The sequence below is a fragment of the Pseudomonadota bacterium genome (assembly GCA_038533575.1).
Lineage (GTDB): Bacteria > Pseudomonadota > Alphaproteobacteria > Rhodobacterales > Rhodobacteraceae > Shimia_B.
The window spans coordinates 1,608,724-1,721,309 of record JBCAYL010000001.1 but is presented as its reverse complement, the minus strand read 5'-3'; the positions used below and the strand labels follow the sequence as shown (position 1 = coordinate 1,721,309).

Sequence of the window (112,586 nt, the reverse complement as noted above, 5' to 3'; positions counted from 1 at the left end):
AGGGTGACTTCATCAGGGTGGGCGACGGGTGGGGCCCCACCCCACCCGCGGCATCAGTAGAGCGGGAAGCGGGCGCAGAGCTCGGCGACTTCGGCGCGGACCTTCGCTTCCACGGCGCTGTTGCCCTCTTCGCCATGGTCCGCGAGGCCATCGACGACCTCGTTGATCCAGTCGCCGATCTGGCGGAATTCGCCTTCGCCGAAGCCCCGGGTCGTCCCCGCGGGGGAGCCCAGGCGGATGCCCGAGGTGACCATGGGCTTTTCCGGGTCGAAGGGCACGCCGTTCTTGTTGCAGGTGATGTGTGCGCGGCCGAGCGAGCGCTCGGTGGCGTTGCCTTTCACGCCCTTGGGGCGCAGATCCACCAGCATCACGTGCGTGTCGGTCCCGTTCGTCACGGTGGCGAGGCCGCCCTTGGCGAGCTGATCGGCGAGCGCCTGGGCGTTCTTGATGACCTGCTCCTGGTAGGTCTTGAACTCGGGGCGCAGCGCCTCGCCGAAGGCCACGGCCTTGGCCGCGATCACGTGCATGAGCGGACCGCCCTGGATGCCGGGGAAGATGGCGGAGTTGAACTTCTTGGCCATGGCCTCGTCGTTCGTCAGGATCATGCCGCCGCGCGGGCCGCGGAGGGTCTTGTGGGTCGTGGTCGTGGCCACATCCACATGGGGGAACGGATTGGGATAGACGCCCGCGGCGATCAGGCCCGCGAAATGCGCCACGTCGGCGAGGAGGTAGGCGCCCACGCTATCGGCGATCTCCCGGAACTTGGCGAAATCGAGGTGCCGCGGAATGGCGGAGCCGCCGGCGATGATCATCTGCGGCTTGTGCTCGAGGGCGAGGCGCGCGAGCTCGTCGTAATCGATGAGGTTTGTCTCCCGGCTTACGCCGTACTGGACCGCGTTGAACCATTTGCCGGACTGGTTGGGCTTCGCACCATGGGTGAGGTGGCCACCTGCATCGAGCGACATGCCGAGGATCGTGTCACCGGGCTGAAGCAGCGCCTGGAACACGCCCTGGTTGGCCTGGGAGCCGGAGTTCGGCTGCACATTCGCGAAGTCCACGCCGAAGAGCTTGCAGGCCCGTTCGATGGCGAGGTTTTCGGCCACGTCCACGTATTGGCACCCGCCATAGTAGCGGCGGCCCGGGTAGCCCTCGGCATACTTGTTCGTCATGACCGAGCCTTGCGCCTCGAGCACGGCCTTCGAGACGATGTTCTCGGAGGCGATCAGCTCGATCTCGTCGCGCTGGCGGCCCAGCTCCTGTTCGATGGCGCCGAAAAGCTCGGCGTCGGTGTCCGCGAGGGATTTGGAAAAGAAGGCGGCTTCACGGTGCGGGGCGTTCATAGTGCTCTCTCCAGATGAGGTCGCGTCTCTCTAGCGCGCGGGGTCAGGAGGGAATACCTCAATCGCGGCCATTTGCAACGTTCCGGCGCCCCGTGAGGAGCCGATTGGTGACTTGCCTTTCGGATCGTCACCGGCGCAGTCTTTGGGAAACACGCCCACTGGACCGCGGGAGGCAGCAGGTGGCCCAAAAGCAGAAGATCGCCTTTGTGGCCAGCGACGTGGCGCTCGCGCAAGAGGCGCGCGATGTGCTGACCGAGCGGCACGGGCATGTGGAGCCCTCCGAGGCGGAGGTGATCGTGGCGCTGGGGGGCGATGGCTTCATGCTTCAGACGCTACACGCCACGGAGGGCTCGCCCGTGCCCGTCTACGGGATGAACCGCGGCACGGTGGGCTTCCTGATGAACGAATACCGGGAGGAGGATCTCCTCTTCCGGCTGGCGGCCGCGGAGGAAGCCGTGATCAACCCGCTGCGCATGCGCGCGACCTGCGTGGACGGCTCGGTGACAGAGCGGCTGGCGATCAACGAGGTCTCGCTTCTCCGGCAGGGCCCGCAAGCGGCCAAGCTGCGGATCTATGTCGATGACAAGCTCCGCATGGCCGAGCTCGCCTGCGACGGCGCGCTCGTGGCCACGCCCGCGGGCTCCACGGCCTACAATTACAGCGCCCATGGGCCCATCGTGCCCATCGGCTCGGAGGTCCTGACGCTCACGCCCGTGGCGGCCTACCGGCCCCGGCGCTGGCGCGGGGCGCTCCTGCCCAAGCGCGCGAAGGTGCGTTTCGAGGTCATCGGCGGGGAGAAGCGGCCCGTCATGGCCGATGCCGACGGGCGCAACGTCCGCGACGTGGTGCAGGTCGAGATCGAAAGCTGGGGCGCGGTGGAGCACCGCATCCTCTTCGATCCGGGACACGGGCTGGAAGAACGGCTCATCCGCGAGCAGTTCGAGTAGCCGCGGCTCAGGCGGCACGCCCGGCGTTGCGCCCCGAGAAGATGCAGCCGCCGAGGAAGGTGCCTTCGAGCGCGTTGTAGCCGTGATACCCGCCGCCTCCGAAGCCCGCGACCTCGCCCGCGGCGAAGAGCCCCTCGATGGGGCTGCCATCGGTGGCAAGCATCTGACCGTCAAGGTTGGTCTCGAGGCCACCGAGGGTCTTGCGCGTGAGGATATGGAGGCGCACGGCAATGAGCGGCGCGTTGGCGGGATCGAGGAACTTGTGCGGCTTGGCTGTGCGGATGAGGCGGTCGCCCCGATAGTTGCGGGCGGCGTGGATCGCCATGATCTGCGCGTCCTTGGAAAAGGGATTGTCGATCTGAGCATCGCGGGCCTCGATCTGCGCGCGCAGTCGGGCCTCGTCGATGCGCTGTCCCCCGGCCACCTGGTTCATGCCTTGCACAAGCTGCGGCAGGTTCTGTGCCACCACGAAATCCTCGCCCCGCTCCTTGAAGGCCTCCACGGGCCCGGTGGCGCGCTTGCCGGACAGGATGCGCTCCTTGATGACCTCGAGCCAGCTGCCGGAGGTGAAGTCCGGGTTCTGCTCGGAGCCTGAAAGCGCGAATTCCTTCTTGATGATCTGCTGGGTGAGGATGAACCAGCTGTAGCTTTCGCCGGTGGCGAGGATGCTCTTCAGGGTGCCGAGGCTGTCGAAGCCCGGCAGGGCGGGGGGTGCGAGGCGGTTGCCATGGGCGTCGAACCACATGGACGAAGGGCCGGGCAGGATGCGGATGCCGTGGGAGGGCCAGATCGGATCCCAGTTCTTCACGCCTTCGGTGTAGTGCCACATGCGGTCGTTGTTGATCACGCGTCCGCCGGCGGCCTCGGAAATCGAGAGCATGCGCCCGTCGACATGGGCCGGGACGCCGGCGACCATGTCGTCGGGGACGGGGCCGAGACGCCCGGTGGGCCAGTTCTTCTTGACCATCTCGAAGTTGCCGCCGATCCCGCCGGAGGTGACGATGACCGCCTCCGCCTCCGCGCGGAATTCGCCCGCCGCGTCGCGCGTGGTCTTGGCGCCGCGGGGCGCGTCATCCTCGGCGAGGACGGTGCCCGAGATGCCGGTGGCCCGGCCGTCCTGCATCTCGATCCGGTCGACCTGGTGACGGAAGGCGTAGGTGAGACGGCCCGCCTTCTCGTGCTCGGCGCAACGGGCGATGAAAGGTGCGAGGACGCCGGGCCCGGTGCCCCAGGTGATGTGAAACCGTGGCACCGAATTGCCGTGGCCGGTGGCGAACCCGCCGCCGCGCTCGGCCCAACCCACGACAGGGAACCAGCGGTGGCCCATGGCGTGGAGCCAGCTCCGCATCTCGCCCGCGGCAAAATCGAGGTAGTGCTCGGCCCAGCGCCGCGGCCAGTGATCCTCCGCGCGGTCGAAGCCCGCCGCCCCCTGCCAGTCTGCGCTGGCGAGCGCGCGGCTGTCGCGGATGCCCATGCGGCGCTGCTCGGGGGTGTTCACCATGAAAAGGCCGCCGAGGGACCAGAAGGCCTGCCCGCCGAGGTTCTGCGGGCCCTCTTGATCGACGATAATGACGCGCTTGCCGCGGTCCCCGAGTTCCGCGGCGGCGGCGAGGCCCGCGAGACCCGCGCCGACGATGATGACGTCTGCTTTCATGCTCCACCTGTCGCGCGGCTCCGCGCTCCAGGCAAGCGTTACGGCGGGTCGGGCGCTGTTTGCCTCGCGGCAAAGGCGCCCCGCCCGCCGTCCCTAATGGCGCTCCGCCGCGTCTCACGCGCCTCGCGGCGGCAAGGCGCGGTCCACGGCTTCTTTGTGCTTTGTACCTCCGCCGGAGGCATCCAAAGCAACCAGCGCGCGCAGGTTTACGCGGCGAAGCCCAGTTTCGTCACGTGGATCTCGAAGGTCGGGTGCATCTCGGCCCCCACCACATCCGGGCGGTAGTGCCGGAAGATCGAGCGCCAGTAGGGCTGCACGACGACCCCTTCCTCCTGCATGATGGTCTGGATGCGGGCCATGACCTCGCGGCGCTGATCGGCGTCGGCGATGGCCGTGGCCTCCGCCAGAAGCGCGTCGAACTCCGCGTTCTCGAAGGCGCTCTCGTTCCACGCCTCGCCGGAGCGGTAGGCCAGCGCGAGGACCTGGACCCCGAGTGGCCGCTGGGCCCAGTCAGTGGCCGAGAAGGGGTATTGCGCCCAGTCGTTCCAGAAGGTCGCGCCGGGGAGCACCGTGCGCCGCACGTTGATGCCGGCATCGCGGAGCATGGCGGCGGCGGCGTCACAGGTCGCCCGGCGCCAATCGTCGTCGATGGAGATGAGCTCGTGCTCGAAATCGGCCATGCCGGCCTCTTCCATGAGCGCGAGCGCCGCGGCCGGGTCCGTTTCGATCGGCGGAAGCTCCGCGTATTCAGGGTGGATCGGCGAGACATGGTGGTTCTCGGCCACGGTGCCGTTGTCGGCGAAGCCCAGCGTCAGGCAGGTGGCGTTGTCGATGGCGAGCGCCATGGCCCGGCGCACGCGCGCATCGGCATAGGGCACCATGCCGCCCACCTCGGCCTTCTGGTTGCAGCGGATGCAGACGGTGTTGGCCGTCGTGGCTTCCGAGCGCGTCCAGTCGATGGAGTCAAAGAGCGGGATGAAGTCGCCCAGGCTCTCGTAGATCATGTCCACTTCCTCGGCCTCCACGGCGGCGAAGATCGCGGCCTGGTCATCGCCGAAATCGACGTAGACGATGCGCTCCAGCGCGGCGCCTTCGCCCCACCAGTCGTGGGCGTCGTTGCGGATGAGCTCGGCGGAGATGCCCACCGTGTATTCGCCCGGCAGGTAGGGGCCGGTGCCGATGGGATTGGCGAGCGGGTCGTTGCCGTCGAAGGACGGATGCACGATGGCGGCGGGATAATCCGAGAAGCCGGCGATGAGTGTGATGTCGGCCGTGGCCGGGCGCAGGACGACCGTCATGTCATCGGCCACCTCGATGGCGCCTTCGCGGGCCACGTCGGTCTCGGGGTCGATGAGGGAAGCCATGCGCGCGGCCATGGAATTGCCCTCTACGGCACGTTCGCACCAGCGCGCGATATTGAAGGCCACGTCCTGCGCGGTGAAGGCCTCGCCGTTGTTCCAGGTCACGCCGGGGCGGACCATGAGGCGGTACTCGGTGGCGTCGTCATTGACCTCCCAGCCTTCGAGGAGCATCGGCACGAAGGAGCCATCTGACTGGTATTCCACGAGATATTCCAGCCAGCCGCGCGTGTAGTTCGACATCTGCGGCCAGTCATAGGTCCGCGGGTCCTTGAGGGCGCGCACGGTGCTCTCGATCCTGAGGGTGCCGCCGTCGCGGGCATGGCCCGCGGAATTTGCGGGCGTCGCGCCGATGAGCGCGTAGGCGGCCGCGCTCGAGAGCCCGAGCGCCGTGGCACGCGTCAGGAATTCGCGGCGCGAGAGCGTGCCGGCTTCGACCTCGGCAGCGTAGGCCCGCGCGGCGGGGTGAAAATAGGGTGTTTTCATGAAAGGCGTCTCGACAGTTGCGCAGACGTTGGGTCAGAGGGCGCGCGCCTCTGCAGCACGGCGCTCGCCCTTGGGGTGTAACAACAGGTTAACGCCCGCCCGCGATGACGCAAGGGCAGGTTTGTCACGGCGCGTGCGCGGCCTCAGGCCGCCGCGTAGCCCAGGCCTTGGAGCGCCGTGCGGATCTCGTCGAGGATCGCCGGATCGTCGATCGTGGCGGGCATTTTGTAGGCCTCGTTGTCGGCGATCTTGACCATCGTGCCGCGCAGGATCTTGCCCGAGCGGGTCTTTGGCAGGCGCGGCACGACCGCGGCGAGCTTGAAGGTCGCCACGGGCCCGATCTCGTCGCGCACCTTGGCGATGACCTCGGCCACGATCTCGGGCTCGGGCCTCTCAGTGCCCGAGTTGAGGCACAGGAAGCCGAGCGGAAGCTGGCCCTTGAGCGCGTCGGTGACGCCGATGACGGCGCATTCGGCCACGTCGGGATGCCCGGCCAGCACCTCCTCCATCGCCCCGGTGGAGAGCCGGTGACCCGCCACGTTGATGACGTCATCGGTGCGCGCCATGATGTAGAGGTAGCCGTCCTCGTCGATCATGCCCGCGTCGCCCGTCTCATAGTAGCCCGGGAAGGCGTCGAGGTAGCTTTTGGTGAAGCGCTCCTCGGCGTTCCAGAGGGTGGGCAGAGTGCCCGGGGGCAGGGGAAGCTTCACGGCGATGGCGCCGAGCTCGTCCGGGGCGAGCGGGTGACCCTCGTCGGAGAGGATCTGCACGTCGTAGCCCGGCATGGGCACCGAGGGGGAGCCGAGCTTCACCGGCAGCTTCTCGATCCCCATGGGATTGGCGGCGATGGCATAGCCCGTCTCCGTCTGCCACCAGTGGTCGATGACGGGCACGCCGAGCTTTTCCTGCGCCCAGATGATCGTGTCTGGGTCGGCCCGCTCCCCGGCGAGGTAGAGGCATTCGAGGGACGACAGATCATAGTCCCCGATCAACGTGCCCTTGGGATCGTCCCGTTTGATGGCGCGGAAGGCGGTGGGCGCGGTGAAGAGCGCCTTCACCTTGTGATCCTCGATGACGCGCCAGAAGGTGCCGGCGTCGGGTGTGCCCACTGGCTTGCCCTCGAAGACGATGGTCGTATTGCCGTGGATGAGCGGCGCGTAGCAGATGTAGCTGTGGCCCACGACCCAGCCCACGTCCGAGGCGGCCCAGAAGACCTCCGTGCCCTCCGCGGTGGGCGGATTGATGTCGTAGACGTTCTTCATCGTCCAGTTCAGCGCCACGAGATGCCCGGCCGTGGGCCGGACGACGCCCTTGGGCTGGCCCGTGGTGCCGGAGGTGTAGAGGATATAGGCGGGATGGGTGCCGGGCACCGGCACGCAGGCCGCTGGGGCCACGCCCTCCTGCGCGGCGTGCCAATCCACGTCCGTGGGGCCCAGATCGCAGGGCCCTTCCTTGCGCTGCAGGATCATCTGAAAGTCGGGCTTGTGCCCCGCCATGTCGATCGCCTCGTCGAGCAGGGGCTTATAGGTGACGATGCGCCCGGGCTCGCAGCCGCAAGAGGCGGCGATGATCGCCTTTGGCGTGGCGTCGTCGATGCGGACGGCGAGCTCATTGGAGGCAAATCCGCCGAAGACGACGGAATGGATCGCCCCGATGCGGGCGCAGGCGAGCATCGCGACGAGCGCTTCGGGCACCATGGGCATGTAGATGATGACGCGGTCGCCAACGTTGATGCCGCGCGCCGTGAGGGCGCCGGCCAGGGCTGCGACGCGGTCCCGGAGCTCGGCATAGGTGATGCGGGCGGAGGTGCCGGTGATGGGGCTGTCGTGGATGATGGCGATGTGCCCGCCACGGCCCGCCGCCACGTGGCGGTCCACGGCGTTCCAGCAGGTGTTGACCCGCGCATCGGGAAACCATTCGTAGAGCGGGGCGCGGGAGGCGTCGAGCGCTCTCGTCGGGGCCCGATCCCAGTCGATGGCCTCTGCGGCCTCCATCCAGAAGCGCTCCGGATCGGCCTGCCAGCCTGCGTAGATGTCGGTGTATCCCATGGCTCTCTTCTCCCGTCCCGGCGGGTGTAGGCGAAGGGTGCGCCATGCGGCAAGAATGATTGCGCTCGCAGGGTGATGCGGGTGTGAATTCCTGCGCCGGGTGGCGTCCCGGGATCAGCCGCGCGCCGCGCCTTCGCCGCCCCGGGGCTGGCCCACCAGCGCGTGCACCGTGAGGCCCACGGCTACGCCGATGGCGATGAAGATGGCCGAGTTCTGCGCCACGACGAGCCAGCCATAGGCTGTGAGGATGCCGTCGACCGAGCGGACATAATCGCCACCGCCGATCTGCGAGTGAAAGCTGTCGTCCCGCGAGATGCGCAGCCCGTTCAAGCGACCGAGGAGGATCGAGATCGCGGCGAAGGTCGCGGCGCAGGCCCCGCCCGTGAGCGCCGCACGGCCGCGGCCCACGGGCCGGGCCATGACGCGCCAGAGCAGCGGCGCGCCGATGAGCCAGCAGAGCGCGAAGGCGATGGGCAGGCCGATCCCCGCCACCCATGGCAGGAGCGTGAAGTACTGGATCAGGCGCCCGGGCTCCTCGATCAAGATGCCCGCGGCAGAGACGAGGCACCATCCGGCCCAGCCGAGAAGGGCCGAGAGGTTCACCGCGCACCGCCACTGCGCCCGGCTGTAGGCCCTCTCAGCCATATTGCGCGACAGGCGTGCCGGCGAGGGCTGTCATGTTGAGCAGGCCCCGCGCGGTGATCGCCGGGGTCACGATATGGCAGCGATTGCCCATGCCCATGAGGATCGGCCCCACCTCGAGCCCGTTGGCCTTGTATTTCAGGATGTTGCGGACCCCAGAGGCCGCGTCCGAGATGCCGAAAATGAGCACGTTGGCCTGCCCCTCGAGGCGCGATCCCGGGAAGATGCGCTCCCTGTTCTCCGGGCTCAGCGCGGTGGCGGCATGCATCTCACCCTCGTAGACGAAATCGCGCGGCGCGGCGTCGAGGAGCGCCATGGCCTCGCGCATGGCGCGGCCGGTGCCGCAATCGGTATCGCCGAACTGGGAGCGCGACAGCAGCGCGATCTTGGGCTCCACGCCAAATCGGCGCACGTGGCGCGCGGCGGCGATCGTCGTCTCGAGGAGCTGGGCGGGCGTGGGCTGGTCATGGACATGGGTGTCGGCCAGAAAGAGCGGCCCGTCCTCGAGGATCATCATGGAGAGCGCCCCCACCGGGTGCAGCGCACCCGATCCGCCGCTCAGGACCTCGCTCACGTAGCGCAGATGCCACTGGTATTGTCCGAACGTCCCGCAAATCAGGCTGTCTGCTTCCTCCCGCGCCACCATGACCGCCGCGATGGCGGTGGTGTTGGTGCGCATGACCGCGCGGGCGATGTCCGGCGTCACGCCGCGCCGTGCCATGAGGCTGTGATAAGTGCCCCAGTAGTCGCGGTAACGCGGGTCGTCGTTGGGGTTCACCACCTCGAAATCGCCGGGCCTGATCTTGAGGCCCGCGCGCTCGCAGCGCGCGGCGATGACATCGGGCCGGCCGATGAGGATCGGCGTCTCGGTGAGATCCTCGAGCGTCGCCTGTGCGCAGCGGAGCACGCGCTCGTCCTCTCCCTCGGCGAAGACGATCCGGCGCGAGGCGGTGGAGGCGGCCTCGAAGACCGGGCGCATGATGAGCGCGGAGCGGAAGACGGAGCCGTCGAGCTTGGCCTTGTACGCGGGCACGTCGAGCGGCCGTTTGGCCACGCCCGTCTCGATGGCCGCGCCCGCGACGGCGGAGGCCACCACGCCCATGAGGCGGGGGTCGAAGGGCTTCGGGATCAGGTAATCCGCGCCAAAGCTCATCTGCTCGCCCTTATAGGCCGCCGCGGCTTCCGCGCTCGTCGTCGCCCGTGCGAGCGCCGCGATCCCCTCGATGCAGGCGATCTCCATGGCGTCGTTGATCTCGGTGGCGCCCACGTCGAGCGCGCCCCGGAAAATGAACGGAAAACACAGGACGTTGTTGACCTGGTTCGGGAAATCGCTCCGCCCCGTGGCGATGATGGCCTTGGGCGCCACCGCGCGCACCTCGTCGGGCAGGATCTCCGGCGTGGGATTGGCGAGGGCAAAGACAATGGGCCGCTCGGCCATCCTGGCGACCATCTCGGGCTTCAGGACGCCCGGCCCCGAGAGCCCGAGGAAGAGGTCGGCTCCGTCGATGACCTCGCCCAGCGTCGCGGGCGTGCTGCCCTGCGCGTAGGCGTCCTTCTGCGGGGTGGAGTTGCCGCGCCCCTCGTAGACCAGCCCGTCGATGTCGCAGAGCCAGACATTCTCGCGGCGCACGCCGAGCTTGAGTAGCATGTCGAGGCAGGCGATGCCCGCCGCGCCGCCCCCGGTGGAGACGATCTTGATGTCTTCGAAGCTCTTGCCCGCCACGCGGAGCGCGTTCGTCGCCGCGGCACCCACGACGATGGCCGTGCCGTGCTGGTCATCGTGGAAGACCGGGATGTTCATCCGCTCGCGGCAGAGCTTTTCGACGATGAAGCAGTCGGGCGCCTTGATGTCCTCGAGGTTGATCGCGCCGAAGGTGGGCTCGAGCGCGCAGACGATGTCGGCGAGTTTTTCAGGGTCTGTCTCGTCGATTTCGATGTCAAAGCAGTCGATATTCGCAAATTTCTTGAAGAGGACGGCCTTGCCTTCCATCACCGGCTTCGACGCCAGCGCCCCGATATTGCCGAGGCCGAGCACGGCGGACCCGTTGGAGACGACGGCCACGAGATTGCCGCGGGCGGTGTAGTCGCGCGCGGCGTCGGGGTCTGCCACGATGGCGCTCGAGGCCTCCGCCACGCCCGGCGAATAGGCCCGGGCCAGATCGCGGCCATTGGCGAGCGGCTTCGTGGCGCGGATCTCGAGCTTTCCGGGCTTCGGCAAGCGATGGTAGGCGAGGGCGGGGCTTTCGGCGGTGCTTGTGCTGTTGTCGTCTGCCATGCGGCCCTCCCAAGCGGTTTTTCTTTTGCTATGCGGCGGGTCGCGCGTTGTCCACGGCGGAGCTGCACCCGTCCCGGGCTTGACCCGGGACCTCCGCCCGTGGAGGTACCCACGGAGGGAGATGTCCCGGGCAAGGTCCGGCACGCGAGAGAGGGCGGCGCATGCAGAACATCAGAGCAGAGGTCGTGCTGCCGGCCCGTGACGTGCGGGAGGATATCCCGTTCTTCACCAAGCGCCTGGGATTTCGCCTGGACGAGATCTACCCGGCCGATGACCCGCGCGTCGTGGTGCTGTCGGGCTTTGGCCTGCGGCTCAGGTTCGACGCGGGCCTCGAGGGCCCCCCGGGGCACCTGCGCATCCTCTGCGATGATCCCGTGCTCATCGCGGGCGGCGAGACCGAGCTCACCGCGCCCTCCGGCACGCGCGTGGAGATCGCGCCCCTCGCGGCACCGGTCGTGATGCCCCCGACGGAACACGATTTCGTCGTCCGCCGCCTCGCCGATCAGGCACCCTGGGTGATCGGGCGCGCGGGCATGCAGTACCGCGATCTCATCCCCTCGCGGCTCGGCGGTTCCATCATCGCCTCCCATATCCGGATCCCGGATGGCGGGCCCGTGCCCGACACGGTGCATTACCACTCCATCGGGTTTCAGCTCATCTTCTGCTACCGGGGCTGGGTCGATCTCGTCTACGAAGACCAGGGCGAACCCTTCCGCCTCCATGCCGGGAATTGCGTGATCCAGCCGCCGGAGATCCGGCACCGCGTGCTCTATGCCTCCGACAATATCGAGGTGATCGAGATCGGCGTGCCTGCGGAACACGTGACCACGATCGACCACGAGATGGAGCTGCCCACCGCCGCGCTGCGCCCTGAGCGGGACTGGGACGGGCAGCGCTTTGTCCATCACCGGGCCGAGGGGGCCGCGTGGCAGCCCTTCCGGCTGCCGGGCTTTGAGAGCCGGGACACCACGATCGCCGACCACACCGGCGGGGTGGCCCATGTCCACGTCGTCCGTCGCGGCGAGGGCACCCCCGCCTGGGCGTCCCACGACGCTGACATCCATTTCAGCTTCGTGATGGCGGGCGAGGTGACGCTCGAGGGAGAAGGGCAGGCGCCGCAGGTGCTCGCCGCCGGGGATGCCTTCGTCATCCCGCCGGGGCTGTCCACGCGCCTCAGTGCGCCGAGCGCGGATGTCGAGATCCTCGAAGTGGCGCTGCCCGGCGCCTTCCGGACCGAGATCACGCCCTGAACGGGGCTGGGGCGGCGTCCTTCGGATGCGGCGGCGATGCCCGACCGCGCCGGGCTAACGTCGCAGGAGAAGCGCGGCTGCGGCCAAGAATCTTGTCCCGGCTCGGTTGCCATTTTCCGCCGCACTGGCCAGAACGGAGAGATGTCTGACGATCTCCTAGCCGCTGCGCGTGCCGTCCGGGAAAATGCCCACGCCCCCTATTCCGATTTCAAGGTGGGGGCGGCGATCCGGACCGCCTCGGGCGCGATCTACGCGGGCTGCAACGTGGAGAACGTCGCCTATCCTGAGGGCACCTGCGCGGAAGCGGGCGCCATCGCGGCCATGGCCGCGGCGGGGGAATACGAGATCACCGAGGTCGCCGTCATCGCCGACAGCCCGGAGCCTGTGCCGTGCTGCGGCGGGTGCCGCCAGAAGCTTGCGGAATTCGGCGCGGCAGGCGTGCGCGTGACGCTGGCGACCACCGGCGGGGCGACGCTCGTCACCAGCATCGGCGCGCTGCTACCCGGCGCCTTCGGTGCCGCGCACATGGACAAAAGCTGAGCCCGTGGATGCGCGGCTCCTGATCGACGGTCTGCGGCAGGGCCACCGCCCCGCCGCCGAAGACCTCGCCGCCTTCGCGCGCGGTCTGGGAGACGGCACCGTGAGCGATGCGCAGGGCGGGGCCTTTGCCATGGCGGTCTGCCTGCAGGGGCTCGGGGAGGCGGGCCGCGTCGCGCTGACGACGGGCATGCGGGATTCGGGCGATGTGATGCGCTGGGATCTGCCGGGGCCCGTGCTCGACAAGCATTCCACCGGCGGGGTGGGCGATGCCGTCTCGCTTCTCCTCGCGCCCATGCTCGCGGCGCTCGGGGTCTTCGTGCCGATGATCTCCGGGCGGGGGCTCGGGCATACCGGCGGCACCCTCGACAAGCTCGAGGCGATCCCGGGCGTGAGCGTCGACGTGAGCACCGAAGAGCTGCGCGGCCTCGTGCGCGCGGCAGGGGCCGCCATCGTCGGGCCCACGGAGCGGATCGCTCCGGCGGACCGGCGGCTCTACCGGATCCGCGATGTCTCCGGCACGGTCCCGTCGCTCGATCTGATCACGGCCTCGATCCTCTCGAAAAAGCTCGCCGCCGGGCTCGAGGCGCTCGTGCTCGACGTGAAGGTGGGCTCCGGGGCCTTCATGAAGACATCGGGCGAGGCGCGCGCGCTGGCCCAGAGCCTCGTGACGACGGCCAACGGGGCGGGATGCCCCACGGCGGCGCTCATCACCGACATGTCCCAGCCGCTTCTGCCGGCCTTGGGAAACGCGCTCGAGGTGGCGGCCGTGATCGACGTGCTCCGCGGCGAGGCGCGGGGGCCCGTGGTGGAGGTGGCGCTCGCCCTCGGGGCGGAGCTTCTCGTCCTTTCGGGCGTCTGCGAGACGGAAGCGGAGGCCAACCTCAAGCTCACCCGCGCGCTCGAGAAGGGGCAGGCGGCGGAGCGCTTCGCGCGGATGATCAGCGCGCAGGGCGGGCCGGAGAGCATCGTCGAGCGCCCCGGCGGGCACCTCGCCCAAGCCCCTGTCCAGCGCCCGGTGGAGGCCCCGGAGGACGGGTTCGTCACCGGCTGGGACGGCACGGCTCTCGGCCACGCGGTGGTGGCGCTCGGCGGCGGGCGACGGGTGGAGACCGACCGCATCGACCCGGCCGTGGGGCTCTCGCACGTGGCGCCCCTGGGCACCTCCGTGGAGGCCGGTGCCCCGCTGGCCTTCGTCCATGCGGCCAGCGAGGACGCCGCCGAGGCTGCCATCGCAGCCGTGCGCGCGGCAGTGGAGGTCGCTGGTGAACGGAGGGTCTCCCCGGACCTCATCCACGATCGGATCGGGCCATGAGCCGCGCGTTTCTCGTCGTCCTCGACTCCGTAGGCATCGGTGGTGCGCCTGACGCCGCCGATTTCGGAGACGAGGGAGCCAATACCGTGGGCCACATCGCGGAGACGGGCCTCGATGTCCCCCACCTGAGTGCGCTGGGCCTCGGCGCGGCGCTCGGGGCCGCCTCGGGCGTGGCGGCCCTCGGCCCCTGGAAAGCGGGGCATTGGGGCGCGGCCACCGAGGTGTCGCCCGGTAAGGACACGCCGTCAGGCCATTGGGAGCTCGCTGGCCTCCCCGTGCCGTGGGACTGGCACTTCTTCCCCCACGGAGTGCCGGCTTTCCCGGACGAGATCACCCGCGCCGCCGCGGAGGCCGCGGGCACCGACGGCATCCTCGGCAATTGCCACGCCTCCGGTACGGAGGTCATCGCGCGCCTCGGGGAAGAGCACCTGCGGACGGGATGGCCCATCTGCTACACCTCCGCCGACAGCGTCTTTCAGATCGCGGCCCACGAGGAAGCGTTCGGCCTCGATCGGCTGCTCGACCTCTGCAAGGCGCTCGCGCCACGGCTCCATGCCATGAAGGTAGGCCGGGTCATCGCGCGGCCCTTCGTGGGCGCGCCGGGCGCTTTCGAGCGTACCGGCAACCGCAAGGATTACGCGATCCTGCCGCCCGCCGACACGCTCTGCGACTGGGCTGAGAAGGCCGGGCGCCCCGTCCACGCCGTGGGCAAGATCGGCGACATCTTCTCCATGCGCGGGATCAGCGACGTCGTGAAGGGCTCGGACCGCGCCCTCTTCGAGCACCTCGTGCGCCTCGGAGAAGAGGCCGAGGACGGCAGTCTGACCTTCGCCAATTTCGTGGAATTCGACAGCCTCTACGGCCACCGGCGCGATATCCCGGGATACCGGGCGCATCTCGAATGGTTCGACGGCGCGCTGCCGCGCCTTCTCGAAACCCTGCGCGCGAGCGACATGCTCGTTATCACCGCCGATCACGGGAACGATCCGAGCTGGCCGGGAACGGAACACACGCGGGAGCAGGTGCCGGTCCTGATCCATCGGCCTGGCGATCCCGGCGGGGCGCTGCCCCCCATGGCCTTCGCCGATGTGGGTGCCACCGTGGCCGCTCATCTGGGGCTCGCCTCCGAAGGGCCGGGGAGGGCCGTGCTGTGAGCTATAAGGACATGCCCAAGATCGAGCTTCATCTCCATCTCGAAGGGGCCGCGCCGCCGGACTTCATCCGCGGCCTCGCCGCCGAGCAGGGCAAGGACCTGAGCGCGATCTTCAAGCCCGATGGCGGCTATGCCTACCGCGATTTCGACCACTTCCTGAGCGTCTACGAGGCGGCCTGTTCCGTCCTGACGGGTCCCGACGCCTTCAAGCGGCTCACGCAGGCGGTGCTCGAGGAGCTTGCGGCGCAAGGCGTCGTCTATGCCGAGACCTTCGTGAGCCCCGATTTCTGCGGCGGCGGCGACGTGGGCGCATGGCGCGAATATCTCGCCGCCATGGAGGAGGCGCATGTGGAAGGGGTGACGCTCAAGGGCATCGTCACGGCAATCCGCCATTTCGGACCCGAGCGCTCCAAGGCGCCCGCACTCTGCGCGGCGGAGACCTTCGGCAGCTTCGTGCGCGGCTTTGGCATCGCCGGGGCGGAGCTCATGGGCAAGCCGTCGGAGTTCACCTGGGCCTTCGATTGCGCCCGCGAAGCGGGGCTGCACCTCACCGGCCATGCCGGGGAATGGGGCGATGCGGCCAGCATTCGCGACGCCTGGCAGACATGGGGGCTCGCGCGGATCGGGCATGGCGTGCGCGCCGCCGAGGACCCCGCGCTGATGGACGATCTGGCGGAGGCGGGCGTGACGCTTGAATGCTGCCCGGGCTCGAACGTGTTTCTCGGGGTCTATCCGAGCCTCGACAAGCACCCGATCGAGACCCTCCGCGCGCGCGGCGTGAAGGTCACCGTTTCCACCGATGATCCGCCCTTTTTCGACACCACCATGACCCGCGAATTCGACGGGCTCGCCCGCACCTTCGGCTGGGGCGAAGAAGACTTCGCGGAGATGAACGCCAACGCGCTCGCCGCGGCCTTCTGCGATGAAGAGACCCGCGCCGAGATCGCCAAAAGACTGGACCAGCCATGACCAAGCTCACCATCGTCACGCACCCGCTCGTGCAGCACAAACTGACGCTCATGCGGGAACGGGACACGCCCACAGCGGTCTTCCGCCAGCTCCTGCGGGAGATCAGCCAGCTCCTCGCCTACGAGGTCACGCGCGCGCTGCCGCTCACCAAGAAAACGATCGACACCCCCATCGAAGAGATGGAGGCGCCGACGCTGGCGGGCAAGAAGCTGGCGCTGATCTCCATCCTGCGGGCGGGCAACGGGCTCCTCGACGGGGTGCTGGAGCTCATCCCCTCGGCGCGGGTGGGCTTCATCGGGCTCTACCGCGACGAGGCGACGCTGGAGCCGGTGGAGTACTATTTCAAGGTCCCGGAGGCGCTGGGCGAGCGGGTGGTGATTGCCGTCGATCCCATGCTGGCCACCGGCAACAGCTCCATCGCGGCCATCAATAAGCTCAAGGAGGCCGGTGCGCGCGATATCCGCTTCCTGTGCCTTCTTGCGGCGCCGGAGGGGGTCGCGGCCATGCAGGCGGCCCATCCGGACGTGGAGATCGTCACAGCGGCAGTGGACGCGCGCCTCAACGAGAAAGGATATATTGTGCCCGGCCTAGGGGATGCGGGTGATCGCATGTTCGGCACCAAATAAAGGGTCTGCGCGCTTTACTCAGTAGGGCAATTGGTGCATCTTACCCCAACATTTTGTGTTGGGGGATACATATGCGACTTTCATCCATGGCCGCTGCTGCCCTGATCGCGGGGCTGGGCTTCGCCTCCAGCGCCTCCGCCAAATCGCTCGCCGAAGGGTCGATCCCGGTGAACTTCCCCCCGGCCAGCTACGAAGGGCGGAGCTTCGTGGACAATGACGGATGCGTCTACCTGCGCGCCGGGGTGGACGGGAACGTGACCTGGGTACCCCGGGTCTCGCGCAACAGGCGGGTCATCTGCGGGCAGACGCCGACCTTCGGCGCGCCGTCTCGCGTGGCCGCGGCCCCGGCTCCGAGCGCCGCACCGGCCCCGAGCGCCACCCCAGCTCCGGCAGCCACGCCCGCGCAGGCCCCGCGACAGGCTCGTGCCGCCGCCGCGCCGCAACCCACAGCCGCACCGCGCACCGTGCGTCGCGTGGCAGCCGCGCCCGTGCTTGCCGCGCCTGCGCCCGCCGCGCCCCAACCGACGCAGGCCGCGCCGACGACCCAGACAGCCCAGACACAGCGCCTCGGCCCTACCGGTGGGCCGGGCAATTGCCCGAATGCCGACGCCGTCTCCAATGCATGGCACAACGCCACGGGCGTGCGCTGCGGACCGCAGGCCCAGAGCCCATCCTCGGGCATCCGCGTTATCTCCGCCGGTGCGGGCACCGCCGCCGTGGCCACGCGCGCCGCGCGCACGGTCTCCGTCCCCGCGATTCCGAAGGGCTATGAGGCGGCCTTCGACGATGGCCGGCTCAACCCGCAGCGTGGGCTTCCGGGCCGCGTGGACGTGGTCGCCGGTGTCACCGGCACGGCGCAGGGCTACGACCTGGCCTGGACCCGCTCGAAGCCGCACCGCCTCTATGACCGCCGCACGCGCCGGGTCGTGGGGCACGAGTTCCCCGGGCTGACCTATCCGAACACTGATGTCAGCAGCATCACCCGCCGCGATATCGCCGCCACCTACCGGGCGACGCCTGCGAACCGGGTGGGGGAGACCACGGCACAGGCGGCGGCAGGCCCAGCTGCCACGACACAGGCGACCGGGCAGAGCCCGGTGATCGCCACCCGCTCCGCGCCCGCCGTCACGGCGGCCCCTGCGCGCACGTTGGCCAACCGGCACATCCAGGTCGCGACTTTCGCGGACATGGAAGCGGCCAGGAGCGCGGCGCAAAAGCTGGCCAATGCAGGGATCCCCACGCGTATCGGCAAGTACACGCGGCAGGGGCAGAAGCGGCAGGTCATCGTGCTCGGGCCCTTTGCCAACGCCGCCGATCTCGATCGCGCGCTGGGCATCACGCGGGCGCAGGGCTTCACGCGGGCCTTCGCGCGCAAGTAGGCCCCTGCGTGGGCCCCTGCGCCTCAGCCGGCGCAGATTTCCTGAAGAGCGAGCCAGTCGCCGTCCTCGATGGGCTGCTCTGGCGGCGCGAGGGCGAACGGGTCCGCCTCAATGAGGCCGAGGGTCGTCTCGCCAGTGATGTCCACCGCATAGGCGAACGGGGTCGCCGCGACCCCACGCTCGGCAAAGGCGCGCAAGAGCGGCTCCTCGGGCACGGCGCGCGGCGGCGCGAGCAGCACGGCCTCGGCATAGCTTTCATAGGTCCGCGCGGAGAGGGCGCCCGTGGTCAGAAGCTGCATCGCGCCGAATGCCCCCGTATGCTCGAGAAGCTTGCCCAAGGGATCATGGACCTCCGCCCGCGCGATCTGCGCCACGACATAGCCCGCCAGCACCGCCGGATCGTCGTGATCTTCGATCACCGCGCGCCCGATGAGGATCTGCCCGCCGGGCAGCGCCGCCGTGGAGCGCAGACCATCGCGCAGGACATGGAGCGTGGCCTCCGGCGCCACGCGCGCCTCGAGCCGCCGGAGCGCGGCCGTCCCGAAAGGATCGGCGCAGGGTTGGCCCGCGATGCGCGCCGTCTCGGCCAGGAGCTGTCGCCCGATTTCCTCGCGCTTGACCTCGGGCAGCACGCGCAGCGTGTGCTCCTTCACCGCGCCGGGGAGCCAGAACACTCCGAGCCAGGCGAGGGTGGCCGTCGTGACGCCGAGGATCGCCCAGCGCAGGCGCCCGGGCTTCGGCCGCGCGCGCTGGATGGCGCGCTGCACCTGCCCGATGGCGTCGATCATGTGCGGATCTTCGATTTCGAGGGTCTCGGTCTCTTCCCCTGCGGCCGGCGCGAACAGGGCGGGGAGGTCTTTCGGGTTCACGCGGTCCACCGCCGCCAGCGACCAATGGGTAAGCGGGCGACCGGCGGTGTCGGAAATCACGAGCGTCGCATCGCCGAAGGACACCACGACCTCGCGCAGCTGTGCCTCCGCGTCAGCGCGCCAAAGGCCGGACGTCTCGAGCCGGACATATTCCTTGAGGGCTGTCATGTGAGTGGCTGCTCTGCCTTGTTTCCAAGGAAGATAGCCGATGCGCGCGCGTCCGGCAAACGCCGTCCCACGGGCCTAGGCGAGGTCCGCTGCCACTTTCCTCAGCTCGAATTTCTGGATCTTGCCGGTGGAGGTCTTGGGCAGCTCCATGAACTCCACGCGCTTCGGCGTCTTGAAGCCCGCGAGCCGTTCGCGGGCGAAGGCGATGAGCTCCTCGGCGCTCGCTTCTTTGCCGTCCTTGAGTTCGACAAAGGCGCAGGGCACCTCGCCCCACTTCTCGTCGGGCTTCGCGACGACGGCACATAGGGAGACGTTGGGGTGATGCATGAGCACGCCCTCGACCTCCACGGAAGAGACATTCTCGCCGCCGGAGATGATGATGTCCTTGGCGCGGTCGGCGATCTGGACGTAGCCGTTGGGGTGCCTGAGGGCGATGTCGCCAGAATGGAAATGCCCCCCGGCAAAGGCCTCTTCCGTGGCCTCGGGGTTCTTTAGGTAGCCTTTCATGACCGCGTTGCCCCGGATCACGATCTCGCCTGTGGCCGCGCCGTCGCGCGGGATTGGGGTGCCATCCGAGCTCACCACGTCGAGCCCCTCCATCATTGGGAAGGCCACGCCCTGCCGTGCCTTCATCGCGGCCTTCTCGGCTTGCGGGAGCGCGTCCCAGGCGGTGTCCCAGAGGCACTCGGTGACGTGGCCGTAGGTCTCGGTGAGCCCGTAGACCTGGGTCACGTTGAAGCCCAGATCGCCGATGGCGGCGAGGGTGGCGGCGGCGGGCGGCGCACCGGCTGTGAAGACTTCCACGGTGTGATCAAAGGGGCGGCGCGCGCTTTCGGGCGCGTTGACGATCATGTTGAGCACGATGGGGGCCCCGCCGAAATGCGTCACCCCGTGATCAGCGATGGCATCGTAGATCGCGCCCGGCGTGATATCACGGCAGCAAACGACAGCCCCGCCGAGGACGGGCATCATCCACGAATGGTTCCAGCCGTTGCAATGGAAGAGCGGGACGATGGCGAGGTAACGGGGGAGGAGCGTCATCCGCCAGGAGATGACCGTGCCCATCGTCATCAGGTAGGCACCGCGGTGATGGTAGACGACGCCCTTTGGACGCCCCGTCGTGCCCGAGGTGTAGTTGAGCGCGAGGCTCTCCCATTCATCCTCCGGCATCACCCAGGCGAAGTCGGCGTCTCCCTCCGCGATGAGGTCTTCGTAAGTCGGGTAGCGGCCCGTGGCGGGATGGCCCGCCGCCGCGTCCGGCACCTCGATGATTTGAGGGGCCGTGCCCTCCACGGCCGCGCAGGCGGCCTCGGCGAGGTCCATGAACTGGGTGTCGACCAGCGCGACCTTGGCCGCACCGTGATCGAAGATGTAGGCCACGGTGGCCACGTCGAGGCGGATGTTGATCGTGTTGAGCACCGCGCCCGTGGCGGGGACGGCGAAATGCGCCTCCACTTGCGCGGGCACGTTGGGCAGGATCGTGGCCACCACGTCGCCCGGGTTCACGCCGCGGGCCGCGAGGGCCGAGGCGACGCGGCTCACGCGGTCATGGTACTCCGCGTAGGTCAGCGAAAGATCTCCGTAAATCAGCGCGGTACGCTCCGGAAAGACCTCGCGCGCACGGCGCAGATGGGAGAGCGGCGTCAGCGGCACGAAATTCGCCGCGCGCTTGTCCAAGCCTACTTCGTCCTGCATCCAGCCCATGTCGCTTCCTCCCGTTTGGGCTGTCGTTATGGGGCGTGCGCGGCTGATTGCAAAGGGGCAAGGGAGGGGCATGGCCAGTCTCGACGAGCTTCCGCGCCTGAGCGCGCCCGATGGGCTGAAGGCGGCGGGGCTCGCTGTGGCGGGTATGGCGCTCATCGGGGTGGGTGACAATGCCATGCCCGAGGTCGCCGCGCATATGGGGCTCGCGCAGTTTCAGGTGGTGCGCTCGGGCATGGCGCTGGCGCTCATGCCCCTCGTCCTGATCTGGACGCGGCAGCGCCTCTGGCCGGTCAATCCATGGGGCGTGTTGGGTCGGTCGGCTCTTCTGACGGTCGCCATGGGCTTTTACTTCGCGAGCGTGGGCTTTCTCTCGGTGGCGCAGTCGCTGGCGGGGGTCTTCACCGCCCCGCTCTGGGTGATGCTCGTGACCCGTGCGCAGGGGCGGTCCGTGGATGGCCCTACCGCGGCCTGGATCATCCTCGGCTTCTTTGGCTGCCTCGCGGTGGTTCAGCCTGACCCGAGAGAGCTTGGCTGGCTGGCATTGGGGCCGCTTCTCGCGGGATTTTTCTACGGCATGACGGGCAAGGTCACGCGGTCCTGGACGGGGCAGGAAAGCGCATGGACGCTGGTTTCTGTTTATCTCGCGATGATCGGCTTGGCGGGGCTTCTGGCGCTGCCGTTTCTCGATCCCGAGAGCACGGATTACCTGAGCCGGGGGTGGGTGTCGGTGCCGCCTCATGTGCTCGCGCTCTGCTTTGCGCAGGCGCTCGTGGCGCTCGTCTCGGTGACGCTGCTCGCGCGGGCCTACCAGCTTGCCGCGCCAGCCTTCGTGGGGGCCTTTGAATATAGCGTGCTCCTCGTGGCCGCCGCCGTGGGCTTCGCCATCTGGGGGCACGAGATCGGGCCGCTCGGCCTCTCGGGGATCGCGCTTCTCCTTGTCTCGGGGGCGGCGCTCGCCTGGCGGGGAGACCGGGCGTGATCTACTCGCCCGAACGCGGATACCTCTTCATCCACATCCCCAAGACGGGCGGCACCTCGCTTGCCATGGCACTGGAAGCAAGGGCAAAACCGGGCGACATCATGGCCGGGGACACGCCGAAGGCCCGACGCAGGCGCCAGCGCCTGAAGGGATTGCCGGCCCGCGGGCGGCTTTGGAAGCACTCCATGCTCAGCGATCTCGACGGCTGGCTCGGGACGGATGACCTCGACGCGTTGGTCGTCTTCACGCTGGTGCGGAACCCGTGGGATCGCATGGTGAGCTACTACCACTGGCTGCGGGCCCAGAGCTTCGAGCATGAAGCGGTGACGCTGGCGAAGTCGCTCGACTTCGGCGCTTTTCTCGCCCATCCGCACACTGCTGCCTCGCTCGCCGCGGCGGATTATGCGGGATATGTCACCGACGCGGAGGGGCGCGAAAGATGCAGCTTTTTCATACGGTTGGAGCATTTCGTGGAGGACGTCGCACCGCTCGAGGCGCATCTGGGCTTCCGCGTGCACCTTCCCCACGAGAACCGCTCGGATCGCCCCGCGGACTACCGCACGGCCTATTCAGACGCCGAATCGGAGCGCGTCGCAAAGCTCTGCGCCACCGATATCGCGCGCTTCGGCTACCGCTTCGACGGCTAGATTGAAACGCGGCTGGAAACAATCGCGCGGCCGCCACGCATTTGACGCTAACTTTTCATAAAATGCCCCATTCTTGCCGCGCGCTGCCCCAAAGCTGGCCCCGGCGCGCCCCCATCCTGCCGGGGTGGTGCCTCGACTGCCCGAGGCGCCCGCTGCCAAGCACATGTTCATGGGGATGGACACATGTTCGATTTGAAAGAGGCCCTCGAGCCTTCCGGTCCGCCTGCGGATAGCCTTCCGATCAATCGCCGCTCGGGCCTCTTGCACAGCACCCGCGTGGCCACGCCCGGCGGCTGGCGCGTGGCCGAGAGCATCGCCCTGGGCGACGAGGTGCTGACATTCGACAACGGATTCCAGCGGGTCACCGGGATCGAGCGCGTGCTCAACTGGCCTGACAATGCGAGCTGCCCCGACCATGCCGCGCCCTTCGAGGTGCCGGCCCACGCGCTGGGCAACAGCGAACGGCTCCTGATGCTGCCGAACCAGCTTGTGCTTGTGGAGAGCGATCTCGCTGAGCAGATGACTGGCGATCCCTTCGCGCTTTTGACCGTGGAGATGCTCGCGGGCTGGAAAGGCATTTCTCGCGTCACGCCCCGGGCGCCGCATCTCGTGATCGTGCTGCATTTCGAGCAGGACGAGGTGATCTATGCCGGGGACGGGGCGCTGCTGCACTGCCAATCCGACGCCGGCATCCTCGATTATATCCATGGCGAGGTGGCTTATCTGCCGCTCGAGCGTGCCGAAGCTCGGGCCGTGGTCGAGGACCTGCACGCCCGGGAAGTGCTGGCGGCCTGAGCCTCCTGTGATCGCCCCGCATGGGGCGTTCATCAATTCAGCGTGCCCGCTTAACGCCTCGTCACCTCACACTCCGCTTCCGAGGAGGAACCGCTCCCGCTGTCATCCGTTGGGTGCCCACGGCCCGCGCCGCGGATCTTCGCGCCGGGCACAGCACGAGACAAAAGGAGTGATCTCCATGACCGAACGCATCCTCTTCGTCCTGACGTCCTGCGACGGCTTCGAGGCCGGCGGCGAGACGCGAGAGACGGGCTTTTATATGGATGAGATGGCGGCGCCCTACTGGGCGCTGCGCGACGCGGGCTACGCGGTGGACTTCGCCTCGATCGCGGGCGGCAAGGCCCCGGTGGACCCGATCTCCATCGCCGAAGACGCGGCAGAGCGCCCCGCCGCTGTCACGCGCTTCATGGCCGATGATGCCGCCATGGCCGCGCTTGAAACCACGATGTCGGTCTCCGAGGCGAAGGCCGCGGATTACGCGGCCGTCTTCCTGCCGGGTGGCCACGGCACGATGTTCGATTTCCGCCAGAACTCGGACCTTACGGCGCTGACATCCGCGGCCTGGCAGGGTGGCGCGGTGCTGGGCGCGGTCTGCCACGGGCCCGCCGGGCTCATCGAGGCGGTGGATGCCGAGGGCAAGCCGGTCGTCGCCGGGCGGCGCGTGAACGGCTTCACCGATGCCGAGGAAGAGGCGGTGGGTCTCACCGAGGCGGTGCCCTACCTGCTCGAGACCGAGCTGCGCGCCAAGGGCGCCATCTTCGAGCATGGCGGTGTCTTCGAGGAATACGCCGTGCGCGACGGCCGCCTCGTGACCGGGCAGAACCCGCAATCGGCGGAAGCCGTGGCGCGGCTCATGGTCGAGGCGCTGGGGACGGGGCGCGCAGAAGCCGCCTGAGCCCCCGCGAGAGCCAGACATGATAAAGGCCCCGCCGGATCACTCCGGCGGGGCCTCTTCTTTTGCGTTTTGCGCTTACTCGGCCGCGATGGCGGGCTGATAGCGGCCGTAGAACGTGTCGTTCTTGGCGGCGAGGTCCTTCAGAAGCGCGGGCGTCTCGAAGCGGGGCCCGAACTTGGCCGTAAGCTCCGCCGTCCGCTCCGAGGCGTAGGCCGCGCCGATCATGTCGAGCCAGGAAAGCGGCCCGCCGGACCAGGGCGCGAAGCCCCAGGCCAGGATCGCGCCCACATCACCCTCGCGGATATCCATGAGCACGTCTTCCTCGAGCGCGCGCACGGCCTCGAGCGACTGGATCATGAGCAAGCGGTGCTGGACTTCCAGAAGGTCGGGCTGCTCCTCGGCGACCGGATACTTGGCCGCGAGCCCGGACCAGAGGCCCGTGCGCTTGCCGCGCTCGTCGTACTCGTAGAAGCCCGCGTTGGACTTCTTGCCCAGTCGGCCCTCGTCGGCCATCCAGAACAGGATCTCGTCCACGGCGTCGTCATATTCCGCGCCCATGGCGCCCTTCGTGGCCTTGGCGATCTTGACGCCGAGGTCGATGGAGGTCTCGTCCACGAGCTGGAGCGGGCCGAGCGGCATCCCCACGAGGCGCGCGGCGTTCTCGATGAGCGCGGGCGCGACACCCTCCATGACCATCCGCATCCCTTCATTGATGTAGGGGATGATGCAGCGGTTGCAGTAGAAGAAGCGGGCATCGTTGACGACGATGGGCGTCTTCTTGATCTGGCGCACGTAATCGAGCGCCTTGGCCACCGCGCGGTCGCCGGTCTCTTTGCCCTTGATGATCTCCACGAGCATCATCTTTTCCACGGGGGAGAAGAAGTGGATGCCGATGAAGTTCTCCGGCGTGTCGGAGGCCTTCGCGAGCTCGGTGATGGGCAGGGTGGAGGTGTTGGTGGCGAAGATGCAGTCGGGGCCGACCACCTTCAGCACGTTTTTCGTCACCTCCGCCTTCACGCCCGGGTCCTCAAAAACGGCCTCGATGATGAGGTCCGCGCCCTTGAGCGCCTCGTAATCGGTCGTGGCGGTGATGAGGCCCATGGCGGCGGCCTTCTTCTCCTCGGTGATCTTCTTCCGGCTCACGCCCTTGGAGAAGTAGTCGTCGACATAGGCTTTACCCTTGTCCGCGCTTTCCTGCTGCTGATCGATCAACACGACTTCCATGCCCGCCTGGGCGGAGACGAGCGCGATGCCTGCCCCCATCATGCCCGCGCCCATGACGCCGATCTTCTTGACCTTCTGGTCGGGCACTCCGGGGCGCACAGCGCCTTTTTCCAGCGCTTCCTTGTTGATGAAGAGGGAGCGGATCATGGCGCCCGAAGACGGGTTCATGAGCACATTGGTGAACCAGCGCGCCTCGATCTTGAGCGCAGTGTCGAAGGGCACCATGGCGCCTTCGTAAACCGCCGACAGGAGCGCCTTGGCGGCGGGATAGACCCCGTTCGTGCTGGCGTTGACCATGGCCGAGGCACCCACGAAGGTCATGAAGCCTGCCGGATGGTAGGGCGCGCCGCCCGGATACTTGTAGCCCTTCTCGTCCCAGGGCTTCACGATCTTGGGCTCGGAAAGGACCCACTCGCGGGCCGCTTGGACGGGATCGTCGACCACCTCGTCGATCAGGCCCACGCCCTTGGCTTGCGCGGGCGCGTGCAGCTTGCCCTGGAACAGGATGGGCGAGCCCGCCATGGGGCCGAGCTTCCAGCTCACGCGCGTGGTGCCGCCCGCGCCGGGGAAGATGCCCACCATGATCTCCGGCAGGCCGATCTTGGCCTTGGGGTTGTCGGCGCAGAAGATGCGGTGCGTGGCCATGGGCAGCTCGAGCCCGATGCCGAGCGCCGTGCCCGGGAGCGCGGCCGCGATGGGCTTGCCGCCCTTGTTGGTCTTCGGCTCCATGCCCGCACGCTCGATCTTCCGGAGTAGGCGGTGGATATCCATGATGCCGTTGAAAAGTCCCTCGGCGGGGTTGTCTCCGGCCATCTCCTTCATCTTGGCGATGATGTTGAGATCCATGCCGCCGGCGAAGGTGCCTTCCTTGCCGGACGTGATGACCGCGCCCTTGATGGCATCGTCGCCGAGGACGGTGTCGATCAGCGCTTCCAGGTCGCGGAAGCCCTGCTCGTTCATGACGTTCATGCTCTTGCCCTGGGTGTCCCAGGTGATGATGGCGACGCCGTCGTCGCCCACGTTCATGCTGAAATCAGACATTCTCTGTTCTCCCTGGGATCAGACGCGCTCGAGCACGGTGGCCGCGCCCATGCCGGAGGCGACGCAGAGCGTGGCCATGCCGATCTCTTTGTCCTGCCGCTCGAGCTCGTCGAGGAGCGTGCCGATGATGATCGCGCCCGTGGCGCCGAGCGGGTGGCCCATGGCGATGGCGCCGCCGTTGACGTTGATCTTGTCGTGGTCGGCCTCAAAAGCCTGCATGAAGCGCAGCACCACCGACGAGAAGGCTTCGTTCACCTCGATGAGGTCGAAGTCGGAGACCTTGAGCCCGGTCTCGGCCATGAGCTTCTCGGTGACGGGCACCGGGCCGGTGAGGTTGATCGTGGGATCCGAGCCGATCTTGGCGGTGTAGCGGATGCGCGCGCGGGGCGTGAGGCCCCACTTCTCTCCGAACTCCTTCGAGCCGATGAGCACGGCCGCGGAACCATCCACGATGCCCGAGGAGTTCCCGGCGTGGTGGATGTGGTTCACCCGCTCGAGATGGGGGTACTTGATGAGCGCGACCTTGTCGAAGCCGGGCATGACCTCGCCCTGCTCCTTGAAGGCGGCTTTCAGCGCGCCGAGGGACTGCATGTCGGTGCCGCGGCGGATATATTCGTCTTCCGCGAGGATGGGCAGGCCGTTCTGGTCGCGCACGGTGATGATCGATTTCTCGAAGCGGTTCTCGTCCCAGGCCTGGGCGGCGCGCTTCTGGCTTTCCACGGCGAAGGCATCCGCGTCATCGCGGGAAAACCCGTACTCGGTGGCGATGATGTCGGCCCCGATGCCCTGGGGCACAAAATACTGCTCCATGGCGAGGCTGGGGTCTGCTGCGATGGCGGCGCCGTCGGCGCCCATGGGCACGCGGCCCATCATCTCCACGCCGCCAGCGATATAGGCCTCGCCCGCCCCGGCGCGGACCTGGTTCGCGGCGAGGTTCACCGCCTCCATTCCGCTGGCGCAGAACCGGTTGATCGAGAGACCGGGGATCGATTCATCGAGGTCGGAGCCCAGCACCGCCGTGCGCGCGAGGCAGCCGCCCTGCTCCATGACCTGCGTGACGTTGCCCCAGATCACGTCCTCGACGCAGTGGCCCTCGAGCCCGTTGCGCGCCTTGATGGCGTTGAGCATCTGGATCGACAGCCGCGCGGACGTGACTTCGTGCAGCGCGCCGTCCTTGCGGCCCTTGCCGCGCGGGGAGCGCACGGCGTCGTAGATATAGGCGTCGGTGGTCATGAACCTCTCCTTTGAGCACCGCGGGGGAGGGCCCGCCGCAGGCAGCGTGAATTGCAGCCAACCTAAGGGCTTTCGCAGGGTGACGCGAACGTCACGTGGCGTTACGAAGCGCGGCTTTCAGCCGATTTCAGCCCCGCATGGGTTCAGGCGCGGTCGCTCGGATGCCCGGGCATGAGATCGTAGGGGTGCTTCCAGCCAGGAAGCGCCGCGATGCGCGCGAGCCAGCGGTCGATATTGGGCCAGTGCGCGCGGTCAAAGCCAAAGGGCTCCGGGTAGAAGAGATATCCGCAGGCGGAGATGTCGGCATTGGTGAGCCCGTCGCCTACGATCCAGTCGCGCCCTGCAAGATGGGTGTCGAGGGTGGTGTAGGCGGCCTGGAGGCGGCCCTGAGTGAAGGCGATGACCTCCGCGGGCCGTTTCTCTTCCGGCAGGAAATTTATGAGAAACCGAAGCATGCCCGCCTGGGAGGAGAGCTTGTGATTGTCCCAGAGCACCCAGCGGAGCACTTCGTATTTCTCCTCTGCCGCGCCGCCATGCTTGCCGGTCTTGTCCGTCACCCATTGCTGGATCGCGCCCGATTGCGTGAGGCGGAAATCGCCATCCTCCAGCACGGGCGCCTCGGCCATGGCGTTGAAGGCGCGGTAGCCGTCGGCGCGGGTGGCGCCCCCGAAGAAATCCACCTTCACGGGTTTCCAGTCGAGCCCCGCGAGCTCGAGCGCGAGCGCCGCCTTGTAGGAATTTCCGCTCTCGCCGAAGCAGTGGAGTCTGAGGGTCATGGATATGCTCCCGATGTCACCGGCGGGATCGGGGGTTTCAAATCCCGTCGCCATTCTTGCTTGAACCACTGGCGCAAACATCGGCGCCCCCCCGTGGAGAATTTGAGGCCCAAGGAAGCGGGTAACGGTTCCTTAACCACGTTCTACGAGCATGTGTGCAGGGTACAGGCTGGAGAGTCGATGGCCCTGCCAGTGGAAGCTCCGTTGCCCGACGTGATGCATGAGAGTGCCCCAGCGTCTGGCGGCGGGGTGGACCTCCTTGCGCGGTCCCTCCCTTCCATTGGCCATAAAAACTCCCCCCGGAGGGTCCGTTGGTCGCCGCGCACACGAAAGGCGGCAGCAGCGCGCCCCACGGGCAGTACGTGAAAGCGCGGCGCTTCCCCGGCGGAGTGCCGCGCCTTTCGTCCCGAGAGAGCCGAGCCCAGGCCGGTTGAGGCCACTGGCAGCCACCAGCGCCCCGCGCGCAGCGCGCCACCGAAGGTTCAAGCCAGCGTGAGCTGGCGAAGAAGGGAGGTGGGTGGGCCCATCCTCGGGAAAAGCGCGGCGTCCGTGGAGGAGCGCCGCGCCTTTCGTCCCGTGAGTGAACGTGTCGTCGCTTAGAAGTTCGCGGCCTTCAGCGCCATCACCGTCTCGCCGCCGGTCTGGATGCGGGCGAGGTGGGTGCCGGTCATCTTCAGCGGGCGCGCCATGTAGTAGCGGCCCGTGGCGAGCTTCGTCTCGTAGAATTCGGTGTCGGAGGCACCGCCCTCGAGCGCCGCGTGGGCGGCCTTCGCCATCCGCGCCCACATAAGGCCGAGGGCCACGTGACCGAAGAGATGCATGAAGTCGTAGCTGCCCGAGAGTGCATTGTTGGGGTTCTTCATGCCTTCCTGCATGAAGTACATCCCCGCCGCCTGCAGGTCTTTCGAGGCCGCCTTGAGCGGGTCGAGGAAGTCGCGCTTCAGCGCCTCATTGCCCTCGTTCTCCTTGATGAAGTCCTTGACCATGTCGAAGAAGGCCATGACCGTCTTGCCGCCGTTCATGCCGAGCTTGCGGCCCACGAGGTCCAGCGACTGCACGCCGTTCGTGCCCTCGTAGATCATCGTGATCCGAGCGTCGCGGACGAACTGCTCGAGGCCCCATTCCTGGGTGAAGCCCGAGCCGCCCAGCGTTTGCTGCGCGTTCACGGCCGTCTCGAAGCCCTTGTCGGTGAGGAAGCCTTTGATGACCGGCGTCAGCAGGCTCATCATGTCCTCGGCCTCTTTGTCCTCGAGCCTGTGGGCGCGGTCGAGCATGGTCGAGCCCCAGTATGTCAGCGCGCGGGCGCCTTCCACGAAACTCTTCTGGTCCATCAGGTTCCGGCGCACATCGGGGTGCACGATGATCGGGTCCGCGGCCTTCTCGGGCGCCTCGGCGCCGGTGACGGCGCGGCCCTGGATGCGGTCCTGGGCGAAGCCCAGCGCGTTCTGGTAGGCGATCTCGCCCTGCGCGAAGCCCTGGAGGCCCACGCCGAGGCGCGCTTCGTTCATCATGATGAACATGGCGCGCATGCCCTTGTGCGCTTCGCCGATGAGGTAGCCCGTGGCCCCGTCATAGTTCATCACGCAGGTGGCGTTGCCGTGGATGCCCATCTTCTCTTCGAGGCCGCCGCAGGAGAGCGAGTTCCGCTCACCCAGCGAGCCGTCCTCGTTGACGAGGAATTTCGGCACGATGAAGAGCGAGATGCCCTTCACGCCCTCGGGGCCGCCGGGGATCTTCGCGAGCACGAGGTGGATGATGTTCTCGGCCATCTCGTGCTCACCGGCGGAGATCCAGATCTTCTGGCCGGAGATCTTGTAGGTGCCGTCGTCCTGGGGCTCGGCCTTCGTGCGCATGAGGCCGAGATCGGTGCCGCAATGGGGCTCGGTCAGGTTCATCGTCCCCGACCATTCGCCGGTGGACATCTTGGGCAGGTAGGTTTGCTTCTGCTCCTCGGTGCCGTTGGCGAGGATCGCGGCCATGTTCCCGTGGGAGAGCCCCGGATACATGTTGAACGCCATGTTCGCCGACACCATGGGCTCCATGGCAGCAGTGTGCATGATGTAGGGCAGGCCCTGGCCGCCGTATTGCTCAGGGATGTCCATGGCCATCCAGCCGCCCTCGGCCATCTGGTCATAGGCCTCCTTGAAGCCCGAGGGCACGCGGACCACGCCGTTTTCCAGCCGGCAGCCTTCCTTGTCGCCCGTGGCGTTGAGCGGATGAAGTACCTCCACGGCGAGCTTGCCTGCCTCGGTGAGGACGGCGTCGGTGAAGTCTCGGTCCAGATCGGCGTAGCCCGGCACGTCCTGCTCGGCGATCTTCAGGAGATCATGCAGGATGAACTGCTGGTCTTTCGTCGGGGCGGTGAAGGTCGGCATTGGGGTCTCCCTGAGTGCGTATTTTACTGCGCGGCTTCGGTCTGGGTCATGTCCGCGAGGACTTTGTCGGCCCAGTTCAGCTGCTCACGCAGGTCGTCGATGGCGGAGGTCAGCTCGTCGCGCTGGGCGACCATGCCCTCCAGGTGTTTTTGGGCCACCTCGCGGGTGGCGCGGATTTGCGTCGCCTGGCTGTCGCCGAGGTCATAGAGCGCCAGCAGCTGGCGGATCTCTTCGAGCGAAAACCCGAAGCGCTTGCCGCGCAGGATGAGCTTCAGCCGTGCGCGGTCGCGCTTGGTGAAGAGGCGCTTGGTGCCCTGGCGGATGGGCGACAGAAGTTCCTTGGCTTCGTAGAAACGGAGCGTGCGCGGTGTTACGTCGTAGGTGTCGCACATCTCCCGGATGGTCATGGTTGTCTCGGTCATGGTTCGGGTCTCTCAGCTCTCTCGCATCGCGGCATAGCTGAAGATTCGAAGGTCATGTTACAAGCAAAGGTGACGTGCGCGTAAACATGACGCCGCGTCAGAAATTCCGGGCGATAGCTTCGTACTTTTGCCGCCCCGTCTCGCGCAATTTTCTTCAATCCAAAGCGGTTTGGTCAGTCTTCCGAGGGTCGGGTTTTCCGCACCCTCTCAGGTGCCTGCTGACGCTGGGTCATCGAGTCAGCTCTTTGCGAGGTCGGCCTCGATGCTCGTCTTCAAGCCCTCGAGCTCGCCGATGACCTCGTCGAGTTCGACGCGCTTGGCCTGCAGCTCGCGCAGCTGGCGCTCGGCATATTCCACGAAGGTCGCGAGCTGTTTCTGGCTGCCCTCGTTTTCGTAGATCAGGAGCCACTGCCGCAGGTCCTCGAGCGAAAAGCCCCAGCGCCGCCCCCGGAGGATGAGGGTCATCCGCGCGATCTCGGTGGGCCCGTAGAAGCGCGACCGCCCCTCCCGCTCGGGCGAGAGGAGTTCGATGTATTCGTAGTAGCGAAGCGTGCGCGGCGTGACGTCGAACTTCGCGCACATCTCCTTGAACGACAGGCGTGTCTCGGCCATCGGTCTCCTCCCGCCCCGACGCTATCCCAAGGCCGCGCGATTTCCAACGCCCTCGAGGCTTGCAAAGGTGCGACCCAATGCGAATAGAAGATGCCGCAGCCAAGAGGGAACTCCCATGCCAGCCGACCCCGCGCAGATCGCCCGTCTCTTCATCGAAGCGATCCCCCATGCCAAGGCGCTGGGCATGGAAATCACGGAGATCTCCGGCGGCGTGGCGGAGATCACCATGCCCTATGACGCGCGCCTCGTGGGGGACCCGGCCACCGGCGTCATCGCGGGCGGGGCGGTCTCGGCGCTGATGGATACCTGCGGGGGCGCGGCGGTGATGTGCCACCCCGACCAGCCGGTGGGCACGGCTACGATCGACCTGCGCATCGATTACATGCGCTCGGCCACGCCCGGGCAGGCCATCACAGCGCGGGCGGAATGCTATCACATGACCCGCGCGGTGGCCTTCGTGCGTGCCTCGGCCTTCGACGACAATCGCGCCGAGCCCGTGGCCGCGGCCACGGGCGCCTTCACCGTAGAGCGCAGCCGATGATGCGCCAGCCCGAGAAGGTGCAGGTCGTCAAGCAGCGGCGCGACGCGCTCCTCGGCGCGCTCGTGGGCAACATCCCCTATCTCGAGTTCATGGGGATTGGCTTTGACCGGCGTGGCGACGAGCTCACCGGCGTGCTTGCCTACGACGAAAAGCTCATCGGGAACCCGATGCTGCCCGCGCTCCATGGCGGGGTGACGGCGGCCTTCCTCGAGGCCACGGCGGTGGTGACGCTGAGCTGGGCCACGCTTTGGGACGATCTGGAGGCAGGCGTGATCGAGACCGACGACCCCGCGCGGATCACGCTGCCGCGGCTTCCCAAGACCATCGATTTCACGGTGGATTACCTCCGCTCGGGGCTGCCGCGCGACGCCTATGCCCGCGCGCGGATCACGCGGCGGGGGCGGCGCTATGCCAGCGTGCAGGTGGAAGGCTGGCAGGACAACCGCGAGCGGCCCTTCGCCCATGCCACCTGCCATTTCGTGATGCCCCGAAAGGATGGCTGAGACCGCCGCGCCGGAGGCCGTGACCCACGGCCGGGTGCTCAGGATCGCGGTGCCGGTTGTGCTCTCGAACGTCACGGTGCCACTCCTCGGGATCGTGGACACCGCCGTCGTGGGCCAGATCGGGGAGGCCGCGCCCATCGGCGCCGTGGGCCTCGGCGCGGCGATCCTGACGACGCTCTACTGGTTCTTCGGGTTCCTGAGGATGGGGACGACGGGCCTCGCGGGCCAAGCGCTGGGGCAGGGCGATGCAGGCGAGGTGGATGCGATCCTCTCCCGCGCGCTCCTCATCGCGCTGGGCGCGGGGCTTTTGCTGATCCTACTGCAGGCCCCGCTCTTTGCGCTGGCGCTCCGCGTGGCGCCCGCCACGCCCGCCGTGGAGGCGATGGTGGCGAGTTATCTCGCGATCCGCATCGTCACGGCGCCGGCGGCCATCGCTGTCTTCGGCATCAATGGCTGGCTCATCGCGGCGGAGCGGACGCGCGCGGTGCTCGCGCTCCAGCTCGTCATGAACGGGCTCAACATCGCGCTGAGCGCGTGGTTCGTCCTCGGCCTCGGCTGGGGCGTGCCCGGCGTGGCCGCGGCCACGGCCATCGCGGAGGTCGCGGGTGCCGCGCTCGGGCTCTGGTTTTGCCGCGCGGTCTTCGCCCGGCCCCATTGGCGCGAGCGTGCGCGCCTCTTGGCGCCGGTGCGCCTCGCGCGGCTCCTGGCCGTGAGCACCGACATCACCATCCGCTCTGTCTTTCTCATGGCCGCCTTCACGAGCTTCATCTTCCTCTCGGCGCGGTTCGGGGAAGTGACGCTGGCGGCCAACCAAGTGCTGATCCAGTTCCTCTTCGTGGCGAGCTACGGGCTCGACGGGTTTGCCTTCGCGGTGGAGGCGCTGGTTGCGCGGATGCTGGGCGCGGGCCGTGCGCGGGCCCTGCGGCGGGCGGTGGTGCTTTGCGGGATCTGGACCTTTGGCACGGCGGCGGTGCTGGCGCTTGGCTATGCCGCGTTCGGCGGGGCGATGATCGACACGATGACCACCGCGCCGGATGTGCGCGCGGCGGCGCGGGACTTCCTGCCCTGGCTCGTGGCGATGCCGCTCATCGCGGCGGGCTCTTTCCTGCTCGACGGGGTCTTCATCGGGGCCACGCGGACGCGGGAGATGCGCAACATGATGGCGCTCTCCTTCGCGGCCTACCTCGTCGCGGTTCTGGCGCTGCTCGAGCCCTTGGGCAATCACGGGCTCTGGGCGGCGATCGTCGTGCTCTTCGTGGCGCGGGCCCTGACGCTCATGCTGGTCTACGGCCGGGTGGAGGCATCGGCGGCCTCCGGCGGAGGGGTGTGAGGACAGACGAAGCGGGCTCAGGTGAGCCAGCGGTCGCGATCGGTGCCGATGGCGCTTTCAAGCGTCGCATGGCCGTCGCGCGCGAGAAGCGCATCGAGGCCCTGCGTGATCTCGCCCACGAGCCCGAGGCCGCGATAGATGAAGCCGGTATAGAGCTGCACCGCCGAGGCACCCGCTTTGATCTTGGCATAGGCGTCTTCGGCGCTCGAGATGCCGCCCACGCCGATGAGCGGGAGGTCGGTGAGCGCGGAGAGGCGCGCGAGGACGCGGGTGCTTTTCTCGAAGAGCGGCGCGCCGGAGAGGCCACCTTTCTCATGGGCGTGTTTCGAGGCGAGCCCCGCCCGGTCGAGCGTCGTGTTGGTGGCGATAATGCCGTCGAGGCCGGCCTCCTCGGCGATGCGCGCGATATCCTCGAGCTCGCGCGCCTTCAGGTCCGGCGCGATCTTCAGAAGGACAGGGCAGGGGGTGACGGCGCGCGCGTCCATGACGCCCGCGAGAAGCGCGCGGAGTGCGTCGGCCCCCTGCAGGTCGCGCAGTTTCTCGGTGTTGGGCGAGGAGATGTTGACCGTGCAGAACGCCACATGCGGCGCGCAGCGATTGAAGACAGTGACGTAGTCCCGCGCGCGGTCCGCGCTCTCCTTGTTGGCGCCGAGGTTGAGGCCCACGGGCACTGCGCCGACATAGGCTTCCAGTCGGGCGGCGATGGCCTCCATCCCGTCATTGTTAAAGCCGAAGCGATTGATGGCTGCACGGTCCTCGCTGAGGCGAAAGAGGCGGGGCTTCGGGTTGCCGGGCTGGGGCAGAGGCGTTGCGGCGCCCACTTCGATGAAGCCCAGCCCCGCGCGCGCCAGCGGTGCCATGGCCTCCGCATTTTTGTCGAAGCCCGCCGCAAGGCCCACGGGATTGGAGAAGGAGAGGGGGCCTACCCGGCTGGCGAGGCGTGGGCTGCGGGTCGCCTTGGCCGGGGGGACGAGGCCCACGCGCAGGGCCTTGAGCGCGAGGTCATGGGCGCGCTCGGGCTCGAAGCGGTGGAGAGCCGCCAGCGCGGCGCGGTCGACGAGGCGCAAGGGTCAGGCCTCCTCCGCGAGCTCGGGCAGCTCTGGGAAGGCGTGACCCGCCTCCGTCTTTGCGAGTGGCGCGGTCCAAGCCACCTCCGCCCGGGCGAGCGCGCGGTAGAGATGGGGAAAGAGCGCGTCCCCGCGCGACACTTCCCACTTGAGGTCCTGCCCAAGGGACGCGGCCTCCACCGCGGCGAGCACGAGATCCCCCGCCTCCGCGAAATGCTTCGCAGCCGTCTCGCGCACCTGGGCTGCGGTTGAAAAGTGGATGAAGCCATCGGCCCGGTCGATGGGCGCGCCCGCGGTGCTGCCCGCATGCTCGAGCTGCGCCCATTCTTCGGGCAAGAAGATTTTATAGATCAGCATCAGGGGCCAATTGCCCGCGCTCCTGCCGCGCGGTCAAGGCAAATGCGGCACAGAAGTGTTGCATTGTCGCGCCCGCGCGGCGCAGCATGAGCAGGTCCAACTTCAAGGAGAACACCCCCATGCGTCTGCTCACAACCGCCTCAGCCCTCGCCCTCATGGGCTCCGTGGCGAGCGCCGATTACACGCTGCACATCATTCATATCAACGACCTGCACAGCCGCATCCAGCCGATCAACCGCTTCGATTCGACCTGCAACGCGGAAGATGACGCGGCGGGCGAGTGCTTCGGTGGGGTGGCGCGGGTCAAGACCGCCATCGACGCGCTGCGGGCCGATCTGGCGGGCGAGAACGTCATCGTCGTCGATGCGGGCGACCAGTTCCAGGGCTCGCCCTTCTTCACGACCTATGGCGGCGCGGCGGCAGCCGAGTTCATGAACGCCATCGGTTTTGACGTGATGGCCTCGGGCAACCACGAATTCAACAACGGTCCAGAGGGGCTCGCCTCCTTCATCGGGATGGTGGATTTCCCGGTCATCTCGGGGAACCTCGACGTCTCCGCTTCGCCGGAGCTGAACGGGGTCCTCGAGGATAGCGTGATGCTCGAGGTGGGCGGCGAGACCATCGGGATCGTCTCCGCGCTCACGGGCGACACCGCCGAGATCTCCTCGCCGGGGCCGAACGTTGTCTTCATGGACGAGATCGAGGCGCTCCGCGAGGATGTGGCGGCCATGGAAGCCGCGGGCGTCGACAAGATTATCGCGCTCACCCATGTGGGCCTCGTGAAAGACCTCGAGATCGCGCAGGAGGTGGCGGGGCTCGACGCGGTCGTGGGCGGGCATTCGCATACGCTGCTTTCCAACACCGAGGAGGGCGCGGAAGCCTATCCGCTCCTGAACGCGTCGGGCGTGCCGGTGGTGCAGGCCTATGCCTATTCGAAATATGTCGGTCACCTGATCCTGAATTTTGACGATGACGGCAATGTCACCGCCTCGAACGGCGCCACGAAAGTGCTCGATGCCTCCGTTGAGCCCGACACGGCCATCGCAGCCCGCGTGGCCGAGCTCGGCGCGCCCATCGAAGCCATGCAGCAGGAGGTCATCGGTTTCTCCGAGACGGCCGTGGAGGGCGACCGCTCCTTCTGCCGGGCCGAGGAATGCGAGATGGGCAATCTCGTCTCTACCGCGATCCTCGAGCGGGTGAAGGACCAGGGCATCCAGATCGTCTTCCAGAACGGGGGAGGTTTGCGCGCTTCGCTCGATGCGGGTGACGTGACCATGGGCGAGGTGCTCACCGTGCTGCCCTTCCAGAACACGCTGGCGACCTTCCAGCTCTCGGGCGCGGGCGTGCTCGCGGCGCTGGAGAACGGCGTGTCGCGGCTCGAGGACGGCGGCGGCCGCTTCCCGCAGGTGGCGGGGATGAAGTACACCTTCGATCCCGCGGCCGAGGTGGGCGCGCGCATCTCCGACGTGATGGTGGAAGTGGACGGCGCGTTAGTGCCGCTCGATCCGGCGGCGACCTACGGAGTGGCCTCGAACAACTTCATGCGCGGCGGTGGCGACGGCTATTCCGTCTTCGCGGAAGAGGGCATGAACGCCTACGATTTCGGGCCTGATCTGGCGGACGTGGTGGCCGAATACATCGCCGAGAACGGCACGGGCGCGGCCATGCTCGATGGCCGCATCACCAAGGTCGAGTAACCGAACGACCCTTTCGACCAAGGCCGGGGCGCTTGCGTGCCCCGGCCTGCCTATCTAGCCTCCGGCCATGTGCGGACGGTTTGTCATCACCCTTCCCGACGACGAGATGGCGCGCCTCTTCGAGGCCACGCTGTCCAATGATCTGCCCGAGACACCCCGCTACAATGTCTGCCCGACGACGCAGGTCGCCACCGTGACCTCGGAGGACGGTGCGCGGCGGCTGCGGCCCATGCGCTGGGGCTTCCTGCCGCACTGGTACAAGACGACGAATGGCGGGCCGCTCCTGATCAATGCGCGGGCGGAGACGATCGTCGAGAAGCCTGCCTTCAAGCAGGCGGCGCGTGAGCGGCGATGCCTGATCCCGGCGACCGGCTTCTACGAATGGACGAAGACGCCCGAGGGCGCGCGCCTGCCATGGTACATCTTTCGCCGCGATGGCGCGCCGCTCGTCTTCGCGGGCGTCTGGCAGGACTGGGAGCGCGACGGGGAGCGACACAGCACCTGCGCCATCGTCACCTGCGCAGCCAACGCGCCCATGGCGCGCATCCACAAGCGGATGCCCGTGATCCTCGAGCCGGCGCGCTGGGGTCTCTGGCTCGGCGAGGAGGGCAAGGGGGCGGCGGCGCTGATGGTGCCGGCCGCCGAGGATGTGCTCGACACCTACCGCGTGGACCCCGCGGTGAATTCCAATCGCGCCACGGGTCCCGCTCTGACCCAACCGCTCAAAGGGGCGACCTGAACGCGGGAAGGCTTTTGCGAAAAGCCTTGGCAAATTCCTTGCGAAGGAATTTCTGGCGCGGGTCTTCCGTTCGCGCTTTGCCGCATCGCAGGACGACTGGTGCGTCCAGCGCCCAAGGCTTTTCGGAAAAGCCTTTGCAATTTTCTTCGAAGAAATTTGTGTCGCGTCAGTCCGTCTTGGTCTCCACGGGGCCGCCAGCCGCCACCCAGCCCTTGAAGCCCTCGCGCAGATGCGCCGCCTCGAAGCCCATCTCCTGCAACGTCAGCGTGCTCAGCGCCGAACGCCACCCGGAGGCGCAGTGAAAGACGAAGCTCTTGTCCGCCGCGCTGAAGATCGGCTTGTGGTAGGGGCTGTCGGGATCCACCCAGAATTCAAGCATGCCGCGAGGCGCGTGGACGCTGCCCGGGATCCAGCCGTCGCGCTCGCGCTCGCGTGGGTCCCTGATATCCACGATGACGAGGCCCTCTTCGCCCAGCCGCGCCAGGAGGTCGGCGGTCTCGATCTCCACGATCTGGCTCCGCGCATCGGCCACCATCTCGGCGGCGGTCATTTTCAGCTGTGCCATGGCGGGCCTCTCTGGTGTTCGCCTCTCCCCCCTGCTTAGGTGCCCGAGGAGCGAAGGGAGGACAAGCATGGCTCAGACATTTGCACTCGTCACCGGGGGCGCGCAGGGGATCGGGCTTGCCTGCGCCGAGGCCCTCGCCGAGGACGGGCACACCGTTATCGTGGCTGATCTCAACGCAGAGGGTGCCGCTGCCGCGGGCAAGGCACTCGGCGGCGCGGGCTATGGCGTGGACATGGGCCAGCCCGATCAGATCGCGGCGCTCTTCGACCGCATCGAGGCGGAGCACGGCGCGGTTTCGGTGCTCGTCAACAATGCCGGGCTCGCGCTCCCGCAGGACTTTCTCGAAACCACGCTCGAAGGCTGGCAGCGCGTGATCGACGTCAATCTGAGCGGTGTGTTTCTGGCCACGCAGCGCGCGGCACGTGGCATGGTGGCAGCGGGGCTCGAGGGCGCGATCGTCAACATGAGCTCGATCAACGCCCAGGTCGCCATCCCCTCCATCGCGGCTTATTGCGCCTCGAAGGGCGGGGTGATGCAGCTCACGAAATCAGCGGCGCTCGCGCTCGCGCCCCATGGCATCCGGGTCAACGCCGTGGGCCCCGGCTCCATCGACACCGCCATGCTCGGCACCGTCAACGAGGATCCCGCCGCCAAGGCGCGCATCCTGTCCCGCACGCCCTTGGGCCGCATCGGAACCGCGCGCGAAATCGGCGATATCGTCGCCTTCCTTGCCTCGCCCAAAGCGAGCTATATCACCGGTGAGACGATCTACGCCGATGGCGGGCGGCTCGGGCTGAACTACACGGTTTGAGCGTAACGCGGGCGTGAAGGGTGTTGACCGGGAAAGGCGGCTCAAGTAGCGCAATAGCCCTGGGCGGGCATGGTGAAATGGTATCACACGAGCCTTCCAAGCTCTTGGTGCGGGTTCGATTCCCGCTGCCCGCTCCATCCCAGACCATGATCGTCAGTTGAAAGAAGCTGCCCGCGCGACGGTCCTGCCGCGCGGAGCCGAGCACGAGGGGTATGGCATGGCCGAGACGGGACAGGCGGCGGCACCCGGCGCCGCGGGCGCAGGCAGTGACGAACGCGCGCTGTCAAAGCGCGTGGGCGTGCTGCGCGCGATCCTGCCCTTTCTCGCCCCCTATGCCGGCTGGGTGGCGCTGGCTGTCGCGGCGCTTCTCCTGACGGCCTCGGTCTCGCTCCTCTTGCCCATGGCCGCGCGGCGCGTTGTGGACGGCTTCGCCTCCTCGAATTTCGAGATCCTCGACCTCTATTTCGCGGCCGCCCTCGGGCTCGCGGCCGTCTTCGCGCTGGGCTCGGCCTTTCGCTATTGGATGGTGACGCGGCTCGGCGAGCGGGTCGTGGCCGACATGCGCAAGCGGGTCTTCGACCGCATGATCTCCATGTCGCCGCGCTATTTCGAGACGCTGATGACCGGCGAGGTGCTGAGCCGGATCACCACCGACACCACGCTTCTTCTGAGCGTTATCGGCTCCTCCGTCTCGTGGTTCCTCCGGAATATCCTGCTCTTCGCGGGCGGGCTCGTGATGATGATCGTGACCTCGGTGAAGCTCACGGGGCTCGTGCTGCTCCTCGTGCCGCTAGTGCTCCTGCCGATCCTCGCGCTGGGCCAGCGGCTCCGGCGGCTGAGCCGTGAAAACCAGGATTGGATCGCGGTCTCCTCCGGCAACGCCTCCGAGGCGCTGGGCGCGGTGCAGACGGTGCAGGCCTTCACCGGCGAGGCCCGCGCCTCGCGCGCCTTCTCTGACGTGACCGAGACGTCCTATCGCTCGGCCAAGCAGCGCATCAACGTGCGCGCGCTCATCACGGCGATCATCATCTTCGTCGTCTTCTCCGGCATCCTGGGCGTGCTCTGGATCGGGGCCACGGACGTGCAAGCTGGAGCGATGAGCCCGGGCGAACTGGTGCAGTTCCTCATCTATGCGGGCATCGTGGCCTCCTCCGTGGCCGCGCTCACCGAGCTCTGGACGGAGCTTCAGCGCGCAGCGGGAGCCACAGAGCGGCTGATCGAGCTCATGGAGGCGGTGGATCTCCTCGAGGATCCGGCGGCGCCCGTGGCGGCCGCGCCCGGCATTCTCGCCTTCGAAGACGTGAGCTTTTCCTTCCCCTCGCGGCCCGGAGAACGGGCGCTCAACGGCGTGAGTTTCGAGGTCCGACCCGGCGAGACGGTGGCCATCGTGGGGCCATCCGGCGCGGGCAAGTCCACGATCATCCAGCTTCTCCTGCGCTTCTTCGACCCCGCCGAGGGGCGGATCACGCTGGCGGGCACCCCGCTCACCGCCATGGCGCGCGAGGATCTCCGCGGCCTCATGGCGCTCGTGCCGCAGGACCCGGTCATCTTCGCGAGCTCCGCCCGCGAGAACATCCTCTTCGGGCGCCCGGAGGCCAGCGCGGACGAGGTCATCGCGGCGGCAAAGGCCGCGGCGGCCCATGATTTCATCGAGGCACTACCGCAGGGCTACGAGACCTATGTGGGCGAGCGCGGCGTCATGCTCTCGGGCGGTCAGAAGCAGCGCATCGCCATTGCCCGCGCGATCCTGCGCGACGCGCCGATCCTGCTCCTCGACGAGGCGACCTCGGCGCTCGACGCCGAGAGCGAGGCCGCGGTGCAGGCGGCATTCGACGCGCTGGCCGAGGCGCGGACCACGATCGTGGTGGCGCACCGGCTCGCCACCGTGAAGAAGGCCGACCGGATCATCGTGCTGGAGAGGGGCGAGATCCAAGCCATAGGCACCCATGAGGAGCTTGTGGCCCAGGGCGGGCTCTACGCCCGCCTCGCGCGGCTCCAGTTCACTGCCGACCTCGCCGCCGAGTAACCTTCCGACGGGCGCGGGCGGTCCGACCAGCGCGGTCGGCTGCCCCTTCTGGCCCCGCTTGCCGCGCGGCACGCACCTCAACGCGGGGTAAACCTTGCGCCGCGCCTGCTTTCTTCCCATCGTTGCATGCAAAGCCAAGACGAGAGGCCGGAACGGCCCGACGGGGAGACCACAGCCATGAAGTTTTCGTCCAAAGACGACGCGCGCCGCATCGAAGCCGAGATGCCCTGGGCCGACCGCGACCGGCCCGTCACGATGCTCGATTTCGTCGAGAGCGTGGCCGCCGGGCACGGCAGCCGCCCTGGCATCTCCTTCCAGATCACCTCGGGCCCAAAGGACAAGGCGGTGACGCTGAGCTGGCGCGAGGTGCGCGACGAGGTGGTGCGCGCCGCCAACCTCTTCCGCGGGCTCGGCGTGGGCCCGAATGATGCCGTGGCCTACATGCTGCCCATCTGCCCCGAGGCCGCCGTCACGCTTCTGGGCGGGGCCATTGCGGGGATCGCCAACCCGGTGAACCCGCTCCTCGAGGCCGAGCAGATCGCCGCGATCCTGCGCGAGACCAATGCCAAGGTCCTGGTGACGCTGAAAGCGTTCCCGAAGACGGACGTGCCGCAGAAGGCCGCCGAGGCCGCGCGGCTCGCGCCCAACGTCGAGCACGTGATCGAGGTCGATCTCCTGCCCTACCTCTCGCCGCCCAAGAGCTGGATCGCGGGCCTTATCCGCCCGAAGAACCCGGCCGCGCACAAGGCCAAGATCCACGACTGGAAGAAGGCGCTCGGCGCGCAATCCACCGCGCTCGCCTTTGTCGATCCCAAGGAAAGCCGCGTGGGTGCGTATTTCCACACCGGCGGCACCACGGGCATGCCCAAGGTCGCGCAGCACACCTATGAGGGCATGATCTACAATGGCTGGCTGGGGGCGAACCTGCTCTTTGACGCGGACGACACGATCCTGTGCCCGCTGCCTCTCTTTCACGTCTTCGCCTGCCACCCGATCCTGATGTCGATGCTGGCCTCGGGCGCCCATGTCGTCTTTCCCACGCCGCAGGGGTACCGGGGCGAGGGTGTCTTCGACAATTTCTGGAAGCTCATCGAGCGCTGGAACGCGACCTTCATGATCACCGTGCCCACGGCGATCTCGGCGCTCATGCAGCGCCCGGTGGATGCCGATGTCTCCTCGCTGCGCACGGCCTTCTCCGGCTCCGCGCCCCTGCCGGTGGAGCTTTTCAAGCGCTTCGAGAAGGCCTCCGGCGTGGAGATCATCGAGGGCTACGGCCTCACGGAAGCCACCTGCCTCGTCTCCTGCAACCCGATCGGCGGGGACAAGAAGATCGGCTCCATCGGGATCACCTTCCCTTATACCGACGTCAAGATCGTCCATGACACGCCCGAGGGGCCGAAGGAGGCCGCCGTGGACGAGGTGGGCGAGATTTGCATCTCGAACCCGGGCGTCTATGCCGGCAAGACCTACACCGAAGAGGCCAAGAACAAGGACCTCTTCCACTGGGGCACGCATCTCAGGACGGGCGATCTCGGCCGCGTGGACGCCGATGGCTATGTCTGGATCACGGGGCGCGCGAAGGATCTCATCATCCGGGGCGGCCACAATATTGACCCCGCCGAGATCGAGGAGGCGCTCTCGGGCCACGAGCAGGTGGCCTTTGCCGGCGCCATCGGGCAGCCCGACGCCCATGCGGGCGAGCTGCCCTGCGCCTATGTGGAGCTCGTGGCGGGGGCCACGGTGACGGCCGAGGAGCTCAAGCGCTATTGCGAGAGCCACATCCACGAACGCGCGGCGCATCCAAAGCACCTCGAGATCCTGGGCGAGCTGCCGAAGACGGCCGTGGGCAAGGTCTTCAAGCCCGATCTGAGGCGGATGGCGATCACGCGCATCTACGATGCGGCGCTCGCGGAGGCAGGCGTGCCCGCGAAGGTGAGCGCGGTCATCGAGGACAAGAAACGCGGGCTCGTGGCGCAGCTCGAGAAGACCGGTGCGGCCGATGACGGGACCGTCACGGGGGTGCTCGGGATCTATACGCGGCCTTGGGAATGGGCGGCCTAACCTGCGCCTGGGATGGACGGGGGTGACGCTGTTTGCCTGACGGCAAAGGCGCCCCACCCACCGTCCCTTGGGCCCCGCACGCCACGGGTGGCCCCGCGCCGGGCCTCTCCCCGCGCTTTGCGGCCCCATCAGCGCCGAGGTCTCGCGTCCCGCGCCCCGCCGCGCAGCGGCGCCACCGAAGGCCGAAGCCTTCCAGGCTGAGGGGGAGGCGGGCGGGACCGTCCTCGAAACGCGCGCGTTGCCTGAGGGATGCGGGGCGTTGAAAGCCGCGGGGATGCCCTAGCTCAGGGCCTATGGCAGAGCTCAGACCTATCCCGCGCGTGCTCACCTCCCTGGGCTACGGCGCGCTCACCCACGTGGCCTTCGGCCTCGGCGTGGGCTCCATGGTGCTCTGCATGGGCTTTGGCATGCAGCTCGGACAGGGTCCCTTCGCGGGCTGGCTCGCCTGGGCCGTCAACGCGCTCCTCCTCCTGCAATTCCCGCTCGGCCATTCCTTCTTTCTCACCGGCCCTGGCCGAGCCTGGCTGGCGCGGCTCTCGCCCGCTCCGGGCGACGATGCCAAGACGCTCGCCATCACCACCTACGCGCTCATCGCCTCGATCCAGCTCTTCGTCCTCTTCTGGGGCTGGTCGCCCACCGGCACGGTCTGGTGGCAGGCCTCGGGCGGCGCGCTCTACGCCATGCTCGCGCTTTACGCAGCGGCCTGGGGCTTTCTTGGCCTCGCGATCCTCAACGGCGGCATCGGCCTGCAATCGGGCTTCATCGGCTGGTGGGCGCTCCTGCGGGACCGCGCGCCCAACTTCCCGGACATGCCCACGCGCTATCTCTACGCGGTCACGCGCAATCCGATCTACCTCGCCTTCACCTGCACGCTCTGGACGGTGCCCACCTGGTCGCCCGACCAGCTTTTCGTGGCGCTCGCCTGGACGCTCTATTGCGTGCTGGCCCCGCGCCTGAAGGAGAAGCGGTTCCTCAAGATGCACGGCGATCGCTTCGCCCGCTACCAGGGGCGCGTGCCCTATTTCCTGCCCTTTCCGAAAGCGTGCAAAGATGGCCAAAGACACCCTGCGGAATGATCTCGAGCTCTATGACCGCGTCGCCGATCAATGGTGGTCCGACGAGGTGCGCTGGATCCGGACGCTCAAGAACATGGTGCCCGGTCGGCTGAGCTATTTCGACATGCTCGTGGACTGGCAGGGGCGCGATGTGCTCGATCTGGGCTGCGCGGGCGGTTTCATGGCCGAGGCGCTCGCCGCGCGCGGGGCGCGGGTGACGGGGATCGACCCCGCCGCTGATGCCATCGCCGCCGCGGAGGCGCATGGGCTGGGCAAGGGAATCCGCTACGACGTGGGCGTGGGTGAGGCCTTGCCTTACGACGATGCGAGCTTCGATCACGTGGTCTGCGTGGATGTCCTCGAGCACGTGCAGGATCTTGGGCAGGTCTGCCGCGAAGTGGCGCGGGTGCTGCGGCCCGGGGGCACGTTTCTCTTCGACACGATCAACCGCAACATCGTGGCGCGGCTCGCGGTCATCACCGCCGCCGAGGATATCCTGCGCCTCCTGCCCAAGGGCACCCACGACCCGGCCATGTTCATCAAGCCGGGCGAGCTCAAGGACGCGCTCTCGGCAGCGGGGCTCGAGATGCAGAAGATCACGGGGCTCGGCCCCAGGGGCCTCACGCGGCGCGGCGATCCGCGCTTCGGGCGGCTGCCCTTCACCTTCATCCTCTACATGGGCCATGCCACGAAGGCAGCCTGAGCCAGACTGATCCCGCGAGGCGCGTTCAGCGCGGCGCCATGCGGATCGCGCCGTCGAGGCGGATGACCTCGCCGTTGAGCATCGGGTTCTGCGTGATGTGGCTCACGAGCGCTGCGAATTCATCGGGCGCGCCCAGCCGGGAGGGGTAGGGGACCTGCGCGCCGAGCGAGGCCTGCACCTCCTCCGGCAGCCCCTCGAGAAGCGGTGTCAGGAAGAGGCCCGGCGCGATGGAGACCACGCGCACGCCCTTGTCGGCGAGGTCCCGCGCCATGGGGAGCGTCATGCCCACCACGCCGCCCTTTGAGGCGGCGTATGCCACTTGCCCAACTTGCCCGTCCGAGGCCGCCACGGAGGCGGTGTTGACGATGACCCCGCGCGCCCCGTCGGGGCCCATGGGCGCGGCGTCCACCATCTGCGCGGCGGCCTGGCTTGCGGCGTAGAAGCTCCCGAGGAGATTGACCTTGATCACCGTCTCGAAGAGCGCGGGATCGTGGGCCGCCCCGCGGGAGACGGTCCTGGCGGCCGGCGCGATGCCCGCGCAATTGACGAGGATGCGCGTGGGGCCGTGGGCGTCCGCCGCGGCGGCGAGGCCGCGGGCCACGGCGGCGGGATCTGAGATATCGACCTCCTCGAAGCGCCCGCCGATGCGCGCCGCGTGGGCCGCGCCCTTCGCGGCGTCGAGATCGAAGAGGCTCACGCGGAGCCCGTCCGCCGCGAGCCGCGCCGCCGCGGCCGCGCCGAGGCCCGACGCGCCGCCGGTGACCACCGCGGCCTGCCCCAACCAATCCATGCTCCCCATATCCGTGCCTCCCCGGTGTTCCAGCAGAGCCCGAGGAATGAAGCATTTTCCGGGCGCGTCAAGCGCGCGGCATGGTCTGGGATGGGGGCTGGTGCTGCTGGGGAGGATTGAACTCCCGACCTCACCCTTACCAAGGGTGCGCTCTACCACTGAGCTACAGCAGCGCCGTGGCGGGCGTGTAGACCAAAGATCGCAAGGCACGCAAGGGCAAATGGCGCGGCTGGACGGCGCGCCGGGGCTGCGGTAACTCCAAGAAATGGCAACGGGTGGCACAGGGCCGAAAGACGCTGGAAAAGGCGGCGCGGAAACGCGGGAAGACCGTCTTAAAAAGGCGCTGAAAGCCAATATGGCGCGTAGAAAATCGCAGGCACGGGCGCGCAGCGAGCGCGCTTCCACTGAGACTGGCGACGGGACGGGCGGCAGGCCCGCCGACGTGACAGCAAGCGACACGTCTGGCAGAGCCGCGAACGCCGCCGAACGAGAGGGCGAGTAGCATGGATTCCATCGTCGTGACCGGGGGCGGTGCGCTCCACGGCACCATTCCCATCGCGGGGGCGAAAAACGCCTGTCTCGCCTTGATGCCGGCCACGCTTCTGAGCGAGGAGCCAGTGACACTCACCAACGCGCCGCGCCTCAGCGACATCAAGACGATGACCCTCCTCCTCGAGAGCCTCGGCGCGGAGGTCTCGCCCATGGCCGACGGGCGCGTGCTTGCCATGTCGAGCCACGGCGCGATCAATCACGTGGCCGAGTACGACATCGTGCGGAAGATGCGTGCTTCGAACCTCGTGCTCGGTCCGCTTCTGGCGCGCGAGGGGCGCGCCGTGGTCTCGCTGCCGGGGGGCTGCGCCATCGGTGCGCGCCCCATGGACATCCACATTACTGGTCTCGAGGCGCTCGGCGCCGAGATCGAGCTGCGCGACGGCTACCTCCATGCCAAGGCCCCCGCGGGGGGGCTCCGGGGCGCGCGGCTGCGCTTTGCCATGCCCTCGGTCGGGGCCACTGAGAACGTTCTGATGGCCGCCACGCTCGCCAAGGGCACGACAGTCATCGAGAACGCCGCGCGCGAGCCCGAGATCGTGGACCTCGCAGATTGCCTGCGTGCCATGGGCGCGGCCATCGAGGGCGACGGGACGGATACGATCACCATCGAGGGCAAGGACCGCCTGGGCGGCGCGACACATGCCGTGGTGCCCGACCGCATCGAGCTCGGCACCTACATGCTCGCTCCCGCCATCGCGGGCGGCGAGGTGACGCTCGAGGGCGGGAAGCGCGCGCTCATCGGCGCCTTCGCGGACAAGCTCGAGGCCGCGGGGATCGGCATCGAGGAGAGCGCCGCTGGCCTCACCGTGCGCAGCAACGGTCGCGCGCGGGCCGTGGACGTCGTCACCGAGCCCTTCCCGGGCTTTCCCACCGATCTGCAGGCCCAGATGATGGCGCTCATGTGCACCGCAGAGGGCACGGCGCATCTCGAGGAGCGCATCTTCGAGAACCGCTTCATGCACGCGCCGGAACTGGGGCGCATGGGCGCGCGGATCGAGGTCCATGGCGGCACAGCGACGGTCACGGGCGTCGAGCGGCTCAAGGGCGCGCCCGTCATGGCGACGGACCTGCGCGCCTCTGTCTCGCTCATCCTCGCCGGGCTCGCGGCGGAGGGGGAGACGATCGTGAACCGCGTCTATCACCTCGACCGGGGCTATGAGCGCCTTGAAGACAAGCTCGGCGCCTGTGGTGTCACCATCGAACGGGTGCCCGGGATATGAGCGACGCAAGATTTGAAGACGGCGCCGAGAAGCCGCTGCGCCTCGTGGCCTTCGAAGCGCCCGATCTGGAGGTGATCTCCTCGCTCTGCCAGGACGCGGTCTTTCCGGCCACGGAGATGAGCTGGCGCCCGAAGGAGCGGCGCTTTGCCGTGCTGCTCAATCGCTTCCGTTGGGAGGACGAGGCCGGTGCCGTGCGGCGCGGTGCGGCCTATGAGCGGGTGCAATCGGTGCTCACGGTCGAAGGCGGGCTCAAGGTCCGGAGCCAGGGTGTGGACCGGCGCGACGCCGATCTCGTGCTTTCGCTTCTTTCGGTGAGCTTCACCGGCGAGGATGGCGGCACGGGCGCGGTGCACCTGACGCTGGCAGGCGACGGGCTCATCGAGGTGGAGGTCGACGCGCTCGAGGTCACGCTGCGCGACGTCACACGGCCCTATCTCGCGCCGTCGAAGGCCCAGCCGCGCCACCCGGACTAGCGCTGATGAGCTACGCCTGCCGGGTTCTTGAAGCTGCCGACGCAGCCGATTTCCGCGCCGTGCGCCTCGATGCTCTGGAGCGCTATCCCACGGCGTTTCTGACAACGGCGGAGGAGTTCCGCGTGCGGCCGCTCTCGGCCCACGAAGAGGCCCTCGCGCAAGGCAAAAGCTGGGGTGTCTTCGACGGCCCGGCGCTGGCCGGTATCGGGGCGCTTCTGCCGCTCCCCTATGCTGCCGCGGCGCACCGCGCGGAGATCGGCGCCTTTTACGTGTGTCTCGCGCATCAGGGCCGGGGCGCTGCCGATGCGCTCCTGCAGGCGATGGCCACTTCGGCGCGGGCGCGAGGTATCTGGCAGCTCGAACTCTTCGTCGCAGAGGACAATCCGCGGGCGCGCGCCTTTTACGCGCGGCACGGCTTTGCCGAGCTGGGCCGTTTGCCCAATGCGGCGCTCATCGCGGATGTTATGACCTCCGACATCTTCATGGTGGCCGATCTGCGTTGAGGCTGGCCAAGGCCCGCGCTAGAGGGACGCCATGGAATTCCTGAACACGAAGCAGTCCGATTTCGAGGCCCGGTTCCGGGCGCTTCTCTCCGCCAAGCGGGAAGACGCGCCGGACGTGGACGAGGCCGTGGCCGCGATCATCGCCGAGGTGCGCGCCAAGGGGGATGCGGCGCTCCGGGCCTACACGGCGAAATTCGACCGGATGGAGCTCGACGCGCTCGCCTTCACCCGCGAGGAGGTCGACGCCCATTGCGCCAAGGTGCCCGAGGCGGAGGCCGAGGCCTTGCGCCTCGCGGCGGAGCGCATCCGCGCCTACCATGCGCGGCAGCTGCCCGAGGATGCCCGCTGGACAGATGAGGCGGGGGCCGAGCTCGGCTGGCGCTGGACACCTGTCTCGGCGGCGGGGCTTTACGTGCCAGGCGGGCTCGCCTCCTATCCCTCCTCGGTGCTCATGAACGCCGTGCCCGCGAAGGTGGCGGGGGTGGAGCGGCTCGTCATCGTGACGCCCACGCCGGGCGGCATCGTCAATCCGCTCGTGCTCATGGCTGCAAGGATCGCGGGCGTGGACGAAATCTACCGCGTGGGCGGCGCGCAGGCCGTCGCGGCCCTGGCCTATGGCACAGAGACCATCGCGCCGGTGGACAAGATCACCGGGCCGGGCAACGCCTTCGTGGCGGCGGCCAAGCGGCGGGTGTTCGGGAAGGTCGGGATCGACATGATCGCCGGGCCCTCCGAGATCCTCGTGGTGGCCGATGCCGAGAACGATCCGGCGTGGATCGCCACAGATCTCCTCAGCCAGGCCGAGCATGACGAGAGCGCGCAATCGATCCTCATCACCACGGACGAGGCCTTCGGGCAGGCCGTGGCGGCGGAGGTGGAGCGGCAGCTTCAGACGCTCCAGCGCCGCGCCATCGCAGGGCCGAGCTGGCGCGATTACGGCGCCGTCATCACGGTGCGCGATCTAGACGAGGCGGTGGCCCTCACCGACCGCATCGCGCCCGAGCATCTCGAGCTCTGCACCGCGGAGGCCGAAGACCTAGCCGAGCGCATCACCCATGCGGGCGCGATCTTCATCGGCGCGTGGACGCCCGAGGCCATTGGCGACTACGTGGGCGGGCCCAACCACGTCTTGCCCACGGCGCGCTCTGCGCGCTTCTCCTCGGGCCTTTCGGTGCTCGATTTCATGAAGCGCACGACGCTGGCGCGGATGACGCCGGAGGCGCTCAAGGCCATCGGTCCTGCCGCCGAGACGCTGGCGCAGTCCGAGAGCCTCGAGGCGCACGGGCTGAGCGTGCGTGCGCGGCTCGACCGTCTCAACGAGTGACCGCAAGCTCGGGGTGGTGATACGCCTCGGGGTAGGGCAGCGGCATGAGCGGGCCGAGTGGCACGGTGCGGTTCCACGTCCGCCCGAAATAGCCCTGCCTGCAATGGAGGAGCGAGCCCGCCCCGGCCACGCCCGGCAGCGCGTAGACCCGGCAGAGCCACCGCCAGAGATGGGGATAGTCGAGGATGCGCGCGCCGTTCAGCTTCATGCGCACCATGTAGATGGGATCGTGCCGGTAGAGCGTCGGGAAAAGTCGGAGATCGGCCTCCGTGAAGGCCGCGCCCGCGAGAAACGGGCGCCCGTCCGAGAGCCGCGCCTCGAGGCGTGCGAGCATTTCGAAATAGGCGGTGAAGGCCGCGGCATAGACGGCCTGATCCGAGGAAAAGCCCGCCTTGTAGGCGCCATTGTTGATCGCGGTGTAGATATCGGCGTTGAGCGCGTCGATCTCGGGGCGCAGGGGCTCGGGGTAGAGATCCGCGCCGCTGCCGCCGAGGGCCGCGCGATGGGCCGAGAGCATGCGCAGGATCTCGGCGCTTTCATTGGATACGATGCGGCCTGCGCCCTTGTCGTAGAGGATAGGGAGGGAGCGCTCTTCTCCGTCCTCCCGCGCATAGATGTCCACGGCGAGCCGGAGGCCCGCGCCGGTGCCTGTCTCTGGCGTGCATTCGGGGAGCGTCTCTCCCGTGAGCGAGGCCACGCGCGCGGGCGCGAATTCCCAGAGGCCCTTTCCACCCGGGTCGTCCTCGCCGGTGCGGTTGGGGAAGGCCACGTCCATCGAGATGCTCTCGGTAAGTCCCAGCACCGCGCGCGCGAGCGTCACCCGGTGGCACCACGGGCAATTGAGCGCCACGAAGAGGTGATAGCGCCCGGGCTCTGCCGGAAAGTCAGCCTCGCCGATGGCATGGCGGAAGCCGCTGACGCCGCGCACGAACTCGCCACTCGCGCGGCGTTCGGCGGCGCGCTCCTGGCTCTCCTCGGTGGATTTGTCGGTCATGACCGTGATGGTAGCGCCGCGCGCCCGGGCAAGCCACGGCGGCCATGGGGGAGGGGCTGTGCGCGGGCGCAGCGCAGGGTGGTGCCCCCGCACGCCCCATGCTAGCCCGCCGGAATGACGCGCATCACCCATATCGAGCTCGACGATGCCGGGCTGCCAGCCCCCACGCCCGAGATCGAGCAGGAGCGGCGCGTGGCGATCTTCGATCTGATGGAAGACAATTCCTTCGCGCTGCCCGCCCGTGACGGTCGCGCGCCTGCGCCGGGGCCGTATCGCCTGAGGCTGTCGATCCGGGAGAAGCGGCTCGTCTTCGATGTGGCCACGGAAGACGGCGCGCCGGCGGCGCAGTTCCTCTTCTCGCTCGGGCCCTTCCGGCAGGTGGTGAAGGATTACTTCTCGATCTGCAAAAGCTACTTCGAGGCGGTCAAGACGCTCCCGCCCAGCCAGATCGAGACGATCGACATGGCCCGGCGCGGCATCCACAACGAGGGGGCCGAGGTCCTCAAGGAGCGTCTGGCGGGCAAGGCGGAGGTGGATCACGACACTGCGCGCCGCCTCTTCACGCTGATCTGCGTCTTGCATTTCGGGGGCTGAGGTGGCGGAGGCATTGCCGCAATCGGTGCTCTTCTGCTGCGATCACAACGCGGTCCGTTCGCCCATGGCCGAAGGCCTCATGAAGAAGTTCTACGGCACGGAGGCCTATGTCCAATCGGCGGGGGTCTTCAACGATCTGGAGATCGATGGCTTTTCCATCGCCGTCTGCCAGGAGCTGGGGGTGGAGCTCTCACGGCACCGCTCGCGCAGCTTCGACGAGATGGAGGAATGGGGCGACGATCTCAGCTCCTTCGACATCGTCATCGCGCTTTCGCCTGCGAGCCAGCGCCGGGCGCTGGAACTGACACGCTTCTACCATTTGACGGTCGAGTACTGGCCGATCCTCGATCCCACCGGGCTGGGCGAGGTGCGCGAGGCGAAGCTGGCGAGCTACCGGCAGGCGCGGGACCAGATCTCCGAGCGGCTCCTGGCGAAGTGGGGACCGCCCACGGAGAGCACGGGGTCTTGAGGCCGCGCGCCGGAACCCCGCGCTAGGCCACGCTGTCGACTGCGTCGAGCTGATCGCGCGCGTCGCGATGGGCCGCCGCGGCCGCCACGAGCGCTCGAAAGAGGGCGCGGTGACGCCGGGCATAGAACAGATGCTCCGGATGCCATTGAACGCCCAGCATGAACGGGTCGCGCTCGCGCTCGATGGCCTGCGGCATGCCGCGCGGCCCACGGGCGGCGACACGGAGGCCCCGCCCGAGCCGCGCAACCGCCTGCGAATGGAGCGCATTGACCTGCATGGGCCGTGCGCCCGCGAGCGCGGCGAGCCGCGTGCCCGCCTCGATGGAGACGGTCTTACGCGGCAGGATGGTCTTAGTGTTCTTCGTGCCGAAGGTGGCGTAGGCGTCCTGGTCGAGGGTGCCGCCCAAGGCCACGTTGATCATCTGGCTACCTCTGCAGATGCCGAGAAGAGGCACGTTGCGCTCCCAGGCTTCGGTGACGATCCCGTGCTCGAGCGCGTCGCGGTCCGGGTCGAGCCGCGCCACGAGGCGGGGCGTTGCGCCGTAGAGCGCGGGCGCGATGTCATCCCCGCCGCCGATGACGATGCCGTCGACCTCGCCGATGTCGGGCGTGGCCGGGGCCTGCCAGCGGATGGCGCGCCCACCGGCCAGCCAGATGTTGAATGCGATGAGCGGGAAGATGCGCCAACTCGAGCGCCGCGAGACGGTGACGCCGATGCGGGGTCGCTCGGTCATGCGCCCTGAGGCGCCGCCAGCTCAGGCGCGTGGCGCTTGACGAGGCGTTCGAAGGTCTGGGGCCAGTGTGTGCGGAGTTTGAACCACGCTGCGCGGTGCTGCCGCCAGGCGGTGCGCAGGGCGGCCATCAGCTTCGGGTGGTTGGCCACGCGCTCCACGATGACCCAGCGGTTCCATTCGACGGCCACGGACCATCTCTCGTCCCCGAGCCGCGCATCGGGGATTCGCGTGTGGAAGGCCGGGCGTGGCTTCAGCTTCTCCCCCGGCACGAGCTCGTCACAGTCGCTGAGCGCGGCGAGGGCGGGCAGCAGGTCGAGCGCGCGGTTGCGGGTGGCGGAATAGGTGAGCACCGCGTCCCGGAGGGCCTCGAGACTGGGCTCCGGGTTCTCCACGAGCCAATCGATGAACTTGCGCGGAAAGGCGGAGACGAAGGGCGTCAGTCGGCGGGAGACATCCACCGCGCCCGCGGCACGCCAGCTGTCATCCATGAGCGCGAAGGCCGTGGCGATGCGCGCCATGTCGGCGGCGTCCTCGGAGGTGAGCGCGATATTGAGATGCAGACCGTAGCCGAGGAAGACACCCTCGCGCGTCCCCGTGGCTCCGGCGTGTGAGAGCACATCGCAGAGCTCGGCGAAGCGGCCCAGCTGGTCTTCGTGCAGGGGCTCGGTGACGAGTTCGATGGGCACGACGCCCGTCACGAGGGGCATGAGCCCGTAGGTTTCGAGCTTCGACGCGAAGGCGCTGTCGGGGTAGATCTCGATCTTGCCCAGCTCGGTGTCGCGCAGCGTGACCTTCACGCCGCGGGTATGGACCGTCCCGCCCACGAGGGACTGCACCGCCGCCGCGGCCTCGTCCGCGTTCAGGCCGCCGAACTCGATCTCGAAACCGCAGGCGCGCATTTCGCCGTCAGGCAGCGGCAAGAACCGCGTGCGGGGAAGGTCTGTTAACACTGGCATGCGTCGAGAACGCGAAAGGGCGCGTTAGGTTGCATCGCTTGATCGGGCATGGGTCAGAGAGTAGCAGCGGCCCATGGAGCGAGAGGCGATCCCAGCCGCCACGCGGGCGGATCTGCGCGTGGAAGAGTTGCGCGGCGCGCGGCTCCTCGACGCGCTCGATGCGATCGCCGCGCTCCGCATCGCGGTCTTTCGCGACTGGCCCTATCTCTACGATGGCGACAGGGACTACGAGGCCCGGTACCTCGCAGCCTATGCCGCGCCGGGCGCGCTCTGCGTGGCGGTCTGGCATGGCACGGAGATGGTGGGGGCCTCCACCGGCGCCCCCATGACCGATCACGCCGAGGACTTCGCCACCGGCTTGCCGCCGGACTGGGCGGTGGAAGACGTCTTCTACTGCGCGGAATCCGTGCTCCTGCCGGGCTATCGCGGATTGGGGCTGGGTCACGCATTCTTCGATAGGCGCGAGACGGCGGCGCGGGCGCAGGGGCTCGGTCGTGCGGTCTTTGCCAGCGTCCTGCGCTCTGCCGATCATCCTGCCCGCCCGCCCGACTACCGGCCACTCGATCCGTTCTGGGAGGCGCGCGGCTATGCCAAGCTTCCGGGCGCGCTGGCCCGTTTTGCGTGGAAGGACGTGGGCGAGGCAGGGGAGAGCGAGAAGCCGCTCCAGCTCTGGGGGCGCGTGCTGTGAAAATCGCAGCGGCCGCCTATCCGCTCGATGCGCTTCCGAGCTTCGAGGCCTATGCCGAAAAGCTCGAACACTGGGTGGCGGGGGCCGCGGCGGACCTGATCGTGTTCCCCGAATACGGGGCCATGGAGCTCGCCGCGATCGTGGGCGCGACCGGCGAGCTTCAGCGCTCCATCGACGCGGTGACGGAACTCGTCGCCCAGGCAGATGCGCTTCACGCGGCCCTCGCGGCCAAATACGGGGTCCACATCCTCGCAGCCTCCGCGCCCGTGCGGGAGGCTGTTGCCGCGGAGGGAGGGGCAGACCGAGAGGAACACGGGCGCGCGGGCGTAACGGGCCGCCGCGCCGTGAACCGCGCGCGACTTTTCTCTCCCGGCGGCGCAGTGCTCGCGCAGGATAAGCAGATCATGACCCGCTTCGAGCGCGAGCTCTGGGGCATCTCGCCCGGCGCGCCGCTCGCCGTGGCCGAGACCGCGCTCGGCCCCATCGCCACGCTCATCTGCTATGACGCGGAATTCCCGCTGCTGGCGCGCGCGGTCGTGGAGGCCGGCGCGGAGATCCTGCTGGTGCCATCCTGCACGGACAGCCACCATGGCTGGAGCCGGGTGCGCGTGGGCGCCATGGCGCGCGCCCTCGAGAACCAGTGCATCACCGTGCAGGCCCCCACCGTGGGCCCGGCGCCCTGGTGCCCGGCGGTGGACGAAAACCATGGCGCCGCCGCTCTCTACGCGCCGCCCGATGCGGGCTTTCCGGCGGACGGGGTCCTCGCCATGGGCGCCGCCGACCGCCCCGGCTGGGCCCGCGCCGAGATCGACTGCGCCGCCATCGCCCGCGTCCGCAGCGAAGGCGCGCAGGCCAACCACGCGCACTGGGGCGAGCAGGGCGCGCGCGGCCCGGCCCGCCGCGTCACGCTGCGCTGAATTCCCTTGAAAACCGGCCCGGGCCGCCGCATATCGTGGCACGCCTGCCTCTGGGGTGGGCATCAGATTAGGAGAGACCATGGCCAAGGAAGAACCGCTCGAATTCCCCGGTGTCGTGAAGGAACTCCTGCCGAACGCGACATTCAGGGTCGAGCTGGAAAACGGCCATGAGATCGTCGCCACGATGGCAGGCAAGATGCGCAAGAACCGCATCCGTGTCCTCACCGGTGACAAGGTGCAGGTGGAAATGACGCCCTACGACCTGTCGAAGGGCCGCATCAACTACCGCTTCAAGTAACATGTGGCGTCGCGGCGCAGTGGCTCGAGGCGCTCGGGCCCGCTCGGCATGAGCGCGCCGCGGCTCATCCTGGGCTCCGGCTCGCCCCGGCGGCGCGAGCTGCTCGGAGTGCTGGGCCTCGAGCCTGCCGAGATCCGCGCGCCCGACGTGGACGAGACGCCGCTCCCGTCGGAGCTGCCGCGGGCCTATTGCACTCGCGTCACCCGGCTCAAGGCCGAGGCGCTTCCCGCCGCCGAGGGCGAGGTCATCCTGTGCGCTGACACCACCGTGGCGCTCGGGCGCCGCATCCTCGGAAAGGCGTCTGACGCCGCCGAGGCGCGGGCCTTCCTCGAAAAGCTCAGCGGGCGGCGGCACCAGGTCATCACCTCCGTCGCCGTGAAGACCCCGGCGCGGGTCTGGCAGCGCGATGTCGTGAGCCAGGTCCGCATGAAACGGCTGAGTGCGCAGGAGGTCGACGCCTACCTCGCCACCGGCGATTGGCAGGGCAAGGCTGGCGCCTACGGCATCCAGGGGCCCGCTGGCGCGTTCATCCCATGGATATCCGGCTCCTATGCTGCGATCATGGGCCTCCCCCTCGTGGAGACAGCGCACCTCCTGCGCGCCGCGGGCCTCGGCATCCTGGAGGGCGCATGAAGGGCCGTCTCGTCGCGCTCGATCACTGGGAGGGCCGCGAAGCCGCCGCTCTCATGGTCGATGGTCGGCTCGAGGATCTGATCGTCGATCCCGTGGGCGCGCCGCGCCTCGGCACGGTCATCGCCGTCCGCGTGGAGCGGCCGATGAAAGGGCAAGGCGGCGTCATCGTCTCCTGGGAGGGCGGGGAGGCATTCCTGCGCCGCGCCAAGGGCCTGAAGCCCGGGGCGCGCATCCTCGTGCAGATCTCGGGCTTCGCCGAGCCCGGCAAGGCCCCGCCCGCCAGCGACCGCCTCCTCTTCAAGAGCCGCTATGCCATCGTCACGCCCGGGGCAGGGGGGCTCAACATCTCCCGCCTGGTCCGCGACGACGACCGCCGCGACGCGCTCAAGGGCCTCGCCGTGGCCGCCATGGAGGGCACCCCCGAAGAGATGGGCCTCATCCTGCGCAGCGCTGCCGCGAGCGCCGAAGACGACGAGATCCTCGAGGATATCGCCGCCATGCGCGCGGCCTGCGCGGAGGCGCTTGAGAGCACGGGGGACGGCCTCGTGCTCGAGGGCGACGGGCCCCACCTCGCCGCCTGGCGCGACTGGACCGCGCCCGCCCAGATCGAGACGCAGGACGGCTCCTTCGCCGAGACGGGCATCCTCGAGGCCATCGACTCGCTCTTTTCGCCCGACGTCGCGCTCGGGCCGCACTGCATGACGATCGAGCCTACCCGCGCACTCACGGCCGTCGATGTCGATACCGGCCGCGACCTGAGCCCCGCGGCCGCGCTCAAAGCCAACATGGCCGCCGCGAAGGAGCTGCCCCGCCAGCTCCGCCTGCGCGGGATCGGCGGGCAGGTGACCATAGATTTTGCTCCCCTGGCCAAGCGTGACCGCCGCCAGATCGAAACGACGCTCCGTGCCGCCTTCCGCGCCGACAGCGTGGAAACCGAGGTCATCGGCTGGACGCCGCTCGGCCACATGGAGCTCAAGCGCAAACGCGAACGCCCGGCGCTCGCGCGCGGCTGACGCGCGACCGGGACGAGGCTGAGGAGAGGCCCATGGCACGCTGCCCGATCTGCAATGCTGAGACCGCGCCCGACTGGCGCCCGTTCTGCTCGCGGCGCTGCGCGGACGTGGATCTCGCCCGCTGGATGGGCGAGCGCTACGTGGTGGAGGGCCGCGACGGCGAGGCCGACCCCGACGCGGCCGCCTCCATCAAGGATGCGGACGACACCCCTCCCAGGCGCCACTAGGCGCCGCGAGGAGGCGGCGACCGACGGCCCTCCAAAACCCGAGTTTTGCCCCTAGACACCCAAGCCCACCTCTTCTAAGTGGTCGCCACCCGACCGGCATCTCCCGGTCCCCGTGCCCGGGTAGCTCAGGGGTAGAGCAGTGGATTGAAAATCCTCGTGTCGGTGGTTCGATTCCGCCCCCGGGCACCATAAAAATCCAAGACTTAGGCTGAGATACGCTGACCGAAAACGGTCATTGTCTCACTCTTGTCTCACCATTTGAGCGAGGAATTAAGGATGGATTGGGCGAAAATCCGTAAATATCGACTCTCGACCGAGAGGCCGGATCAGTGGCCAGAAGGTGTCTTTGGTATCTCAAGTCAGAGAGTGAGCCTGCTGGGCGTCCACGAGACGAGCAACAAGCTCTACTGGGACGGCAAAGAGATCGTTACGCGCATTGTCGTCCGACTGGGTACAAAAGAGCTATGGCTTGCGGCCATAGCGTCTTTCTCAACTCTCGGGATGTTCGTACTTGCCCTAGGCAGCACTTTTGGTTGGTTCTAGACACCCGTTCTTTGGAATTTAAGAAAGTGAGCTGAGGTGCTGTGAATTAAGCTTGTCGATGACAGTAAGAGTGCCGCGCACTTCATGCGTGTTTGACGCATCTGGTCGTCGTTGGCGCGAGGAGATCGGTTGGCTGATGGAGTGATTGCCGGTGTCCGGCTCCGTACTGTCAATCACGCCTTTATTCGCCCCTGATCTGGAATTCGACCAATTCGGCCGCTCCTGTGTATTGAGCGAACAGGCCCCCTCGCGACTACGCCGGCGGCGCGGCGCGGAAGGTGAGGATGGGCCAGGTGCCTTCGCGCAAAGCGGTCCGGCGGAACCAGGCGTCCTGATCGCCGAAATTGGCGCGGCACCAGAGCCCGTCCGTGGCGGTCAGGCATTCATCAACCACCACCGTCGAGCCGGTAGGGATGACACCGCTGACCGAGGCATCGCCGCGCGGCTGGCTGCGGGCGTTGAGGTTGACGACCGTCTCAATGCGGGCCTGGCCGTTTGCGTCGAAGACAGGCTGGCGGAGGTCGTCCTCCTCGGCGCATTCGGAGGTGAAGCCGAAGAAGAGGCAGCGATATTCCCCGACCGCCTCGCGGATGGCTGCCGTGTCGCCGCCGCCGGCGGCGCGTTCGAGGATGAGGGTCCGATCCCCGTCGGCAAAAGCGCCCGAGATGCGAAACTGGGTGCCGCCGAGGGACACCACATCGCCCGCGCTTGCGGCGAGACGGATCTGGCCGTCTTCAATGCGCCAGGCGGTGACAGTGTCGAGGGGGGCGGCGCAGCCGGTCGCCTCTGCCGTCGCTTCTCCGGAGCCGATCGCTGTCTGCAAAGAGACGGAGCACGTCGCTCCCCCTTGGCTAGAGGCGGGATCGAAGCTGAACCAGTCGCCGGCGAAGGCGCTCACGAGCGCGGAGGGCATGGGGGCGGCCTCGGCGGGCTGCGCTTCCCCGCTGGTCTGGGCGGACAGGGCTGAGACGGCACAGCAGAGCATGAGGGCCGCGGCGCCAGCACATGGTCTAAGTGTCAAAGCTCTTCTCCACCCAAGATCAGGACTGTCTGCGCGATGATGCCTGTGTCATTGCGCACCACGAGGCGCGCGGAGAGCGTCTGCCCCTCAACCATGTTCAAGGCCACGCTCGCGATGCTGGCGCTTTCGTTCGGCGCGAGGTCAAGCGTTCGGCCCTGGCTCGAATTGAGGGCGCCCGCGCTGCTGCGTCGTTCCACCGTCATCATCGCGGACACGCCGCTTGCGGCGGTCAGTGCGGTCAGCTTGCCGACGAGTTCGATGGTTCCGTCGCTTTCGGCGACTTCGATGGATGGGACGACCGACATTTCCGCCACGGCCAGGTTGGGCAGCAGGAAAAGCAGCGCGAGGAGGCGACCGAGGCGGGCCATGTCGCCTAGTTGGTCTGGGTCTGCGTGATGATCACGGTCCCGCCATTGGACACGACGCTCGGCCCGACAGTGTTCGTGAGGTTGTTGCCTTCCACGATCAGCGTCACGGTCGCGCCCTGGACGCTCAGCGTGCTGTCGTTGTTGTCGCCGCGTTGGAGGAGGGTCCCGCTGGCCCCTTGGCCTTCGACGGTGAGGTCTGCCAGGTTCCCGTTGCCGTCCTGCTCCACGAGGCCCTGCGCGCCGAGACCGTTGACGACGATGTTCGCAGCGTTGCCATTGCCGGTTTGCGTTAGGCCCACCAACGCGTCGATGCCCTGTCCGCCGAGCGCCGAAAGGTTGCCGTCGAGCGACGGTGCGAGGATGCCCTGAGCGAAAAGCGTTTCGGCGTTCGCGTCATTCTGGACGGTGATATCGGCCGAGTTTCCAGAGCCATCCTGCACCACAGGTGCATCCTGGAGGCCCACGGATGAAGAGCTCGCAAGCTCTTGGGTGATGGAAATCGTATTCCCGGGCGCTCCGTTCGTCGGATTCGTCTGGAGCAGGAAGACGGAATTATTCTCGGCCACCGCCAGCGACGCGGAAAAGATCAGCGCGGCCGAGGCAGGCAAAAGCGGAGCGAATTTAGATACTTGTGACATACGGCACGTTACCACGCGGTTTGAGAAATGCTCAATCGGTTTCTCAGGCCCATTTGCCGTGCTTTCGCGACATTGCCCGCGCCGCTTTGCATGATGCTCGCCTGATTGAGCGTGCCGGACGCAAAAAGCGAGGCGGTATTGTTAGAGCCTGATTGCGTGACGGCGAAGAGATTGCTCACTCCCTGCACCGCGAGGACGGCCGTGTTGAGCGCGCCGTCTTGCATGACGCGGCCCGAGGCGAGCGGCGTGTCGGCCGCGAAGGCCGGCGTCAGCCAGCTGCCATCGCTGAGGCCGCCGTTGCGCGTGCCTGTCATCGTGATCTCGAGGCTGTTGTCGGAGCCTGCCTGAAGCGCGGCGAGGACGTTGCCCTCTCCGCTCAGGGTCTGGACGAGGATGTTGCCGTTATTCGCAGCCAAGGGCGACGCGATGACGAGCGCGGCGCAGGCCGCGGCAATGCGAGGAAGTTTGAAGCTCTCGAACACGTAGTGACCTCCGATATGTCTCGGAGGTCATCGCGCATCACTGTGTTCTCCTCAGGATGAAAGGCCGGCTTTGGGCCGGCCTTTTCGCGTCAGGAATGAAATCGAATTGTGGCGATCAACCGACGATTTCGTCGCTGTCCGGAGTATTGGGCGGCGGGGCAGGGCGCCGGGCGCGGGGCAATTGGCTCACCGCGGGCTCGGGCGCGGATGCGCGCGGCGTCACGGGCACGGTCCGCGGGATCGCGGTATTCCCCGTGGCGGTGGCGGGCTGGTTTCGCGCGCGTGCCGGTACGTTGCCGTCGAAGGTCTGGTTGTTGAAGCCGTCGATGAAGCGCGCGCCCTCCTGCGCGCTGGCAAAGGACCAGAGCCCCACTTGCGCGCCTTCGGCGATGAGCGCCATGACGGCCTTTTCGACGGCTTGCTCGATCGCCACTTGCTTGGGCTCGTTGAAGGTCTGGCCGACCTCGGTCTCGAGGAGCTCATCGAGGGCGACATAGGTGAAGATGCTGCCGCGCTTGGAGACGGAGGCCAGCGGCTTGCGTACGGTCACGGCCGCGAGCACTTCGCTGGTTTCAGTGGAGACGGCGCGCAGGCTCACGGTGACGGTGTCGAGCTTGTAACGCGTATCGCCGCCGATCCCGAGATACCGTGCGCCGGCGCCGCCGGTGACGGTGTTGGTGTCATAGCCCACGATCGCCCCTTCGACGAGGATGCCGGAATGGGCAAGGGGCCCGAGCACGCCGGGATTGATGTTTTGTTCGTTGCGGTAGATGCGGCGCATCTCGGTGATGATCTGCCGCTCGCGGATGACGTTTTCGAGGTTGGACCGGTCGAGGATCGTGAACCAGCGCCGCTCGCCCGCATCGCGCAGAGCCTTGATGAGCACGGCCGCCCCGCCCTGGGTAACGGCCCGCGAAAGGGTTTGGCCGGTGTCGTCCTCTTTGTATTGGCCGGTCAGATCGGGGAGGCCGTAGACCGAAACCGTCACCCGGTGGGCGGGGGCCGGAATGGCGCGCAGGGCACGGTTCTGGGTGGTCATCATGCCGGTGGTGGGCACCATGCCATCGGGCTCGAAAGCCGCGGCATAGGTGTTCTCTTCGCACCCAGCGAGAAGCATGGGGAAGACGACGGCTGCAATGATTGCTTTTTTCATGGTCTGCGCTCTCTTCAGTCGCCGGTGATGAGCTGCGGGACGACGATTTCCGTCACCGTTCCGTCGAGCGCGTCTGTGATGATGAGCGTGATCGAGCCGACCGCGTTGATGAATTCAACCGACGTGGTTCCGAAAATGATCTCGCCCGAGTCCTGGGGGTTGTCGCCGAAGATGGCCTCGGTCACCTGGCCTGCGAGGGCTGACAGGAGCCGGCCTTCGAGCTGGCGGATGAAGAGATCGGCGTCGGACGTCCCGGTGCCGCTGCCCGCATCTCCGCCTGATCCGAAGAGGCTGTCCTCATTCGCATCCCGCGCTGTTGCTTCTCGCTGGGCATTTGCGATCCCGAGTAGGTGGGAAGAATTCAAAGCGTTTCCGCCGAAAGACGGATTAACCGGCGTGTAGACCAGGTCTTGCGCGCTCACTGCCGTTCCAAAAATTAATGAAATGCTAAAAGACGCGTATAATGCGAATTTCCGCCGCGTATTCATACTGACCACTCCTCAACCCCCGATGGTGCTTGCGTCGCATGACGAGCACAGCCCTTCGTTCCCGTGAGAGGCGTAGGCAGGCCGCTTGTATTTTTGCAAGGCGCCCGCACTAAGCCCATCAAATGTAAAGATTATGCGTGGCGGATGCGCCACACGCGGATTCGGACGTTGCATGACGGGGGCCGGAAAGCAAGGGCAGGTATCTGGCAAAAAGGTGGCAAAGTGAATGCCGTATTTCGCGAGTTTTTTAGAAAAACTATTCCTATGGTTGTGCCGCGGGTCTGAAATGAACCTAGGTGTTGTGGACGATCCGCGATCTCTCGCGTGTTATGTTGAGCCATCGACGACAATGCGGCTCAAATGTGGCAATTTTGAAATCAGAATGCGGAAATAGCTTGCCCAAATCTGAGCAGGCGTTCAGGTTCCAGTCACTGCCTGTACCGTGCTGCTGCAATGCATCCCAACCGGCGTATTTTATCCGACCGCTTCCGGCGGACGGCCTCGTTTTGGAATTTGGTAAGTCTTGGAGGACTACATGAACATCCGCACTCTCGCGCTCGCAACCACGGCGCTCGTGTTGCCACTAGCTGCGTCGGCAAACGACAACAGCGCTTTCCTCGACCAGTTCGGCAACAACAACGAAGCTCTCGTGACACAGGATGGGAATGCAAACCGCGCTGGTACGGATGCTGAGACGCGCAACAACCCGACGCTCACGCGCGAGGCGCGTCAGGTGATGACGCAGAACGGCAACAACAACTCGCTCATCCTCACTCAGACCGGGCGAAGCAACGAGTTCACCAACTTCTCCGAGCAGCGTATCGGTCGTGGCAGCGATGCAGACGGGTTCGGGATCGGCTTCGATCAGACCGGCAACGCAAACCGCGCCGAGGTCACGCAGACCGGGCGCGACAACGGCATGGCCCGCCTGCAACAACTCAACGGCAACAGCGCGTTCATCGATCAATTCGGTGGTGAATACACTGGCGGACAATCGCGTCCTGCCAACTACATCACAACGCTTTTCCAAGAAAACACTGGCGGAATGCGCAACGTGGCGCGCGTGGACCAGTCCCGCACTGACTTCTCGAATGCAGCTGGCGGAAACAACGGCGCGAACATCATCGGTGAAGCAGGCGGACCCTCCCGCGTGGGCCGCGGTGGCGGCGGCATGTTCCAGGTCGGTGTGGAAAACACGCTCCGCATCATCCAGGACGGCAGCCGGAACGAGATCTTCTCCACCGATCAGAGCGGCGCGAGCAACCAACTCTTGATGCGCCAGGAAGGCTTCAACAACTTCGTCGGCACGGTCACGCAGAACAGCACTGGCGCAAACGGCAATGAGGCAACCATTCGCCAGATCGGCGAAGGGAACAACCGCTCGGGCTTCACCTCGCTCAGCTTCTCGAACGCGACGTCTCTCCTTGGCGGTGCGGCGTTCGCCGATGTCACCCAGCTCGGCGAGAACAACTCCCTCAACTACCTGGCGCGCGGCGACTTCAACGCCATGGGCTTCCTGCAGGACGGCAACAACAACACCGTCGGCAATGTGACCGTGATCGGTGACGGCAATGAGACCGCTGCTGTTCAAATCGGTGACGGCAACACAGCCTCCATCGCGCCGATCGTCGGGACGGACAACGATGTGGGTGTCGGCCAGGGTGGCGACGGCAACATGGCGACCGTGACCATCTCCGCCGGGGGGTCTTTCAACAACTTCGGCGTAGGTCAGATCGGAAACACGAACACCGCAACCCTGACCGGTTCTGGTAATGGCAATATCGGGGCGATCGTTCAGTTCGGTGACCTTAACACTGCCACCGTTTCCGCCGATGGCGACGGCAACATCGTTGGTGGTGCGTCGATCGGCGATATGAACACGATCACGGTCGCCGTCACCGGCAGCGGCAACCTCGCAGCCGTCGGTCAGCTGGGCTTCATGAACTCCGCCTCGCTTACCGTTATCGGAAATGGCAATGGCGGCGGCGCCTTCTCGGGTGACGCGCAGTCCGCGAACTTCGCCGGCCAGTTCCTGAATGTGGCGCTCTCTGGGTTCGTTCCTGCCACCTTCGGCAGCGGTCTCGTTGGTCAGATCGGTGACATGAACGCCTTCACCGGCGAAATCACCGGCAACAACAACGAGTTCGGCGCTGTTCAGCTCGGCGACGACAACACGATCACGGCCACCGTCACCGGCAACATGAACCAGTTCGCGGTTGCTCAGCTGAGCTCTTCGAACGTGGCGACGGTCACCCAGATGGGCAACGGCAACAACGCAGGCGTCCTCCAGTAAGGAAGGCCGCCTCGGCACAAGCGCCGCTCGAGGCGCCTCGCCAGCCGCGGATCCCCGCGGCTGGCACAGTCTTTGAAGGACATCGCGTATGTATCGGTCCCTGCTCCTAGCGCTCCCGCTTGCCACGCTCGCCTCGCTGGCCTGCGCGCAAAACCTGCTCGGCGACAATGACGCCTTCATCGACCAGCTCGGCGATGACAATGCCGGTGCCATCACGCAGACGGGCGCGGGCAACCAGGCCGGACTCGAGGCCGACGTGATGCTGCAGGACGGGCAGTTCAACGCGCTGACCATCACGCAGACGGGGATCGGCAATGCCGTCGGCACGGAGGGGGAGGGGCTCTTCCAGCTCGGGCGTCAGAACACGCCCACAGTCTTCAACCAGATCACCATCACGCAGGCCGGGAACGGGCAGCTTGTGGGGGAGGTGGATCAGCAATCGGTTGGCTCCATTGCGAACGGGGCCAACGAGATGGTCATTCTCCAGAATGGCGGCGACGGGAACGTCGTCTCGGAGGCGCGGCAGCTGCAGGCATCCGGCATGGCGCGCAACATCATGGATATCACGCAGACGGGGGAGGCGAACCGCATCTCCCTCGCAACGCAGCTCGCCACGTCCGACGAGCTGAGCGGCGCGCCGAACACGATCCGCGTGCGCATCGTGGGCAGCCGTAACGGGCAGAGCGCCCTGCGCGCCCCGGCCATTGTCCCCTTTGCCCGCGATTCCGCCTTCGTGCAGGAGGGCGGCTCTGCCGACAATCGCTCCAACGGCAACAGTATCGACGTACTAATCCTCGGCAATGACACCGCCTTCGGCATCCGCCAGGGCGGACGCGACAACGATGTGGGCTTCATCACCATCGAAGGGGATTTCAACGATCTCGGTATCCGGCAGGACGGCGATCAGAACACGGTGACGATGACCACCGTGGAAGGCTCTGGCAACGTCATGGGCATCGACCAGCTTGGCACGAATACCACCCAGCTTTCGCTCATCGGCTTCTCGGACGACAATCTGGTTTCCGTCTTTCAGCAGGGCACCAACGACGCGTTCCTCGTCATCGAGGGCGATGCGAATAGCATCACGGTCGCTCAGAATTTTCTCGACGCCCTCGGCGGCGACAATTCGGCCAGCATCGAGGTGCGCGGCACGTCCAACGCCGTCGACCTGACGCAGGAAGGGCAGAACACGGCGGAGATCGTCATCGAGGGCAGCGCCAACAACGCGCCGCTCTTTTCCCTGCCGCGCACCACGTTCGAGGGGGTCATGATCGGCAGCTATGCCCAACGTGGTTTCGACAACCGGCTCGATATCGGGGTGATCGGGGACAGTAACGTTTCCACCACCCTGCAGGCCGGCGATCTAAACAGTATCTTGCTGCGCGTCTCAGGGGACGACAACGAGGCGCTGCTCTTGCAACGCGGCAACGCGAACACGGCCCATCTCACTCAGCGCGGGACGGGAAACACGGCGACCATTCGGCAATAGGCCCAAGGCGCCCGCGCGGCGCATGCAATGAGCCTGCCCGAGCCCTAGGACTTTCTACGCCTAGCGCGACACACCGTCAGGCGATGAGAACCCGCTACTCCCCTGCGCGGGCGGCGCGGTACCAGGCCACGATCATGGCGCGGTCCTCCTCCGTGATGGTCCAGGAGGCGGAGGGTGGGGGCATGGCGTGGCTCACGCCGGATTGCAGGTAGATCTCCCGCGCTTGCCGCGCCACATCGGCCTCGGTTTCGAGCACCACGCCTTTCGGGGCCCAGAGCATGGTGGCACTGTAGACGGGCTCCCGCGCGTGGCACATGGCGCAGTTCCCGAGCACGATGGAATAGGCATCCTCGAACCCCGCCGCCTTGGCAAAGCGCGCCTCGTGGGCCGTGAGCGGGCGGGCCTCAGCCTCTTCCCATGTCTCGCCGCCGCGCATCTGGGCCGTGGACAGCCAGGCGATCAGCAGCATGAGCCCTGCCGTGACGGCCCATGTCCAGTGCGGCCCGCGGCCCGTGAGGTGCATGGTGTTGAAGTAATGCCGGATGGTGACGCCGGTGAGGAAGATCAGGCTCGCGATGATCCAGGCATGCTCGGTCCCGAAGGCGAGGGGGTAGTGGTTGGAGAGCATGAGGAAGACGACCGGCAACGTCAGGTAGTTGTTATGGGTCGATCTCAGCTTGGCGATCTTGCCGTACTTGGGATCGGGCGTGCGCCCGGCCTTGAGATCGGCCACGACGATCCGCTGGTTGGGCATGATGATAAAAAAGACGTTGGCCGTCATGATCGTGGCGGTGAAGGCGCCGAGATGGAGAAGGGCGGCGCGACCGGTGAAGACCTGGTTGAGCCCCCAGCTCATGGCCACGATGACGACGAAGAGCGCGAGCATCATGGCATTGGGGAAATCGCCCAGCCGGGATTTGCAGAGCCAGTCGTAGATGAGCCAGCCCACGCCGATGGACGCCGCCGAGATCAGGATGCCCTGCCAGAGCATGAGCTCCGCCTTCTGGGGATCGAGCAGGTAGATCTCGCCGCCCACCCAGTAGACGATGGCCAGAAGAGCCGCGCCCGAGAGCCAGGTCGTGTAGCTTTGCCATTTGTGCCAGGTCAGGTGCTCGGGCAAGCGCGCCGGGGCCACCATGTATTTCGTCGTGTGGTAAAACCCGCCGCCATGGACCTCCCATTCCTCGCCGGAGGCGCCCTCTGGCATGTCGGGGGCGGGCTTCAGCATGAGGTCGAGCGCGATGAAGTAGAAGCTTGCGCCGATCCATGCCATGCCTGCGATGACGTGGAGCCAGCGGACGGCGAAGCCGATCCAATCCCACAATACCACAAGGTCGTACATGCGTGCCCTCTCGTCTCGCCGCGGTGCAGCCTATGCCACCCGGTGGCGGACTTGAACGGGTCATTTGGCGCAGCCGCGGGTCGTGGTGATCGCGGGTAGCGCGCGGCATCGGCGGGAGCCAGCCTATGCTGTGGCGCGGGCGCTACGCTGCAGTGCGGCATGACGTCGGGGCCATTGTGCGGACGCAGAAACGCTCGTATCGGCGCGCCATCGGCAATCAACAGTCATTTCGGGATGAAAACCATGACGACCCCAATGCTCGACGACGCGCAGATCCGCGACGCGGCCTATTTCCTGTGGCTCGACGAGGGCCAGCCGGAGGGCCGCGATGAGGCTCACTGGCTCAAGGCCATCGACGCGCTGACCCCGGCCAAGCCCGCATCGAAGCCCCGCACGGCCAAGGCGCCCGCGGCGAAGGCACCGGCCAAGAAGGCGGCTGCGAAGGCCCCGGCCAAGGCATCCGCGAAAGCGGGCGCAAAGACCGCCGCCAAGACGCCGCGCGCAAAGGCAAAAGCCTGAGAGTGCAAGAGGCGCGGGGGACCCTCGCGCCTCAGCTGCCCCGGTAGGTCGAATAGCCGAACGGGGAAAGGAGGAGCGGCACGTGGTAGTGCGCATCCTCTGCCATGCCGAAGCGGATCGGCACCTCGTCGAGGAAGAGCACGTCGCCCGTCTGTCCGTGCTTTCGAAGATACTCTCCCGCGAAGAACACCAACTCGTAGGTCCCCGTTTTGAAGTCCGTTTCGGGCAGGATCGGCGCGTCGGTGCGTCCGTCTTCGTTCGTTACTGTCTCGGCGATCTTGCGATGGGACTGGCCCGAGAGCCGGTAGAGCGCGATGCGCACGCCCGCCGCGGGCACGCCCCGCGCGGTGTCGAGGACATGGGTGGTGAGGAAGCCGGGCATGGCGGGCCTTTCATCTGGTCAGTCGCGGGAGCATCCTGCGCCGCCCCGGGCGTGGCAAGCCGGAAATCGCGGCATGGGCGCTTCAAATGCCGGGGCAAAGCGGGTTAGCTGCGATGGAGCCGCGCCCGCCACGCGGCGCCACAGACGATGGAGCCCCGATGCAGCGCTATCCCCGCGACATGGCCGGCCACGGCGCCACGCCCCCTGATCCGGCCTGGCCCGGCGGTGCGAAGATCGCCGTGCAGATCGTGCTGAACTACGAAGAGGGCGGCGAGAACAATATCCTCCACGGGGATGCGGCCTCCGAGGCGTTCCTTTCCGAGATCACGGGCGCACAGCCCTGGCCCGGGCAGCGCCACTGGAACATGGAGTCGCTCTACGAATACGGCGCGCGGGCGGGCTTCTGGCGGGTGCACCGCCTGCTCGGGCATCTCCCGGTGACGGTCTACGGCGTGGCGACAGCGCTTGCGCGGGCGCCCGAACAGGTGCGCGCAATGCAGACCTCCGGCTGGGAGATCGCGAGCCACGGTCTCAAATGGATCGAGCACCGCGACATGGGCGAGGAAGAAGAGCGCGCCCAGATTGCCGAGGCGATACGATTGCACGCGGAGGTCACCGGCGCGCCGCCCCGGGGCTGGTATACCGGGCGCTGCTCCATGAACACCGAGCGCCTCGTGGCGGAGACGGGGCAGTTCGCCTATGTCGCGGACAGCTACGCCGACGATCTGCCCTACTGGGTGCGATACGGCGCACGCGATCAGCTCGTCGTGCCCTACACGATGGATGTCAACGACATGCGCTTTGCCATCCAGGCGGGCTACACCGAGGCGCGCCAGTTCGAGGCGACGATCCGGGACGCGTTTGATCTTCTCTACGCCGAAGGCACGGCAGGCGCGCCGAAGATGCTCTCGATCGGGCTCCACTGCCGCATCATCGGGCGACCCTCGCGGGCAGCGGCGCTCAAGCGGGCGATCGAATACATGGAGGGCCATGAAGGCGTCTGGTTCGCCACGAGGCTCGAGATCGCGGAGCACTGGGCGCGGACACACCCGCCTGTGACGCGCGTGCGCCCGTCCGAGATGAGCCGCGAGGCCTTCGTCGACGCCTTTGGAGGGATCTTCGAGCATAGTCCCTGGATTGCCGAGCGGGCGCACCGTCTGGAGCTGGGGCCGGCCCATGACAGCGCCGCGGGCGTGCATTCTGCCCTTGCGCGGGCCTTCCGCACGGCGGGCGACGAAAAGCGCCTCGGCGTCCTCCGGGCGCATCCCGATCTCGCGGGCAAGCTCGCCGCCGCGGGCCGCCTCACCGCCGACAGCACCGCCGAGCAGGCGAGCGCGGGGCTCGACATGCTCACCGATGCCGAGCGGGCCGCGTTCACCGGGCTCAATGCGGACTACGTGGAGAAGTTCGGCTTCCCGTTCATCATCGCCGTGAAGGACAACACCAAGGCCAGCATCCTCGATGCCTTCGAGCGGCGCCTAGCCAATGATGCGGAGACCGAATTCGCGGGGGCCTGCCGTCAGGTGGAGCGCATCGCCGAGTTGCGTCTCATCGAGAAGCTGGGCCCGTGAGCGCGCCGGGGAGCACGATCGCGATCGAGCCGCTGACGGCGGAGGCCTTCGCCCACTTCGGCGACGTGCTCGACACCTCGGGCGCGCCGGACAAGATCATCAACCAGGGTCTCTGTGGGCGCTTCCATGATCGCGCCGCGCTCGATTTCAGCGACGGGCGGGCCGGGGTGAGCCTCTTTCAGGCGGAGCCGCGCGCGCTGCCGCTCACGCTCGAGATGGTGGAGCGGCATCCCGCGGGCAGCCAGTGCTTCGTGCCGATGAGCATGGATGCGTTTCTCGTCGTCGTGGCCCCCGATGATGCGGGCCGACCCGGCGCGCCGCGCGCGTTCCGCACCGCGCCCGGGCAGGCGATCAACTTTCACCGCGGGACGTGGCACGGGGTCCTGACACCGCTCGCGGCGCCGGGGCTTTTCGCGGTGATCGACCGGATCGGACCGGGCGCCAATCTTGAAGAGCACTGGTTCGAGACGCCTTACACTGTGGCCTAGGGCCTCAGCCGCGGGTGACGGTTGACGTCCTTGTAGAGCAGATAGCGGAAATTCCCGGGGCCCCCAGCATAGCAGGCCTGCGGGCAGAAGGCACGGAGCCAGAGGAAATCGCCCGCCTCCACCTCGACCCAATCCTGATTGAGCCGGTAGACGGCCTTGCCCTCGAGCACGTAGAGCCCGTGCTCCATCACGTGCGTCTCCGCGAAAGGGATCACGGCGCCCGGCGCGAAGGTGACGATATTGACGTGCATGTCATGGCGCAGGTCGCCCGGCTCCACGAAGCGGGAGGTGGCCCAGCGGCCCTCCGTCCCCGGCATGGGCGTGGGTGTGACGGCGGCGTCCGAGGTGACAAAGCCCTCGGGCGCGTCGATCCCGTCGACCGCCTCGTAGAGCTTTCGGATCCAGTGAAAGCTGAGCGCCGCGTCGCCCGTGTTCTGCAGCGCCCAGTCCGCGCCCGGCGGCAGGTAGGCATAGCTGCCCGCGCCGAGCGCGTGGTCCGTGCCGTCGAGCGTCAGCTGGCCCTCGCCCCCGAGCACGAAGAGCACCGCCTCCGCGCCCGGATCGAGCTCGGGGCGCGCGGAGCCCCCGCCCGGCGCCACTTCGAGGATCGATTGCGAGAAGGTCTCGGCAAAGCCCGAGAGGGGCCGCGCCAGCACCCAGGCGCGCGTGGCCTCCCAATGGGGCAGGGCGCTTGTCACGATGTCCCGCATCGTCCCGCGCGGGATGACGGCATAGGCTTCGGTGAAGACCGCACGCCCGGTCAGCAGCTCTTCCTGCCCCGGATGCCCGCCCTGCGGCGCGTAGTAGTTGGCTGTCATCGCTGTCCTCTTCTTCCCCTGCATGCACCATGCCTCGCCCCGCGCAGGCGGGCCAGAGCGATTCCTCGGCGCTGACATGGCATGGGCGCGCCGGGCGCGCTGCTCATTCCTTGGGCAGGACGAAGAAGCCTTGCGCGCGCTTGGGAATTGTTGAGCGCACACGTTTTGAGCGAATGCTAGGTTCCCGGCGAAAAATTGTGCGGACGGGCCGGCCTTTTCGCGAAACGCCGCTGAATTGACTTCAATCGACGCAATCGGGCTCGCAAACAAGGCGCGCGGCCCACGGGGGGAGACCCAAGCCGACAGACAATGAGCGTGCGAAGGCCTCGGCCTAGGAAACTGAACACCTTCGCACGACGCAACAATCTGCGTGAGCGGTATGTGGGCGATGACTGTTGATTGCTCAAGCCTCTCCACGCGCAAAGGAGAGAAATTCATGAACAAATCTCTTATGAGCACGACCGCTGCCGCGCTGCTTTTGAGCGCGGGCGCGGCCTATGCCTGCGATGACCCGGTGAAGGTGGGCGTGCTGCACTCGCTGTCCGGCACGATGGCGATCTCGGAGACGACGCTCAAGGACACGATGGAAATGCTCATCGAGATCCAGAACGAGCAGGGCGGCGTGCTCGACTGCCAGATCGAGGCGGTCGTGGTGGACCCGGCCTCTGACTGGCCGCTCTTTGCTGAAAAGGCGCGTGAGCTGCTCACGGTGCACGATGTCGACGTGATCTTCGGCAACTGGACTTCGGTGAGCCGGAAGTCCGTGCTGCCCGTGATCGAGGAACTCAACGGCCTCCTCTTCTACCCCGTGCAGTACGAGGGCGAGGAGAGCTCCAAGAACGTCTTCTACACCGGCGCGGCGCCCAACCAGCAGGCGATCCCGGCCACCGACTACTTCCTTGAAGAGCTCGAGGTGGAGAAGTTCGCGCTGCTCGGCACCGACTACGTCTATCCGCGCACGACGAACAACATCCTCGAGGCCTATCTGCAGGACAACGGGATCGCGAGCGAAGACATCTTCGTGAACTACACGCCCTTCGGGCATTCCGACTGGTCCTCCATCGTGGCCGACGTCGTGGCGCTGGGCGCGGACGGCAAGAAGGTGGGCGTGATCTCGACCATCAATGGCGACGCCAATATCGGCTTCTACAAGGAGCTGGCGGCCGCGGGCATCTCTGCCGACGACATCCCCGTCGTCGCGTTCTCGGTGGGTGAGGAAGAGCTCTCCGGCCTCGACACGACGAACCTCGTCGGTCACCTCGCGGCGTGGAACTATTTTCAGTCCGCCGACACCGAGGCCAACGAAGAGTGGGTCGCCTCTTGGAAGGAGCGCATGGGCGAAGAGCGGGTGACGAACGATCCCATGGAGGCGCATTACATCGGCTTCAACATGTGGGTGAACGCCGTCACCGAGGCTGGCACGACCGATGTCGATGCCGTGCGCGCGGCCATGTACGGGCAGGAATTCCCGAACCTGACCGGCGGGACGGCCGTGATGCTTCCCAACCATCACCTCGCCAAGCCCGTGCTCATCGGCGAAATCCAGGAGGACGGCCAGTTCGACATCATCTCCGAGACCGATGTCGTCCCCGGCGATGCCTGGACGGACTACCTGCCCGAGAGCGCGGTTCTCGTCTCCGACTGGCAGGAGCTCGGGTGCGGGATGTTCAATACCGAGACCGAGACCTGCGTGCAGATCCAGTCCAACTACTGAGCCTGGTGGGGTCAGACCCCACCTGTGGTCGGGGCGCTTGCCGTCCCGACCTGACCCGTAGGGTGCGTGTGCAACGCACCGTGCTGCCGAGGATCCCATGCTGCGACGTTTCCTGATCATCGCCCTGCTCTGGGCCGGGACGGCCTCTGCGCAAGACATGGACGCGCCGATCCAGACGGTGCTCCAAGAGCACGGCGAGATCATCCAGAAGAGCTCCCGCCGCACGATCCAGCCCGCCATCGACGCGCTTGCCGAAAGCGACCTCGGTGACGCGCGCGTGGTGCTCGAGCGCTGGCAGGCGCGGGAGATGTGGTTTGAGGAGGAGACAGGCCTCTTCGTCTTCGCCGAGGAGGGGCCCGACCGGACGCTCGTGCTTTTCGACGTGGCCGGAGGCGCCGAAATCGGCACCGCGCCCAAGGGCGACTACAAGCAATTGAAGCCAAATTCGGGGATCCGCGGCCTGATCGGGGCGGCGCTCGTGCAGTTCCAGCTGCGCGATCCGGAGATGGCCGCGCGCCGGGACGCGCTCGATGCGATCGAGCGCAACGCGGAGGCCTCGCATCTGGGCGCGCTTCGGGCAGTGAAGGACAGCGAGGAAGACCCGGCGCTTGCCGCGCGGATGGACCGGCTGGAACGGCTCCTCACCATCGCCTTCGACGAGGATGACACGGCCCGGATCGCGGCCATCGAGAGCTTTGCCGGCGATCTTGCCGTGGACGTGCGCGCCGCGCTCAATCCGCTCGTGGAGACGCGCCTCGACGTCGCCGAGAGCACGGACGCCACGCCGCTTGTGCTCGGCCGCGACATCTCGGAAGCGGACGCCTATGCGCGCCTCGTGGCCGAGGGCCTCGCGCCCGCGCGCCCGGGGGCGGACGCGATCCGCGACGCGCTCATAGCCAATATCGACGACGGCGCTGTCCAGGGGATCGCCGTCGCGAGCCTCGACACCGACGACGCCCGCGCCGCCACCTATGCGCGCCTCGTGGAGGCCGGGCTCGCCGACGCGCTGATCACCGACGCAGAGGCCGAGAGCCTCCTGCGCTCTTTCGTTTTCTACGAGAGCTTCATCGGAGCGCCACTCGAGGTGGCCGAGGCCGCCGAGCGCGTCCTTGCGGGCATCGAGACGAAGGTGGCGCTCAACCAGGGGCTCGATCTCGGGCTCGACGCGCTCTCGCTCGCCTCGATCTATTTCCTCGCGGCCATCGGGCTCGCCATCACCTTCGGCGTGATGGGGGTCATCAACATGGCCCATGGGGAGTTCATCATGATGGGGGCCTATACCGGCTACGTCGTGCAGCTCTTCGTGCCCGATTACACGCTCTCGATCCTCGTGGCGATCCCGCTGGCCTTTGCCGTCACCTTCGGCGCGGGCGTGGCCATGGAACGCCTGGTGATCCGCTGGCTCTATCACCGCCCGCTCGAGACGCTGCTTGCCACCTTTGGCATCTCCATCGCGCTGCAACAGCTCGCCAAGAACATCTTTGGCACCCAGGCGCGGCCGCTCACCGCGCCGGGCTGGCTCGACGGGAGCTGGGTGCTCAACGACGTCGTCTCGATCAGCTACATTCGCATCGCGATCTTCGTACTGGCGCTGCTGTTCCTCGCGCTCTTCCTCTTCGTGATGAACCGCACGCGGCTCGGCCTCGAAGTGCGCGCCGTCACGCAAAACCCGCGCATGGCCGCCTCCATGGGCATCAACCCGGACCGCATCAACATGCTCACCTTCGGCTTCGGCTCGGGCATCGCGGGCATCGCGGGCGTCGCCATCGGGCTCTACGCGAAAGTCACCTCCGAGATGGGCGCCGACTACATCGTCCAAAGCTTCATGACCGTCGTCGTGGGCGGCGTGGGCAACATATGGGGTACGCTGCTGGGCGCCACGATGGTGGGCACGCTGCAAAAGGGGATCGAGTGGCTCAACCCGTCGAACACGCTGGCTGCGCAGACCTACATGATCCTTTTCATCATCCTCTTCATCCAGTTCAGGCCCCGCGGGATCATCCCGCTCAAGGGCCGGGCGGCAGAGGCATGAGGCGCGCCGCCGCTCCCAAATTCCTTGGAAAGGAATTTGCCAAGACTTTTGGGAAAAGTCTTCACACCGCGGCGGGGCAGGTGCGCCATGTCTGACGTTGCACTCGGGCTGCCGCGCCGGAGGCCCTTCGTGGCCCGCCACCCCTCCCTGCTGATCTTTTTGGCGCTTCTGGGCCTCTTCACGGTCGCTGTCACCGTTCTGGCCGAGGGGTCCGGTATCGGCGTCATCTCGACGTCCTTCGTCAAGACGCTGGGCAAGACGCTTTGCCTCTGCCTCGTGGCCCTCGCGATGGATCTCGTCTGGGGCTACACGGGCATTCTCTCGCTCGGGCACATGGCGTTCTTCGGGATCGGCGGCTACGCCATCGGCATGTGGCTCATGTATGCGCGTACGGAGATCATCGTGCGCGAGAGCTTGGCCGCCGCACCGCTTCCGCCCACGCCGCAGGAGATCTCCGATGGGATCGCCACGCAGATTTTCGGCGTTGTGGGCGCTTCAGAGTTTCCGCCGATCTGGGCCTTCGCCCATTCCTTCCCGCTGCAACTGGCCTTCGTCGTCCTCGTCCCGGGGCTTCTCGCGCTCGTTTTCGGCTGGCTTGCCTTCCGGAGCCGGGTCACCGGCGTCTACCTGTCGATCCTCACCCAGGCCATGACGCTCGCGCTCTCGCTTTACCTCTTCCAGAACGACAGCGGCCTGCGCGGCAACAACGGCCTTTCGGGCCTGCAGAACCTGCCGGGGCTCGATCAGGTCCCACAGGCGACGGTGTCGATCTGGTTCTTCTGGGGCTCGGCGCTGGCACTGGGCGCGGGCTATCTCTTGAGCACCTGGATCGTCTCGGGGGCCTTCGGCTCCGTCCTGCGGGCGATCCGGGACGACGAGGCGCGCGTGCGCTTCCTCGGCTACTCGGTGGAAGGCTACAAGCTCTTCATCTTTACAGTCACTGCCATGCTCGCCGGCGTCGCCGGCGCGCTCTACTACCCGCAGGCCGGGATCATCAACCCGGCAGAGATCGCACCCATCGCATCGATCTACCTCGCGGTCTGGGTGGCCATCGGCGGCCGGGGCCGGCTTTACGGTGCCGTCATCGGCGCGGCCTTCGTCTCGCTCCTCTCCACCTGGTTCACGGGCGGGCAGGCGCCCGACATCAACCTCGGGTTCTACACCATCGAATGGGTGAACTGGTGGACCGTGCTGCTCGGCCTCTCCTTTGTCGCGGTCACGCTCTTCGCGCCCAAGGGCATCGGCGGCCTCATAGACCTCCTCGTAGAGAGGAAGAGCCCCGATCGCCACGGCGCCGATCTCGGCCCCGACCAGAGCGCACTCCGCGAGAAGGAGGCCGACACGTGACCCTCGCGCTTCACGCCCCGGGGCTGACCCGGGGCCCCATGGCTGAAAATAGAGGTCCCGGGTCGCGCCCGGGACGGGCGAGGCAGGGATGAGCCAGCTCCTTGAGGTCAACGGCGTTTCCGTCTCCTTTGACGGGTTCAAGGCCATCAACAACCTTTCCTTCAACATCGGCGCGGCGGAGCTGCGCGCGGTCATCGGGCCCAATGGGGCGGGCAAGACGACCTTCATGGACATCATCACCGGCAAGACGAGGCCCGACGCCGGCAGCGTCCTCTGGGGGGAGAAATCCCTGTCGCTCCTCAAGCTCTCCGAGAGCCGCATCGCGCAGGAGGGCGTGGGGCGCAAATTCCAGCGGCCCACCGTGTTCGAGGATCAGACCGTCTCCGCCAATCTCTTCCTCGCGCTGAAAAAGGCGCGCGGCCCCTTCGCCGTCCTCCGCTTCCGCCCCTCGGCGGCAGACGAGGCGCGCGTAGCGGAGCTCGCGGAAGAGATCGGGCTCGCGCCCGCCATCCACCGCAAGGCGGGCGAACTCTCCCACGGGCAAAAGCAGTGGCTCGAGATCGGGATGCTCCTCGCGCAGGACCCGAAGCTCCTGCTGGTGGACGAGCCGGCCGCGGGGATGACCCCCGCCGAGCGGGAGCACACGACAGAGCTTCTGGTGAATGCCGCCAAGACGCGCGCGGTCGTCGTCGTCGAGCATGACATGGAGTTCGTCCGGCGGCTGAACTGCAAGGTGACGGTGCTCCATGAAGGCGCTGTGCTCGCCGAGGGCTCGCTCGATCATGTGACGGCCAACGAGAAGGTCATAGAGGTGTATCTTGGACGGTAGCCTCGACACCGCCTTCGCCGAGGCCAGCGGCCTCACGCTCCACTACGGCGGCAGCCAGATCCTCAACGGTGTCTCGCTCGAGGCGCGGCTGGGGGAGGTGACCTGCGTGATGGGCACGAACGGCGTAGGCAAGACCTCGCTCCTGAAGGCCCTTTCCGGCAGTCACGCGCGCTCCGGCGGGTCGTATCGGCTGGACGGGAAGGAGATCGGACGCGCCACGGCCCATGGGCTGGCCAAGGACGGCGTGGCCTATGTCCCGCAGGGGCGCGAGATCTTCCCGTTTCTCACTGTGCGCGAAAATCTCGAGACGGGCTTTGCCTGCCTGCCGCGATCCGAGCATCGCATCCCGGAGGCGATCTTCGAGCTCTTCCCGATCCTAAAGGACTTCCTCGGCCGCCGCGGCGGGGACCTCTCGGGCGGGCAACAGCAGCAACTGGCCATCGCGCGCGCGCTCATCACGCGACCGCGCCTTCTGCTGCTCGACGAGCCCACCGAGGGTATCCAGCCCAACATCATCGCGCAGATCGGGGAGGTCATTTCCACCCTGCGAGAGAGGGGTGACATGGCCATCATCCTCGTGGAGCAGTATTTCGACTTCGCCTACCGGCTGGGAGACCGCTTCGTCGTGCTGGAGCGGGGCGCCGTGAAGCTCGCGGGCAAGAAGGCTGAGATCGAACGCGCGGCGCTTCTCGCCGCCGTCTCCGTCTAGCCGCTTTACATGGGCGCGCGCGCGGAAGAACGTGCGCCCATGGACGTCCCCGCCACCATTCTCGCCGTCACCAGGGAAATCTGGGAAGACCGCGGCGTCGCCACGCTCACACGGCACTACGCGCCCGGTATCGTCGTGCGCTCTCCCGCCTCCATCGTCGTGGGCAACCAAGGCGTCATCGCGGCGACGCTTGCCACGCTGCACGAGTTTCCGGACAGGCAGCTCTACGGCGAGGATGTGATCTGGTGCGCGGCCCCGAACGGGGCCGCCCTCTCGTCCCACCGGCTCATTTGCACTGCCACCCACGCGCGTGAAGGGGCCTATGGCGCGCCCACGGGGCGGCAGCTCCGCTACCGCATCCTCGCCGACTGCCACCTCCGCGCCGACGGCCAGATCGACGATGAATGGCTCGTGCGGGACCAAGGCGCCATCGCCACGCAGCTCGGACTGTCGGCGGAGGATTATGCCCGCCAGCTCATCGTGCAGGAGGGGGGGCCGGAGAGCTGCGTGCCGCCCTTTACGCCCGCGCGCGACGTCGTGGGGCCCTATGCCGGGACAGGGAACGACGACCCCCTCGGCGCGCACCACGCGAGCCTTCTGACCGAGATCATGGCGGGGAACCTCGCCGTGATCCGCGACCGCTACGACCGCGCCTGCTGGATCGCGAAGCCGGGCGGCATGGAGGATGTGGGCATCGCAGCCGCCGATGCCTTCTGGCTCGGGTTGCGGAGCGCCTTCCCCGATGCAGCCTTTGAGATCCACCACGTCATCGGACGTGATGATCCCGGCATGCCGCCCCGGTCTGCCTTGCGCTGGAGCCTCACGGGCACCCATTCGGGCTGGGGGCGCTACGGGCGGCCGACGGGCGCGCCGGTCCACGTCATGGGGATCAGTCACGCCGAATTCGGCGCGCTCAGCGGCGGCGAGATGCGCCTGCGCCGGGAATGGACGCTGGTGGACGACACCGCCATCTGGAAGCAGATCCTGCTTCACACGGGCGAGCTATGATGGACAGCCGGCGGCGGTGCGGAACGCCGTTCCAGCCAGCGGACCGCCGGAAGACCCCCGTACCACGCTGACAGTCATTTGGGACGATGTTCCCTAATTGGCCCGCATCGCTTTCCGTTCCAGTAAGATTGTTCCATTTTCAGCCGCATCATCAGCGGTTTGGAGCACGCCATGCGCCACTTTCCCATTTTCGTCGACACCCGGGATGCGCGCATCGTGGTGGTGGGCGGTGGTGCCTGCGCCGCCGCGAAGCTCCGTCTCCTGATGAAGACCGAGGCGGCGATCCATGTCTTCGCACCGGCGCCCGAGGCGCTTGTGGAGAGCTGGGCCGAGGCGGGCCGTCTGACGCTCTACCGCCGCCTGCCGGCGCTCGGCGAGGTACAGGGCGCGCTGCTTCTCTATGCTGCTCAGGACGATGAGTGGGCCGATCTCGAGACGGCCGAGCTCGGCCGCCGCGCGGGGGTCAAGACGCTGGTCGTGGACAATCTCGAAGCCTCCGACTTCATCACGCCCGCCATCGTCGACCGGGACCCGGTCACCGTGGCCGTGGGCACCGAGGGCGCGGCACCGGTGCTCGCCCGCAAGATCAAGGCCGAGTTGGAGGAGATGCTCCCCTCCGCCACGGGCCCGCTTGCCCGCGCGGGCCAGCATTTCCGCGACGCCGCCGAGATCATTCCGCAAGGGCCGCGCCGCCGGGCCTTCTGGTCGGAGTACTATTTTGACGTGGGGCCGCAAGCTGCGGCGCAGGGGTCCATCGAGGCGGCGCTGCATGATCTGCTCACCCGCCATGTCAACGAAGCGGAGGCGAAGGGCCACGTGGCTTTCGTCGGCGCGGGGCCGGGCGATCCGGAGCTTTTGACGCTGAAGGCGCGGAAGGCGCTGCACGACGCAGATGTCGTCATCCATGACGGCCTCGTCTCCCCGGAGATCCTCGAGCTCGCCCGGCGCGAGGCCGAGATCATCTCGGTGGCCAAGAAGGGCTTTGGCCCCGCCTGGGCACAGGACGACATCAACGCGCTCCTCGTCCGGCATGGAGCCACGGCGCGCGTCGTCCGGCTGAAATCCGGCGATGGCGGCATCTTCGGGCGGCTCGACGAGGAGATCGACGCCCTCGACGCCAGCGATATCCCGTACGCGATCGTCCCCGGTATCACGAGCGCCGTGGCTGCGGCCGCGAGCATGGGTGTGAGCCTCACGCGGCGCGGGCGCAACTCGGCCATCCAGTTTCTCACCGGGCACGATCTCAAAGGCTTTGCCGATCACGACTGGGCACGCCTCGCGGAGCCCGGCGGCGTGGCTGCCATCTACATGGGCCGCCACGCCGCGCGCTTCATCCAGGGGCGGATGATGATGCACGGTGCACGGGGCACGCTTCCGGTGAGCATCGTCTTCAATGCGTCGCGCGCCGATCAGCGCATCGTGGCCACGACCCTGGCAGAGCTGCCCGAGCATACCGAGGCGAAGGCGCCCGCGATCCTCTTCACGGGCCTCGCGCCCCGCGCCGTCGCTGCGCGGATGCTTCCCCAGCCCGCCGCCACGAAGGAGGCCAGCCATGCGCGATAATCCGGACACGCCACTGATCGTCGAGGGCCCGCTCGCCGACAACGAGCGCATGAAGGCGCAGTCGGATTACCTGCGCGGCACCATCGCGGAGGACCTTCGAGACCCGCTCACCGGCGGCTTCACGCCCGACAACTTCCAGCTCATCCGCTTCCACGGGATGTACCAGCAGGACGACCGCGACATTCGCGCAGAGCGCGCCGCGCAGAAGCTCGAACCGCTCCACAACGTGATGCTTCGCGCGCGGATGCCGGGCGGGATCATCATGCCCGAGCAATGGCTGACGATCGAGCGCTTCGCCGAGGAGCACACGATGTATGGCTCCGTGCGCCTCACGACGCGGCAGACCTTCCAGTTCCACGGGGTGCTGAAGCCGCACATCAAGGACATGCACAAGGTCATCAATTCGGCCGGGATCGACTCCATCGCGACGGCGGGCGACGTGAACCGCAACGTGCTCTGCACCACGAACCCGGTGGAGAGCGCCTTGCACGCCGAGGCCTACGAATGGTCAAAGCGGATCAGCGAGCACCTTTTGCCGAATACCAAGGCCTACGCGGAAATCTGGCTCGACGGCGAAAAGCAGAAAACGACCGAAGAGCCGATCCTCGGCGAGACTTACCTGCCGCGCAAATTCAAGACGACCGTCTCGATCCCGCCGAATAACGAGGTCGACATCCACGCCAATGACCTCAACTTCGTGGCCATCGCGGAGGACGGCAGGCTTGTCGGCTGGAACGTCCTCGTCGGCGGCGGGCTCGCGATGACCCACGGCGACACGGGCACCTATCCGCGAAAGGCCGACGATTTCGGCTTCATCCCGCTCGAGCACACGCTGGCGGTGGCAGAGCACGTCGTCAGCGTCCAGCGCGACTGGGGCAACCGCGTGAACCGCAAGAACGCGAAGACGAAGTACACACTCGACCGGGTGGGGACGGAAACCTTCAAGGCCGAGGTGGAAAAGCGAGCCGGGGTGACATTCGCGCCCTCGCGACCCTACGAGTTCACCTCCCGTGGCGACCGGTTCGGCTGGGTGGAGGGCGTGGACGGCCGGCACCACCTGACGCTCTATATCCTCTCCGGTCGCATCAAGGACCTGCCGCAGGCCAAGCTGAAGACGGGGCTCCGCAAGATCGCCGAGCGGCTGCGGCGCGATCCTGTAGCGAGCTTCCGCATGACGGCGAACCAGAACCTCATCATCGCGGGCGTCGCCCCGGAGGATCGCGCGGAGATCGAGGCCCTCGCGCGGGAGCACGGGCTCATGAGCGATCTCGACACGCCCCAGCTGCGCTATTCCATGGCCTGCGTCGCGCTGCCCACGTGCCCGCTTGCCATGGCGGAGGCCGAGCGCTTCCTGCCGGAGCTCGTGGCCGGCGTGGATGCGATCCTGGCCCGCCACGGAGTCGCGGACGACCCGATCGTGCTGCGCGTCGTAGGCTGCCCCAATGGCTGCGGACGCGCGATGCTCGCCGAGGCCGGCCTCGTCGGCAAGGGCCCGGGCACCTACAACCTCTACCTTGGCGGCAATCGCGTGGGCACGCGGATCCCCAAGCTGCACTTGGAGAACAAGGATGCCGCGACCATCCTCGCCGAGCTCGACCGTCTCATCGGGCTCTGGAGCGTCGAGCGCATCGGGACGGAAGGCTTTGGCGACTTCGTCATCCGCGCCGGCATCGTGGCCGAGGTCAAAGTCTCCAAGACGGATTTCCACGCGTGAGGATCGATCCATGACCCAATCCGCCCTCCTGACGCTCTCCGCCGGATCGCAGCGGCTCATTCTCCACGAGATGAACGAGTACCTGCGCCCGATGTCGGCGAAGGCGCGCGTGCGCTGGGCCCTCGGCACCTTGCCGGGTGCCCATGTCGTCTCGTCGAGCTTCGGCGTGCAGGCCGCGGTCATGCTGCACCTGATGACACGGGAGAGGCCCGATATCCCGGTGGTGCTCGTCGATACCGGCTATCTCTTCGCGGAGACCTACCAGTTCATCGATGCGCTCACGGAGCGTCTTTCGCTCAACCTCACAGTGACGCGCGCAGCGGAAAGCCCGGCATGGCAGGAGGCGCGCCACGGCGAGCTCTGGACCAAGGGCGAGGCGGGGCTTCGGGCCTACAACCGGATGACCAAGGTCGAGCCGATGGAGCGCGCTCTGCAGGATCTGGGCGCGGCCACGTGGTATTCCGGCGTGCGCCGCCAGCAATCGAAGAGCCGTGCGCAGCGCGAGATCGTGGAGGTGAGCGGGGGCCGCGCCCGCGTCCATCCCATCGTCGACTGGTCCGCGCGCGACGTGCACCGCTACCTGACCGCCCACGGGCTCCCTTACCACCCGCTCTGGGAGGAAGGCTACGTGAGCATCGGCGACCGCCACACCACGAGACCCCTCACCGACGGCATGACCGAAGAGGCCACCCGTTTCGGCGGCGCGCTTCGGGAATGCGGCTTGCACCCGGAAGGCTGACCTCATGTTTCTGAAAGAAATCCCCGGTGCCATGGCCCCGCTCAGCGCCGATCAGATGGCTGCGATGGAGGCGCTCGTGAGGGGTCTCGATCCGATGCAGCAGGCCTGGGTTTCGGGCTACATGGCGGCCTCGGCCAGGGGCGCGTCTCCCGTGCTGCCGGTGGCCGCCGAGCCCGCGACCCTCACCGTGCTCTACGGGTCGCAGACCGGCAATGCCAAGCACGTGGCCTCCGAGCTGGCCGAGGTGGCCCAGGCGCGGGGGCTCAACGCGGCGCTGGTGAACATGGCCGACTACAAGCCCGCGCGGCTCAAAGACGAGACCCATATCGCCATCGTCGTCAGTACTTACGGCGAAGGGGAGCCACCGGAAAGCGCGCAGAAGCTCTACGATTTCCTCGCCTCCCGGAAGGCTCCGAAGCTCGCGGGCACCCAGATCGCCGTCATGGGGCTGGGGGACACCTCCTATGCGCAATTCTGCCAGACGGCCGTGGATTTCGAGGAGCGGCTCGTTGCGCTGGGGGCCAATGTGGCCGTGGAGCGCGTGCTGCTCGACGTGGATTACGAGGATCATACGGAGGCCTGGATCACCGGAGCGCTCGACACGCTGGCACCCACCCTCGAGACGGCCGCGCCCGCCTCGAATGTGGTGCCACTCGTCGCGCCGCAAGCGCCCTATTCCAAGAAGTCGCCCTTCGAAGCGGAGGTGCTCACCGTCCAGAAGATCACGGGTCGAGACTCCTCGAAGGATGTCCGCCACATCGAGTTTTCGCTCGAGGGCTCGGGCCTCACATACATGCCCGGAGACGCGCTGGGCGTCTACTTCGAGAATGATCCCGCGGACGTGGACGCGGTGCTGGAGTGTCTCGGGCTCGCCGACGCGGCGCTGCGCAAGGCGCTCATCGAGGATTACGAGCTGACCCAGAGCTACCCGGGCTTCGTCACCGCCTATGCCGAGGCCACGGGCAATGCAGAGCTGGCAGCGCTCGCCGAAGACAAGGCCGCCCTGCGCGCCTATCTCGAGCCGCGCCAGATCTATGACATCCTCCACGAGCACCCGGCGGAGATCGACGCGCCCACGCTCACATCCTGCCTGCGCAAGATGCAGCCCCGGCTCTATTCAATCGCCTCGTCTCAGGCGGACGTGGAGGACGAGGTGCACCTGACGCTGGCGGTCGTGGCCTACGAGGCCCATGGCCGCGACCATCTCGGCGGGGCGTCAGGCCATCTGGGGCGCCGCATCGAACCCGGGCAGCGGGTGCGCATCTATGTCGAGGAGAACGAGGGATTTCGCCTTCCGGCGGCCGACGTGCCGGTGATCATGATCGGGCCGGGCACGGGCATCGCGCCGTTTCGCGCGTTCCTCCAGGAGCGCGAGGCGACGGGGGCCACGGGCGAGAACTGGCTTTTCTTCGGCAACCCGCATTTCACGCAGGATTTCCTCTACCAGACGGAGCTCATGGGCTGGCGGAAAGACGGGCTCCTGACGCGGTTCGACGTGGCCTTTTCCCGTGATCAGCCGGAGAAGATTTACGTGCAGGACCGTATCCGCGAACGGGGCGCGGAGATCGTGGACTGGCTGGCGCGCGGGGCGCATCTCTACGTCTGCGGGGATGCCGCGCGGATGGCGAGGGATGTCCATACCGCGCTGACCGAAGTGCTCCGCGAGGCCGGCGAAGACGCGGAGGCGTATCTCGGCGCGCTGCGCGATGCGGGCCGTTACCAGCGCGACGTCTACTGAGCCGCGGGTTCAGGTGCCCGGGCCAGGGTCGCGGGGGGCGTTCTGACCGAGCAGGTCCCGGTTCTCTTCGGTGGGGGCGTCGGGCTGCGCGTGCGCCTTGTCTTCGCCCCACGGCGTGATGCCCAGCCTCAGCGCGGCGCGCCCGATCATGTGCGCCCCGATGGGGGCCGTGAGCAGCAGGAAAAAGACGATCAGCACGGCGCGGATGATGACGTCCGAGGTACCGAAGAAGACCGCCGCCCCGGCCATGATGAAGCCCGAGCCCAGCGTGCCGACCTTCGTGGCCGCGTGCATCCGCGTGAAGACGTCCGGCAACCGCAGGATCCCCACGCCCGCGAGGAGCGACAGGACCCCGCCGAGGAGCAGGAGGAGGGCGACGATCGTCTCAGACATCGCGGTCGTCCCGTCCGGCGCGGCGCTCCACCGCGCGTTCTGCAAATCGTGCGAGGGCCACCGTCGCGAGAAAGCCCACGAGCGCCAGCACAAGCGCCACGTCGAGAAAGGCCGCCTGGCCCGTACGCACGGCCGCGAGCCCGCAGAAGGCCACGATGGCGATGGTCATCATGTCGAGTGCCACGACCCTGTCGGGCAGGGTAGGCCCCTTGATGAGCCTGTATAGCGCGAGCACGACGGCCGCGAAGATGAGCGCGAAGCCGATCATCACGACCGGGGCGAGAAATCCGGCAGCGGGCATCATGCGGGCGTGTCCTCCATGGCGTCGATCACCCAGCGCTCCATGCCGGATTTGAGCTCGTGGCACACCGCGTCCGGATCGTCGGCGAACATCGCGTGGATGCGCAGTGTCTTGCGGTCCGGGCTCACATCGATGGAGAGCGTGCCGGGCGTGAGCGAGATCAGGTTGGTGACGAGGAGGATGCCGGTGTCGGATTTGACGTCGAGCGGCATGTCGATGATCGCAGGCCGCGCCTGCAGCGTGGGCGTGATGATGTCGTAGATGACGGCCAGCGAGGATACGAGCAACTCGTAGAAGAACATCACGATGAGCTTGATCCAGAAGTAGACCCGCTTGAAATAGCTCGATTTCACGCCCGTGAGCGGCTGGAGAAGCCAAAGGATGCCGTAGCCGAGGACGAAGCCGAAGGTCATGGAGATCCAGGAAAACCCTCCCGAGAAGATGGCCCAAACGGCGGCGAAGAGGAGGTTGGCGGCAAAATTGTTCATTGCTGTGCCCCCAGGACGGCGGCGATGTAGCCCGAAGGATCGAGAAGCTCGGCGGACGCGTCATTGGCGAAGGCGATGAAGGGCTCCGGGAAGAACCCGATCACGCAGGTCAGTGCGGCCAGCGAGCCGATGGGCAGGAGGAGATGGCCGCGCGCCGTGGGCGTGAGCGCCGCCAGCGTCGGGTCACGGTCCTCGGGATGCGCCTTCCAGAAGGCCTCGGCCCAGATCTTCGTCATCGAGAAGATCGTGAGCAGACCCACGAGAAGCGCCACGCCCGCGATGACCCAGCCCTGATCCTCCAGCGCGGCCTGAACGAGGACGTACTTGGCCCAGAACCCCGAGAGCGGCGGAAAGCCCGCGAGCGAGAAGGCGGGCACGAAAAAGAGCACGGCCAGAAGCGGGGCTGTCTTGTAGAGCCCACCGATCTTGCCGAGCTCCGTGGAGCCCGCCGTGCGCTCGGCCACGCCCGCGATCAGAAAGAGGTTCGCCTTCACGATGATGTGGTGGACGAGGTAAAACACCGCCCCCGCGATCGCGAGCGGGGTCAGGATCGCCAGCCCCATGATCATGTAGCCGATCTGGGAGACGATGTGGAATGACAGGATCTTGCGCATGTCGTTCTGCGCGGCGGCTCCGAGGACGCCGGTGACCATCGTGAAGCCCGCGATCCAGAGGAGCACCTCGTGGGTGAAGCCTGTGTCCCCGTTGAAAACGAGCGTGAAGAGCCGGATGAGCGAGTAGACCCCGACCTTGGTCAAAAGCCCGGCGAAGACGGCCGAGACCGCGAAGGCGGGCGTATGATAGCTCGCCGGCAGCCAGAAGAAGAGCGGGAAGACCGCCGCCTTCACCCCGAACGCCACGAGGAACATCATCGCGATGACCGTCACGAGGCCCTGGTTTTCGAGCGTAGGCACGACGCGGGCGAGATCGGCCATATTGAGCGTGCCGGTCATGCCGTAAAGAAGGCCGATGCCGCTCAGGAAGAGGATGGTCGAGATCAGGTTGAGCATGACATAGCGCACGCCGCCGTCGATCTGCTCGGGCTTGCCGCCGAGGATGAGCAGGCCGAAGGAGGAGATCAGCATGACCTCGAACCAGACGTAGAGATTGAAAAGGTCGCCCGTGATGAAGGCGCCCGTCACGCCGCCGATGAGCACGTTGAAGAGCGCGTGGTAGCCGAGATATTCCTTGCGGCGATTGATGTCGGTGAGGGCGTAGACCGCCACCGCGAGCGCGGTGATGGCGGTGATGACCACCATGACCGCCGAGAGCCTGTCTGCCACGAGCGTGATGCCGAAGGGGGCGGGCCAGCTGCCCATCTGCCCCGCGATGATCCCGTCCTGCAGCACCCGCGCGAGAAGGAGGAACGAAGCGATCAGAAAGAGGAAGTTGCCCGCCACGCTGACCCAGCGCCCCGAGGACCGCTCCCGCGTGAGGAAGGCGGCAACGGCGGTCAGGAACGGCAGGACGAGGGGAGTGGCGAGAAGCCAGGTCATTTCTTCTCCTCGCGGGGCTCGGCGAGGGACATGCGATCGCTGTCGAGGGTGCCGAGCGACGTGTAGGCGCGGAACATGAGGATGAGCGCGAAGGCGAAAAGGCCGAAGCCGATGACGATGGCCGTGAGCACCAGCGCCTGGGGCAGGGCGTTCGCGGCATTCGCGACAGGGGCATCGGCGCCGTAGGAGATGAGCGGCGGGCGGCCCTCCGTCAGGCGGCCCGCGGTGAAGATCGTCAGGTTCGCCGCGTTCGAGATAAGCACGAGCCCGAAGATGAAGCGCAGCACATGCCGGCACAGCATCAGGTAGGCCGCCGCTGCCACGAGCACGCCGATGGATATGGCCATGAGGGCTTCCATCAGATCTCCTCCTCCATGGCGAAGACGAGGGCGATGATGGAGCCGAAGACGACGAGGTAGACCCCGATATCGAAGACGAGCACCGAGGAGAGCGGGATGTAGTCCCCGCTTTCGCGATCCCCGATGAAGAGCCATTGCCCGGTGAAGAGCGCGTCCCCGAAGAGCGCGGCCATGAGCCCGGCGAGGAGCGCGATGCCGAGGCCCGCCATGGCGATGTTCTGCGGCGAGAGGCGCAGCGCGCTCCGCGCGTCCTTCGTGCCGCAGGCAATGGCGTAGAGCACAAAGCCGGTGGATCCGATGAGCCCGCCTATGAAGCCGCCGCCCGGCTCGTTGTGCCCGCGCAGGAGCATGTAGATCGAAAAGAGGAGGAGAAGGCCGGCGAGGTAGCGGGTGCCCGCCCGGAGGATGATCGATTTCACACGTCTTTCCTCTCGCTGGTTGTGCGCAGGAGCGCGTAGGCGGAGAGCGCAGCGATCACGACCACCGCGATCTCGCCGAAGGTGTCGAGCGCGCGGAAATCGACGAGGATGACGTTGACGATGTTGCGTCCGAAGGCCTCGGGCCAGCTCGTTGCCTCGAAGTATTCGGTCAGCCGCAGGTCGAGGGGTGTCTCAAGCACGGCCAGCAGCACGAGGGTCACGGTGAGGCCGAGCGCCGCCGAGAGCGCGGCGTCGAGCGGGCGCCAGCTCGCGTCCCCTTCGAGGCGGAGCGTCGGGAGCCTGAGAAGGGCCACCGCCACCAGCACGATCACAAGCGTCTCCACGAGTAGCTGCGTGATGGCCACGTCGGGCGCAGAGAACGTGATGAAGATGATGGCCACGCCGATGCCCACCACGCCGAGCGCCGCCATGGCCGTGATCCGCGACCGCGTGAGGCAGGTGAGGACGGCGCCCACGATCAGTAGCGCCACAAGCGCCCAGTTCTTCCAGGTGACGTCCGAGAGGTCCGGCATGGCGGGGACCGCGCCCTTGACGATCATCGTACCGCTGATGGCCACGAGCACGGTGGTGAAGGTCGCGAACACGTAGACGCGCAGGATGCCCGGCTGGATGACCCGCGTTTGCCACGCTGCAAAGCCCTTCAGCCCGTCGAGGAACTTGTCCCACATGCTGTCGAAGTTCGGCAGCGCCGGCGCCATGCCGTTGAGCGCCGCGCGGAAGGCGCGATGGACCACGTAGAGCAGGAAGCCCAGCACGAAGGTCGCCAGCGACAGGAAAAGCGGCACATTCACCCCCGCCCAAAGTTTGAGCGTCTTGGGGTCTGCCGCCTCGCCCATGAAACCTATGACCGTGGGATTGACGAGCGTGCCTTGCAGCAGCCCGGGCGTAAGGCCGAAGACGAGGCCGAGCACGGCGAGGAGAAGCGGGCCAAAGAGCATGGGCCAGGGCGCCTCCTTGGGCGTGCGCGGCGTCTCAGTCCCGCCCGCCGGTCGCCAGAAGGGTTTGAAGGCCACGATACCCGCCACCGCGAACATCAGCGCGTTGGCCGCGAGCGAGGCCCCGGCCACGAGGAGCACCGAGGACGGGACCTCGAGCGCGCCCGCATAGGCGAGCTCCTTGGCGATGAAGCCGATGAACGGGGGCAGTCCCGCCATGGAAAGCGCCGCGAGCCCGGCCGCGGCGGCCGTGACCGGCATCCGCCGCCCAAGGCCGCCCAATACGTCCGCGTCCCGCGTGCCGGTGCCGTAATCCACGCAGCCGATCATGAGAAAGAGCGAGGCTTTGTAGAGCGAGTGCGTCACGAGGAAGGTCACGAAGGCGGTCATCGAATACCCGCCCGCCTGCCCGAGGATGAGCGTCAGCGTCCCGAGCGCCATGAGGGTCGTGTAGGCCAGCGTCTGTTTCAGGTCGGTCTGCTTGACGGCAAGAACGGAAGCGAAGACCGTCGTGAAGCCCCCGGCGATGGTCAGCGTCCAGATCCAGGCGTCCGTCCCCGAGAGGCCGGGATAGAGCCGCGCCATGAGGTAGACGCCCGCCTTCACCATGGTGGCCGAGTGCAGGAAGGCGGAGACCGGCGTAGGCGCGGCCATGGCATTGGGCAGCCAGAAGTGAAACGGGAACTGGGCTGATTTCGTGAAGGCGCCCGCCAGCACCAGGATGAGGATCGGCACGTAGAGCTCGCTCTCCTGCAGGCCGCCCTGGGCCAGGATCTCGGAGATCTCGAAGGTCCCCGCTTCGAGGCCCATGAGGATAAGACCTGCAAGGAGGGCCAGCGCCCCGGCGCCGGTGACAAAGAGCGCCTGCAGCGCGGAGCGTCGCCCGTTGGTCGTCTCATGGCCGAAACCGATGAGAAGGTAGGAGGTGATGGTCGTCAGCTCCCAAAACACGAAGAGCGCGATGAGGTTGTCGGCGAGCACCAGCCCGAGCATCGCCAGCATGAAGGCCGTGAGGAACCACATGAAGCGGCCGAAATGCTTGTACCCGGCGAGGTACGTGTTCGAGTAAAGGAACACGAGCGCGCCGATCCCGCTGATAAGGAGCGCGAAGGTGAGCGAGAGACCGTCGAAGACGAAGCTGAGCGCGATGCCCATGGACGGCACCCAGTCCCACGCGAGGCGCACGACCTCGCCCGCCGCCACCTCCGGCAGAAACGTCGCGAACCACGTGAATAGGCCCGCGGCCAGCGCCGTGGGCACGAGCCCACCGATCGGTTTCCTTGCGGGGTCAGCGGGAGCGCTCATGCCTGTCGTGCCCTTCGCCCCTCAAGCTGCGCAAATGCGAAAAGACCAAGAGAAGCCTGCGTCATGTCGTCCCGTTCCAAAGTAGGCCTGTAAGTGGGGCGTCCGCCGCGCCCGTCAACCGCGCGGAGGGCCGGAATACGTCTTGCGACGCAGGTGGGGCGAAACTTGCCAAAGGCGGGCTAACCTGTTTGGCTTACCGAAATCTTATGCAAGGGACGCAGCATGACCGAAGCCGCCGCCGATCAGGCAGACACCCCCACGCCACGACCGATCCTCGAGATCAAGAATCTTTCGATCGAGTTGCCGAAGGGCTCTGACCGGAAATACGCGGTGAACGACGTGTCGCTGACGCTTAATCGCGGGGAGATCCTCTGCGTGGTGGGCGAGTCCGGGTCAGGCAAATCCGTCATGACCTCGGCCATCATGAACGATGTCCCCGGGCGGCTGACGATCTCCCAAGGCGATGTGATCTTTGACGGGATGGACATGCTGCGCATGCCCGACAAACAGCTCAACGATATCCGCGGCGCGCGGATCTCGATGATCTATCAGGAGCCCATGGCGGCGCTGAACCCTTCCATCAAGATCGGCGCGCAAGTCGATGAAGTCTTTGAGCTTCACCGCCCCGAGATCAAGCCGGAGGACCGCAAGAAGGAGACGCTGAAGCTCCTCGAGCAGATGAAGCTGCCCACGCCCCCGCGCATCTATGACAGCTACCCTCACCAGGTGTCAGGCGGCCAGTGCCAGCGGATCGTCATCGCCATGGCGCTCGCCTGCAAGCCCGATATCCTCATCGCCGACGAGCCCACGACGGCGCTCGATGTGACGACGCAGGCAGAGATCCTGCGCCTCATCAACGACCTCAAGGACGTCTACGACAACGCTACGATTTTCATCACCCACGATTTCGGCGTGGTGGCGGACGTGGCCGACCGCGTGGCGGTGATGTGCTGGGGGCGGCTCATAGAAGAGGGGATGAAAGAGAAGATCCTGCTCGATCCGCAGCAGCCTTATACGCAGCTTCTCGTGGACGCGATGCCGCTCCTCGAGACCGAGCGCACGCCCGACCTCGGGCGCAACGACGCGCCGCTCGTCGAAGTGAAGAACATGCACAAGGTCTATGGCTCGGGGAGCAAGCAGGTCCATGCGCTCAACGATGCAAGCTTCGTGCTCCGCGCGGGAGAGACGCTGGGCGTGGTGGGGGAGTCGGGCTCCGGCAAGTCGACGCTCGCCAAGACGCTCATCCGGCTGCAGGAGCCGACGGACGGTGCCGTGATCATCAACGAGGAGGACTTCCTCGGCAAGAGCGGCGACGAGCTCGTTCAGGCGCGCAAGAACATCCAGATGATCTTCCAGGATCCCTACGGCTCGCTCAATCCGAGCCAGACGGTGGGCTACATGATCACGCGGGGTCTTGAGCTCCAGGGTGTCACGAACGAGGAGGCGCGGCAACGCGCCGTAGAGCTGCTGGAGCAGGTGGGCCTCGGTGAGCCCGCGCTGAAGCGCACCCCGCGCAACTTCTCCGGCGGCCAGCGGCAGCGCATCGGGATCGCGCGCGCGCTCGCCATGGGGCCCGACGTGGTGATCGCCGATGAGTCCGTTTCCGCGCTCGATCTTTCCGTGCAGAAGCAAGTGCTGCGCCTGATGAATGACCTGCAGGAAGAGTACAAGATGGCGATCATCTTCATCACGCATGACCTGAGGGTCGCCGCGCAAATCTCTGATTACATTACGGTCATGGAGAAGGGCGTGATGGTGGAGATGGGGCCCGCGGACGAGGTCTTCAACAACCCGAAGCACCCCTACACCAAGAAGCTGCTCGAGGCGGCGCCGGGGCGCGATTGGCACCCGCCGCGCCTCACGCCCGAGGAGGCCGAGCGCATCGCCGCCTCCATCGAGCGGACCTGAGGCTTCTTCGAGGCAGACGCCGCTTAAGACGTTTGGAAACGCCTTTCGCCTGTGGCACGCATGGGCGAGAAGCCGCGCGATCCTGAGCGTGGCGACAGCGCTGGCGCCCTCAAGTGGGCGTACGGCCCAGACGTGAAAGACCGCGCCATGCCGCCCAACATCGTGCTCATCATGGCCGACCAGCTCGCGCCGCAATTCATGGCGACCTATGGCGGCGCGGCGATCACGCCGCACATGGATGCCCTCGCCGCCCGTGGGACGCGCTTTGACCGCGCCTATTGCAACTCGCCACTCTGCGTCCCCTCCCGCGCCTCGTTCATGACGGGCCAGCACGTCACCGATATCGCCGCCTGGGACAACGCCGCCGAATTCCCCGCCTCGATCCCGACCTTCGCGCATTACCTCGGCGCGTTGGGCTACCGGACCTGCCTTTCGGGCAAGATGCACTTCGTGGGCCCCGATCAGAAGCACGGCTTCACCGACCGGGTGACGACCGACTATTATCCCTCGGACTTCGCCTGGACGCCGGACTGGACGCGGAACGATGATCGCATCGACATCTGGTATCACAACATGCGCACCGTCACGGAGGCGGGCAGCGCGGTGGCGACGGATCAGGCGGATTTCGACGAGGAGGCCGATTTCGCCGCCCGCCGCTGGCTCATGGAGCGCGCGCGGGACAAGGCCGCGGGGCAGGGGCAGCCTTTCTGCCTCGTGCTGAGCCTTTTTCACCCCCACGACCCCTATATCGCGCTCCAGCCCTTCTGGGATCTCTACGAGGACGTGGACATCCCCATGCCGGAAACGGAGATGCCGCCCGACCGGCTCGACCCGTTCTCGCGGCGGGTGGCCGACGGGGTGGAGGCCTCCACGGATACCCTTTCCCCGGAGGACACGCGCGCCGCCCGCCGGGCCTATCTCGCCAATGTCAGCTATTTCGACAGCAAGGTGGGCGCGCTCATGGCGCAGATCGAGGCCATGGGGGAGACGGAGAACACCGTCTTCATCGTCACCTCGGACCACGGCGACATGCTGGGCGAGCGCGGCATGTGGTTCAAGATGAGCTTTCTGGAGCATTCCGCGCGCGTGCCTCTGATCATGGCCGGGCCGGGCGTGGCACAGGGCGCGAGAGACACGCTGTGTTCCCTCATCGACCTCTTGCCCACGCTCACCGACATCGCGGGGGGCGATGAGAGCCTCTATGCACAGCCCATCGCGGGCCGGTCGCTCCTTCCCGCCGCGCGCGGTGAGGCGCAGGAGGGCGAGGTCATCGGGCAATACTGCGCCGAATGCGCGGGCGCGCCCGTCTTCATGATCCGCCGGGACGACGACCAGGGCGATCTCAAATACATCCATTGCGACCTCGACCCGCCGGTTTTTTACGATCTCGCCGCCGACCCCCATGAGCTGACCAACCTCGCCGAAGACCCGGCCTATGCCGAGGCGGCCCGCGCATTCGCGCGGGAGGTCCGGGAGAGATGGGACAGCGCGGCCATTTCCGCTCAGGTCATCCGAAGCCAGCAAACACGCCTTAAGCTCAACGCGATGATGGACACCACAGGCGACAATGCCTGGGACTATTCCCCGCCCCGTGACGCGTCCAACGAATATGTCCGCAACCACCGTGATTGGGTCATGTCCGCGGCCCGGGCGAGATTTCCACCCTTCGAACGCTAGGCACGCGGTCCGGTCTCCGCGCAGCTTAAAGGAGAGTGAAACTGCGCAGGAAAGCGCCGCTGACGCGACGCCAAGCCCCGCGTTCCGGTGATTGTCCTTCCCTTCTTCGCTGCCTTGGCCCTACGCTGGTGGGGATTATTGATCAGACAGGGAGAGTTCACATGACACTGGTCCGCAAACCACTCATCTCAGGGTTGCTCGCAACGACCCTTCTCGCCACGCCGCTCTTGGCCCCGGCGGCCTTTGCCATGGGCAATGTGCCCGCGGGCGTCACGCTCGCCGAAGACCAGACCTTCACTTACCGCGTGCTCGACGAGCATTCCTCGGTCGATCCCCAGGTGGTGGAAGACGTGTCCGGCTCCGAGATCGTGCGCGACCTCTTCGAAGGCCTCATGAGCCAGGATGCCGAGGGCAATCTCGTGCCGGGCGTGGCGACGGGGTTCTCAACGAACGAAGACAACACCGTCTACACCTTCACGCTGCGCGACGACGCGCGCTGGTCTGACGGGACGCGGGTGACGGCGAATGATTTCGTCTTTGCCTGGCAGCGTGCCGTCGATCCCGCGCTGGCCTCGCCCTACGCGTGGTACATGGAGATCACGGCCATCGAGAATGCCGCCGACATCATCGCCGGCGAGGCCGCGCCGGACACGCTCGGCGTTCGCGCCGTGGACGACCTGACGCTGGAGGTCACGCTCTCCTCGCCGCTGCCGTATTTCGCGCAGATGACGACCCACGCCACGCTGTTCCCCGCGCCGAGCTGGACGATCGAGGAGCACGGCACGGAGTGGACGCGGCCCGAGAACATCGTGTCCAACGGCGCATACGTCCTGACAGAGCATGCCCCCGCGGAGCGTTCGGTGCGCGAGCGGAACTCCATGTACTGGGACAACGAGAACACGGTCATCGAGAAGGTCGTGGCGCTCGTCATCAACGACGAGAACGTTGCGCTCACGCGCTACCTCGCCGGTGAGCTCGACCGGACCGAGGTCCCAGCGGGCCAATTCCCGCGCCTGAGCGAGGAATACCCGGAGGAGGCGATCTCCTTCCCGCGGCTCTGCAACTATTATTACACCTTCAACCTGACGGAAAACGGCCCCGAGGCATTCCAGGACGCCCGTGTCCGCAAGGCGCTCGCGCTCGCGGTTGACCGCAAGGTGATCGTGGAAAACGTGCTGGCCGGTGGCCAGACCGAGGCCTACACCTTCACGCCGGTCTCCGTGGCCGATTTCGAGCCGCCGCTTCCAGAATTCGCTGGCATGAGCCAGGCGGAGAAGGATCAGATGGCCAAGGATCTCCTCGCGGAGGCAGGCTATGGCCCGGACAACCCGCTTTCCTTCAACATGATCTACAACACGTCCGAGGCGCACAAGAAGATCGCCGTGGCGATGTCGCAGATGTGGAAGCAGAAGCTCGGCGTCGAAACCGAGCTCGGCAACATGGAATGGAAGGTCTTCCTCGAAGAGCGCGGCAACCAGAACTTCGAACTGGCGCGCGGCGCCTGGTGCGGGGACTACAACGAAGCCTCCACCTTCCTCGATCTCCTGACCTCGCCCTCGGGCTACAATGACGGCAAGTTCTCCAACGCCAAGGTCGACGAGCTGATGCAGCAGGCCCGCACGGCAGACGATGCCGGCGCGCTCTACGCCCAGGTCGAACAGATCGTGGCCGAGGAAATGCCGATCATCCCGATCTATCACTATGCCGGCGTCTACATGCTGGATTCCGATGTCGGGAACTGGCCGGTGAACAACGTGGAGCAGAACTGGTACTCCAAGAACCTCTACAAGATCGCCGAGTAACCTCCTGAAACCGAAGGCCCCCGGCGCCGTGCCGGGGGCCTTTGCTATGGTGACCCCATGCTAGCCTATTCGATCCGCCGAATCCTGGGTGCCGTGCCCACGATCCTGCTTTTGATCATCGCCTCTTTCTTTCTGATGCAGGTCGCCCCCGGCGGCCCGTTCACGTCCGAGCGCCCCCTGCCGCCGCAGGTTCTGGCCAATCTGGAGGCCCGCTACGGCCTCGATCAGCCGCTCTGGAAGCAGCTCTGGGACTATCTCACCAACATCGTCCTCTATTTCGATTTCGGCCCGTCCTTCAAATTCAAGGACCGGGACGTCAACGACATCATCGCGAGCGGTCTGCCGATCTCGCTGACCTACGGAGCCCTGAGCTTTCTCGCCGCCACCACCGTGGGCGTGGCCCTCGGCATCGCAGCAGCGCTCAGGCACAACAGCTGGATCGACTATCTGGCCGTGTCGCTCGGCATCGCCGCGCAGGCGCTGCCGAATTTCATCATGGGCCCGATCCTGATCCTGACCTTCACGCTCTATCTCGGCTGGCTGCCGGGGGGCGGCTGGAACGGGGGACAGTGGCAATACCTCATCATGCCCGTCATTGCGCTTTCCACTTCCTACATGGGCTCGATTGCGCGGATCACGCGGTCGTCCATGCTCGAAGTGCTGAATTCCAACTACATCCGCACCGCCCGCGCCAAGGGGCTGCCCGACGGGCTCGTGATCTGGCGCCATGCGCTCAAGCCCACGCTTCTCCCCGTGATTTCCTATCTCGGGCCGGTCTTCGTCTACGTGCTCACCGGCTCCGTCTTCGTGGATATCTACTTCTCCACGGGCGGGCTCGGGCAGAGCTATGTGAACAGCGCGCTCTCCCGCGACTACTCCGTCCTCCTTGGCGTCACGATCCTCTACGGCGTGCTCACCGTGGCCGTGAATCTCCTCACCGACCTCGCCTATGCGTGGTTCGACCCGAAAATCAGGTACTGACCCATGTTCGGAAAGTCAGAAGCCCAAGCCGCTCGCGCCGAAACCATCGGCGACGCTCAGATCGCGGAGGCCGTTCAGGGCCGCTCGCTCATGCGCGACGCCTACGAGCGCTTTGTCCAGAACAAGGCCGCCATGGCCTGCGTCTTCGTCTTGGGCCTCGTCGTGGCCTTCGTCCTCTTCGGGCCGCTCTTCGCGCAATGGTCGAACGAGGAGATCGACTGGGCCGCCATGGGCGACGTGCGTGGCTTGGGCGGGCCGTCCATCGAGACTGGGCATTACTTTGGCACCGATGACCTCGGTCGCGATCTCTATTCCCGCACCATCCAGGCCACGCAGACCTCGCTCCTCGTGGGCCTCATCGGCGCGCTGATGGCGCTCGTCGTGGGCACGACCTACGGCATCATCGCGGGATATGTGGGCGGGCGGACGGACGCGATCATGATGCGCATTGTCGATATCCTGCTGTCGCTGCCCACCGTGCTCGTCATCATCCTGCTCCTCGTCATCGCCGGGCGCTCGTTCCTCATGCTCTTCGTGGCGCTGGGGGCGGTCTCGTGGCTCACCATGGCGCGGATCGTGCGCGGCCAGACGCTCAGCCTCAAGAACCGCGAATTCGTGGAGGCGGCGCGCGCGAGCGGGGTCTCCGAGATCACCATCATGATCCGACACATCCTACCCAACCTCGCGGGCGTCATCATCGTCTATGCATCGCTGCTTGTCCCCGACATGATCCTCGCGGAAAGCTTCGTGAGCTTCCTCGGCTTAGGCATCTCCGAGCCCTATACCTCCCTCGGCGCGCTCATCGCCGAAGGGGCGGGGACCATGGCCTACGGCACGCTCTGGCAACTCGCCTTCCCGCTTTTCTTCTACGTCGTCATCATCATCACGATGTTCTTCATCGGCGATGGGTTGCGCGACGCGCTCGATCCGAAGGACCGCTGAGATGGCACTCTTCTCCGTCCGCGATCTTCACGTGAGCTTCGACACGCTCGACGGCCATGTCGAGGCCGTCAAAGGCGTGAGCTTCGACATCGCACCGGGCGAATGCCTCGGCATCGTGGGCGAGAGCGGCTCCGGCAAGAGCCAGACCTTCATGGCCGCCATGGGCCTTCTCGCAACGAACGGCACCGCCACGGGCTCCGCCACCCTGCGCGGCGAAGAGATGCTGAACCGCTCGCCCCAGGCCCTCAACAAGATCCGCGGCTCCGCCGTCTCCATGATCTTCCAGGACCCGCTCACCGCGCTCACGCCGCATCTGCGCGTGGGCCAGCAGATGAAAGAGGTGCTGCGCGCTCACAAGGGCCTAACCGGCTCGAAAGCCGATGCGCTCTGCCTCGACTGGCTTGAGCGGGTGAAAATCCCGGAGGCGCGCCTAAGGCTCGGCCAGTATCCCCATGAGCTTTCCGGCGGGATGCGCCAGCGCGTGATGATCGCCATGGCGATGCTCTGCGGGCCGGAGCTCCTCATCGCCGACGAGCCCACCACCGCGCTCGACGTGACCGTACAAGCCGACATCCTCGATCTCATGTCCACCCTCCAGCGCGAGGAAAACACGTCCATCGCGCTCATCACACACGACATGGGCGTGGTGGCGCGCATGTGTGACCACGTCCATGTCATGCGTCATGGGGCGTTCGTGGAGGGCGGGACTACGCGGGAGATCTTTCAGAGCCCGGCGCAGCCCTATACGCAGGATCTACTCGCCGCGATGCCCCGTCTCGACGGCGCAGACATCCGGCCACCGATCCCCGACACCTCCGAGATCGTGCTCGACGCCCGCGACGTGGAGGTGACATTCCAGGTCGCCGGGAGGCGGGGCTTCTTCAATCGCGTGCGCCCGCTCAACGCCGTGAAGGGGGTGAGCTTTGCGCTGGCCGAGGGGGAGACCCTCGGGATCGTCGGCGAAAGCGGGTGTGGAAAATCCACGTTGGCGCGCGCGGTGCTTCAGCTGATTCCGCCCTCGGGGGGCGAAATCCTCTGGCTCGGGCGCGATCTCGCCGCGCTCAAGCCTGCCGAGATGAAGCCTTACCGGCAGGACCTCCAGATCGTTTTCCAGGACCCGCTCGCCTCGCTCGACCCGCGCATGACGATCTCCGCCTCCATCGCGGAGCCGCTCCGGGTGGCCCAGCCGGGCCTCTCCAAGCAGGACGTCCGGGCGCGCGTCGTGGAGATGATGGAGCGCGTGGGGCTGCCGCAGACCATGATCAACCGCTACCCGCACGAACTGTCGGGCGGCCAGAACCAGCGCGTGGGCATCGCGCGCGCCATGATCAACCGCCCGAAGCTCCTGATCTGCGACGAGGCCGTGAGCGCGCTCGACGTCTCCGTACAAGCGCAGGTGCTCACGCTCCTCAAGGAGCTTCAGGCCGAATTCGGGATGTCCATGCTCTTCATCTCCCACGACCTTTCCGTCGTGCGCAGTGTGTCGAACCGGATCATGGTCCTCTACCTCGGGCGCGTGGTGGAGATGGCCGACCGCGACACGATCTTCGACGAGCCGCTTCATCCCTATACGCAAAGCCTGATCTCGGCCGTCCCGATCCCGGACCCGGGCGTGGAGGCCTCTCGCACGCGCCTGAAACTGCCCGGGGAGCTACCGAGCCCCCTCGATCCCGTGGCCGGGCTGCGATTTTTGCCCTCCAAGGCCGGCCGCGTGGGCTACGTGCCGCGGCTCGAGCAGGTGGCGCCGGGACACTGGGTGGAGGAGCATGACGGGCTTGAAGCGATCCTCGGCCAGGCCGCGTCGGCTGCCTAAAAATCGGGCAGCCGCAACAAAGTGGCGATAAAATAGGTTAAAGCCCTGTCACATCGCTTCACGCGAGGTAAACAGGACCATGGCAAAAGACACGCCGCATTTTGACGAGATGCTCGGCTCGGACGGGACCACGCGCGAACCCTACGCTGCCCTGGGCACCTGGATCGAAGCCTCCGACCCCGCCGATCTGCGCGCGAAGCAGCGCGAGGCCGAGGACCTCTTCCGCCTCACCGGTATTACCTTCAACGTCTATGGGCGCGAGGAAGCCGAGGAGCGCCTCATCCCCTTCGACATCGTGCCCCGGGTGATTTCGGGGAACGAATGGCGCAAGCTCACGCGCGGGATCGAGCAGCGCGTGCGTGCGATCAACATGTTCCTCCATGACATCTACCATCGTCAGGAGATCATAAAGGCCGGTCGCGTCCCCCAGGAGATGATCGCGCGGAACGAGGCCTTCCTGCCCCAGATGTGCGGCGTGCACGTGCCGGGCGGTGTCTATACCCACATCGTCGGCATCGACCTCGTGCGCACGGGGGAGGACGAATTCTACGTCCTCGAAGACAATGCCCGGACGCCCTCTGGCGTGAGCTACATGCTCGAGAACCGTGAGACGATGCTCCACATGTTTCCCGAGCTCTTTTCGGCGAACCGGGTGCGCACTGTGCAGAACTATCCCGCGGATCTCTGCGCGTCGCTGTCCGCGTCCACGCCGCCCGCCACCGGGCAGGAGACGCCAACCACGGCCGTTCTCACCCCGGGCATCTACAACTCCGCCTATTTCGAGCACGCCTTCCTGGCCGACCAGATGGGTGTCGAACTCGTGGAGGGCCATGACCTGCGCATCGTGGATGGCCGCGTGGCCATGCGCACGACGCGCGGCTACCAGCCCATCGACGTGCTCTACCGCCGGGTGGACGATGATTTCCTCGATCCGCTGAATTTCAATCCCGACAGCCAGCTGGGCGTGCCGGGCATCTTCGATGTCTACCGCGCGGGGGGGATCACCATCGCCAACGCGCCGGGCACGGGCATCGCCGATGACAAGGCGATCTACAGCTACATGCCCGATATCGTCGAGTTCTACACCGGCGAGCGGCCGCTTCTCGAAAACGTGCCCACCTGGCGCTGCAACGACCCCGAGGCGCTGACCTACGTGCTCGACAATCTCAAGGATCTCGTCGTCAAGGAGGTCCATGGCTCGGGCGGCTACGGCATGCTGATCGGCCCGACGGCCTCCAAAAAGGAGATCGCGGCCTTCCGCGACAAGCTCAAGGCCAAGCCCGGCGCCTATATCGCCCAGCCCACGCTTTCGCTCTCCACAGTGCCGATCTTCACGAAGGCGGGCCTCGCACCCCGGCACGTGGACCTGCGCCCCTTCGTGCTCGTCTCGCCTGAGGGGGTCCGCATCACGCCGGGCGGGCTCACGCGGGTGGCGCTGAAGAAGGGCAGTCTCGTCGTGAATTCCTCGCAGGGCGGCGGCACCAAGGACACCTGGGTGCTGGAAGACTGATGCTCGGAAGAACTGCCAACGGCCTCTACTGGATGTACCGCTACCTCGAGCGCGCGGAGAACACTTCGCGCCTCGTGGAAACGGGACAGCGCCTCGCGCTGACGCGCCTTGAATCATCCGATGACGAATGGCGCAGCGTGCTTCAGTCGGCGGGTGTGTGGGAGGCCTACCAGGCCCATAACGAGCACCTGACGAAGGACGCGGCCATCGACTGGATGCTCCGCTCTCCCAACAACGGATCGTCGGTGAAATGCTGTCTTGAGGCGGCGCGCTCCAACGCGCGATCGGTGCGCGTGGCGCTCACCGAGGAAAGCTGGGAGGCCGTGAACGGCGCCTACATGGAGCTGAAGGAGCTTTTGTCGCGCAAGCTGCGCGAAAGGGACCTGCCGCAGGCGCTCACCCGCATTCGCCGGCACACGGCCCTCGTGCGCGGCATGACCCACGGCACGATGCTTCGGAATGACATCTACGATTTCGTGCGGCTCGGGACCTTTCTCGAGCGGGCCGACAACACCGCCCGTATCCTCGACGTGAAATACTACGTCTTACTGCCCTCCGCCTTCGGGGTAGGGTCGTCGATCGACAACGTTCAGTGGGAGACCATCCTGAGCTCGAACTCGGCGCGCGGCGGCTACCGCATGGCCTATGGCAATGCCGTGCGTCCGCGCGAAGTGGCGCATTTCCTCATCCTCGATCGGCGCATGCCGCGGAGCCTTGCCTTCTGCGTCTCCAAGATCCGGGACAACCTCGCCTATCTCGCCGAAGATTACGGCGGCCGCAGTCCCTCCCATGACCTTGCCGATGATCTCAACCGCGCCTGCGCGGTCCACGACATCGACGTCATCATCAACGAAGGCCTTCACGAGTATCTGCAGGACTTCCTGGGGCGCCTCGGAGCGCTGGGCCGTCAGATCGAGATCGACTACAGGTTCATCGAATGACGCGCCTCTTTATCCGACACGTGACCTCCTACCAGTTCGCGGGGGCAGGGACGCGAGGCCTGCAACAGGTGCGTAAGCTGCCCAAAAGCGGCAATGGGCAACTCGTGCACCGCTGGGACACGATCATGGATGGCGGGCGCGTGGAGCTTGTCTTCGACGATGAACACCACAATCGCGTGGAGCTTTTGAGCTTCGACACGGAGGCTGACACCCTCACCATCACCTCCGAGGGCGAGGTGGAAGTGGCGGATCAGGCGGGCGTCGTCGGGCCCCACCGCGCGGCGGCCCCTCTGTGGCTCTACACGCGCCCGACGAAGATGACGCAAACGGGCGCGGGCATTCGCACGCTCCTCAAGGAGATCAGCGGCGAGGAGCCGCTTGACCGCCTCCACGCGCTCAACAAGGCCACTGCGGAGGCGGTCACCTACGAGGTCGGGGCTTCCGAGCCCGACTGGACTGCGGAGGACGCGCTCAAGGCCGGGAAGGGGGTCTGCCAGGACCACGCCCACGTCTTCATCGCCGCCGCGCGGGAGATGGGCCTGCCCGCGCGCTACGTGTCAGGCTACCTGATGCTCGACGACCGCATCGAGCAGGAGGCCATGCATGCCTGGGCCGAGGCCTATCTGGAGGGGCTCGGCTGGGTCGGTTTCGATCCCTCGAACGGTATATCCCCCGATCCACGCTACGTTCGCGTGGCGACCGGGCTTGATTACCGCGAGGCGGCCCCCATAAGAGGGGTGAGAAGCGGCGATGCGCGCGAAGCGCTCAGTGTCGCCATCGAAGTGGCAGAACAACCCCAGTAAAGATCCTCAGATGAGCTTCCGCCCGTGACCTACTGCGTCGGCATGGCCTTGAACAAAGGCCTCGTCTTCATGGCCGATACCCGCACCAACGCGGGGCTCGACAACATATCCACCTATCGCAAGCTCTATGTCTGGGAGGAGCCCGGCGAGCGCGTGCTCACGCTCATGACCGCCGGCAACCTCGCCACGACCCAGAGCGTCATCAGCCTTCTTGAAGAGCGTACGAAGGCCCCCGATGAGCGCCGGCCCTCGCTCCTTGCCGTCCCGTCCATGTTCCAGGCGGCGCGCCTAGTCGGTGACACGCTCCGCGAATGCATCGCGCGCCAGGCGGACAGTGGGCAATCTGGCGAAAGCTTCAACGCCACGATCATCCTCGGCGGCCAGATCGCCGGCGGGCCGCCGCGCCTATTCCTGATCTATCCCGAGGGCAATTTCATCGAGGCCGGAGATGACACGCCGTTCTTCCAGACCGGCGAGATCAAGTATGGCCGCCCGATCCTCGTGCGGGCCTATGACCCGAAGCTCAGCTTCGAGGATGCGATCCGCCTCCTCCTCGTCAGCTTCGACTCGACGGTGAAGGCGAACCTGACGGTGGGCAGCCCCTTTGATTTCCACGTTTACGAGGAAGGCTCCCTCGTGCGCGGGCGGACCGGGCGGCTCCTCGGAGACGATCCCTACGTGCAGACCGTCTCGAAAGGGTGGGGTGACGCGCTCAAGGACGCGCTCGAAAGCCTGCCCCCCTTCGGCTTCGGCGACTAGCGCGCGCGCTAAACACCCGCCACGACCTGGGGGCCAGCCCCCACACCCCCGAGGTACGGAGGCACAAAGAAGGGTGGGGGCGCGGCTTCATTGTGCCTGAGTACCTCCGCCGGAGGCAATACCGCCGGTGCGACCCGTGCCGCAGTCAGAGGCAGGCGCTCATGCCGCCATCGACGTAGATCACCGTCCCGTTGACGTAGCTCGACGCCTCCGATGCCAGAAAGATCGCGGCGCCCACGAGCTCGGGCAACTGGCCCCAGCGCCCGGCGGGCGTGCGCTTCTCGATCCAGGCGGTGAAGTCCCGGTCCTCCACGAGCGCCTTGTTGAGCGGCGTGTCGAAATAGCCCGGTGCGATGCCGTTGCATTGCAGCCCGTAGCGCGCCCAATCCGTGGCCATCCCCTTGGTCAGGTTTGCCACGGCACCCTTCGTGGCGGTGTAGGGCGCGATGGAGGTCCGTGCGAGCGCGGTCTGGATGGAACAGATGTTGATGATCTTGCCCTCGCCGCGCCCGATCATGTGCCGCGCCGCGGCCTGTCCCACGTGGAAGACGGAGGCGATATTGGTCTGGAGAAGCGCCTCGAAGCGGTCCGCCGGGAACTCCTCGAGGGGCGCGCGGTGCTGCATGCCGGCGTTGTTCACGAGCACGTCGATCGCGCCGAAGCGGTCCTCGTAGGTGTCGATGGCCTCGCGGACCGCGTCGTGGCGCGTGACGTCGAACTGGAGGATGTCCGCGCGCCCGCCCTGCGCCTTGATCCGCTCTTTGGCGGCACGGAGCTTGCCCGGATCGCGCCCGTTGAGCACGATCTCCGCGCCTGCGGCCGACATGCCCTTGGCCAGCGCGTGACCGATCCCCTGAGAGGAGCCCGTGATGAGGGCGCGTTTGCCGCTCAGGTCGAATAGTCCGAGGCCCATGATGGTTCCTTTCCCGGGGCATGTGCCGCGACAGCACGCCCCCTGCATTCCCGTTGTCTGACGTGACATAGCATCGCCATGACGAATGACGCCCTCATTTCCACCTTTCGCGCCATCTGCGGCGCAAAGCACGTGTTGACCAACGCCAAGAGCACCGAACGCTTCCGCAAGGGCTACCGATCAGGGCAGGGGGAGGCGATCTGCGTCGTGAAGCCCGGCACGCTGCTCGAGCAGTGGAAGGTTCTCGAGGCGGCAGTGGCCGCCGACAAGATCGTGGTCATGCAGGCCTCCAATACCGGTCTCACAGAGGGCTCGACGCCGAAGGGCACCTACGACCGCGACGTCGTGCTGCTCAATGCAAGCCGCATCGAGGGGCTGCACCTTCTGGACGGCGGCAAGCAGATCATCGGCCTGCCGGGGGCCACGCTATTTGACCTCGAGCAGAAGCTGCGCCCGCTCGGTCGCAATCCTCATTCCGTCATCGGTTCCTCGAGCATCGGTGCCTCGATCGTGGGCGGCGTGTGCAACAATTCCGGGGGCTCGCTCTGCGAACGGGGGCCGAGCTACACCGAGCTTGCGCTCTATGCCCAGGTCACCGCCAACGGCGATTTGAAGCTCGTGAACGAACTTGGGATCGATCTGGGCGAGAGCACGGAAGAGATCCTCACGCGCCTCGAGGCGGGTGAGTTCGACATGTCCGCCCCCGCGCCCGAGGGCAAGAACGCCTCGGACCCCGATTACACGCGCATCCTGCGCGACGTGGACAGCGACCGGCCCTCGCGCTTCAACAACGACAAGCGCCTGCTGCACGGGGTTTCGGGCTGTGCGGGCAAGCTCGCCGTCTTTGCCGTCCGCCTCGACACCTTTCCGAACTACGAGCGCGAGAAGGTCTTCTATATCGGCGCGAACGATCCTGCCGTGTTCACCGAGCTGCGCCGCCGCATCCTCAAGGATTTCGAGACCCTACCGGTCTCGGCCGAATACATGCACCGGGAGTGCTTCGACATCTCCGCGAAGTACGGCAAGGACACGCTCGTGTTGATCGACAAGCTCGGCACCGACCGGCTGCCCATGTTTTTCGCCCTGAAGGGAGCGGTGGATGCGCGGCTCAACAAGCTTCGCCTGACGCGCGGTTTCACGGACAAGTTCATGCAGCTTCTCTCGAAGCTCTGGCCCCAGCATTTGCCCGCCTTCCTGCTCGACTACCGGGATCGGTTCGAGCATCACCTGATCCTGAAAATGCACGATGGCGGGATCGAGGAGGCGGAGGCCTTCCTGCCGGACTTCCTCGAGGCGCACGGCGCCGAGATGCGCATCTGCACGGCCCGCGAAGCCAAGATCGCAGGGCTTCACCGCTTCGCGGCCGCCGGCGCGGCGGTCCGCTATGGTCATGTCCATGCAAACGAAGTGGAGGAGATCCTCGCCCTCGACATCGCGCTCCGGCGCAACGATCGCGACTGGTTCGAGAAGCTGCCCGGGGAGATCACGAAGGACCTCGTGGGTCGCGTCTATTACGGGCACATGATGTGCCACGTGATGCACCAGGATTACATCGTGAAGAAGGGCGTGGACCCGAAAGCGCTGAAAGCCAAGATGCTCGCCATCCTCGACGAGCGTGGCGCCGAATACCCGTCCGAGCACAATGTGGGGCACCTCTACGAGGCGAAGGAAGACCTCGCCGCGTTCTACAAATCCATCGACCCAACCAATTCGCTCAATCCGGGCCTCGGCAAGATGTCGAAGGCGAAGAACTACGCCTGAGGTCGCCGGGCGGCTCTGTTTCTCCGCGCGGGCCCGTGCCCGTGCTCGAAAGGCGCCCGCCCACCGACCCGCGCACCAAACTGCCCGCCACGTGCTCGGGGCCAATGCGAAGGCGCTATCCCCGCTTCTTTGTGCCCCGTACCTCCGCCGGAGGCATCCGAATGCACCCCGCGCGCGAAGCCCTACATTTCCGCGAATTCTCGCTCCAGCTGGCCGATATCGGCGCCACCGGCCATGAGGCGGCGGATGTCCTGGCCCTCGAGGCTTTCCTTCGTCCCTGCCCCGATGACCTGGCCCAGGGCAAGGAAGGTGAAGCGGTCGCCCACGAGATTCGAATGGATCTCATTGTGGGTGATGAAGATGATGGCGATATCGCCTCGCGCGCGCACGCGCTTGATCGTCTTAAGGACCTCCATCTGCTGCTTTTGGCCGAGCGCGGAGGTTGGCTCGTCGAGGATGAGGACGCGCGCGCCGAAATAGATCGCGCGGGCGATGGCGAGCGTTTGCCGCTGGCCGCCCGACATCGTGCCCACGGCCTGCGTGGGATCGGAGAAATCGATGCCGATCTTGAGCATCTCGTCATGGGCGATCTTGTCCATCTCGTCCATCCGGAGGCGTCCGAAACTCCCCTTGAGTTCCCGGCCCATGAAGAAGTTTCGCGTCACGCTCATGAGCTGATTGAGGGCGAGGTCCTGATAGACGGTGCCGATCCCGGCGGCCGTCGCGTCCCGCGGCGAGCGGAAATTGACGGGCTTGCCCTCGATGTAGATCTGGCCTTGCGTGGGCTGGTGGACACCCGCGAGCGTCTTGATCAGCGTGGACTTGCCCGCGCCATTGTCACCCAGAAGTGCGTGGACCTCGCCGGAATGGACTTCGAGGTCGACGCCGTTGAGCGCCTTGAAGGGCCCGAACTGCTTTACCAGCCCTTCGACGCGGAGATAGGGATCGGCCATCTCAGATACCTCCCGTGATACGTTTGCGGATGCGTTCGTTGGCAAAGACCGCGGCGAGCAGGATCGCGCCGAGGAAGACGCGGAACCACGCGCCATCGATGGCCGGGATGAAGAAGACGGCGTTGGCCACGAGCCCCACCGTGATCGCCCCGAAGATGACGCCGAGGACCGAGCCGAAGCCGCCGGTCATGAGCGTGCCGCCCACGACGGCGATGGCGATGGCGAAGAGCTCCATGAGGTTGCCCTTGGCGGCGTCCGACGTGTTAGTCTCGTAGACCTGGCAAGCTGCGAAGACGGTGGCGCAGAAGGCGGTGAACATGAAGAGGCCGATCTTCACGCGGTTGACCGGCACGCCGTTTGCGCGCGCGGCCTCCTTGTTGTCACCCGTGGCGTAGATCCAGTTGCCGAGCTGCGTGCGCGACAGGACGAAATAGGCCACCGCCGCGATGGCGATCCACCAGGCGAAGCGGGCGTCGAAGCCCTCCACCCATTGCTCACCGCGGCGGTTGAGGTTCCCGCCGAGGAGGAACCACTGGTCCGGTCGCTCGTAGCCCAGCGTCTGGAAATAGGCACCGAGCCAATACCAGCCGTCATAGAACCATCCGAAGACCTCGCCGCCGAAGGCATAGGCGACCCAGCTTTCCTCTTTGAAGTCGGGGAGCCCCGAGACCTGCGTGGATTGGTTGATGAGGCGGAAGGCCACTTCCGTGACGCCGCGCAGGAAGAAGAGGAAGGCGAGGGTGACGATGAAGCTCGAGAGCCCCGAGCGCACGACGATGACCCCGATGATCCAGCCGAGCGTGAGCGTCATGAGGAGGGTGACCGCGAAGGCCGCGAGCGGCGTCGCCTCGCCCAATCCGAAGGGCAGGCCCCATTTGAGCATGAGCGCCATGGACATGCCCGCGAAGCCGATCATGGAGCCGATGGAAAGATCGAACTCGCCGGCGATCATCAGGAGCGCGGCACCCGTGGCGATGATCCCGTATTGCGCGATGATCTGGATGTTGTTCTTGAGGCCCAGCGCATTGAAGGCGCGCCCGTCCGAGGCCCAGAGCAGCGCTACGACGATGACGATCATCACGATGAAGGCGCCGATCTCCGGCCGCCGGATCAGCCTTTGCAGGCGCGTTTCTTCCACCAATCTGTCGGATTCGCTGCGGTCCGCCATGTGTCCCTCTTCTGCTCCCTTTCAGACAAAACAGGCGGAGCATCGCCCCGCCTGTTTTTCGTTTCTTGGCTGAGGCCCGACCTTAACGGTCGATGCCTGCGAGCTCCTTCACGGATGCGGCGTTGGATGCGTCCACGAAGCCCGGGCCGGAGTTGATGTTGTTGCCCGGCAGAAGGCCCGCATGGTTGTTGTAGAGGTGGAGCACGATCACCGGCATGTAGCCCTGCAGGCGCTGCTGCTGGTCGATCGTGAAGGCCACTTCGCCCGCATCGATGAGGTCCATCACGCCGGGGCTGAGGTCGAAGCACGAGAGGTGCACTTCGGCGCCTACGGCCTCGATGGCGCGATGTGCGGCTTCGCAGACATGGGGACCCACGGCGAGGACGCCGTCGATGCTCTCGTCAGCTTCGAGCGCGGCCGCGGTGCGGGTCTCGATCTGGGCGGGGTCGTTGGACACGTCGATCTGGTTGAGATCGGCGCCCATGGCATCGAAGTAACCGGTGCAGCGATCCACGAGCGCGGTGTTGAACGCCTCCTGGTTCAGGCAGAGGCCCTTGGTGACCCCCTCGGCCATGGCGCGCTGGCCTGCGGCGAGGCCTGCGTCACGCTCGGGCTGGCCCACATGCATGAGCGCGCCGAGCTCGCGGGAGCTCTCGAGGCCGGAGTTCATGGTCACGACCGGGATGCCGTCGGCCACGGCGGCCTCGATCGCGGGCCCGAGGGCTGCGGCATCGGGGAGCGAGACGATGATGCCATCGGGCTCGGAGGCCGCGGCGGCCTCGATGAGGGCTGCCATGGCGGACATGTCGCCCGAGACGTCGAAGTTGTATTCAAGCGTGGCGCCGATGGCCGCAGCAGCATCACGGCCGCCCTTCTCAACGACGGGCCAGAACGGATCGGTGCCCTGCGTGTGCGTGATCATCACGTAGCGCTCACCATGGCCGTCGGCCATGACGCCGCCCGCCACAAGAGCCGCGGCGGAAGCCGCGATCAGAAGCTTTTTCATGGATGTCCTCCCAAGACTTTAATGTCGACGCCTCGGTTTATCCGAAGCTGTCCGCGGAAATGTTTGCGCTAGCGCCGTTTCTGTCAATGGAAACTTTCCCTTGGCCGGACCGTGCGCAATTGAGTTGCAAGGCCGTCGAATTCGGGTCACCCAAGCCCGGTCACTCCGAGGAAAGGCGCGCGCCATGGTCAAGATCGGCATTTCTCCCATCTGCTGGCAAAACGATGACCTGCCCGATCTCACCGCGGAGTTCACCATGGAGCAGGCGCTGCGCGAGGCGCGGGAGATCGGATATACCGGCGTGGAGCGGGGCCAGCGTATGCCCGGTGACACCGATGGATTGCGGGCGTATCTCGATGCGGCTGACATCGCGCTGTGCGGGGGCTGGTGCTCGGGCAATCTTCTCGTCAACGACGTGCAATCCGAGATCACCGCGATCGCGGGGCAGGTGAAGCAGTTCGTGGCGCTGGGCGCGCCTTGCATCGTCTACGCGGAGTGTTCGAACACGGTGCAGGGGCAGGCGGGGACACCAGTGAATGCGCGCCCCAAGCTCGATCGAGATGCGCTTCGTGCCTACGGCGCCAAGCTTACCGAGGTGGCGAAGTGGAGCGCGGACCAGGGGATGCCTCTGGCCTATCATCACCACATGGGCACCATCGTGGAGAGCGAGGCGGATGTGGACGCTCTCATGGAGGGCTCGGGCGAAGCGCTTGAGCTGACCTTCGACACAGGACACCTCCTCTTTGGGGGCGGGGATGTCATGGCCACCATGAAGCGCTGGGCCCATCGCATCCGGCACGTGCATTTCAAGGATATCAGGCCCGATGTCGTCGCCGATGTGCGCGCGGCGGACCGCTCGTTTCTCGACGCCGTTGTCGCGGGCGCGTTCACCGTCCCGGGAGACGGATGCATCGACTTCCAGGCCGTGGCCCACCAGCTGCGCGCGATGGACTATGATGGATGGATTGTGGTGGAGGCGGAGCAAGACCCGGCGAAGGCGCCGCCCTACGAGTACTCGAAGATGGGATACGCGCACATTCTCAAGGTCTGCGCCGAAGCCGGGTTCGAGATCAGCGCCTAGGCGATCCAGGGCGCGAAGAGCGCGCGCAGATTGACTCGCGCGCGCAGCTTCGCGGCGAGAAGGAACATGCCCGCGAGCTTGCGCTGGACGTAGAGCGTATCCATGGGCGGGATGTGCAGGAAGGCCTGGTCCTCGGCGAGGTTCATGCCCGTCTGCGCCAGTTCGCGGCGGAGCTTTTCCGCGCCGAAGTCAAACCAGCCATCGTCGTCGACACCGTCCATCCCCTTCAGGATGAGATCGAGGATCGCCTGCTTGTGCACCTCCGACGTCTCCTCGGTGTAGACCCCGAGCGCCACGGAGGCCTTGTCCATCTCGGCCCGGTCCCGCGCCATCAGCGCGGTGAGCATCATGCGATACCCCTCCGCCGTGGCCGGCGCGATCTCCCGCGCCGCGCCGAAATCGAGGAGCAGGATCTGACCCGTTTCCGGGACCACGCGGTAGTTGGCGAAGTTCGGATCCGATTGCATGTGCCCCAGTTCGAAGAGCTCGCGCAGCGTGAGTTCCAGGAGCCGCCGCACGGCCGTGTCCCGTGTGGCCTGATCGGCGGAGACAAGGCTCTCGATGGGCTGACCGGCGAGGTAGTCCATGGCGAGCACGCGCGACCCCGAGAATTCCGCGACGTAGCCCGGCACGGCATAGTCGTCCTCGGATGACAGCCACGCGCCAAACCTCTGAAGTTCCTCGGCTTCCCGCGTGTAATCCGCCTCTTCATGGAGCTGTCGCTTGGCTTCCTCGAGGAGCGGCTTAATGTCGATGCCAGGAGGCACGATACCCGACATGCGGACGAGCGCGCCGACATTCGAGACATCGCTGTCGATGCTCTCCTTCACGCCCGGATACTGCACCTTGATCGCCATGCGCCGCCCGTCATGGCCCGTCGCTTCGTGCACCTGACCTATGGAGGCCGCCGCCATGGGCCGCACGTTGAAGCGCTTGAAGCGGCGCATCCAGCCCGTGCCCCACTGGGCATCGAGCACGTCGCGGAGCTGCTTCGGCGGCATGAAATCGGCATCCGCGCGCAGCCGCCCGATGATCTCGGCCAATTCCGGAGGGAGAACGTCGCCCGCATCCATGGAAATGAGCTGCCCCACCTTCATGGCCGCGCCGCGCATCCGTGCGAGCTCGCTCGTGAGGCGGCTGATATTGCCGGGGGTGAGCATGAGACCGCGCAACTCGGGCCGCCGACCGCTCAGGAGCTCGCGCGCGCCGCCGAGCGCCACGTTGGAGGCGATGGAAAGGCCCGCGCCCCCGATCCGCGCCGCGCGTGACGTGCGCCCCACGGGGACAGCGCGCGCCTGTGCCTTCGAGGGAGGTGTGCTCTCTTCGGTCATGGGCGAGAGCTAGGGCCCGCTCACTCTGCGGCGAGGTCGCCCGCGCTGGATGCGGCAAGGAGCTCCGCGTTGCCGCCCGAGGCCGTGGTGTCGATGCACACGGTCTGTTCCAGTGTGAGCCAGCGCGCCAGATCCTTCGAGGTCACGAGCGGTACGATGGCGCCCTTTCGCGCCGCACAGGCCTCGGCCCATTCCGCGCCGGGCGTTCCCCAGTGGACGACGGCGCTGATGCTATCTTCCGGGAGGTCCGTGGGCGTGGCTTCAGGGGCGGCACGCACATCGGTGCACCCGAGCGCCCTGGCCGCGGCGGCGGCATCTGTCGCATCGGGCCCACACAGAGCACACCGCGCCGCGGCAGGGTGCGGTAGCTGTTGGCCTCGCCGGTGGGACCGGGCAGCGCGGTGAACTCGGGCGAGATGTCCGCGATCGCACCTTTCACAAAGGCCCGGAGATATCTCGGCCCGCCCGCCTTGGGCCCGGTGCCGGAGAGCCCATGCCCGCCGAAGGGCTGGGAGCCCACGATCGCACCGATCTGGTTGCGGTTGATGTAGAGATTGCCGGCCTCCACGCGGTCGATGATGTGCTGCACGCGGCCGTCGATCCGGGTGTGAAGCCCGAAGGTGAGCCCATAGCCCGTGGCGTTGATCGCATCGATGACGCGGTCGAGGTCGCGCGCCTTGAAGGTGGCGATGTGGAGGACGGGCCCGAAGACCTCCTCCGGAACGTCCTCTATCCCTGCGACGCGGAGCACGGTGGGGGCCACGAAGGTGCCCTCTTCGGGGGCTCCGAGGCGCTTCAGGACGCGGTCCTTGCGGGTTTCAATGTATCCCTCGATGCGCTCCTTCGCGGTCGCATCGATAACTGGCCCGATATCGGTCGCGGGGTCTGACGGATCGCCCAGGGTCAGCGCGTCCATCGCGCCGAAAAGCATCTTCTCGAGCGTGGGTGCGATGTCTTCTTGCACGTAAAGCACG

The 112,586-nt window shown here is 66.9% G+C and carries 105 protein-coding genes, 3 tRNA genes and 1 pseudogene (1 of these 109 running past the window's edge); 65 read left to right on the top strand and 44 right to left on the bottom strand.

The window, feature by feature from the left end:
• Positions 1-53: 53 nt before the first annotated feature.
• Positions 54-1,340: a serine hydroxymethyltransferase gene (gene glyA / locus AAFM92_08720; GenBank protein ID MEL7300449.1), complete on the bottom strand. Its 1,287-nt coding sequence runs from the start codon at positions 1,338-1,340 to the stop codon at positions 54-56.
• Between the two features lie 179 nt (positions 1,341-1,519).
• Here glyA and AAFM92_08715 point away from each other — a divergent pair, with 179 nt between their 5' ends.
• Positions 1,520-2,287: an NAD kinase gene (locus AAFM92_08715; protein ID MEL7300448.1), complete on the top strand. Its 768-nt coding sequence runs from the start codon at positions 1,520-1,522 to the stop codon at positions 2,285-2,287.
• A 7-nt stretch (positions 2,288-2,294) separates the two neighbouring features.
• Here AAFM92_08715 and AAFM92_08710 read toward each other — a convergent pair whose 3' ends face one another.
• The 5 genes from AAFM92_08710 to AAFM92_08690 all read right to left on the bottom strand — a co-directional run bounded on the left by AAFM92_08710 (position 2,295) and on the right by AAFM92_08690 (position 10,750).
• Complete coding sequence (locus AAFM92_08710) at positions 2,295-3,941, bottom strand: FAD-binding dehydrogenase (GenBank protein ID MEL7300447.1); 1,647 nt, start codon at positions 3,939-3,941, stop codon at positions 2,295-2,297.
• Between the two features lie 206 nt (positions 3,942-4,147).
• Positions 4,148-5,785 carry an ABC transporter substrate-binding protein gene (locus AAFM92_08705; GenBank protein ID MEL7300446.1) on the bottom strand — a complete coding sequence of 546 codons (1,638 nt, stop codon included), beginning with the start codon at positions 5,783-5,785 and terminating at the stop codon, positions 4,148-4,150.
• A 143-nt stretch (positions 5,786-5,928) separates the two neighbouring features.
• Entirely contained in the window at positions 5,929-7,833 is a 1,905-nt protein-coding gene (locus AAFM92_08700) for a propionyl-CoA synthetase (GenBank protein MEL7300445.1), read from the bottom strand.
• A 114-nt stretch (positions 7,834-7,947) separates the two neighbouring features.
• A complete protein-coding gene (locus AAFM92_08695) occupies positions 7,948-8,478 on the bottom strand; it encodes a hypothetical protein (protein ID MEL7300444.1) in 531 nt (176 codons plus the stop codon).
• Positions 8,471-10,750, bottom strand: coding sequence for an NADP-dependent malic enzyme (locus tag AAFM92_08690; GenBank protein ID MEL7300443.1), 2,280 nt, complete (start codon positions 10,748-10,750; stop codon positions 8,471-8,473). Before AAFM92_08690 ends, AAFM92_08695 begins: the two co-directional genes overlap by 8 nt.
• A 161-nt stretch (positions 10,751-10,911) precedes the next feature.
• Between AAFM92_08690 and AAFM92_08685 the strand changes: the two genes are divergently transcribed.
• The 7 genes from AAFM92_08685 (at position 10,912) to AAFM92_08655 (ending at position 17,979) form a co-directional block, all read left to right on the top strand.
• Complete coding sequence (locus AAFM92_08685) at positions 10,912-12,000, top strand: cupin domain-containing protein (protein MEL7300442.1); 1,089 nt, start codon at positions 10,912-10,914, stop codon at positions 11,998-12,000.
• A gap of 141 nt (positions 12,001-12,141) precedes the next feature.
• Positions 12,142-12,540: a cytidine deaminase gene (locus AAFM92_08680; protein ID MEL7300441.1), complete on the top strand. Its 399-nt coding sequence runs from the start codon at positions 12,142-12,144 to the stop codon at positions 12,538-12,540.
• A gap of 4 nt (positions 12,541-12,544) precedes the next feature.
• The gene (locus AAFM92_08675) at positions 12,545-13,852 is read left to right on the top strand and encodes a thymidine phosphorylase (GenBank protein ID MEL7300440.1); all 1,308 of its coding nucleotides are present in this window, start codon (positions 12,545-12,547) and stop codon (positions 13,850-13,852) included.
• Positions 13,849-15,006 carry a phosphopentomutase gene (locus AAFM92_08670; protein ID MEL7300439.1) on the top strand — a complete coding sequence of 386 codons (1,158 nt, stop codon included), beginning with the start codon at positions 13,849-13,851 and terminating at the stop codon, positions 15,004-15,006. The genes AAFM92_08675 and AAFM92_08670 overlap by 4 nt, the downstream gene beginning before the upstream one ends.
• 11 nt (positions 15,007-15,017) lie before the next feature.
• A complete protein-coding gene (locus AAFM92_08665) occupies positions 15,018-15,974 on the top strand; it encodes an adenosine deaminase (GenBank protein ID MEL7300438.1) in 957 nt (318 codons plus the stop codon).
• The gene (gene upp, locus AAFM92_08660; protein MEL7300437.1) at positions 15,971-16,600 is read left to right on the top strand and encodes a uracil phosphoribosyltransferase; all 630 of its coding nucleotides are present in this window, start codon (positions 15,971-15,973) and stop codon (positions 16,598-16,600) included. The genes AAFM92_08665 and upp overlap by 4 nt, the downstream gene beginning before the upstream one ends.
• Before the next feature lie 86 nt (positions 16,601-16,686).
• Entirely contained in the window at positions 16,687-17,979 is a 1,293-nt protein-coding gene (locus AAFM92_08655) for an SPOR domain-containing protein (protein MEL7300436.1), read from the top strand.
• 23 nt (positions 17,980-18,002) lie between these two features.
• Here the strand turns inward: AAFM92_08655 and AAFM92_08650 are convergent, their stop codons facing one another.
• Both AAFM92_08650 and AAFM92_08645 read right to left on the bottom strand, forming a co-directional pair.
• Complete coding sequence (locus AAFM92_08650) at positions 18,003-19,016, bottom strand: hypothetical protein (protein MEL7300435.1); 1,014 nt, start codon at positions 19,014-19,016, stop codon at positions 18,003-18,005.
• Positions 19,017-19,091: 75 nt separating this feature from the next.
• A complete protein-coding gene (locus AAFM92_08645) occupies positions 19,092-20,720 on the bottom strand; it encodes an AMP-binding protein (protein ID MEL7300434.1) in 1,629 nt (542 codons plus the stop codon).
• Positions 20,721-20,790: 70 nt separating this feature from the next.
• Between AAFM92_08645 and AAFM92_08640 the strand changes: the two genes are divergently transcribed.
• From AAFM92_08640 to AAFM92_08625, 4 genes are all read left to right on the top strand, one after another.
• Positions 20,791-21,699, top strand: coding sequence for a DMT family transporter (locus tag AAFM92_08640; GenBank protein ID MEL7300433.1), 909 nt, complete (start codon positions 20,791-20,793; stop codon positions 21,697-21,699).
• Positions 21,696-22,346, top strand: coding sequence for a sulfotransferase family 2 domain-containing protein (locus tag AAFM92_08635; protein MEL7300432.1), 651 nt, complete (start codon positions 21,696-21,698; stop codon positions 22,344-22,346). The genes AAFM92_08640 and AAFM92_08635 overlap by 4 nt, the downstream gene beginning before the upstream one ends.
• A 183-nt stretch (positions 22,347-22,529) precedes the next feature.
• Positions 22,530-23,141, top strand: coding sequence for a Hint domain-containing protein (locus tag AAFM92_08630; protein MEL7300431.1), 612 nt, complete (start codon positions 22,530-22,532; stop codon positions 23,139-23,141).
• A gap of 178 nt (positions 23,142-23,319) precedes the next feature.
• Positions 23,320-24,036 (top strand): type 1 glutamine amidotransferase domain-containing protein, encoded by a 717-nt coding sequence (locus AAFM92_08625; GenBank protein MEL7300430.1) that lies wholly within the window; start codon positions 23,320-23,322, stop codon positions 24,034-24,036.
• A 75-nt stretch (positions 24,037-24,111) separates the two neighbouring features.
• On the opposite strand, the gene AAFM92_08620 is transcribed toward AAFM92_08625, so the two are convergent.
• From AAFM92_08620 to AAFM92_08595, 6 genes are all read right to left on the bottom strand, one after another.
• Complete coding sequence (locus tag AAFM92_08620; protein MEL7300429.1) at positions 24,112-26,301, bottom strand: 3-hydroxyacyl-CoA dehydrogenase NAD-binding domain-containing protein; 2,190 nt, start codon at positions 26,299-26,301, stop codon at positions 24,112-24,114.
• Between the two features lie 18 nt (positions 26,302-26,319).
• Positions 26,320-27,534: an acetyl-CoA C-acetyltransferase gene (locus AAFM92_08615; GenBank protein ID MEL7300428.1), complete on the bottom strand. Its 1,215-nt coding sequence runs from the start codon at positions 27,532-27,534 to the stop codon at positions 26,320-26,322.
• Positions 27,535-27,677: 143 nt separating this feature from the next.
• Positions 27,678-28,310 (bottom strand): glutathione S-transferase family protein, encoded by a 633-nt coding sequence (locus AAFM92_08610; protein ID MEL7300427.1) that lies wholly within the window; start codon positions 28,308-28,310, stop codon positions 27,678-27,680.
• A gap of 596 nt (positions 28,311-28,906) precedes the next feature.
• Complete coding sequence (locus tag AAFM92_08605) at positions 28,907-30,685, bottom strand: acyl-CoA dehydrogenase C-terminal domain-containing protein (GenBank protein ID MEL7300426.1); 1,779 nt, start codon at positions 30,683-30,685, stop codon at positions 28,907-28,909.
• Between the two features lie 23 nt (positions 30,686-30,708).
• Positions 30,709-31,107, bottom strand: a complete 399-nt coding sequence (locus AAFM92_08600) for a MerR family DNA-binding transcriptional regulator (GenBank protein MEL7300425.1) — start codon at positions 31,105-31,107, stop codon at positions 30,709-30,711.
• Positions 31,108-31,344: 237 nt separating this feature from the next.
• Positions 31,345-31,719 carry a MerR family DNA-binding transcriptional regulator gene (locus AAFM92_08595; protein ID MEL7300424.1) on the bottom strand — a complete coding sequence of 125 codons (375 nt, stop codon included), beginning with the start codon at positions 31,717-31,719 and terminating at the stop codon, positions 31,345-31,347.
• A 115-nt stretch (positions 31,720-31,834) separates the two neighbouring features.
• On the opposite strand from AAFM92_08595, the gene AAFM92_08590 reads away from it, so the two are divergent.
• The 3 genes from AAFM92_08590 to AAFM92_08580 are packed head-to-tail and all read left to right on the top strand — an operon-like array spanning position 31,835 to position 34,093.
• Positions 31,835-32,260, top strand: a complete 426-nt coding sequence (locus AAFM92_08590; GenBank protein ID MEL7300423.1) for a PaaI family thioesterase — start codon at positions 31,835-31,837, stop codon at positions 32,258-32,260.
• Positions 32,257-32,763 (top strand): hotdog domain-containing protein, encoded by a 507-nt coding sequence (locus tag AAFM92_08585; GenBank protein ID MEL7300422.1) that lies wholly within the window; start codon positions 32,257-32,259, stop codon positions 32,761-32,763. Before AAFM92_08590 ends, AAFM92_08585 begins: the two co-directional genes overlap by 4 nt.
• Positions 32,756-34,093, top strand: a complete 1,338-nt coding sequence (locus AAFM92_08580; GenBank protein ID MEL7300421.1) for an MATE family efflux transporter — start codon at positions 32,756-32,758, stop codon at positions 34,091-34,093. The genes AAFM92_08585 and AAFM92_08580 overlap by 8 nt, the downstream gene beginning before the upstream one ends.
• 17 nt (positions 34,094-34,110) lie before the next feature.
• On the opposite strand, the gene AAFM92_08575 is transcribed toward AAFM92_08580, so the two are convergent.
• Together AAFM92_08575 and AAFM92_08570 are read right to left on the bottom strand one after the other, a co-directional pair.
• Entirely contained in the window at positions 34,111-35,160 is a 1,050-nt protein-coding gene (locus AAFM92_08575) for a quinone-dependent dihydroorotate dehydrogenase (protein MEL7300420.1), read from the bottom strand.
• Positions 35,161-35,163: 3 nt separating this feature from the next.
• On the bottom strand, positions 35,164-35,517 hold the full coding sequence (locus tag AAFM92_08570) for a DUF952 domain-containing protein (GenBank protein ID MEL7300419.1): 354 nt from the start codon (positions 35,515-35,517) through the stop codon (positions 35,164-35,166).
• 119 nt (positions 35,518-35,636) lie between these two features.
• Here AAFM92_08570 and AAFM92_08565 point away from each other — a divergent pair, with 119 nt between their 5' ends.
• Positions 35,637-37,214, top strand: coding sequence for a bifunctional metallophosphatase/5'-nucleotidase (locus AAFM92_08565; protein ID MEL7300418.1), 1,578 nt, complete (start codon positions 35,637-35,639; stop codon positions 37,212-37,214).
• Positions 37,215-37,281: 67 nt separating this feature from the next.
• Positions 37,282-37,953 (top strand): SOS response-associated peptidase, encoded by a 672-nt coding sequence (locus tag AAFM92_08560; protein MEL7300417.1) that lies wholly within the window; start codon positions 37,282-37,284, stop codon positions 37,951-37,953.
• A 166-nt stretch (positions 37,954-38,119) separates the two neighbouring features.
• Here AAFM92_08560 and AAFM92_08555 read toward each other — a convergent pair whose 3' ends face one another.
• Positions 38,120-38,518, bottom strand: a complete 399-nt coding sequence (locus AAFM92_08555; protein ID MEL7300416.1) for a rhodanese-like domain-containing protein — start codon at positions 38,516-38,518, stop codon at positions 38,120-38,122.
• A 67-nt stretch (positions 38,519-38,585) separates the two neighbouring features.
• Between AAFM92_08555 and AAFM92_08550 the strand changes: the two genes are divergently transcribed.
• The 6 genes from AAFM92_08550 to ubiG all read left to right on the top strand — a co-directional run bounded on the left by AAFM92_08550 (position 38,586) and on the right by ubiG (position 45,174).
• Entirely contained in the window at positions 38,586-39,329 is a 744-nt protein-coding gene (locus tag AAFM92_08550) for an SDR family oxidoreductase (protein ID MEL7300415.1), read from the top strand.
• Positions 39,330-39,392: 63 nt separating this feature from the next.
• A tRNA-Gly gene (locus tag AAFM92_08545) sits at positions 39,393-39,466 on the top strand.
• Between the two features lie 80 nt (positions 39,467-39,546).
• The gene (locus tag AAFM92_08540) at positions 39,547-41,355 is read left to right on the top strand and encodes an ABC transporter transmembrane domain-containing protein (GenBank protein MEL7300414.1); all 1,809 of its coding nucleotides are present in this window, start codon (positions 39,547-39,549) and stop codon (positions 41,353-41,355) included.
• A gap of 177 nt (positions 41,356-41,532) precedes the next feature.
• The gene (locus tag AAFM92_08535; protein ID MEL7300413.1) at positions 41,533-43,416 is read left to right on the top strand and encodes an acyl-CoA synthetase; all 1,884 of its coding nucleotides are present in this window, start codon (positions 41,533-41,535) and stop codon (positions 43,414-43,416) included.
• 293 nt (positions 43,417-43,709) lie between these two features.
• On the top strand, positions 43,710-44,492 hold the full coding sequence (locus tag AAFM92_08530) for an isoprenylcysteine carboxylmethyltransferase family protein (GenBank protein ID MEL7300412.1): 783 nt from the start codon (positions 43,710-43,712) through the stop codon (positions 44,490-44,492).
• Positions 44,467-45,174 carry a bifunctional 2-polyprenyl-6-hydroxyphenol methylase/3-demethylubiquinol 3-O-methyltransferase UbiG gene (ubiG, locus tag AAFM92_08525; protein MEL7300411.1) on the top strand — a complete coding sequence of 236 codons (708 nt, stop codon included), beginning with the start codon at positions 44,467-44,469 and terminating at the stop codon, positions 45,172-45,174. Before AAFM92_08530 ends, ubiG begins: the two co-directional genes overlap by 26 nt.
• A 25-nt stretch (positions 45,175-45,199) precedes the next feature.
• On the opposite strand, the gene AAFM92_08520 is transcribed toward ubiG, so the two are convergent.
• A complete protein-coding gene (locus AAFM92_08520; protein ID MEL7300410.1) occupies positions 45,200-45,964 on the bottom strand; it encodes an SDR family NAD(P)-dependent oxidoreductase in 765 nt (254 codons plus the stop codon).
• Positions 45,965-46,062: 98 nt separating this feature from the next.
• A tRNA-Thr gene (locus tag AAFM92_08515) sits at positions 46,063-46,137 on the bottom strand.
• A gap of 92 nt (positions 46,138-46,229) precedes the next feature.
• On the opposite strand from AAFM92_08515, the gene AAFM92_08510 reads away from it, so the two are divergent.
• From AAFM92_08510 to hisD, 5 genes are read left to right on the top strand one after another with little or no spacing between them, the layout of a single operon-like run.
• On the top strand, positions 46,230-46,466 hold the full coding sequence (locus tag AAFM92_08510; GenBank protein MEL7300409.1) for a hypothetical protein: 237 nt from the start codon (positions 46,230-46,232) through the stop codon (positions 46,464-46,466).
• 1 nt (position 46,467) lies between these two features.
• Positions 46,468-47,736 carry a UDP-N-acetylglucosamine 1-carboxyvinyltransferase gene (murA, locus tag AAFM92_08505; protein MEL7300408.1) on the top strand — a complete coding sequence of 423 codons (1,269 nt, stop codon included), beginning with the start codon at positions 46,468-46,470 and terminating at the stop codon, positions 47,734-47,736.
• On the top strand, positions 47,733-48,209 hold the full coding sequence (locus AAFM92_08500) for a DUF2948 family protein (GenBank protein ID MEL7300407.1): 477 nt from the start codon (positions 47,733-47,735) through the stop codon (positions 48,207-48,209). Before murA ends, AAFM92_08500 begins: the two co-directional genes overlap by 4 nt.
• 5 nt (positions 48,210-48,214) lie before the next feature.
• Positions 48,215-48,712 carry a GNAT family N-acetyltransferase gene (locus AAFM92_08495; protein MEL7300406.1) on the top strand — a complete coding sequence of 166 codons (498 nt, stop codon included), beginning with the start codon at positions 48,215-48,217 and terminating at the stop codon, positions 48,710-48,712.
• A gap of 31 nt (positions 48,713-48,743) precedes the next feature.
• Entirely contained in the window at positions 48,744-50,036 is a 1,293-nt protein-coding gene (hisD, locus tag AAFM92_08490) for a histidinol dehydrogenase (protein MEL7300405.1), read from the top strand.
• On the opposite strand, the gene AAFM92_08485 is transcribed toward hisD, so the two are convergent.
• Positions 50,026-51,030: a glutathione S-transferase C-terminal domain-containing protein gene (locus tag AAFM92_08485; GenBank protein ID MEL7300404.1), complete on the bottom strand. Its 1,005-nt coding sequence runs from the start codon at positions 51,028-51,030 to the stop codon at positions 50,026-50,028. The genes hisD and AAFM92_08485 overlap by 11 nt on opposite strands.
• 114 nt (positions 51,031-51,144) lie before the next feature.
• On the opposite strand from AAFM92_08485, the gene AAFM92_08480 reads away from it, so the two are divergent.
• Complete coding sequence (locus tag AAFM92_08480) at positions 51,145-51,624, top strand: UPF0262 family protein (protein MEL7300403.1); 480 nt, start codon at positions 51,145-51,147, stop codon at positions 51,622-51,624.
• A gap of 1 nt (position 51,625) precedes the next feature.
• Positions 51,626-52,093 (top strand): low molecular weight phosphatase family protein, encoded by a 468-nt coding sequence (locus AAFM92_08475; GenBank protein ID MEL7300402.1) that lies wholly within the window; start codon positions 51,626-51,628, stop codon positions 52,091-52,093.
• 22 nt (positions 52,094-52,115) lie between these two features.
• Here AAFM92_08475 and AAFM92_08470 read toward each other — a convergent pair whose 3' ends face one another.
• Both AAFM92_08470 and AAFM92_08465 read right to left on the bottom strand, forming a co-directional pair.
• On the bottom strand, positions 52,116-52,826 hold the full coding sequence (locus AAFM92_08470) for a gamma-glutamyl-gamma-aminobutyrate hydrolase family protein (protein MEL7300401.1): 711 nt from the start codon (positions 52,824-52,826) through the stop codon (positions 52,116-52,118).
• A complete protein-coding gene (locus tag AAFM92_08465; protein MEL7300400.1) occupies positions 52,823-53,746 on the bottom strand; it encodes an amidoligase family protein in 924 nt (307 codons plus the stop codon). The genes AAFM92_08470 and AAFM92_08465 overlap by 4 nt, the downstream gene beginning before the upstream one ends.
• Before the next feature lie 109 nt (positions 53,747-53,855).
• Between AAFM92_08465 and AAFM92_08460 the strand changes: the two genes are divergently transcribed.
• The 8 genes from AAFM92_08460 to AAFM92_08425 all read left to right on the top strand — a co-directional run bounded on the left by AAFM92_08460 (position 53,856) and on the right by AAFM92_08425 (position 58,101).
• Positions 53,856-54,470: a GNAT family N-acetyltransferase gene (locus AAFM92_08460; GenBank protein MEL7300399.1), complete on the top strand. Its 615-nt coding sequence runs from the start codon at positions 53,856-53,858 to the stop codon at positions 54,468-54,470.
• A complete protein-coding gene (locus AAFM92_08455) occupies positions 54,467-55,387 on the top strand; it encodes a carbon-nitrogen hydrolase family protein (protein ID MEL7300398.1) in 921 nt (306 codons plus the stop codon). The genes AAFM92_08460 and AAFM92_08455 overlap by 4 nt, the downstream gene beginning before the upstream one ends.
• Before the next feature lie 79 nt (positions 55,388-55,466).
• On the top strand, positions 55,467-55,685 hold the full coding sequence (gene infA / locus AAFM92_08450; protein ID MEL7300397.1) for a translation initiation factor IF-1: 219 nt from the start codon (positions 55,467-55,469) through the stop codon (positions 55,683-55,685).
• A gap of 48 nt (positions 55,686-55,733) precedes the next feature.
• Entirely contained in the window at positions 55,734-56,318 is a 585-nt protein-coding gene (locus tag AAFM92_08445) for a Maf family protein (GenBank protein ID MEL7300396.1), read from the top strand.
• Entirely contained in the window at positions 56,315-57,331 is a 1,017-nt protein-coding gene (locus AAFM92_08440; GenBank protein ID MEL7300395.1) for a ribonuclease E/G, read from the top strand. The genes AAFM92_08445 and AAFM92_08440 overlap by 4 nt, the downstream gene beginning before the upstream one ends.
• Before the next feature lie 32 nt (positions 57,332-57,363).
• Positions 57,364-57,558, top strand: a complete 195-nt coding sequence (gene yacG, locus AAFM92_08435; protein MEL7300394.1) for a DNA gyrase inhibitor YacG — start codon at positions 57,364-57,366, stop codon at positions 57,556-57,558.
• A gap of 114 nt (positions 57,559-57,672) precedes the next feature.
• Positions 57,673-57,747, top strand: a tRNA-Phe gene (locus AAFM92_08430).
• A gap of 87 nt (positions 57,748-57,834) precedes the next feature.
• Complete coding sequence (locus AAFM92_08425; protein MEL7300393.1) at positions 57,835-58,101, top strand: hypothetical protein; 267 nt, start codon at positions 57,835-57,837, stop codon at positions 58,099-58,101.
• A gap of 253 nt (positions 58,102-58,354) precedes the next feature.
• On the opposite strand, the gene AAFM92_08420 is transcribed toward AAFM92_08425, so the two are convergent.
• The 6 genes from AAFM92_08420 to AAFM92_08395 all read right to left on the bottom strand — a co-directional run bounded on the left by AAFM92_08420 (position 58,355) and on the right by AAFM92_08395 (position 62,185).
• Entirely contained in the window at positions 58,355-59,122 is a 768-nt protein-coding gene (locus AAFM92_08420; protein MEL7300392.1) for an AprI/Inh family metalloprotease inhibitor, read from the bottom strand.
• Positions 59,119-59,490 (bottom strand): curli-like amyloid fiber formation chaperone CsgH, encoded by a 372-nt coding sequence (csgH, locus tag AAFM92_08415; protein MEL7300391.1) that lies wholly within the window; start codon positions 59,488-59,490, stop codon positions 59,119-59,121. Before csgH ends, AAFM92_08420 begins: the two co-directional genes overlap by 4 nt.
• A 5-nt stretch (positions 59,491-59,495) precedes the next feature.
• Positions 59,496-60,128, bottom strand: a complete 633-nt coding sequence (locus tag AAFM92_08410) for a hypothetical protein (protein MEL7300390.1) — start codon at positions 60,126-60,128, stop codon at positions 59,496-59,498.
• An 8-nt stretch (positions 60,129-60,136) separates the two neighbouring features.
• On the bottom strand, positions 60,137-60,610 hold the full coding sequence (locus AAFM92_08405) for a hypothetical protein (protein ID MEL7300389.1): 474 nt from the start codon (positions 60,608-60,610) through the stop codon (positions 60,137-60,139).
• A gap of 115 nt (positions 60,611-60,725) precedes the next feature.
• Complete coding sequence (locus tag AAFM92_08400; GenBank protein MEL7300388.1) at positions 60,726-61,763, bottom strand: CsgG/HfaB family protein; 1,038 nt, start codon at positions 61,761-61,763, stop codon at positions 60,726-60,728.
• 14 nt (positions 61,764-61,777) lie between these two features.
• Positions 61,778-62,185: a curli assembly protein CsgF gene (locus AAFM92_08395; protein MEL7300387.1), complete on the bottom strand. Its 408-nt coding sequence runs from the start codon at positions 62,183-62,185 to the stop codon at positions 61,778-61,780.
• 601 nt (positions 62,186-62,786) lie between these two features.
• Between AAFM92_08395 and AAFM92_08390 the strand changes: the two genes are divergently transcribed.
• Positions 62,787-64,544, top strand: coding sequence for a hypothetical protein (locus AAFM92_08390; GenBank protein MEL7300386.1), 1,758 nt, complete (start codon positions 62,787-62,789; stop codon positions 64,542-64,544).
• A gap of 88 nt (positions 64,545-64,632) precedes the next feature.
• Positions 64,633-66,033, top strand: a complete 1,401-nt coding sequence (locus AAFM92_08385; protein ID MEL7300385.1) for a hypothetical protein — start codon at positions 64,633-64,635, stop codon at positions 66,031-66,033.
• 94 nt (positions 66,034-66,127) lie between these two features.
• Here the strand turns inward: AAFM92_08385 and AAFM92_08380 are convergent, their stop codons facing one another.
• A complete protein-coding gene (locus AAFM92_08380; protein MEL7300384.1) occupies positions 66,128-67,375 on the bottom strand; it encodes a urate hydroxylase PuuD in 1,248 nt (415 codons plus the stop codon).
• A 243-nt stretch (positions 67,376-67,618) separates the two neighbouring features.
• Between AAFM92_08380 and AAFM92_08375 the strand changes: the two genes are divergently transcribed.
• Positions 67,619-67,894 (top strand): DUF2934 domain-containing protein, encoded by a 276-nt coding sequence (locus AAFM92_08375; protein ID MEL7300383.1) that lies wholly within the window; start codon positions 67,619-67,621, stop codon positions 67,892-67,894.
• 31 nt (positions 67,895-67,925) lie between these two features.
• Here AAFM92_08375 and uraH read toward each other — a convergent pair whose 3' ends face one another.
• Positions 67,926-68,276, bottom strand: a complete 351-nt coding sequence (gene uraH / locus AAFM92_08370; GenBank protein ID MEL7300382.1) for a hydroxyisourate hydrolase — start codon at positions 68,274-68,276, stop codon at positions 67,926-67,928.
• 158 nt (positions 68,277-68,434) lie between these two features.
• Here uraH and puuE point away from each other — a divergent pair, with 158 nt between their 5' ends.
• Both puuE and AAFM92_08360 read left to right on the top strand, forming a co-directional pair.
• A complete protein-coding gene (gene puuE, locus AAFM92_08365) occupies positions 68,435-69,847 on the top strand; it encodes an allantoinase PuuE (GenBank protein ID MEL7300381.1) in 1,413 nt (470 codons plus the stop codon).
• Positions 69,844-70,335, top strand: a complete 492-nt coding sequence (locus AAFM92_08360; GenBank protein ID MEL7300380.1) for an ureidoglycolate lyase — start codon at positions 69,844-69,846, stop codon at positions 70,333-70,335. Before puuE ends, AAFM92_08360 begins: the two co-directional genes overlap by 4 nt.
• On the opposite strand, the gene AAFM92_08355 is transcribed toward AAFM92_08360, so the two are convergent.
• Positions 70,332-71,153, bottom strand: coding sequence for a bifunctional allantoicase/(S)-ureidoglycine aminohydrolase (locus AAFM92_08355; GenBank protein ID MEL7300379.1), 822 nt, complete (start codon positions 71,151-71,153; stop codon positions 70,332-70,334). The two genes, AAFM92_08360 and AAFM92_08355, sit on opposite strands and share 4 nt — an antisense overlap.
• 436 nt (positions 71,154-71,589) lie before the next feature.
• Between AAFM92_08355 and urtA the strand changes: the two genes are divergently transcribed.
• The 10 genes from urtA to AAFM92_08305 all read left to right on the top strand — a co-directional run bounded on the left by urtA (position 71,590) and on the right by AAFM92_08305 (position 84,546).
• Positions 71,590-72,867 carry an urea ABC transporter substrate-binding protein gene (gene urtA / locus AAFM92_08350; protein ID MEL7300378.1) on the top strand — a complete coding sequence of 426 codons (1,278 nt, stop codon included), beginning with the start codon at positions 71,590-71,592 and terminating at the stop codon, positions 72,865-72,867.
• Positions 72,868-72,964: 97 nt separating this feature from the next.
• Positions 72,965-74,899 (top strand): urea ABC transporter permease subunit UrtB, encoded by a 1,935-nt coding sequence (gene urtB, locus AAFM92_08345; protein ID MEL7300377.1) that lies wholly within the window; start codon positions 72,965-72,967, stop codon positions 74,897-74,899.
• Positions 74,900-74,986: 87 nt separating this feature from the next.
• The gene (urtC, locus tag AAFM92_08340; protein ID MEL7300376.1) at positions 74,987-76,246 is read left to right on the top strand and encodes an urea ABC transporter permease subunit UrtC; all 1,260 of its coding nucleotides are present in this window, start codon (positions 74,987-74,989) and stop codon (positions 76,244-76,246) included.
• 88 nt (positions 76,247-76,334) lie between these two features.
• Positions 76,335-77,075 carry an urea ABC transporter ATP-binding protein UrtD gene (urtD, locus tag AAFM92_08335; protein ID MEL7300375.1) on the top strand — a complete coding sequence of 247 codons (741 nt, stop codon included), beginning with the start codon at positions 76,335-76,337 and terminating at the stop codon, positions 77,073-77,075.
• Positions 77,065-77,784: an urea ABC transporter ATP-binding subunit UrtE gene (urtE, locus tag AAFM92_08330; protein MEL7300374.1), complete on the top strand. Its 720-nt coding sequence runs from the start codon at positions 77,065-77,067 to the stop codon at positions 77,782-77,784. Before urtD ends, urtE begins: the two co-directional genes overlap by 11 nt.
• Before the next feature lie 39 nt (positions 77,785-77,823).
• Positions 77,824-78,792 (top strand): ester cyclase, encoded by a 969-nt coding sequence (locus tag AAFM92_08325; GenBank protein ID MEL7300373.1) that lies wholly within the window; start codon positions 77,824-77,826, stop codon positions 78,790-78,792.
• Positions 78,793-78,963: 171 nt separating this feature from the next.
• A complete protein-coding gene (gene cysG, locus AAFM92_08320) occupies positions 78,964-80,355 on the top strand; it encodes a siroheme synthase CysG (protein ID MEL7300372.1) in 1,392 nt (463 codons plus the stop codon).
• Positions 80,345-82,069 carry an assimilatory sulfite reductase (NADPH) hemoprotein subunit gene (gene cysI, locus AAFM92_08315; protein ID MEL7300371.1) on the top strand — a complete coding sequence of 575 codons (1,725 nt, stop codon included), beginning with the start codon at positions 80,345-80,347 and terminating at the stop codon, positions 82,067-82,069. Before cysG ends, cysI begins: the two co-directional genes overlap by 11 nt.
• A 10-nt stretch (positions 82,070-82,079) precedes the next feature.
• Positions 82,080-82,808, top strand: a complete 729-nt coding sequence (locus tag AAFM92_08310; GenBank protein ID MEL7300370.1) for a phosphoadenylyl-sulfate reductase — start codon at positions 82,080-82,082, stop codon at positions 82,806-82,808.
• A gap of 4 nt (positions 82,809-82,812) precedes the next feature.
• Positions 82,813-84,546 carry an assimilatory sulfite reductase (NADPH) flavoprotein subunit gene (locus tag AAFM92_08305; protein ID MEL7300369.1) on the top strand — a complete coding sequence of 578 codons (1,734 nt, stop codon included), beginning with the start codon at positions 82,813-82,815 and terminating at the stop codon, positions 84,544-84,546.
• A 9-nt stretch (positions 84,547-84,555) separates the two neighbouring features.
• Here AAFM92_08305 and mnhG read toward each other — a convergent pair whose 3' ends face one another.
• From mnhG to AAFM92_08270, 7 genes are read right to left on the bottom strand one after another with little or no spacing between them, the layout of a single operon-like run.
• Positions 84,556-84,939, bottom strand: coding sequence for a monovalent cation/H(+) antiporter subunit G (gene mnhG, locus AAFM92_08300; GenBank protein MEL7300368.1), 384 nt, complete (start codon positions 84,937-84,939; stop codon positions 84,556-84,558).
• Positions 84,932-85,243, bottom strand: coding sequence for a cation:proton antiporter (locus AAFM92_08295; protein MEL7300367.1), 312 nt, complete (start codon positions 85,241-85,243; stop codon positions 84,932-84,934). The genes mnhG and AAFM92_08295 overlap by 8 nt, the downstream gene beginning before the upstream one ends.
• Positions 85,240-85,728 (bottom strand): Na+/H+ antiporter subunit E, encoded by a 489-nt coding sequence (locus AAFM92_08290; GenBank protein MEL7300366.1) that lies wholly within the window; start codon positions 85,726-85,728, stop codon positions 85,240-85,242. The genes AAFM92_08295 and AAFM92_08290 overlap by 4 nt, the downstream gene beginning before the upstream one ends.
• Positions 85,725-87,224, bottom strand: coding sequence for a Na+/H+ antiporter subunit D (locus AAFM92_08285; GenBank protein MEL7300365.1), 1,500 nt, complete (start codon positions 87,222-87,224; stop codon positions 85,725-85,727). Before AAFM92_08285 ends, AAFM92_08290 begins: the two co-directional genes overlap by 4 nt.
• Positions 87,221-87,583: a Na+/H+ antiporter subunit C gene (locus tag AAFM92_08280; GenBank protein MEL7300364.1), complete on the bottom strand. Its 363-nt coding sequence runs from the start codon at positions 87,581-87,583 to the stop codon at positions 87,221-87,223. Before AAFM92_08280 ends, AAFM92_08285 begins: the two co-directional genes overlap by 4 nt.
• On the bottom strand, positions 87,583-88,002 hold the full coding sequence (locus tag AAFM92_08275) for a Na+/H+ antiporter subunit B (GenBank protein MEL7300363.1): 420 nt from the start codon (positions 88,000-88,002) through the stop codon (positions 87,583-87,585). Before AAFM92_08275 ends, AAFM92_08280 begins: the two co-directional genes overlap by 1 nt.
• Positions 87,999-90,263, bottom strand: coding sequence for a putative monovalent cation/H+ antiporter subunit A (locus AAFM92_08270; protein MEL7300362.1), 2,265 nt, complete (start codon positions 90,261-90,263; stop codon positions 87,999-88,001). Before AAFM92_08270 ends, AAFM92_08275 begins: the two co-directional genes overlap by 4 nt.
• A gap of 222 nt (positions 90,264-90,485) precedes the next feature.
• Here AAFM92_08270 and AAFM92_08265 point away from each other — a divergent pair, with 222 nt between their 5' ends.
• The 10 genes from AAFM92_08265 to AAFM92_08220 all read left to right on the top strand — a co-directional run bounded on the left by AAFM92_08265 (position 90,486) and on the right by AAFM92_08220 (position 103,399).
• A complete protein-coding gene (locus AAFM92_08265; protein MEL7300361.1) occupies positions 90,486-92,171 on the top strand; it encodes an ABC transporter ATP-binding protein in 1,686 nt (561 codons plus the stop codon).
• A gap of 147 nt (positions 92,172-92,318) precedes the next feature.
• Positions 92,319-93,848 (top strand): choline-sulfatase, encoded by a 1,530-nt coding sequence (gene betC, locus AAFM92_08260; GenBank protein ID MEL7300360.1) that lies wholly within the window; start codon positions 92,319-92,321, stop codon positions 93,846-93,848.
• Between the two features lie 161 nt (positions 93,849-94,009).
• A complete protein-coding gene (locus AAFM92_08255) occupies positions 94,010-95,650 on the top strand; it encodes a peptide ABC transporter substrate-binding protein (GenBank protein ID MEL7300359.1) in 1,641 nt (546 codons plus the stop codon).
• A 57-nt stretch (positions 95,651-95,707) separates the two neighbouring features.
• Positions 95,708-96,631, top strand: a complete 924-nt coding sequence (oppB, locus tag AAFM92_08250) for an oligopeptide ABC transporter permease OppB (GenBank protein ID MEL7300358.1) — start codon at positions 95,708-95,710, stop codon at positions 96,629-96,631.
• Between the two features lie 3 nt (positions 96,632-96,634).
• Positions 96,635-97,573: an ABC transporter permease subunit gene (locus AAFM92_08245; protein MEL7300357.1), complete on the top strand. Its 939-nt coding sequence runs from the start codon at positions 96,635-96,637 to the stop codon at positions 97,571-97,573.
• A gap of 1 nt (position 97,574) precedes the next feature.
• Entirely contained in the window at positions 97,575-99,386 is a 1,812-nt protein-coding gene (locus AAFM92_08240; protein ID MEL7300356.1) for an ABC transporter ATP-binding protein, read from the top strand.
• A 79-nt stretch (positions 99,387-99,465) separates the two neighbouring features.
• Positions 99,466-100,896: a circularly permuted type 2 ATP-grasp protein gene (locus tag AAFM92_08235; GenBank protein MEL7300355.1), complete on the top strand. Its 1,431-nt coding sequence runs from the start codon at positions 99,466-99,468 to the stop codon at positions 100,894-100,896.
• Positions 100,896-101,837, top strand: a complete 942-nt coding sequence (locus AAFM92_08230) for an alpha-E domain-containing protein (GenBank protein MEL7300354.1) — start codon at positions 100,896-100,898, stop codon at positions 101,835-101,837. The genes AAFM92_08235 and AAFM92_08230 overlap by 1 nt, the downstream gene beginning before the upstream one ends.
• The gene (locus AAFM92_08225; protein MEL7300353.1) at positions 101,834-102,640 is read left to right on the top strand and encodes a transglutaminase family protein; all 807 of its coding nucleotides are present in this window, start codon (positions 101,834-101,836) and stop codon (positions 102,638-102,640) included. Before AAFM92_08230 ends, AAFM92_08225 begins: the two co-directional genes overlap by 4 nt.
• A gap of 42 nt (positions 102,641-102,682) precedes the next feature.
• A complete protein-coding gene (locus tag AAFM92_08220; protein MEL7300352.1) occupies positions 102,683-103,399 on the top strand; it encodes a peptidase in 717 nt (238 codons plus the stop codon).
• Positions 103,400-103,544: 145 nt separating this feature from the next.
• Here the strand turns inward: AAFM92_08220 and AAFM92_08215 are convergent, their stop codons facing one another.
• Complete coding sequence (locus AAFM92_08215) at positions 103,545-104,312, bottom strand: SDR family oxidoreductase (GenBank protein ID MEL7300351.1); 768 nt, start codon at positions 104,310-104,312, stop codon at positions 103,545-103,547.
• Positions 104,313-104,390: 78 nt separating this feature from the next.
• On the opposite strand from AAFM92_08215, the gene dld reads away from it, so the two are divergent.
• Positions 104,391-106,073, top strand: a complete 1,683-nt coding sequence (dld, locus tag AAFM92_08210; GenBank protein MEL7300350.1) for a D-lactate dehydrogenase — start codon at positions 104,391-104,393, stop codon at positions 106,071-106,073.
• Positions 106,074-106,255: 182 nt separating this feature from the next.
• Here dld and AAFM92_08205 read toward each other — a convergent pair whose 3' ends face one another.
• The 3 genes from AAFM92_08205 to AAFM92_08195 all read right to left on the bottom strand — a co-directional run bounded on the left by AAFM92_08205 (position 106,256) and on the right by AAFM92_08195 (position 109,200).
• Positions 106,256-107,026 carry an ATP-binding cassette domain-containing protein gene (locus AAFM92_08205; protein ID MEL7300349.1) on the bottom strand — a complete coding sequence of 257 codons (771 nt, stop codon included), beginning with the start codon at positions 107,024-107,026 and terminating at the stop codon, positions 106,256-106,258.
• A gap of 1 nt (position 107,027) precedes the next feature.
• Positions 107,028-108,194: an ABC transporter permease gene (locus AAFM92_08200; protein ID MEL7300348.1), complete on the bottom strand. Its 1,167-nt coding sequence runs from the start codon at positions 108,192-108,194 to the stop codon at positions 107,028-107,030.
• An 82-nt stretch (positions 108,195-108,276) separates the two neighbouring features.
• Positions 108,277-109,200, bottom strand: a complete 924-nt coding sequence (locus AAFM92_08195; protein MEL7300347.1) for a substrate-binding domain-containing protein — start codon at positions 109,198-109,200, stop codon at positions 108,277-108,279.
• A 184-nt stretch (positions 109,201-109,384) separates the two neighbouring features.
• Here AAFM92_08195 and iolE point away from each other — a divergent pair, with 184 nt between their 5' ends.
• The gene (gene iolE / locus AAFM92_08190) at positions 109,385-110,281 is read left to right on the top strand and encodes a myo-inosose-2 dehydratase (GenBank protein MEL7300346.1); all 897 of its coding nucleotides are present in this window, start codon (positions 109,385-109,387) and stop codon (positions 110,279-110,281) included.
• Here the strand turns inward: iolE and AAFM92_08185 are convergent.
• Both AAFM92_08185 and putA read right to left on the bottom strand, forming a co-directional pair.
• The gene (locus AAFM92_08185; protein ID MEL7300345.1) at positions 110,278-111,612 is read right to left on the bottom strand and encodes an AarF/ABC1/UbiB kinase family protein; all 1,335 of its coding nucleotides are present in this window, start codon (positions 111,610-111,612) and stop codon (positions 110,278-110,280) included. The two genes, iolE and AAFM92_08185, sit on opposite strands and share 4 nt — an antisense overlap.
• A gap of 20 nt (positions 111,613-111,632) precedes the next feature.
• Positions 111,633-112,586 (bottom strand): annotated as a pseudogene (gene putA, locus AAFM92_08180) (bifunctional proline dehydrogenase/L-glutamate gamma-semialdehyde dehydrogenase PutA) (it continues 2,339 nt past the right edge of the window).

Bases quoted from the DNA above. Each gene is read 5' to 3' on its own strand.
- AAFM92_08710 (MEL7300447.1), bottom strand. From the start codon at position 3,941: ATGAAAGCAGACGTCATCATCGTCGGCGCGGGTCTCGCGGGCCTCGCC.
- infA (MEL7300397.1), top strand. From the start codon at position 55,467: ATGGCCAAGGAAGAACCGCTCGAATTCCCCGGTGTCGTGAAGGAACTC.
- AAFM92_08200 (MEL7300348.1), bottom strand. From the start codon at position 108,194: ATGGCGGACCGCAGCGAATCCGACAGATTGGTGGAAGAAACGCGCCTG.
- AAFM92_08520 (MEL7300410.1), bottom strand. From the start codon at position 45,964: ATGGATTGGTTGGGGCAGGCCGCGGTGGTCACCGGCGGCGCGTCGGGC.
- AAFM92_08235 (MEL7300355.1), top strand. From the start codon at position 99,466: ATGGCAAAAGACACGCCGCATTTTGACGAGATGCTCGGCTCGGACGGG.
- AAFM92_08375 (MEL7300383.1), top strand. From the start codon at position 67,619: ATGACGACCCCAATGCTCGACGACGCGCAGATCCGCGACGCGGCCTAT.
- hisD (MEL7300405.1), top strand. From the start codon at position 48,744: ATGGAATTCCTGAACACGAAGCAGTCCGATTTCGAGGCCCGGTTCCGG.
- AAFM92_08285 (MEL7300365.1), bottom strand. From the start codon at position 87,224: ATGACCTGGCTTCTCGCCACTCCCCTCGTCCTGCCGTTCCTGACCGCC.
- AAFM92_08225 (MEL7300353.1), top strand. From the start codon at position 101,834: ATGACGCGCCTCTTTATCCGACACGTGACCTCCTACCAGTTCGCGGGG.
- AAFM92_08690 (MEL7300443.1), bottom strand. From the start codon at position 10,750: ATGGCAGACGACAACAGCACAAGCACCGCCGAAAGCCCCGCCCTCGCC.
- AAFM92_08220 (MEL7300352.1), top strand. From the start codon at position 102,683: ATGGCCTTGAACAAAGGCCTCGTCTTCATGGCCGATACCCGCACCAAC.
- AAFM92_08670 (MEL7300439.1), top strand. From the start codon at position 13,849: ATGAGCCGCGCGTTTCTCGTCGTCCTCGACTCCGTAGGCATCGGTGGT.
- AAFM92_08550 (MEL7300415.1), top strand. From the start codon at position 38,586: ATGGCTCAGACATTTGCACTCGTCACCGGGGGCGCGCAGGGGATCGGG.
- AAFM92_08460 (MEL7300399.1), top strand. From the start codon at position 53,856: ATGGAGCGAGAGGCGATCCCAGCCGCCACGCGGGCGGATCTGCGCGTG.
- puuE (MEL7300381.1), top strand. From the start codon at position 68,435: ATGCAGCGCTATCCCCGCGACATGGCCGGCCACGGCGCCACGCCCCCT.
- oppB (MEL7300358.1), top strand. From the start codon at position 95,708: ATGCTAGCCTATTCGATCCGCCGAATCCTGGGTGCCGTGCCCACGATC.
- AAFM92_08355 (MEL7300379.1), bottom strand. From the start codon at position 71,153: ATGACAGCCAACTACTACGCGCCGCAGGGCGGGCATCCGGGGCAGGAA.
- AAFM92_08485 (MEL7300404.1), bottom strand. From the start codon at position 51,030: ATGACCGACAAATCCACCGAGGAGAGCCAGGAGCGCGCCGCCGAACGC.
- AAFM92_08255 (MEL7300359.1), top strand. From the start codon at position 94,010: ATGACACTGGTCCGCAAACCACTCATCTCAGGGTTGCTCGCAACGACC.
- AAFM92_08615 (MEL7300428.1), bottom strand. From the start codon at position 27,534: ATGACCACCGACGCCTATATCTACGACGCCGTGCGCTCCCCGCGCGGC.
- AAFM92_08700 (MEL7300445.1), bottom strand. From the start codon at position 7,833: ATGGGATACACCGACATCTACGCAGGCTGGCAGGCCGATCCGGAGCGC.
- AAFM92_08540 (MEL7300414.1), top strand. From the start codon at position 39,547: ATGGCCGAGACGGGACAGGCGGCGGCACCCGGCGCCGCGGGCGCAGGC.
- AAFM92_08605 (MEL7300426.1), bottom strand. From the start codon at position 30,685: ATGCCGACCTTCACCGCCCCGACGAAAGACCAGCAGTTCATCCTGCAT.
- AAFM92_08295 (MEL7300367.1), bottom strand. From the start codon at position 85,243: ATGATGCCCGCTGCCGGATTTCTCGCCCCGGTCGTGATGATCGGCTTC.
- AAFM92_08640 (MEL7300433.1), top strand. From the start codon at position 20,791: ATGGCCAGTCTCGACGAGCTTCCGCGCCTGAGCGCGCCCGATGGGCTG.
- ubiG (MEL7300411.1), top strand. From the start codon at position 44,467: ATGGCCAAAGACACCCTGCGGAATGATCTCGAGCTCTATGACCGCGTC.
- AAFM92_08270 (MEL7300362.1), bottom strand. From the start codon at position 90,263: ATGAGCGCTCCCGCTGACCCCGCAAGGAAACCGATCGGTGGGCTCGTG.
- AAFM92_08530 (MEL7300412.1), top strand. From the start codon at position 43,710: ATGGCAGAGCTCAGACCTATCCCGCGCGTGCTCACCTCCCTGGGCTAC.
- AAFM92_08215 (MEL7300351.1), bottom strand. From the start codon at position 104,312: ATGGGCCTCGGACTATTCGACCTGAGCGGCAAACGCGCCCTCATCACG.
- AAFM92_08500 (MEL7300407.1), top strand. From the start codon at position 47,733: ATGAGCGACGCAAGATTTGAAGACGGCGCCGAGAAGCCGCTGCGCCTC.
- AAFM92_08290 (MEL7300366.1), bottom strand. From the start codon at position 85,728: ATGAACAATTTTGCCGCCAACCTCCTCTTCGCCGCCGTTTGGGCCATC.
- AAFM92_08245 (MEL7300357.1), top strand. From the start codon at position 96,635: ATGTTCGGAAAGTCAGAAGCCCAAGCCGCTCGCGCCGAAACCATCGGC.
- murA (MEL7300408.1), top strand. From the start codon at position 46,468: ATGGATTCCATCGTCGTGACCGGGGGCGGTGCGCTCCACGGCACCATT.
- AAFM92_08580 (MEL7300421.1), top strand. From the start codon at position 32,756: ATGGCTGAGACCGCCGCGCCGGAGGCCGTGACCCACGGCCGGGTGCTC.
- AAFM92_08385 (MEL7300385.1), top strand. From the start codon at position 64,633: ATGTATCGGTCCCTGCTCCTAGCGCTCCCGCTTGCCACGCTCGCCTCG.
- AAFM92_08560 (MEL7300417.1), top strand. From the start codon at position 37,282: ATGTGCGGACGGTTTGTCATCACCCTTCCCGACGACGAGATGGCGCGC.
- AAFM92_08265 (MEL7300361.1), top strand. From the start codon at position 90,486: ATGACCGAAGCCGCCGCCGATCAGGCAGACACCCCCACGCCACGACCG.
- glyA (MEL7300449.1), bottom strand. From the start codon at position 1,340: ATGAACGCCCCGCACCGTGAAGCCGCCTTCTTTTCCAAATCCCTCGCG.
- AAFM92_08585 (MEL7300422.1), top strand. From the start codon at position 32,257: ATGATGCGCCAGCCCGAGAAGGTGCAGGTCGTCAAGCAGCGGCGCGAC.
- uraH (MEL7300382.1), bottom strand. From the start codon at position 68,276: ATGCCCGGCTTCCTCACCACCCATGTCCTCGACACCGCGCGGGGCGTG.
- urtC (MEL7300376.1), top strand. From the start codon at position 74,987: ATGTCTGACGTTGCACTCGGGCTGCCGCGCCGGAGGCCCTTCGTGGCC.
- AAFM92_08390 (MEL7300386.1), top strand. From the start codon at position 62,787: ATGAACATCCGCACTCTCGCGCTCGCAACCACGGCGCTCGTGTTGCCA.
- AAFM92_08695 (MEL7300444.1), bottom strand. From the start codon at position 8,478: ATGGCTGAGAGGGCCTACAGCCGGGCGCAGTGGCGGTGCGCGGTGAAC.
- AAFM92_08185 (MEL7300345.1), bottom strand. From the start codon at position 111,612: ATGACCGAAGAGAGCACACCTCCCTCGAAGGCACAGGCGCGCGCTGTC.
- AAFM92_08680 (MEL7300441.1), top strand. From the start codon at position 12,142: ATGTCTGACGATCTCCTAGCCGCTGCGCGTGCCGTCCGGGAAAATGCC.
- AAFM92_08230 (MEL7300354.1), top strand. From the start codon at position 100,896: ATGCTCGGAAGAACTGCCAACGGCCTCTACTGGATGTACCGCTACCTC.
- AAFM92_08240 (MEL7300356.1), top strand. From the start codon at position 97,575: ATGGCACTCTTCTCCGTCCGCGATCTTCACGTGAGCTTCGACACGCTC.
- mnhG (MEL7300368.1), bottom strand. From the start codon at position 84,939: ATGTCTGAGACGATCGTCGCCCTCCTCCTGCTCCTCGGCGGGGTCCTG.
- dld (MEL7300350.1), top strand. From the start codon at position 104,391: ATGACGAATGACGCCCTCATTTCCACCTTTCGCGCCATCTGCGGCGCA.
- AAFM92_08620 (MEL7300429.1), bottom strand. From the start codon at position 26,301: ATGTCTGATTTCAGCATGAACGTGGGCGACGACGGCGTCGCCATCATC.
- AAFM92_08655 (MEL7300436.1), top strand. From the start codon at position 16,687: ATGGCCGCTGCTGCCCTGATCGCGGGGCTGGGCTTCGCCTCCAGCGCC.
- betC (MEL7300360.1), top strand. From the start codon at position 92,319: ATGCCGCCCAACATCGTGCTCATCATGGCCGACCAGCTCGCGCCGCAA.
- AAFM92_08705 (MEL7300446.1), bottom strand. From the start codon at position 5,785: ATGAAAACACCCTATTTTCACCCCGCCGCGCGGGCCTACGCTGCCGAG.
- AAFM92_08510 (MEL7300409.1), top strand. From the start codon at position 46,230: ATGGCAACGGGTGGCACAGGGCCGAAAGACGCTGGAAAAGGCGGCGCG.
- urtD (MEL7300375.1), top strand. From the start codon at position 76,335: ATGAGCCAGCTCCTTGAGGTCAACGGCGTTTCCGTCTCCTTTGACGGG.
- AAFM92_08555 (MEL7300416.1), bottom strand. From the start codon at position 38,518: ATGGCACAGCTGAAAATGACCGCCGCCGAGATGGTGGCCGATGCGCGG.
- AAFM92_08630 (MEL7300431.1), top strand. From the start codon at position 22,530: ATGTTCGATTTGAAAGAGGCCCTCGAGCCTTCCGGTCCGCCTGCGGAT.
- AAFM92_08535 (MEL7300413.1), top strand. From the start codon at position 41,533: ATGAAGTTTTCGTCCAAAGACGACGCGCGCCGCATCGAAGCCGAGATG.
- iolE (MEL7300346.1), top strand. From the start codon at position 109,385: ATGGTCAAGATCGGCATTTCTCCCATCTGCTGGCAAAACGATGACCTG.
- AAFM92_08410 (MEL7300390.1), bottom strand. From the start codon at position 60,128: ATGTCACAAGTATCTAAATTCGCTCCGCTTTTGCCTGCCTCGGCCGCG.
- AAFM92_08445 (MEL7300396.1), top strand. From the start codon at position 55,734: ATGAGCGCGCCGCGGCTCATCCTGGGCTCCGGCTCGCCCCGGCGGCGC.
- cysG (MEL7300372.1), top strand. From the start codon at position 78,964: ATGCGCCACTTTCCCATTTTCGTCGACACCCGGGATGCGCGCATCGTG.
- AAFM92_08665 (MEL7300438.1), top strand. From the start codon at position 15,018: ATGCCCAAGATCGAGCTTCATCTCCATCTCGAAGGGGCCGCGCCGCCG.
- AAFM92_08565 (MEL7300418.1), top strand. From the start codon at position 35,637: ATGCGTCTGCTCACAACCGCCTCAGCCCTCGCCCTCATGGGCTCCGTG.
- AAFM92_08280 (MEL7300364.1), bottom strand. From the start codon at position 87,583: ATGGAAGCCCTCATGGCCATATCCATCGGCGTGCTCGTGGCAGCGGCG.
- AAFM92_08310 (MEL7300370.1), top strand. From the start codon at position 82,080: ATGACCCAATCCGCCCTCCTGACGCTCTCCGCCGGATCGCAGCGGCTC.
- AAFM92_08595 (MEL7300424.1), bottom strand. From the start codon at position 31,719: ATGGCCGAGACACGCCTGTCGTTCAAGGAGATGTGCGCGAAGTTCGAC.
- AAFM92_08195 (MEL7300347.1), bottom strand. From the start codon at position 109,200: ATGAAAAAGCTTCTGATCGCGGCTTCCGCCGCGGCTCTTGTGGCGGGC.
- urtB (MEL7300377.1), top strand. From the start codon at position 72,965: ATGCTGCGACGTTTCCTGATCATCGCCCTGCTCTGGGCCGGGACGGCC.
- AAFM92_08645 (MEL7300434.1), bottom strand. From the start codon at position 20,720: ATGGGCTGGATGCAGGACGAAGTAGGCTTGGACAAGCGCGCGGCGAAT.
- csgH (MEL7300391.1), bottom strand. From the start codon at position 59,490: ATGGCCCGCCTCGGTCGCCTCCTCGCGCTGCTTTTCCTGCTGCCCAAC.
- AAFM92_08600 (MEL7300425.1), bottom strand. From the start codon at position 31,107: ATGACCGAGACAACCATGACCATCCGGGAGATGTGCGACACCTACGAC.
- AAFM92_08495 (MEL7300406.1), top strand. From the start codon at position 48,215: ATGAGCTACGCCTGCCGGGTTCTTGAAGCTGCCGACGCAGCCGATTTC.
- AAFM92_08380 (MEL7300384.1), bottom strand. From the start codon at position 67,375: ATGTACGACCTTGTGGTATTGTGGGATTGGATCGGCTTCGCCGTCCGC.
- AAFM92_08650 (MEL7300435.1), bottom strand. From the start codon at position 19,016: ATGACAGCCCTCAAGGAATATGTCCGGCTCGAGACGTCCGGCCTTTGG.
- AAFM92_08325 (MEL7300373.1), top strand. From the start codon at position 77,824: ATGGACGTCCCCGCCACCATTCTCGCCGTCACCAGGGAAATCTGGGAA.
- cysI (MEL7300371.1), top strand. From the start codon at position 80,345: ATGCGCGATAATCCGGACACGCCACTGATCGTCGAGGGCCCGCTCGCC.
- AAFM92_08305 (MEL7300369.1), top strand. From the start codon at position 82,813: ATGTTTCTGAAAGAAATCCCCGGTGCCATGGCCCCGCTCAGCGCCGAT.
- yacG (MEL7300394.1), top strand. From the start codon at position 57,364: ATGGCACGCTGCCCGATCTGCAATGCTGAGACCGCGCCCGACTGGCGC.
- AAFM92_08440 (MEL7300395.1), top strand. From the start codon at position 56,315: ATGAAGGGCCGTCTCGTCGCGCTCGATCACTGGGAGGGCCGCGAAGCC.
- upp (MEL7300437.1), top strand. From the start codon at position 15,971: ATGACCAAGCTCACCATCGTCACGCACCCGCTCGTGCAGCACAAACTG.
- AAFM92_08470 (MEL7300401.1), bottom strand. From the start codon at position 52,826: ATGACCGAGCGACCCCGCATCGGCGTCACCGTCTCGCGGCGCTCGAGT.
- AAFM92_08425 (MEL7300393.1), top strand. From the start codon at position 57,835: ATGGATTGGGCGAAAATCCGTAAATATCGACTCTCGACCGAGAGGCCG.
- urtA (MEL7300378.1), top strand. From the start codon at position 71,590: ATGAACAAATCTCTTATGAGCACGACCGCTGCCGCGCTGCTTTTGAGC.
- AAFM92_08610 (MEL7300427.1), bottom strand. From the start codon at position 28,310: ATGACCCTCAGACTCCACTGCTTCGGCGAGAGCGGAAATTCCTACAAG.
- AAFM92_08570 (MEL7300419.1), bottom strand. From the start codon at position 35,517: ATGCTGATCTATAAAATCTTCTTGCCCGAAGAATGGGCGCAGCTCGAG.
- AAFM92_08480 (MEL7300403.1), top strand. From the start codon at position 51,145: ATGACGCGCATCACCCATATCGAGCTCGACGATGCCGGGCTGCCAGCC.
- AAFM92_08590 (MEL7300423.1), top strand. From the start codon at position 31,835: ATGCCAGCCGACCCCGCGCAGATCGCCCGTCTCTTCATCGAAGCGATC.
- AAFM92_08685 (MEL7300442.1), top strand. From the start codon at position 10,912: ATGCAGAACATCAGAGCAGAGGTCGTGCTGCCGGCCCGTGACGTGCGG.
- AAFM92_08205 (MEL7300349.1), bottom strand. From the start codon at position 107,026: ATGGCCGATCCCTATCTCCGCGTCGAAGGGCTGGTAAAGCAGTTCGGG.
- AAFM92_08625 (MEL7300430.1), top strand. From the start codon at position 23,320: ATGACCGAACGCATCCTCTTCGTCCTGACGTCCTGCGACGGCTTCGAG.
- AAFM92_08400 (MEL7300388.1), bottom strand. From the start codon at position 61,763: ATGAAAAAAGCAATCATTGCAGCCGTCGTCTTCCCCATGCTTCTCGCT.